Source organism: Allobosea sp. P1_B10, from assembly GCF_056406735.1.
This window is the reverse complement of sequence record NZ_JBFTZP010000001.1, coordinates 280,474-395,336: the sequence shown is the minus strand read 5'-3', so window position 1 is coordinate 395,336 and position 114,863 is coordinate 280,474. Positions and strand designations below refer to the sequence as shown.

The 114,863-nt window shown below is 63.1% G+C and carries 98 protein-coding genes, 1 tRNA gene and 8 pseudogenes (2 of these 107 only partly in view); 56 read left to right on the top strand and 51 right to left on the bottom strand.

The annotated features are described in order from the left end of the window. The 5 genes and pseudogenes from AC1D2L_RS01860 to AC1D2L_RS01840 form a co-directional block, all read left to right on the top strand. Positions 1-72 carry the final stretch of a hypothetical protein gene (locus AC1D2L_RS01860; protein ID WP_476844103.1) on the top strand. The gene continues 129 nt to the left of window position 1, outside the view, so 72 of the gene's 201 nt are visible here — the last part of the coding sequence; its start codon lies beyond the left edge, outside the window; the stop codon is at positions 70-72. A 4-nt stretch (positions 73-76) separates the two neighbouring features. After that, the gene (locus AC1D2L_RS01855; protein ID WP_476844102.1) at positions 77-226 is read left to right on the top strand and encodes a hypothetical protein; all 150 of its coding nucleotides are present in this window, start codon (positions 77-79) and stop codon (positions 224-226) included. Further along, positions 216-407: a hypothetical protein gene (locus tag AC1D2L_RS01850; protein WP_476844101.1), complete on the top strand. Its 192-nt coding sequence runs from the start codon at positions 216-218 to the stop codon at positions 405-407. The genes AC1D2L_RS01855 and AC1D2L_RS01850 overlap by 11 nt, the downstream gene beginning before the upstream one ends. Positions 408-616: 209 nt before the next feature. Beyond that, positions 617-1,120: pseudogene (locus AC1D2L_RS01845) on the top strand (transposase); the annotation flags it as partial. A 409-nt stretch (positions 1,121-1,529) separates the two neighbouring features. Next, on the top strand, positions 1,530-2,858 hold the full coding sequence (locus tag AC1D2L_RS01840) for a S1 family peptidase (protein WP_476844100.1): 1,329 nt from the start codon (positions 1,530-1,532) through the stop codon (positions 2,856-2,858). A gap of 248 nt (positions 2,859-3,106) precedes the next feature. Here the strand turns inward: AC1D2L_RS01840 and AC1D2L_RS01835 are convergent, their stop codons facing one another. Then, entirely contained in the window at positions 3,107-3,961 is an 855-nt protein-coding gene (locus tag AC1D2L_RS01835) for a zinc metalloprotease (RefSeq protein ID WP_476844099.1), read from the bottom strand. Then, the gene (locus AC1D2L_RS01830) at positions 3,958-4,911 is read right to left on the bottom strand and encodes a glycoside hydrolase family 25 protein (RefSeq protein ID WP_476844098.1); all 954 of its coding nucleotides are present in this window, start codon (positions 4,909-4,911) and stop codon (positions 3,958-3,960) included. Before AC1D2L_RS01830 ends, AC1D2L_RS01835 begins: the two co-directional genes overlap by 4 nt. 1,150 nt (positions 4,912-6,061) lie before the next feature. Between AC1D2L_RS01830 and AC1D2L_RS01825 the strand changes: the two genes are divergently transcribed. Continuing rightward, positions 6,062-7,413 (top strand): IS3 family transposase gene (locus AC1D2L_RS01825; RefSeq protein ID WP_476844097.1). Its coding sequence is split into 2 segments (ribosomal slippage): positions 6,062-6,398 and positions 6,398-7,413, totalling 1,353 coding nucleotides; the frame shifts between segments, so codons are not numbered across the junction. Between the two features lie 441 nt (positions 7,414-7,854). Here AC1D2L_RS01825 and AC1D2L_RS01820 read toward each other — a convergent pair. Together AC1D2L_RS01820 and AC1D2L_RS01815 are read right to left on the bottom strand one after the other, a co-directional pair. Continuing rightward, entirely contained in the window at positions 7,855-8,598 is a 744-nt protein-coding gene (locus AC1D2L_RS01820) for an SDR family oxidoreductase (RefSeq protein ID WP_476844096.1), read from the bottom strand. Between the two features lie 162 nt (positions 8,599-8,760). Beyond that, a complete protein-coding gene (locus AC1D2L_RS01815) occupies positions 8,761-9,501 on the bottom strand; it encodes an SDR family NAD(P)-dependent oxidoreductase (protein WP_476844095.1) in 741 nt (246 codons plus the stop codon). A 165-nt stretch (positions 9,502-9,666) separates the two neighbouring features. Between AC1D2L_RS01815 and AC1D2L_RS01810 the strand changes: the two genes are divergently transcribed. Further along, complete coding sequence (locus tag AC1D2L_RS01810) at positions 9,667-10,461, top strand: alpha/beta fold hydrolase (protein ID WP_476844094.1); 795 nt, start codon at positions 9,667-9,669, stop codon at positions 10,459-10,461. 113 nt (positions 10,462-10,574) lie between these two features. Here the strand turns inward: AC1D2L_RS01810 and AC1D2L_RS01805 are convergent, their stop codons facing one another. The 8 genes from AC1D2L_RS01805 to AC1D2L_RS01770 all read right to left on the bottom strand — a co-directional run bounded on the left by AC1D2L_RS01805 (position 10,575) and on the right by AC1D2L_RS01770 (position 18,077). After that, a complete protein-coding gene (locus AC1D2L_RS01805) occupies positions 10,575-11,339 on the bottom strand; it encodes an SDR family oxidoreductase (RefSeq protein WP_476844093.1) in 765 nt (254 codons plus the stop codon). A gap of 83 nt (positions 11,340-11,422) precedes the next feature. Next, positions 11,423-12,376 carry a dihydrodipicolinate synthase family protein gene (locus tag AC1D2L_RS01800; RefSeq protein ID WP_476844092.1) on the bottom strand — a complete coding sequence of 318 codons (954 nt, stop codon included), beginning with the start codon at positions 12,374-12,376 and terminating at the stop codon, positions 11,423-11,425. A 203-nt stretch (positions 12,377-12,579) separates the two neighbouring features. Further along, a complete protein-coding gene (locus AC1D2L_RS01795) occupies positions 12,580-13,569 on the bottom strand; it encodes a TRAP transporter substrate-binding protein (RefSeq protein ID WP_476844091.1) in 990 nt (329 codons plus the stop codon). A gap of 15 nt (positions 13,570-13,584) precedes the next feature. Further along, the gene (locus tag AC1D2L_RS01790; protein WP_476844090.1) at positions 13,585-14,856 is read right to left on the bottom strand and encodes a TRAP transporter large permease; all 1,272 of its coding nucleotides are present in this window, start codon (positions 14,854-14,856) and stop codon (positions 13,585-13,587) included. A gap of 9 nt (positions 14,857-14,865) precedes the next feature. Then, positions 14,866-15,438: a TRAP transporter small permease gene (locus tag AC1D2L_RS01785; RefSeq protein WP_476844089.1), complete on the bottom strand. Its 573-nt coding sequence runs from the start codon at positions 15,436-15,438 to the stop codon at positions 14,866-14,868. 64 nt (positions 15,439-15,502) lie between these two features. Beyond that, on the bottom strand, positions 15,503-16,381 hold the full coding sequence (locus AC1D2L_RS01780; RefSeq protein WP_476844088.1) for an enoyl-CoA hydratase/isomerase family protein: 879 nt from the start codon (positions 16,379-16,381) through the stop codon (positions 15,503-15,505). Then, positions 16,342-16,788: a MaoC family dehydratase gene (locus AC1D2L_RS01775; RefSeq protein ID WP_476844087.1), complete on the bottom strand. Its 447-nt coding sequence runs from the start codon at positions 16,786-16,788 to the stop codon at positions 16,342-16,344. Before AC1D2L_RS01775 ends, AC1D2L_RS01780 begins: the two co-directional genes overlap by 40 nt. A 65-nt stretch (positions 16,789-16,853) precedes the next feature. Next, complete coding sequence (locus tag AC1D2L_RS01770) at positions 16,854-18,077, bottom strand: CaiB/BaiF CoA transferase family protein (protein ID WP_476844086.1); 1,224 nt, start codon at positions 18,075-18,077, stop codon at positions 16,854-16,856. 364 nt (positions 18,078-18,441) lie between these two features. On the opposite strand from AC1D2L_RS01770, the gene AC1D2L_RS01765 reads away from it, so the two are divergent. The 4 genes and pseudogenes from AC1D2L_RS01765 to AC1D2L_RS01750 form a co-directional block, all read left to right on the top strand. Continuing rightward, positions 18,442-19,488 carry a LacI family DNA-binding transcriptional regulator gene (locus tag AC1D2L_RS01765; protein WP_476844085.1) on the top strand — a complete coding sequence of 349 codons (1,047 nt, stop codon included), beginning with the start codon at positions 18,442-18,444 and terminating at the stop codon, positions 19,486-19,488. Between the two features lie 165 nt (positions 19,489-19,653). Next, positions 19,654-20,169 carry a cupin domain-containing protein gene (locus AC1D2L_RS01760; protein ID WP_476844084.1) on the top strand — a complete coding sequence of 172 codons (516 nt, stop codon included), beginning with the start codon at positions 19,654-19,656 and terminating at the stop codon, positions 20,167-20,169. Between the two features lie 139 nt (positions 20,170-20,308). Beyond that, positions 20,309-21,346, top strand: a complete 1,038-nt coding sequence (locus AC1D2L_RS01755; protein WP_476844655.1) for a proline racemase family protein — start codon at positions 20,309-20,311, stop codon at positions 21,344-21,346. Positions 21,347-21,523: 177 nt separating this feature from the next. Further along, positions 21,524-21,688: pseudogene (locus AC1D2L_RS01750) on the top strand (IS5/IS1182 family transposase); the annotation flags it as partial. A gap of 378 nt (positions 21,689-22,066) precedes the next feature. Here AC1D2L_RS01750 and AC1D2L_RS01745 read toward each other — a convergent pair. Beyond that, a complete protein-coding gene (locus AC1D2L_RS01745) occupies positions 22,067-22,582 on the bottom strand; it encodes a cupin domain-containing protein (RefSeq protein WP_476844083.1) in 516 nt (171 codons plus the stop codon). Between the two features lie 263 nt (positions 22,583-22,845). Between AC1D2L_RS01745 and AC1D2L_RS01740 the strand changes: the two genes are divergently transcribed. Both AC1D2L_RS01740 and AC1D2L_RS01735 read left to right on the top strand, forming a co-directional pair. Continuing rightward, positions 22,846-23,022, top strand: coding sequence for a hypothetical protein (locus AC1D2L_RS01740; protein WP_476844082.1), 177 nt, complete (start codon positions 22,846-22,848; stop codon positions 23,020-23,022). Positions 23,023-23,065: 43 nt separating this feature from the next. Beyond that, a complete protein-coding gene (locus AC1D2L_RS01735; RefSeq protein ID WP_476844081.1) occupies positions 23,066-23,224 on the top strand; it encodes a hypothetical protein in 159 nt (52 codons plus the stop codon). Between the two features lie 27 nt (positions 23,225-23,251). Here AC1D2L_RS01735 and AC1D2L_RS01730 read toward each other — a convergent pair whose 3' ends face one another. The 6 genes from AC1D2L_RS01730 to AC1D2L_RS01705 form a co-directional block, all read right to left on the bottom strand. After that, positions 23,252-23,539, bottom strand: coding sequence for a DUF1330 domain-containing protein (locus tag AC1D2L_RS01730; RefSeq protein ID WP_476844654.1), 288 nt, complete (start codon positions 23,537-23,539; stop codon positions 23,252-23,254). A gap of 114 nt (positions 23,540-23,653) precedes the next feature. Then, a complete protein-coding gene (locus AC1D2L_RS01725) occupies positions 23,654-25,351 on the bottom strand; it encodes an oxidoreductase (protein ID WP_476844653.1) in 1,698 nt (565 codons plus the stop codon). Between the two features lie 331 nt (positions 25,352-25,682). Continuing rightward, positions 25,683-26,309, bottom strand: a complete 627-nt coding sequence (locus tag AC1D2L_RS01720; protein WP_476844080.1) for a TetR/AcrR family transcriptional regulator — start codon at positions 26,307-26,309, stop codon at positions 25,683-25,685. A gap of 152 nt (positions 26,310-26,461) precedes the next feature. Then, positions 26,462-27,232: an SDR family NAD(P)-dependent oxidoreductase gene (locus tag AC1D2L_RS01715; RefSeq protein ID WP_476844079.1), complete on the bottom strand. Its 771-nt coding sequence runs from the start codon at positions 27,230-27,232 to the stop codon at positions 26,462-26,464. Between the two features lie 23 nt (positions 27,233-27,255). After that, positions 27,256-28,755 carry an FAD-dependent oxidoreductase gene (locus AC1D2L_RS01710; protein WP_476844078.1) on the bottom strand — a complete coding sequence of 500 codons (1,500 nt, stop codon included), beginning with the start codon at positions 28,753-28,755 and terminating at the stop codon, positions 27,256-27,258. Positions 28,756-28,763: 8 nt separating this feature from the next. Continuing rightward, complete coding sequence (locus AC1D2L_RS01705; protein ID WP_476844077.1) at positions 28,764-29,516, bottom strand: SDR family oxidoreductase; 753 nt, start codon at positions 29,514-29,516, stop codon at positions 28,764-28,766. Between the two features lie 242 nt (positions 29,517-29,758). Between AC1D2L_RS01705 and AC1D2L_RS01700 the strand changes: the two genes are divergently transcribed. The 11 genes from AC1D2L_RS01700 to AC1D2L_RS01650 all read left to right on the top strand — a co-directional run bounded on the left by AC1D2L_RS01700 (position 29,759) and on the right by AC1D2L_RS01650 (position 40,064). Next, positions 29,759-30,616, top strand: coding sequence for a branched-chain amino acid ABC transporter permease (locus tag AC1D2L_RS01700; RefSeq protein WP_476844076.1), 858 nt, complete (start codon positions 29,759-29,761; stop codon positions 30,614-30,616). Beyond that, positions 30,613-31,623 (top strand): branched-chain amino acid ABC transporter permease, encoded by a 1,011-nt coding sequence (locus tag AC1D2L_RS01695; RefSeq protein WP_476844075.1) that lies wholly within the window; start codon positions 30,613-30,615, stop codon positions 31,621-31,623. Before AC1D2L_RS01700 ends, AC1D2L_RS01695 begins: the two co-directional genes overlap by 4 nt. Then, positions 31,620-32,405 carry an ABC transporter ATP-binding protein gene (locus tag AC1D2L_RS01690; RefSeq protein ID WP_476844074.1) on the top strand — a complete coding sequence of 262 codons (786 nt, stop codon included), beginning with the start codon at positions 31,620-31,622 and terminating at the stop codon, positions 32,403-32,405. The genes AC1D2L_RS01695 and AC1D2L_RS01690 overlap by 4 nt, the downstream gene beginning before the upstream one ends. 10 nt (positions 32,406-32,415) lie before the next feature. Then, positions 32,416-33,198: an ABC transporter ATP-binding protein gene (locus tag AC1D2L_RS01685; RefSeq protein WP_476844073.1), complete on the top strand. Its 783-nt coding sequence runs from the start codon at positions 32,416-32,418 to the stop codon at positions 33,196-33,198. Positions 33,199-33,246: 48 nt separating this feature from the next. Continuing rightward, positions 33,247-34,410: an ABC transporter substrate-binding protein gene (locus AC1D2L_RS01680; RefSeq protein ID WP_476844072.1), complete on the top strand. Its 1,164-nt coding sequence runs from the start codon at positions 33,247-33,249 to the stop codon at positions 34,408-34,410. A gap of 93 nt (positions 34,411-34,503) precedes the next feature. Beyond that, complete coding sequence (locus AC1D2L_RS01675; RefSeq protein ID WP_476844071.1) at positions 34,504-35,694, top strand: CaiB/BaiF CoA transferase family protein; 1,191 nt, start codon at positions 34,504-34,506, stop codon at positions 35,692-35,694. A 29-nt stretch (positions 35,695-35,723) separates the two neighbouring features. Beyond that, entirely contained in the window at positions 35,724-36,161 is a 438-nt protein-coding gene (locus AC1D2L_RS01670) for a MaoC family dehydratase (RefSeq protein WP_476844070.1), read from the top strand. 21 nt (positions 36,162-36,182) lie between these two features. Then, entirely contained in the window at positions 36,183-37,793 is a 1,611-nt protein-coding gene (locus tag AC1D2L_RS01665) for an acyl CoA:acetate/3-ketoacid CoA transferase (RefSeq protein WP_476844069.1), read from the top strand. Further along, positions 37,793-38,578 carry an enoyl-CoA hydratase/isomerase family protein gene (locus AC1D2L_RS01660; protein ID WP_476844068.1) on the top strand — a complete coding sequence of 262 codons (786 nt, stop codon included), beginning with the start codon at positions 37,793-37,795 and terminating at the stop codon, positions 38,576-38,578. The genes AC1D2L_RS01665 and AC1D2L_RS01660 overlap by 1 nt, the downstream gene beginning before the upstream one ends. Positions 38,579-38,590: 12 nt before the next feature. Then, positions 38,591-39,061 carry a type II 3-dehydroquinate dehydratase gene (locus AC1D2L_RS01655; protein ID WP_476844067.1) on the top strand — a complete coding sequence of 157 codons (471 nt, stop codon included), beginning with the start codon at positions 38,591-38,593 and terminating at the stop codon, positions 39,059-39,061. 37 nt (positions 39,062-39,098) lie between these two features. After that, entirely contained in the window at positions 39,099-40,064 is a 966-nt protein-coding gene (locus tag AC1D2L_RS01650; protein WP_476844066.1) for a dihydrodipicolinate synthase family protein, read from the top strand. A 1-nt stretch (position 40,065) separates the two neighbouring features. Here the strand turns inward: AC1D2L_RS01650 and AC1D2L_RS01645 are convergent. Beyond that, a pseudogene (locus AC1D2L_RS01645) lies at positions 40,066-40,689 on the bottom strand (transposase); the annotation flags it as partial. A gap of 852 nt (positions 40,690-41,541) precedes the next feature. On the opposite strand from AC1D2L_RS01645, the pseudogene AC1D2L_RS01640 reads away from it, so the two are divergent. Together AC1D2L_RS01640 and AC1D2L_RS01635 are read left to right on the top strand one after the other, a co-directional pair. Beyond that, positions 41,542-41,781 (top strand): annotated as a pseudogene (locus tag AC1D2L_RS01640) (type IIL restriction-modification enzyme MmeI); the annotation flags it as partial. Next, positions 41,723-42,487: pseudogene (locus AC1D2L_RS01635) on the top strand (DEAD/DEAH box helicase); the annotation flags it as partial. The pseudogenes AC1D2L_RS01640 and AC1D2L_RS01635, both read left to right, overlap by 59 nt. Before the next feature lie 207 nt (positions 42,488-42,694). Here AC1D2L_RS01635 and AC1D2L_RS01630 read toward each other — a convergent pair. Continuing rightward, a pseudogene (locus AC1D2L_RS01630) lies at positions 42,695-42,874 on the bottom strand (response regulator); the annotation flags it as partial. Positions 42,875-43,835: 961 nt separating this feature from the next. Here AC1D2L_RS01630 and AC1D2L_RS01625 point away from each other — a divergent pair. Both AC1D2L_RS01625 and AC1D2L_RS01620 read left to right on the top strand, forming a co-directional pair. Beyond that, positions 43,836-44,774: a hypothetical protein gene (locus AC1D2L_RS01625; protein WP_476844065.1), complete on the top strand. Its 939-nt coding sequence runs from the start codon at positions 43,836-43,838 to the stop codon at positions 44,772-44,774. Positions 44,775-45,067: 293 nt separating this feature from the next. Then, positions 45,068-46,687, top strand: coding sequence for a matrixin family metalloprotease (locus AC1D2L_RS01620; protein WP_476844064.1), 1,620 nt, complete (start codon positions 45,068-45,070; stop codon positions 46,685-46,687). A gap of 156 nt (positions 46,688-46,843) precedes the next feature. On the opposite strand, the pseudogene AC1D2L_RS01615 reads toward AC1D2L_RS01620, so the two are convergent. The 3 genes and pseudogenes from AC1D2L_RS01615 to AC1D2L_RS01605 all read right to left on the bottom strand — a co-directional run. Beyond that, positions 46,844-47,141 (bottom strand): annotated as a pseudogene (locus AC1D2L_RS01615) (IS5/IS1182 family transposase); the annotation flags it as partial. 835 nt (positions 47,142-47,976) lie between these two features. Next, the gene (locus AC1D2L_RS01610) at positions 47,977-48,756 is read right to left on the bottom strand and encodes a sulfite exporter TauE/SafE family protein (RefSeq protein ID WP_476844063.1); all 780 of its coding nucleotides are present in this window, start codon (positions 48,754-48,756) and stop codon (positions 47,977-47,979) included. Positions 48,757-49,078: 322 nt separating this feature from the next. After that, positions 49,079-49,318, bottom strand: a pseudogene (locus AC1D2L_RS01605) (transposase); the annotation flags it as partial. 523 nt (positions 49,319-49,841) lie between these two features. On the opposite strand from AC1D2L_RS01605, the gene AC1D2L_RS01600 reads away from it, so the two are divergent. The 6 genes from AC1D2L_RS01600 to AC1D2L_RS01575 all read left to right on the top strand — a co-directional run bounded on the left by AC1D2L_RS01600 (position 49,842) and on the right by AC1D2L_RS01575 (position 54,873). After that, positions 49,842-50,600, top strand: a complete 759-nt coding sequence (locus AC1D2L_RS01600) for an SDR family oxidoreductase (RefSeq protein WP_476844062.1) — start codon at positions 49,842-49,844, stop codon at positions 50,598-50,600. 106 nt (positions 50,601-50,706) lie between these two features. Further along, a complete protein-coding gene (locus AC1D2L_RS01595; RefSeq protein ID WP_476844061.1) occupies positions 50,707-50,988 on the top strand; it encodes a hypothetical protein in 282 nt (93 codons plus the stop codon). A gap of 19 nt (positions 50,989-51,007) precedes the next feature. Next, entirely contained in the window at positions 51,008-51,964 is a 957-nt protein-coding gene (speB, locus tag AC1D2L_RS01590) for an agmatinase (RefSeq protein WP_476844060.1), read from the top strand. A 96-nt stretch (positions 51,965-52,060) separates the two neighbouring features. Then, positions 52,061-52,510, top strand: coding sequence for a YybH family protein (locus AC1D2L_RS01585; protein ID WP_476844059.1), 450 nt, complete (start codon positions 52,061-52,063; stop codon positions 52,508-52,510). 207 nt (positions 52,511-52,717) lie between these two features. Continuing rightward, positions 52,718-53,653, top strand: a complete 936-nt coding sequence (argC, locus tag AC1D2L_RS01580; protein WP_476844058.1) for an N-acetyl-gamma-glutamyl-phosphate reductase — start codon at positions 52,718-52,720, stop codon at positions 53,651-53,653. Between the two features lie 122 nt (positions 53,654-53,775). Continuing rightward, positions 53,776-54,873, top strand: a complete 1,098-nt coding sequence (locus AC1D2L_RS01575) for a helix-turn-helix transcriptional regulator (protein WP_476844057.1) — start codon at positions 53,776-53,778, stop codon at positions 54,871-54,873. Between the two features lie 232 nt (positions 54,874-55,105). Here AC1D2L_RS01575 and AC1D2L_RS01570 read toward each other — a convergent pair whose 3' ends face one another. Next, positions 55,106-55,954: a fumarylacetoacetate hydrolase family protein gene (locus AC1D2L_RS01570; protein ID WP_476844056.1), complete on the bottom strand. Its 849-nt coding sequence runs from the start codon at positions 55,952-55,954 to the stop codon at positions 55,106-55,108. Between the two features lie 552 nt (positions 55,955-56,506). Between AC1D2L_RS01570 and AC1D2L_RS01565 the strand changes: the two genes are divergently transcribed. Next, the gene (locus tag AC1D2L_RS01565; RefSeq protein WP_476844055.1) at positions 56,507-57,823 is read left to right on the top strand and encodes an OmpP1/FadL family transporter; all 1,317 of its coding nucleotides are present in this window, start codon (positions 56,507-56,509) and stop codon (positions 57,821-57,823) included. 186 nt (positions 57,824-58,009) lie between these two features. Here AC1D2L_RS01565 and phaC read toward each other — a convergent pair whose 3' ends face one another. Beyond that, complete coding sequence (gene phaC / locus AC1D2L_RS01560; RefSeq protein ID WP_476844054.1) at positions 58,010-59,845, bottom strand: class I poly(R)-hydroxyalkanoic acid synthase; 1,836 nt, start codon at positions 59,843-59,845, stop codon at positions 58,010-58,012. A gap of 114 nt (positions 59,846-59,959) precedes the next feature. Here phaC and AC1D2L_RS01555 point away from each other — a divergent pair, with 114 nt between their 5' ends. The 8 genes from AC1D2L_RS01555 (at position 59,960) to AC1D2L_RS01520 (ending at position 68,599) form a co-directional block, all read left to right on the top strand. Beyond that, positions 59,960-60,319 carry a hypothetical protein gene (locus AC1D2L_RS01555; protein ID WP_476844053.1) on the top strand — a complete coding sequence of 120 codons (360 nt, stop codon included), beginning with the start codon at positions 59,960-59,962 and terminating at the stop codon, positions 60,317-60,319. A gap of 140 nt (positions 60,320-60,459) precedes the next feature. Then, the gene (locus AC1D2L_RS01550) at positions 60,460-61,680 is read left to right on the top strand and encodes an LL-diaminopimelate aminotransferase (protein WP_476844052.1); all 1,221 of its coding nucleotides are present in this window, start codon (positions 60,460-60,462) and stop codon (positions 61,678-61,680) included. A gap of 134 nt (positions 61,681-61,814) precedes the next feature. Then, the gene (locus AC1D2L_RS01545; RefSeq protein WP_476844051.1) at positions 61,815-62,279 is read left to right on the top strand and encodes a hypothetical protein; all 465 of its coding nucleotides are present in this window, start codon (positions 61,815-61,817) and stop codon (positions 62,277-62,279) included. Between the two features lie 59 nt (positions 62,280-62,338). Further along, the gene (locus AC1D2L_RS01540) at positions 62,339-63,685 is read left to right on the top strand and encodes a homoserine dehydrogenase (protein ID WP_476844652.1); all 1,347 of its coding nucleotides are present in this window, start codon (positions 62,339-62,341) and stop codon (positions 63,683-63,685) included. Between the two features lie 101 nt (positions 63,686-63,786). Continuing rightward, positions 63,787-64,785 (top strand): class II fructose-bisphosphatase, encoded by a 999-nt coding sequence (glpX, locus tag AC1D2L_RS01535; RefSeq protein ID WP_476844050.1) that lies wholly within the window; start codon positions 63,787-63,789, stop codon positions 64,783-64,785. A gap of 172 nt (positions 64,786-64,957) precedes the next feature. Then, positions 64,958-66,760, top strand: coding sequence for a single-stranded-DNA-specific exonuclease RecJ (gene recJ, locus AC1D2L_RS01530; protein WP_476844049.1), 1,803 nt, complete (start codon positions 64,958-64,960; stop codon positions 66,758-66,760). Between the two features lie 170 nt (positions 66,761-66,930). Further along, positions 66,931-67,005, top strand: a tRNA-Glu gene (locus AC1D2L_RS01525). Positions 67,006-67,204: 199 nt separating this feature from the next. Continuing rightward, positions 67,205-68,599 (top strand): ATP-binding protein, encoded by a 1,395-nt coding sequence (locus tag AC1D2L_RS01520; RefSeq protein WP_476844048.1) that lies wholly within the window; start codon positions 67,205-67,207, stop codon positions 68,597-68,599. 199 nt (positions 68,600-68,798) lie between these two features. Here the strand turns inward: AC1D2L_RS01520 and AC1D2L_RS01515 are convergent, their stop codons facing one another. Beyond that, the gene (locus tag AC1D2L_RS01515) at positions 68,799-69,953 is read right to left on the bottom strand and encodes a type I restriction enzyme endonuclease domain-containing protein (protein WP_476844047.1); all 1,155 of its coding nucleotides are present in this window, start codon (positions 69,951-69,953) and stop codon (positions 68,799-68,801) included. Positions 69,954-69,977: 24 nt separating this feature from the next. Continuing rightward, positions 69,978-70,883 (bottom strand): hypothetical protein, encoded by a 906-nt coding sequence (locus AC1D2L_RS01510; protein WP_476844046.1) that lies wholly within the window; start codon positions 70,881-70,883, stop codon positions 69,978-69,980. Positions 70,884-71,147: 264 nt separating this feature from the next. On the opposite strand from AC1D2L_RS01510, the gene AC1D2L_RS01505 reads away from it, so the two are divergent. After that, positions 71,148-72,218 (top strand): YihY/virulence factor BrkB family protein, encoded by a 1,071-nt coding sequence (locus AC1D2L_RS01505; RefSeq protein ID WP_476844045.1) that lies wholly within the window; start codon positions 71,148-71,150, stop codon positions 72,216-72,218. Between the two features lie 566 nt (positions 72,219-72,784). Continuing rightward, complete coding sequence (locus AC1D2L_RS01500; RefSeq protein WP_476844044.1) at positions 72,785-73,486, top strand: cell wall hydrolase; 702 nt, start codon at positions 72,785-72,787, stop codon at positions 73,484-73,486. 49 nt (positions 73,487-73,535) lie between these two features. Here the strand turns inward: AC1D2L_RS01500 and AC1D2L_RS01495 are convergent, their stop codons facing one another. The 3 genes from AC1D2L_RS01495 to AC1D2L_RS01485 all read right to left on the bottom strand — a co-directional run bounded on the left by AC1D2L_RS01495 (position 73,536) and on the right by AC1D2L_RS01485 (position 81,415). After that, positions 73,536-73,850: a YdeI/OmpD-associated family protein gene (locus AC1D2L_RS01495; RefSeq protein WP_476844043.1), complete on the bottom strand. Its 315-nt coding sequence runs from the start codon at positions 73,848-73,850 to the stop codon at positions 73,536-73,538. A gap of 229 nt (positions 73,851-74,079) precedes the next feature. Next, complete coding sequence (locus AC1D2L_RS01490; RefSeq protein ID WP_476844042.1) at positions 74,080-75,198, bottom strand: linear amide C-N hydrolase; 1,119 nt, start codon at positions 75,196-75,198, stop codon at positions 74,080-74,082. Between the two features lie 109 nt (positions 75,199-75,307). After that, entirely contained in the window at positions 75,308-81,415 is a 6,108-nt protein-coding gene (locus tag AC1D2L_RS01485; protein ID WP_476844041.1) for a hypothetical protein, read from the bottom strand. A gap of 362 nt (positions 81,416-81,777) precedes the next feature. Here AC1D2L_RS01485 and AC1D2L_RS01480 point away from each other — a divergent pair, with 362 nt between their 5' ends. After that, on the top strand, positions 81,778-82,920 hold the full coding sequence (locus AC1D2L_RS01480; protein ID WP_476844040.1) for a helix-turn-helix transcriptional regulator: 1,143 nt from the start codon (positions 81,778-81,780) through the stop codon (positions 82,918-82,920). 98 nt (positions 82,921-83,018) lie between these two features. On the opposite strand, the gene AC1D2L_RS01475 is transcribed toward AC1D2L_RS01480, so the two are convergent. The 5 genes from AC1D2L_RS01475 to AC1D2L_RS01455 all read right to left on the bottom strand — a co-directional run bounded on the left by AC1D2L_RS01475 (position 83,019) and on the right by AC1D2L_RS01455 (position 89,054). Then, positions 83,019-83,495, bottom strand: a complete 477-nt coding sequence (locus tag AC1D2L_RS01475) for an MgtC/SapB family protein (RefSeq protein WP_476844039.1) — start codon at positions 83,493-83,495, stop codon at positions 83,019-83,021. A 113-nt stretch (positions 83,496-83,608) separates the two neighbouring features. Further along, positions 83,609-84,484 carry an amidohydrolase family protein gene (locus AC1D2L_RS01470; RefSeq protein WP_476844038.1) on the bottom strand — a complete coding sequence of 292 codons (876 nt, stop codon included), beginning with the start codon at positions 84,482-84,484 and terminating at the stop codon, positions 83,609-83,611. Beyond that, positions 84,481-87,123: an aconitate hydratase AcnA gene (gene acnA, locus AC1D2L_RS01465; protein ID WP_476844037.1), complete on the bottom strand. Its 2,643-nt coding sequence runs from the start codon at positions 87,121-87,123 to the stop codon at positions 84,481-84,483. The genes AC1D2L_RS01470 and acnA overlap by 4 nt, the downstream gene beginning before the upstream one ends. Positions 87,124-87,230: 107 nt before the next feature. Continuing rightward, complete coding sequence (locus AC1D2L_RS01460) at positions 87,231-87,893, bottom strand: arylsulfatase (protein WP_476844036.1); 663 nt, start codon at positions 87,891-87,893, stop codon at positions 87,231-87,233. A 150-nt stretch (positions 87,894-88,043) separates the two neighbouring features. Continuing rightward, positions 88,044-89,054: a GntR family transcriptional regulator gene (locus tag AC1D2L_RS01455; protein ID WP_476844035.1), complete on the bottom strand. Its 1,011-nt coding sequence runs from the start codon at positions 89,052-89,054 to the stop codon at positions 88,044-88,046. Between the two features lie 40 nt (positions 89,055-89,094). Between AC1D2L_RS01455 and AC1D2L_RS01450 the strand changes: the two genes are divergently transcribed. After that, positions 89,095-90,171, top strand: coding sequence for an isocitrate/isopropylmalate dehydrogenase family protein (locus AC1D2L_RS01450; RefSeq protein WP_476844034.1), 1,077 nt, complete (start codon positions 89,095-89,097; stop codon positions 90,169-90,171). Between the two features lie 27 nt (positions 90,172-90,198). On the opposite strand, the gene AC1D2L_RS01445 is transcribed toward AC1D2L_RS01450, so the two are convergent. Beyond that, a complete protein-coding gene (locus AC1D2L_RS01445) occupies positions 90,199-91,080 on the bottom strand; it encodes a LysR substrate-binding domain-containing protein (RefSeq protein WP_476844033.1) in 882 nt (293 codons plus the stop codon). A 138-nt stretch (positions 91,081-91,218) separates the two neighbouring features. On the opposite strand from AC1D2L_RS01445, the gene AC1D2L_RS01440 reads away from it, so the two are divergent. The 5 genes from AC1D2L_RS01440 (at position 91,219) to AC1D2L_RS01420 (ending at position 97,841) form a co-directional block, all read left to right on the top strand. Continuing rightward, on the top strand, positions 91,219-92,250 hold the full coding sequence (locus AC1D2L_RS01440; protein ID WP_476844032.1) for a putative 2-aminoethylphosphonate ABC transporter substrate-binding protein: 1,032 nt from the start codon (positions 91,219-91,221) through the stop codon (positions 92,248-92,250). 88 nt (positions 92,251-92,338) lie between these two features. Further along, a complete protein-coding gene (locus tag AC1D2L_RS01435; protein WP_476844031.1) occupies positions 92,339-94,054 on the top strand; it encodes a putative 2-aminoethylphosphonate ABC transporter permease subunit in 1,716 nt (571 codons plus the stop codon). A 20-nt stretch (positions 94,055-94,074) separates the two neighbouring features. Next, positions 94,075-95,334, top strand: a complete 1,260-nt coding sequence (locus tag AC1D2L_RS01430; protein ID WP_476844030.1) for an NAD(P)/FAD-dependent oxidoreductase — start codon at positions 94,075-94,077, stop codon at positions 95,332-95,334. 9 nt (positions 95,335-95,343) lie between these two features. Next, positions 95,344-96,594: an NAD(P)/FAD-dependent oxidoreductase gene (locus AC1D2L_RS01425; RefSeq protein WP_476844029.1), complete on the top strand. Its 1,251-nt coding sequence runs from the start codon at positions 95,344-95,346 to the stop codon at positions 96,592-96,594. Positions 96,595-96,725: 131 nt separating this feature from the next. After that, positions 96,726-97,841: a putative 2-aminoethylphosphonate ABC transporter ATP-binding protein gene (locus AC1D2L_RS01420; protein ID WP_476844028.1), complete on the top strand. Its 1,116-nt coding sequence runs from the start codon at positions 96,726-96,728 to the stop codon at positions 97,839-97,841. 22 nt (positions 97,842-97,863) lie between these two features. On the opposite strand, the gene AC1D2L_RS01415 is transcribed toward AC1D2L_RS01420, so the two are convergent. The 7 genes from AC1D2L_RS01415 to AC1D2L_RS01385 form a co-directional block, all read right to left on the bottom strand. Further along, entirely contained in the window at positions 97,864-98,466 is a 603-nt protein-coding gene (locus tag AC1D2L_RS01415) for an alkylhydroperoxidase domain protein (RefSeq protein ID WP_476844027.1), read from the bottom strand. A 24-nt stretch (positions 98,467-98,490) separates the two neighbouring features. Next, positions 98,491-99,090, bottom strand: a complete 600-nt coding sequence (locus tag AC1D2L_RS01410; RefSeq protein WP_476844026.1) for a CMD domain protein — start codon at positions 99,088-99,090, stop codon at positions 98,491-98,493. 27 nt (positions 99,091-99,117) lie between these two features. Next, positions 99,118-100,158, bottom strand: coding sequence for a putative FMN-dependent luciferase-like monooxygenase (locus tag AC1D2L_RS01405; RefSeq protein WP_476844025.1), 1,041 nt, complete (start codon positions 100,156-100,158; stop codon positions 99,118-99,120). After that, the gene (locus tag AC1D2L_RS01400) at positions 100,155-100,889 is read right to left on the bottom strand and encodes an ABC transporter ATP-binding protein (protein WP_476844024.1); all 735 of its coding nucleotides are present in this window, start codon (positions 100,887-100,889) and stop codon (positions 100,155-100,157) included. Before AC1D2L_RS01400 ends, AC1D2L_RS01405 begins: the two co-directional genes overlap by 4 nt. 8 nt (positions 100,890-100,897) lie before the next feature. Next, positions 100,898-101,803, bottom strand: a complete 906-nt coding sequence (locus tag AC1D2L_RS01395) for an ABC transporter ATP-binding protein (protein ID WP_476844023.1) — start codon at positions 101,801-101,803, stop codon at positions 100,898-100,900. Next, the gene (locus AC1D2L_RS01390) at positions 101,803-103,626 is read right to left on the bottom strand and encodes an ABC transporter permease (protein WP_476844022.1); all 1,824 of its coding nucleotides are present in this window, start codon (positions 103,624-103,626) and stop codon (positions 101,803-101,805) included. The genes AC1D2L_RS01395 and AC1D2L_RS01390 overlap by 1 nt, the downstream gene beginning before the upstream one ends. Before the next feature lie 128 nt (positions 103,627-103,754). Then, positions 103,755-104,909, bottom strand: coding sequence for an ABC transporter substrate-binding protein (locus AC1D2L_RS01385; RefSeq protein ID WP_476844021.1), 1,155 nt, complete (start codon positions 104,907-104,909; stop codon positions 103,755-103,757). Positions 104,910-105,430: 521 nt separating this feature from the next. Between AC1D2L_RS01385 and AC1D2L_RS01380 the strand changes: the two genes are divergently transcribed. Together AC1D2L_RS01380 and AC1D2L_RS01375 are read left to right on the top strand one after the other, a co-directional pair. Next, positions 105,431-105,655: a hypothetical protein gene (locus AC1D2L_RS01380; protein ID WP_476844020.1), complete on the top strand. Its 225-nt coding sequence runs from the start codon at positions 105,431-105,433 to the stop codon at positions 105,653-105,655. Then, positions 105,612-106,565: a lipase family protein gene (locus AC1D2L_RS01375; protein WP_476844019.1), complete on the top strand. Its 954-nt coding sequence runs from the start codon at positions 105,612-105,614 to the stop codon at positions 106,563-106,565. The genes AC1D2L_RS01380 and AC1D2L_RS01375 overlap by 44 nt, the downstream gene beginning before the upstream one ends. Positions 106,566-106,646: 81 nt before the next feature. Here AC1D2L_RS01375 and AC1D2L_RS01370 read toward each other — a convergent pair whose 3' ends face one another. Continuing rightward, positions 106,647-107,432, bottom strand: a complete 786-nt coding sequence (locus AC1D2L_RS01370) for an alpha/beta fold hydrolase (RefSeq protein ID WP_476844018.1) — start codon at positions 107,430-107,432, stop codon at positions 106,647-106,649. 143 nt (positions 107,433-107,575) lie between these two features. On the opposite strand from AC1D2L_RS01370, the gene AC1D2L_RS01365 reads away from it, so the two are divergent. Then, complete coding sequence (locus AC1D2L_RS01365; RefSeq protein WP_476844017.1) at positions 107,576-108,046, top strand: MarR family winged helix-turn-helix transcriptional regulator; 471 nt, start codon at positions 107,576-107,578, stop codon at positions 108,044-108,046. Positions 108,047-108,336: 290 nt separating this feature from the next. Here the strand turns inward: AC1D2L_RS01365 and AC1D2L_RS01360 are convergent, their stop codons facing one another. The 6 genes from AC1D2L_RS01360 to AC1D2L_RS01335 are packed head-to-tail and all read right to left on the bottom strand — an operon-like array spanning position 108,337 to position 114,648. Further along, positions 108,337-109,128, bottom strand: coding sequence for an enoyl-CoA hydratase/isomerase family protein (locus AC1D2L_RS01360; protein WP_476844016.1), 792 nt, complete (start codon positions 109,126-109,128; stop codon positions 108,337-108,339). Between the two features lie 46 nt (positions 109,129-109,174). Further along, the gene (locus AC1D2L_RS01355) at positions 109,175-110,800 is read right to left on the bottom strand and encodes a class I adenylate-forming enzyme family protein (protein WP_476844015.1); all 1,626 of its coding nucleotides are present in this window, start codon (positions 110,798-110,800) and stop codon (positions 109,175-109,177) included. Continuing rightward, positions 110,793-111,602, bottom strand: coding sequence for an ABC transporter permease (locus tag AC1D2L_RS01350; protein ID WP_476844014.1), 810 nt, complete (start codon positions 111,600-111,602; stop codon positions 110,793-110,795). Before AC1D2L_RS01350 ends, AC1D2L_RS01355 begins: the two co-directional genes overlap by 8 nt. After that, positions 111,599-112,435: an ABC transporter permease gene (locus AC1D2L_RS01345; protein ID WP_476844013.1), complete on the bottom strand. Its 837-nt coding sequence runs from the start codon at positions 112,433-112,435 to the stop codon at positions 111,599-111,601. The genes AC1D2L_RS01350 and AC1D2L_RS01345 overlap by 4 nt, the downstream gene beginning before the upstream one ends. 22 nt (positions 112,436-112,457) lie before the next feature. Next, positions 112,458-113,510: an ABC transporter substrate-binding protein gene (locus AC1D2L_RS01340; protein WP_476844012.1), complete on the bottom strand. Its 1,053-nt coding sequence runs from the start codon at positions 113,508-113,510 to the stop codon at positions 112,458-112,460. A gap of 40 nt (positions 113,511-113,550) precedes the next feature. Then, positions 113,551-114,648, bottom strand: a complete 1,098-nt coding sequence (locus AC1D2L_RS01335; RefSeq protein WP_476844011.1) for an ABC transporter ATP-binding protein — start codon at positions 114,646-114,648, stop codon at positions 113,551-113,553. A gap of 43 nt (positions 114,649-114,691) precedes the next feature. Here AC1D2L_RS01335 and AC1D2L_RS01330 point away from each other — a divergent pair, with 43 nt between their 5' ends. After that, a protein-coding gene (locus AC1D2L_RS01330) for a TetR/AcrR family transcriptional regulator (RefSeq protein ID WP_476844010.1) crosses the window boundary here: on the top strand, positions 114,692-114,863 show its 5' end (the start). The gene runs 554 nt beyond the window's last position; 172 of the gene's 726 nt are visible here — the first part of the coding sequence; its start codon is at positions 114,692-114,694; its stop codon lies beyond the right edge, outside the window.

Sequence of the window (114,863 nt, the reverse complement as noted above, 5' to 3'; positions counted from 1 at the left end):
AAATTCCGCACGGTGGCCATTCAAGAGGCTATTTACGAGCTTCTCGAAAAGCACGACCTGCATAAGGACTGATGGCATGAAGCGACTGACCATCTCAATCGGCGATCAGGTCATGCAGAGCGTAGCCTTGGAGGCCCAAAAACTGGCACGTTCCAAGGCCTTCGTCATTCGCCAGATCGTCAAAGCCCATTTCGCCAGAATCGATAGTGCGGCCCATGAAAGATGAGACCCACCACTATGCCTATGTGGGCCATCTGCTGGCCTCCGAACTCATCCGTAGGAACCAATCCGGTGAAGTCGCTTCTGCCGACGAGCTAGAGGCTGCCGTTTTGCGTCTGCTAGCGGCCCGCAAAGTGGGTGGCTTCAAACAGTTCCTTGGCGAGAGCCGCAACACACCTAAGCGATGAATACCACGACCCTCGCACAGGCCCTTGAGCGGCTCCAATGCCCCTCACGGGCCCTTCGGCGCTCCCGCCTAGGTGTCCTGTCAAACGAACCCCTCGACGCCCCCAGTGGCCTTTAAAAGACCAACCAGCGCTAGGTCAGCATGGTCACTGACGTGCTCCCCTGAATTGCTGCCATCGATAAGTTGGGTCCATCGCACACGAGATGGACCATGCGGCGCAGCCGTTTCAGCGAAGATCATTGCGGTGCTGAAGGAGCACGAGGCTGGGGTGAAGACCCAGGACGTGTGCCGCAAGCATGGGATCAGTGACGCGACGCTTTACAAATGGAAGGCGAAGTATGGCGGAATGACCGCCTCGGAGACGGCTCGGCTGCGGACCCTCGAGGACGAGAACCGTCGGCTGAAGAAGCTTCTGGCCGAGCAGTTGCTCGACAACGCCGTGCTGAAGGATCTGCTGGGAAAAAACTGATCACGCCCGCAGACCGGTTTGCGACGGTGGAGCGCGTGATCGCCGATCACGGCTACTCGGAGCGCCGGGCCTGCGGGCTGATCGGAGTAGATCGGTCGAGCTTCCAGTATGACCGCAAGACCGGCGCTGATGCGGCTGTTCGAAAGCGCCTCAAGGAGCTTGCCAACGGGCGCCGCCGGTTCGGCTACCGGCGTCTGGCGATCATGCTGAAACGCGAAGGCGTGCTCATGAATCTGAAGAAGGTCTAATCACCGACAAGCTCGGCTCCTATGGCGCGGCGCAGCGCCAGCTCATGCCGGGGATCGAGCATAGCTCACATAAGGACCCCAACAATCGGACAGCGTATTCGCGTCTGCCTTGACGACGACGAGAGAGCGGGCACTGCAGGGCTTTCGATCACCTGGAAGCTTTCGGCGCTTCGTCGCGATCTTCTGCGGAGATGGACCCACCCGACGCCCCCGCTCAACGGGGGGTGGTCCATCGCACGACGCGCGGATGGTTGCATACGCTTCCCCTTCTGATCCTAACGCAGTTACCAGACGAAGCTTGAGTGCTCACTTGTAATCGAAGCTCGCAGACAAGGAATTCGTCTTGACATTGCTCAGACTTGGCCGTTCAAGTTACTGTCAGCATGACAATGCGAGAATTTTCACTATGGGCAAGAAAGTAACACGAATCGCGATATTCTTTTATGCGCTCCTTCTGAGCAGCGCGGTCGTCGGTCAAACGCCCACAAATAACTATGATAGTGTGGGATACGTAAGAGTAGAAGATGCCCGTGGAGTATTACTCAAGGAGGGAAGCGGACTTTTAATACACAGCAGTGGTTATATACTCACAGCAAAACACTTGTTCCATAATAAAAAGGATTCTGATGTAATTAAGGTTTCATTTAAGGGACGAGATAACCTTATAGATTCCAATCTCGGAGAATGTACTGAAAACCAACTTGATTATTGCCTGCTTGAAATCGACGAAGACGACGTTCCGGAAATTCAATTGCCAAAACTTAAGTGCGTTGTTCCGAGGAGGGAGCATTCGATTACCGTCGCAGGATATCCTTCAGGTGCATCTGTACCTCTACTAGTGAATAGGGGGGAGGTATCCGCGGAGGAACTAGCCAGCGAAGGTAAGGTGCTGATGAGCGTCAGTCTGGCGCGCGGGATGAGTGGAGGGCCTGTTTACGCCAACGGATTCGTTGTGGGGTTGATTTTTGCTGCCTCTGGCGATGTCAAAGCATTCAATCCCATTTCACAAGCTTCCACGTTACTGGTTGCGGCGCAAGTGGAATGCGCAGGCCCGGCGTCTGGCGAACAGTCAATGGACATAATCTACTTTAAGCGCGCCGCAGACGCGGGAAGGGTCGAGCAGGCCCTCACAAACTCTAACTTCACGTACAGGTTTCAGCGTTCGATGGAGCAAGTTCCTTCGAATATACTCACATGCTCACCGGATATCGATATAGAGAAGGTAAAAGCAGTGGCGTCTGCGCTGATAAGCGCCGGCATTAATCTCCGTGCAATTTGGCCACCTGCACCTCTATACACAGGAATACCAAATCGCATGAGCATCGAGTCATATCCACGTCGAGACGTCCGGAATGCCCAGCCAATTACGTTAGAGCAAGTTGCTTCGCTACAGAAGTGCGACTATAATAACATGACCTCTGAGCGTCGCATTTTCTTCAGAACAAGTAATTGCAGTGATTTATACAATGTAATAATTGCATACGTAGACGCCGGTACTGGACAGCTGAAATTTTCCAGAGCTACTAACGTAGGCAGAGACTATCACGAGTTTACAGATACATCGGGTAGGCCCGTTATCACAGCCGACGACAATGTTCATTATTTCATAAAGAACGCACGAACAAATCAGCTCGCCAATTTAGGGCCTCCCAGTAGGGATTTTTCGTTCGCGGATGGCTCTCAAGGAAGCTTCTATTCGCGGGGAACGACGTTTACAATGCCGTGTCGTGGATAGAGCTAGAGGTCAGCCTTTAATTGATGGGCTGTTTTTCGCGCGATGCCCGGTAATCGCAAAAATATGGCGCAAATCCGGGCCGGGAGCGGAGCTAGAACGTCGGCTAGCATCCTTTTTGAACGGTGTTCAGTTCGACCTCGCGTCTGAACCGTGGCCCATCCCATAGCCACCTCACTGTCTGGGCATTGATGAGAGGGGCAATGTCCCGACCTGAGCTCAATCGGGCCCGCGTGGGATGCGAACTGATGTTACTTTTTCTGTCTGTAGAGACCAGACACACAGGCGATGTCGCCGCTAGAAATACCATGCCCGCTTTCGACAATGAGCGGACGCCAGACGCCACTGCTCGTCAGGTAGGATGCCCATCCTTGCGGAATCGGATAGATCATAACGGAGGCTACATCGAAGTTAGGATTGCCAATGCATGCGGCCGATGAATCAAGGCGGCTGAGTATCTGGTCTCGCGTAAGCTGATCGTGCCAACCGCGATCACGCATGTCTTTAAGAACAACAGCCGTGTTCCAACGTATAGCTACGTTTGGAAAGCGATGCTCATGCTGTAGGCCAAGAAAATGACCAAACTCATGCATCACCGTAGTCGCTGAAACATCATCAAAACTCATCGTATGCCTGGTTCGAGCGGTCAGCGCGTTCCGGCCGATGGCTGACCAGTTGATCGTCGCATCAAACGTGACTCTTGCGTGCGCAAGCTCGGAAGGCACATCGAAGCGGAAGTTCACGTACTTTCCGACATCGGTCGACAGCCAGCGTGACGCGTGTTCTCTAACGGCCGCCCTCTGCGACTCCATCCCGTCAACGAAGCTTACGCCAAGGACGATGCGATCCTGATTTTTGTCTAGGTTGTCGTCTTTGGTCCAGACGTCTTGGAGGAAGGCGGATCCGTAGGGGGTGAAGATCAGCGGACCAAGATCAGTGTCGAATTTCAATTCATCCCCGTTGCCCGCAAGCGGATCGAGTACGAAGGGCGCGAGCTTCGGTGGATTGTCGGGGACTGCGCAGATGAACGGCCTTGATTGGGCGTGCGCCTCACAATCGCACAGGGCAAAGAGCCCGCCGGCTATGGCTGCGCGTCGGTCAATCATCGGGATGCGAATTCCTTGAACTCCGCTTCGGTACCTTTGAAGATGTTCGCGTCGAGGCCCCTGGCATAGCCCGTTGTGAGCTTCGCCCGATCAGTGAATTGCCAAAGGTGCCAGGCTCCATCTGTTGGCGTTTTCGGATTCTCAGATGCCTTTCCCGACCGAGAGTAATCGGCTATCCAGAGGCGGTAAGGTTTGAGTTCTTCGAACCGATTTTCGGGAATGCCGCGCTCACGCCACCATGAACGAGACGTATAAATTACAGGCGAGCGTCCCGTCATCTGCTGAACATAGCGAAGCCAAGCAACAGTTTGCTTGATTATATAATCGGCATCGAAATTACGCCAAGCATCGGGAGCGTTTGGCCTCGTGATATCCCACTCTAGATCGACTACCGGAGGCATATCATCAGAAGTGAATCCACCATGCGAGTTAACAAAATTGATGAAGACCTTTGCTTGAGCCTCGCCATCTATACCGGCCGAAAGAAAATGATATGCTCCTCTCTTCGTAGATCCGGCCATCTTCTTCCAGTGGATCCCGAATTTCCCATCTTTGAACCCCGTGCCTTGAGTTGCTTTTGCGTATACAAAAGAAATCCCTTGGCCAGACAACGTTTTGAAATCAATAACTCCCGTGTAATGGCTAATATCGAGTCCAAAGTAGACGTTTTCTCTTGGTATATTGAGTTTATAGTCGAAACCGGCGTCCCGCGGAAACACGAAAGACTCAGGTATAAATGCACCGCCGCTAGCGTCCGGTTGCTGTTGTTGCAGCTCGGCAATACGATCCTTGACGATTAAGGCAAAGAGATCTGCCCTGGATGGCTCGAGTGACAAGTTGCGCAGCTTTTGCGGCGCTTGCGCGGTAGAAACGGCAGGCACCAAAAGCGCGAATAACAGTGTCGCGAGTCCGAAGTTGAAAATGTTAGTGGCCCTGGCAACGAGGTACATCTAACCATCTCCCGTCCCGGATATTCGCATGATGCGCGTCAAGACGACAATGATCAGACTTACCATGTGGAGCGCGGCAGTGCAACGGTCCGCGGACAAGAACGCCGCCATCCCGCAGTTAACGTCATCGCCGTCCACTCACTGATTGTCATTCCAATTGTCGCCCGTTTTGAGTTTTACTGCCCTGACCTTTGCGTTAGGCCAGCCTCGCCGCAAACGGCCATTGATTAGTGTACGAAGGCTGATGCATCGCGGAGCCGTCCACCAACGATCAGGAACACAAGGCCTTTTCGCTGACGCTGTCACGCGTTTTGAGTATGAGCCCCGGGACCTTGGACTGCGTGTCAAGGTAAAACCGTTGACAAATTAATCACAAGAATATTCTGAAGTCATAAGTCTATGTTTTTTAACATAATTTAGAGGCCCCAGTTCTCGAAGCGAAAGCCGGAAGTTGGGAATACATTTTGCACCCTGAAATTCTTGCAGGCGCTGCGGCAGCACGGGATTATCCCCGAGTAGTCGGGAAGGGCGCCACGCAATGTGATCCCTTCCGCCGCAAAAGAAGAGCCGACAGGTCACGCAATTATGGGCAGAGGCGATGAGCAGGGAATTGAGTAAGAGCGCGGTGGTGGTGATTGCCGTCTTGACTGGAGGCTCCGCCTCGTTAGCGCAATCTGACGGATCGCTCAGGGGGAAGATCACTTCCTATGAGTGCGGCGACAACTGCTACCTGACTATTACGGATGAGTTTGGGGCGTAGCACTCGGGTCTATGTGTGGCTGACGCATGCCGCCCTTGGAACAAGGCCGCGCAGATGCCGAGGCGGTATCTAGGTAAGGTCGTTGTAGTACACGTGGCCATGGGCACGCAGCTTGACGGCGGCGGGAACGCTGCTGGCCGGATGATGGCTTTTCGTACCCTGCGTTTTCGTTAGCGGGCGCCTCGCTCCGGTCGGTGGCGAGCGGAGACGGTCCGCAGGGTGATAGCCCTTGAGCATGTAGGAGGGGGAGGGGCTACCTAGTGGTGAAAGTCTGACGCTTGATACCCGCCACGAATGGCAAGAGCTGTCCGCCGTCAGCACCTATGGCCCAGATCTGAGGTTGTGAACTGAGGAGAATTTGGGTCTCGTCGTAGTGACGAAGGAACGAAGATGAGACCCAAATCCTCCAGCGTCAAAAAGCCCGCCGAGCAGGTGGTGAAGGATATCCGGCGGGCGACGCGTCGGCATTTCTCGGCCGAAGACAAGATCCGGATTGTGCTCGGCGGCCTGCGCGGCGAGGACAGCATCGCCGAACTGTGCCGGAAGGAGGGCATCGCCCAGAGCCTGTATTACACCTGGTCGGAGGAGTTCATGGAGGCGGGCAAGCGCCGTCTGGCCGGTGACACCGCGCGTGCCGCCACGACCGATGAGGTCAAGGATTTGCGCCGTGAAGCCAGCGCCGTGAAGGAGTGTGTCGCCGATCTGACGCTGGAGAATCGCCTGCTCAAAAAAAGCATGATCGCGGATGGGGGCGACGAAGAATGTGGTATCCCGGATCCGCGAAGCTCGAGATCATTAGGATCGTCGAGCAGTCGCACCGGCCAGCCAAGCGGACCCTGGATCAGCTGGGTATTGCGCGCCGGACCTTCTATCGCTGGTACGACCGCTACATCGAGGGCGGCCCGGAGGCGCTGGAGGACCGGCCATCGGTACCAAGTCGGGTGTGGAACAGGATCCCGACGGACATCCACGACCAGATTATCGAACTGGCGCTGGAGCGATCCGAACTCAGTCCTCGGGAACTGGCGGTACGCTTCACCGATGAGCGGCGGTACTTCGTGTCGGAAGCTACCGTCTACCGGTTGCTCAAGGCGCATGATCTGATCACCAGTCCGGCCTATATCGTGATCAAGGCCGCCGATGCGTTCCACACCAAGACCACCCGGCCAAACGAGATGTGGCAGACCGACTTCACCTACTTCAAGATCGTCGCGTGGGGCTGGATGTATCTGTCGACCGTGCTCGGCGACTTCTCGCGCTACATCATCGCCTGGAAGTTGTGCAGCACAATGCGCGCCGAGGATGTCACCGACACGCTGGATATGGCGCTGGCGGCCTCGGGCTGTGACCAAGCCCATGTTCACCACAGGCCCCGGCTGCTCAGCGACAACGGCCCCAGCTACATCGCTGGCGAGCTGGCCGAATATATCGAAACCCAGCGCATGAGCCATGTGCGCGGAGCTCCCTGTCATCCCCAGACCCAGGGCAAGATCGAGCGCTGGCACCAGACGCTCAAAAACCGCGTCCTGCTGGAAAACTACTCCCTACCTGGCGATCTCGAAGCTCAGATCGAGGCGTTCGTCGAGCACTACAACCACCAGCGCTACCACGAGAGCCTGAACAACGTGACCCCCGCCGATGCCTACCTCGGAAGGGCAGAGGCCATCATCAAACAGCGCGAAAGGATCAAACGACAGACCATCGAGCATCGGCGCTTGAAGCACCGCAAGCTCGCCGCATAACATCAACCTCCAGACGAGGCCGACACTCCGCTAATTTACGCCGCGAGTTGCGCCAAATATTCTGACGACGGACATTCGACGCAGTTCGAAATGTTTCAGAATGTTTCAAAATGCCTCGCAAGTTTTAGTCAATTGTTTGCACACCTGTGCACCCATGGTGCTGCGATGGAGGGCCATCTCAAATTTTTCGGGACTATGTCGTTCGATCACCAGGGCGGCTTCGCACGCTTGTCCCGAATGCGCGCAACGCGCGAACACCTCGCAGGCGTCCAGTCTCGATTTACATGGCTTGCGCGGCAAGCTACTGCTGCGAAAGCGTAGGGTCGGAAAAAAGCTTATCGCAAGCCGCCTTGGCTCGTCACAAGCGTGAATAGCGACCGCAGGCAAGTAACGCCGCGGCCGGAATTTATGCTGCTATATTTTTTTGAGCGGCCGAAGAAATCAGTCCATCACTTGCTGGCCGCCATCCACGCCGACGACCTGTGCGGTCACATAGCCGTTGCACATCAAGTAGAGCGCTGCCATTGCGCCTTCCTCGGAATAGCCGATGCGCCCGACAGGAAGCCGATCGGCCATCTGCTTGATGCGTTCGGCTTTATCGTGGGAATGCAGAACATCGTTAAGCGGCGTATCCATCAGCCCGCAGGCGATCGTGTTGACGCGCACGCCCTGCGGCGCGAATTCGAGCGCAAGCGACCGGGTTGCCGCATTCAGGGCGCCGTTGATGCTGGCGCCCATCAGATAGCCCTTGACCGGGCGCACCGCAGCGACCCCGCTAAAGAAGACGATGCTTCCGCCTGTCCGTATGAAGGGGCGGCTATCGAAGGCTGCCCAGAAAGGCCCCCAAAACTTGCTGTCGAAAGCCTCTCTTGCCGTCTCTTCGGTCAGGTCATCGTATAGGATCGGCTTGACCGTAGAGCCCGGCATCACAAGATGGTCGAAATCCGCATTGTCCTGCATGAACTGCTTTACCGAAGCGCGGTCTTCTATGCTGAAAGCGGAATAGGGCACGCGCCTGCCATATGTCTCTTCGAGAGACGCGGCTGCTTTTTGAAGCTTTTCCGTGTTCCGAGCCGCGATCGCGACATCCCCGCCGGCGGCAAGGACAGCCTCCGCAGTCGAGAAGCCCATTCCGTAGGACCCGCCGATAATGAGGACTTTTTTGTTCTCTAGTGTAAACAGCATTATAAACCTCCCAGTTTCATTGGTTTATTGTCGTCTTAGGAGTGTTTCTTTCGACCCGCCGATCCAGCAATAGACGCGGCGCCATGTCCGGACGTTCGTCAGGTGAGATACACTTCACGTCCCGGACAGTCCTGGCGCCGATTGCCGTCTAACGCGGCCGGCTCAGATTAGGCCTCCATTGACGTGCACGACCTGTCCGGTGACGTAGGAAGCGTCGCGCGAAGCCAGGAACGCGATCACCGCCCCCACTTCATCCGCCTCTCCGATACGCCCCATCGGGATCACACGCGGCAGCTCGGCCCACTCTTCCTGGCTCAGGAACTGTTCGCCATGCTCCTTCCGGACGAGCCCCGGAACGACGACATTCGCGGTCACGCCCTGCGACGCGAGATCGACCGCCAGGGTGCGCACAAGCGTTTCCAGGGCCGATTTCGCGGCTCCGGAGATCGGGTAGATCGGATAGTCCGACCGGAAAACATGCGCATTATGCGTGCTGACGGCAACGACTCGGCCTGCCAGAGACTGCTTCAGATGGGGGAGTGCCGCCGTCACCATTTCGAAGAAGCTGATCGCGACAGCCTGCATTGCATGTTCGAAATCCGTCGTCGTTGCCGTCCCGTACTGCGCCCTGACAGGAAAGCCGGCAGCGTGGATCAGGACATCGAGCGCGCCGAACGTCGCGACCGTATAGGCGACGAGTTCGGTCCCGGCGCCGGGCTGCGACAGGTCCTTCAGGACCGTAGCGGTGGCCGCGCCGAGCTTCGCCAGTTCCGCCGCCATCGCCGCGACGCCCTCAGCATTGGACCGGGCGTGGATCATGACCTTGTCGCCAGGCTTGACGAGCCGCCGCAGCGCTGCCGCACCAATTCCGCTGCCGGAACCTGTGCAAAGTATCGTCGCCATATCCTATGTCCTCCCTGCTGGCTGATCTGAAAATTGAAGCGCTGCCCGGCTGCGGTTACACAGCGGCGGGCAGGCTGGACTCGCGGGCGCGCGCGACAGGCTGCAGCGACGGGACGGGCCGCCGGCCAGCCGTGCACGGCGCCAATGATTGAGAGAAGTTGAACGATGGATGCGAGCCCGACCGACAGCATTCTCATGCAAGGCCGTCCGATCCATCTGACATGGCGCGTACCGCGGCGCGCCCCGAGCGATCAGGTCATCGTCCTGCTGCATCAGGGCCTGGGCTCGGTCACGCAATGGCGCGGTTTTCCCGAGGCGCTCGGCGCCGCCACCGGCTGCGCTGTTCTGGCCTATGACCGCCTCGGCTATGGTCGCTCCGCGAGACTCGACGGCCCGCGCGCTCCGGACTTCCTCGATCAAGAGGCCCACCACGTCCTGCCGCATCTGCTCGATGCGCTGCAGATCGAGCGCCCGGTGCTGTACGGGCACAGCGATGGCGGCACGATCGCGCTGAGCTTTGCCGCCGCGTTCCCGACGCGACCGGCGGCCGTCATCAGCGAGGCCGCCCATGTTTTCAGCGAGGTCGACGCGACCGGCGGGATCGCCGCCCTGGCGGACGATTTTCGGACCGGAACGCTGCGCGAAAAACTGGCGCGGCACCATGGCGACAATCTCGACACCATGTTTAACGCTTGGGTCGAGATCTGGACTTCGCCCGAAATGCGCGACTGGTCGATCGTCGATCGGCTTAGCCGCATCACCTGCCCCCTGCTGCTGATCCAGGGCGAAGCCGACGAACACGGGACGATCGCCCAGATCGAGGCGATCGCGTCGCGCGCACGGGGGGCGACCGAAACCTGGCTGATTCCAGGCTGCGGACACATGCCCCACCTCGCTCAACCCGACGCCGTCGCCCGCAGGGTTTCCGATTTCCTGCAGTCTCTCGGCCAGGCCCGCTAGGCCGCGTCGCCATACCGGCGCGCGCGCCCTGCCCGGACGGCATGGCCTGGCGCCAGCCATGAGAGCCGAGCCCGCAGAGCAGGCGCGGCCTCGGCGGGCAGCAGCCCGAAGGTTCAGGTCGGACCGCACCAAGCCGTCATCCCGCCATCCACTGTGAAGATCGCGCCGGTGGCGTAGGAGGCCTCGCTGGAGGCGAGCCACAGGATCGTCGAGGCGATTTCCTCGGGCGTCCCCATCCGCTCCATCGGAGCCCGGCCGGCGAGCCGGCGCTTGAACGCATCAGCGTCGGGAACCGTCGTCAGCATCTTCTCGTAATAGCTCGACCAGATGACGCCGGGCGCCACCGCATTGACGCGGATCTTGTCCTTCACATGGTCCAGGGCCATGGCGCGCGTCAGCGCGGCAACGCCGCCCTTGGCTGCGACATAGGCGGCGCGCCCCATGATGCCGATCGTCGCCACGTTTGAGGCCGTGTTGACGATCGCGCCGCCGCCACCGCTGCGCATGACAGGAATCGCATGTTTCGAGCAGAGGAAAACGCTCTTCAGATTGACCGCGACGAGATTGTCCCAATCAGCCTCGTCGGTGTCCTCGACCGTCCCGATCAGGCCGCTGCCGGCATTGTTGACCAGAATGTCGAGCCGGCCGAAGGCCTTGACGGCAGCCGCAACCATCTCGCGCGCATCCGCCTCCTGGCGAACATCGACGCGCACGGCGATGGCGGCCGCACCGATCTCACTTGCGACGGCCTGTGCATTCTCGAGATTCCAGTCTGCGAGGACGATTTTCGCGCCCTCCCGCGCAAACATCCGCGCGGTCTCGGCTCCGATGCCTGCTCCGGCCCCCGTGATGATCGCTACCTTGTCTTGCAGGCGCATGAGTAGATGACTCCGTTATCTCTGTCGTTCGAGGCCGACCCCGAAGGGGCCGGCTGGGTTGGGCATCGGCAGGCCAGCAGGCCCTAGACCGCGCGATAGACGTTCTCTGCGCTCAAACCGGCCTTATCGAGCCAGTGACGCAGGCGCTCAGGGTCGGTGATCTGGTGAAGCGGCGGGCGGACATGCGCGGCCGGCATCTTGCCGAACAGCACCAGCGCCGCCTTCATCCGAGCCTGCCAATCGATATAGGGCTCGGCGTAGAAGGCCTGCACGGCCGCATAGACGCGCTCGCCGACCTGTTCGAAGGCGGGGATGTCATGGCGCTGATAGGCGTCGAACAGCGCAACCTGGAGATCGGGTATCACACTGCCCGCACCGGACAGGATGCCGCGCACGCCCAGGGCCAGCGAACTCATCAGCCAGGACGAATGCGTGGTGATGACGCTGACCGGCCGGTCCAGTGCATGGAGCGTGCGGATGGTCTTCTCGTGCAGGATGGGATCGGAGCACAGATCCTTGATCGCGACGATCGACGGGACCTGTTCGCAGATCTTGACGAGCGTGTTCAAGGAGAGCTGCAGGCCGGTCCATTTGGGAAACTGGAACAGGATGATCGGCAGCCCCGATGCCTCCGCCAGCGACTTGTAGTAGTCGACGAAAAGCTCGGGCCGGTCCTCGCCGCGGAACATCAGGACATTCGGCGGGAAGGCGAGCAGGCAGGCGGCGCCGCCAGCCTCTGCCATCCTGGCGATGCGGCGGGCCTCAAGGGTGCTTTCCGTGTAGACCCCGCAAATGATCGGCGTCCCCGGCACGGCATCGACACTGAGGCCCAACGCGTGGGTCTGCTCCTCGAACGACATGGCATGGACTTCGGCAGCGTGGCCGTTGACCGTGATCGCCGTGACGCCCTTGACACCTGCGAGGTCGCGCAGGTGGCTCTGATAGGCCGGCCCATCGATCGCATAGTCGGCAGTGAACGGCATCAGGGCCGCTGGCATGACGCCGTGCGGCAGGAACTGCGTGGTGTTGAGGGTCATCGGGGCTTTCCCGCCAGTCCACACCTGCGCTGAGGCGGGCGTCTGGCATTGTCATTGCTGGAAATGTGGCGAAGGGCTCACCGACAGCGCGGCTGGGGACGCATGGGCGTCGAAGGAGTGGATCGCTTGCCCGGGCGCATCTGAGGTGCTGGGCGCTGCGGGAAGCGCAATCGCTCCCCGCAGCAGGTCTTGCTGACGCAGCTTTACTTGGCGGCCTTCGCGGCTTCGACACGCTTGAAGTTCGCCTCGCCTTCTGGCGTCTCCTTGATCAGCTTCTGGGCAACGGCGCGGGTCGCCTTGACCAGTTCGCTGGTGTCCGTCTCGATGATCTGGACGTTCGCCGCCTTGATCTTGACCATGCTGTCGTCATAGGTGCGCTTATACGCGTCGATGGCAGCCGGCATGGCGTCGCGCGCGGTGTCCTTGACGAGCTTCTGCTGGTCCGGGGTCAGGGCGTCCAGGCGCGCCTTCGACATCACGACGAGGGCCGGCATGTAGTGGACCTTCGTCATATTGAAGTATTTGCTGACCTCGACGAAGCGATCCATGATCATGGTGTCGGGCGAATTCTCGGCGCCATCGACCACACCGTTCTGCATCGAGATATAGACTTCCGAATACCCCATCGGAGTCGGCTGCGCGCCCAGCGCCTGATAGGCGTCGACATAGGCCGGGCTCTGGATCACGCGCAGCTTCTGGTTGGCGAAATCCGCGAGCGTCTTGATCGGGCGCTTCGAGGTATAGACATTGCGCTCGATCGCCGAGACGAAACCGAGGCCGATCAGGCCGCGCGCGGGAAGATAGTTCAGGAAGTGCTGGCCAACCTCGCCCTGCAGGATCTTGTTTGCTTCCGTCAGGTCCTTGAACAGATAGGGCGTCGAGAGAACCGCATATTCGGGCACGGTGTTCTCAAGCGGTGCACTGGCCGTGACGACCATGGCAAGCGCACCGCTGCGGGCCGACTGTAGCATGCGCACTTCACCGCCGAGCTGGCCCTGGCCAAAGATCGCAACCTTGATCTTGCCATCCGAACGCTGCTCGATCAGCTCTTTGAACTTCATCGCGAACGCGTTGTAGTGGCTATCGGGGTTGAGCGTGTGCCCGATATTCAGTTCGATCTGCGCCTGAGCCTGGCCGGCGTTAAGTCCGGCGAAGATCGCCGCAATACCGAGTATTTTCCTGATAGCACTCATGGTCTTCTCCCTTTGTTATCGGATCAAAATTGTAGAAAGCGCGGGAACATAGGTAATGATCATGATATTCACGATCAGAACCGAGAGGAAAATCAGCAACGGCCGCATTAACTGATCGATCCTGAGCTTTGCGACCTCGCACACCACGAAGAGGTTGACGCCCACGGGTGGTGTGACCATTCCGGTTGCCAGATTGACGATCATGATCAGGCCGAAATGCACGGGATCGATGCCGAACTTGATGGCAACGGGCGCAAGGATCGGCGCGAGAATGATGATCGCCGCCAGCGTCTCCATGAACATGCCGACGATGAAGAGCAGCAGGTTGACGAGCAGCAGGAAGGTGAAGGCCGAACCCGCGATCGTCGCGATCCAGGCGCCGACATGGTGGGGGACCTGCAGGATCGTCAGGAAGAAGCCGAACGCGGAGGCAAACGCCACGATCAACAGCAGGCCCGACGAGGTCAGCGCGCTCTTGATGAGCACCTGCATGATGCCGGCGAGATCGAGCTGCTTGTAGATAAAGACGCTGACCAGGAGCCCGTAGACCGCAGCCACGACAGCCGCTTCGGTCGGTGTAAACAGGCCCGAATAGATCCCGCCGAGGATGATCACCGGCATTGCCAGCGCGGGTCCTGCGCCCCGCATGGCCGCGGCGATGCCCGCCAGCCATTCCGAGACGCTCAGCCGCTCGATCGTGTCGAAGCCCTTCAGATTGGCGACCACCATGATGGTGAGCATCAGCGAGACGCCGATCATGATGCCGGGGATGATGCCGGCGATGAACAGGTCGGCCACCGAGACGTTTGTCACGAGGGCGTAGATGATCATCGGCAACGATGGCGGAATGATCGCGCCCAGCTCACCCGCCGAGGCAACGGCGGCTGCGGCGAAGTTCTTCGGGTAGCCCTTGCGGACCATGGCCGGGATGGTGATCGAGCCGATTGCGGCGGCGGTCGCCGAGGACGAGCCGGATATCGTCGCGAAGAACATGCTCGTGAGCACGGCTGCCGCGCCGAGACCGCCCCGGACCCAGCCGATCAGGGCATTGGCGAGCGCAACGAGACGTGTCGAAATCCCGCCCGCCTGCATCACGTTGCCTGCCAGGATGTAGAACGGCACCGCCATCAGCGAGAAACTGTCCAGGCTCTCAAATGAGGACTGGAGAGCCGCCATCAACGGAATGCCGGAACTGAGAAGACCCAGGAAGGCCAGGATTCCGAGCGTAACAGCAATCGGAACCGAGAAAGTCAGGAGAAGAAGAAAGCCGCTTGCAACTGATGTCATAACGGACCCTCAATCTACTACGAGTTCTGGATCAGATTCGAGAAGATCTTTTGAATAAAAAGCTCCCTCTACAAAAAGGATGCTCAAATTTACGACCGCCATTAGGGCGCCAAACGGGAGCGCCGAATAAACATAGGACATTTTAATTCTGAGGACGGGGGAGGTTTCGAAGGACCCATCCAGCGCAAAATGGAAGCCGACATAGAAGAGGATCACAAAGAACGCGATCGTAACGGCAATCGCGCCGAGCTTCACAATTTTTCCGAATGGGGCCGGCAGCAGCTGGGGCAGCATCTCGACAGCGATCAGGCCGGCTGCGCGCGAGATCACCCCGACGCCAATGAAGATGGCCCAAATGAAGGAATAGCGTGCAATCTCTTCAGTCCAGGGAGCCGAGATATTCATCCCGATGACGTCGAGCACGAACCGGACGAGGACTTGACAGGAGACTGCCAGCGTCGCGACCGCCAGCAGGAGCCCGCAGATAATTTTCGCAGCTGCGTTGAAACTATCAACCGCCGCTATCACGCGCCCCACCGGCGACCACGGCCGAGCCGTGACGTCTTCACTCACCTTTTTCATGATTCCTCCCAGTAAAAAGGCCAATAGAATTGGCGCTTATATTATTTCTTTTGAAGTATAAAATTTATCGACCGCGATAGATCGGGGCCCTCTTTTCGAGGAAAGCCTGCATACCTTCGGCGCGGTCTTCGGTCTTGAAGGTTTCCCGAACCATCTCGCGTTCGAAGAGCAGGCCTTCCTCCAGCGGAAGAGAGAAGGCGGCCAAGGCAGCGCGCTTCGCTAAACGGACCGAACCAGGCGCCCGCGTCGCGATCAAAGCCGCCAGTTCCACCGCCCTGGCGACAAGCCTGTCGGCCGGCACGACCTCCGAGACGAGCCCGGACATCATGGCCCGTTCGGCCGTGATCCGTTCGCCGCTCAGGATCATCTGCATCGCCAGGGATTTGCCGACGACGCGCGGAAGCCGTTGCGTGCCGCCATCGCCGGGAATGGTGCCGATATTGATCTCGCCCTGCGCGAAGAACGCCGTATCGGCAGCGATGATGATGTCGCACAGCATGGCGAGTTCACATCCGCCCCCGATCGCGCCGCCATTGACAGCCGCGATGATCGGCTTGGGAAAATTCTGGATCTCGAACCAGCGCCGCAACCGGCCTTCGTCGAGATACCAGTCGACGCCGCGCTGAACCATGCCGCTGATATCGGAACCGGCCGAAAAGACCTTACCCGCTGCGGTGATAACCACGCTTGAGATCTGCGGATCGTTCTGCGCCCGGCCAAGTTCGTTAGCCAGCTGTTCAACCAGCTCCTCGCTCAGGGAGTTGGCTTTCTGAGGCCGATTGATTGTCAGGAGCAGGACGCCCGGAGCTGGCCGCTGGGCGAGCAGAGGCGGTTGCGGTGCGTCGAGAGTGTCCATGCTGGCCACGAAATGCATCCTCGAGGAGTGATCGATTTTCGGGCGAATTACTTCTGGACCCACTTCAGGATGTGCTGAGCAATACAAACCAGCTCGCCACTCTGATTGGTGACAGTGACCTCGGACCGCGACCGACGCTTCTCATTGTCAATCTCGACGATCTTGTAGAGAACCGTCACGGTATCGCCGATGAACACAGGTTTCAGGAACCTGATCTTGTCGTAACCCAGCGAAACCGGAACCTCGCCCGCGCTTGCAGCAGTCTTGTCCTTGACGATGATGCTCGAGGTCGTGGACATAAAGCCGACGAGCAGGACGCCATGGGCGATCCTGCGGCCATAGGTCGAATCCTGCATATACTGCTCATTGACATGGACGGGCGCGAGATCGCCCGTAATGCCAGCGAACATGTAGACATCGCTTTCGCCGACGGTCTTGCTGAACTCCGCGGTCTCACCGATTTTGACCTGCAGGTCCCCGAGCGCATTCCCCATGTCGATCTCCCAGCTCTATGTGAATTGATGTCGAGAAAGTCGTCCTGTTCGTCGCGGCCGGCCGGTCATTCCGCCGGCGTCAGCTCCGGAGCCGGAGCCGCAACGGTACCCGCCTCGATAAGTGCGGCGATCTCTTCGGCGGAATAGCCGAGGTCCTGCAGAATCTGCTGGCCGTCCTGCCCTGCCTTCAGGGGATAGCGCCGGCGCTGCGGAGTCTTACCATCATAGCGGATGGGATGATTGACCAGCACGGCAGCCTGGCCGTCTATATCGATCTCATCGAAGATGTCGCACGCTGCCACCTGCGGATCGTCGCGCAGATCGTCGAAGTCGTTGACGGGAGCAAACCACAGCTTGTGGCGCGCCAGCCCTTCGGCCGCCTCGTCATAGGTTCTTTTCGCGAAGGCGGCAGCGACAGCCCTGGCGATCTCATCGCGATGCTCATAGCGATGCAGGCCGGCGACCTTGCGGATGCCCTCATCGGCAAGCGCGTCCGCAAGCTCGTCCATCATGGTCAGCGAAGCGCTGTTGGACAGCACGATGAAGCGGCCATCGGCCAGCTTGTAGACCCCATAGGGAGCTTCGTGAAACCAGGTGCCGAGATGCTCGTCGCGGCGATAGACGCTCCGATCGGCGTTCTTGTTGTAATATGTCGTCATCGCCTCGGCCTGAAGATCCAGGCCGGCCGTAAACAGGCTTGATTCAACCCGGCCGCCGATGCCGGTCTTCTGCATGCGGATATAGGCCGCGAGCACGCCAAGCGCGAGCAAGGCGCCGCCATGCTGGTCGACCACGGCCGCACCAACGGCTTTCGGCCCGCCGAAGCGATCGCCATTTCCCGCGATCAGGCCGCAACGCGCCTGCACCAGCAAATCCTGGCCTGGGCTGGTGGCCAAAGGCCCTTCCGAACCAAAACCGCTGGCGGAGGCATAGATCAGGGCCGGATGCTTGGCGCGCAAGGCCTCATAGCCGAAACCAAGCCGATCGAGCACGCCGGTCCGGAAGTTTTCCATCACGACATCGGCCGAAGCGATCAGCTTCTCGACGATGGCCCGCCCCTCGGGAGATTTCAAGTCGACAGCCAGGCTGCGCTTGTTGCGATTGGCGGTGAGGAAGAGGCTGCTGACGCCGTTGACGTAGGAATTCGCCCCCGCCCATTTCCGCTCGAACGCGCCGGTCACCGGCTCGATCTTGACGACGTCAGCTCCCATATCGGCCAGATACTGGGAGGCTGCGGGCCCCTGCAGATAATGGCAAAAGCTGACGACGCGGACGCCCGACAACAACATCTAACTTCCCCCATAGCGTGGTCGGCGCTGCCTGCGCCGATTGACGACACTTCGCCCGGTGGAACCGGGGGCGCCCGTTTGTTACCGGAATGTCGTATGAAAACGTTTCCATTGTCAAGCGCCCCTGATTGGGCCACTGGATGATTATCGAGCCCTTCGCTTGAAGGGCTTTCATGTCGTCGAGGCCACGCCATGCAGGCACGAGCACAGGACAAGGCTCGCGACTGCGACGGGCAACGGCCTGGAACTGATTTTCAGCCCGGCGGAAACATATCCGCAGGCGCTGCGCCTATCGCCGAAGGGGGCGGCTGTAGCCATCCGGCAATCGGTCCGCTAACCCTTTGACGTCAACTGGAAAGATGCGATGTCAGTCGAAAAGCCCCCCAAGCACGGCGTGGTGCGCGTAGCAGCCGATGCGGGGGTCTCGATCGCCACCGTCTCGCGCGCCTTCAACGAGCCGGGGCTCGTCCGCGAAGACGTCCGCAATCGGATCATCAAGGCCGCCGCCGCCATCGGCTATATCCCGAACTCGGCTGCGAAGGCCCTGCGGCTGCAGCGGACCCGTCTCGTCGGCGCGGTGATTCCGTCGCTGGATCACGCGATCTATTCCAAGCTCGTCAATTCGTTCCAGCAGCAGCTCGCCGCGACGGGCTATACCGTCGTCGTCCTGACCGTGGGGTTCGACAGCGCGGCCGTCTTCCCCGGCATTCGGCAGATCGTCGAGCGGGGTGCAGAAGCCCTGATGATCGTCGGCACCATCGAGGACAAGGACCTGCGCAACTTCCTGTTGATGAGCGGGATGCCCTGGGTCCAGACCTATTCGGTCGCCTCCGACAGGGCCGACCCGGCGATCGGCTTCGACAATTTCGCAGCGATGAGGGAGGTCATCGAACACCTGCTGGCGCTCGGCCATCGCGACCTCGCCATGATCTGCGGCGTACTCAACGGAAACGACCGGCAGCAGGCCCGCGCAGCGGCCTTCCGCTCGGCATTGCAGCAGGCCGGCCTCCCCCCGGACATGCCCGTGCTTGAAAGACCTTACTCGCTGCAAAACGGCATCACCGCGATGCGCGAGATTCTATCCGTATACCCGCAGACCACTGCGGTCGCCTGCAGCAGCGACATCCTTGCCTTCGGCGCGCTTCATGCCTGCAAGGAAGCCGGCAGAGCGGTGCCCCGCGATATCTCCGTGTCAGGGTTCGACGACCTGGAATTTGCGACCCTCACCGACCCGTCGCTGACGACCGTGGCGATCGGCGCCGATGAAATGGGCAGGCTGGCGGGGGAGCGGATCGCCGCCGCCCTTGAGGCGCGCCTGCCGATCGAAGGCCAGTGCCTGCCAACCAAGCTGCTGATCCGCGGCTCGACCGGCTCGGCTCCTAAGGCCAGCGGCGCGAACGGCCCAATGTAGCCGTACGGTGTCAAACGTTGCGGCAACCTACAATGAAAAGCTTTACATAGCGCCTGCGATGAGTAGCATCGGGCCCCAATGTCGTCCTGACGAGCGGAACGGTTTGGTCAGGTACGTCGAATCCGAACCTCGTTTTTCCCATCCATCATCGCCGGGACGCATTCTATGCCCGTATTTACCAAGCCTGACTCCAACGGCGGAGCCACGCTGATCCTGCAGCCAGCGGAAGGCGACAATTACTGGCAGCCGGTCCCTGCAAACGGCCACATCTCGGTGCGCGTGGCGCCCCGCTCGGTGCCGATGGAACACCCACTCGGGCTGGGGACGCAAACCCTGCCTCCGGGTGGCTTCGTGCGCGAGCACGCCCATGACAAGAACGAGGAAGTCCTGCACTTCATTTCTGGAACCGGGACCGCAATCGTGGAAGGCGTCGAGCATCGCGTCGGCCCCGGCACAACGATCTTCGTCGGCAAGAATCGGCGCCACAAATTCGTCAATGACGGCGAAACCGAGCTGCACTGGATGTGGTTGATCGTGCCGAACGGGCTGGAGGATTTCTTCGAGGCGCTCGGTCGGCCGAAGACGGCCGCGGGCGAGGACCCGACACCGTTCGAGCGTCCCAAGGACAGCATCGAAATCGAGCGTCGGACGGTGTTTGCCGCCGGCAGCGAAGAAATCTGAGCCGCAAGACAGCGCCAGCGGCAGGATGGCCGGCACCGTCGAGCCGTCAATGGCTGCGCCGGTGCCGTGCAGTTGCGCTCATCCAGAGCGCGCAGCGGCTCGCCATCGCGAACAAAAAACCAGTTTCAGGGGGAAAGACATGCGTTTCAGCAGAATGATCAACGTCGTCGGCGTCCATACCGAGGGCGAGCTCAATGAGGTCATAACCGGCGGCGTGCTCGACGTGCCGGGCACCACGCTCTTCGAGAAAGCACGCTATCTGGAGACTCATGGCGACGATCTCCGCCAATTTCTCCTGCACGAGCCGCGGGGCAAGGTGACGCAATGCGTCAATCTGGTCCTGCCGTCCTCGAACCCGGAGGCCGTCGCCGGCTTCGTCATCATGGAATCGGCCTCCTATCCGCCAATGTCCGGCTCGAACACGATCTGCACCGTGACCGCCCTGCTGGAGACCGGGATGGTGCCGATGCAGGAGCCGGTCACCGAACTGACGCTCGAAGCGCCGGGCGGCCTGATCCGGGTGAAGGCCGAATGCGCGGATGGCCGCTGCAAGCGCGTCACCTTCACCAACGTGCCCAGCTTCGTCTTTGGGCTCGACCTGAATGTCGAGGTGCCCGGCCTCGGCACCATGCGCGTCGACGTCGCCTATGGCGGCATGATCTATGCGCTGGTTGACGCGCGCGCGGCCGGTTTTTCGGTCGACCCGTCCGAGGCGTCGGAGATGGTTTCTGTCGGCGAGAGGATCAAGGCGGCAGCAGCCGAACAGATTCCGGCGGTCCACCCGTTGAACCCCGAGATTCACACCATCAACCAGACCCTGTTCGCCGGGCCGCTCGAACGGCGTGACGACGGCGTCCTCACCGCCCAGAATACCGTCATCGTCTCGCCAGGCCGGGTCGATCGTTCGCCATGCGGCACCGGCACCAGCGCCCGTCTCGCGGTGATGCATGCGCGCGGCCAGATTGCGGTTGGCGAAACTTTCGTGCACCGCTCGATCCTCGACACGGAGTTCCACGGGCGGGTCGAGGCGGTGGTGGATGTGGACGGACGCCCGGGCGTGATCCCCAGCGTCAGCGGCAGGGCTTGGATCACGGCCTTCCACCAATATGTGCTCGATCCGTCCGATCCGTTCCCCAACGGCTATCGCCTTGGCGATACGTGGCCTACCGATGAGTGAGAGGCGCCCGTGACGGTTGCTGAGACACAGCAACGCGCCCCTTGGCTTACCGCAAAAGAGCTGTCAGCATCATGCATTCGTGATCCAGAAGCTAATCCCGTTTCATCTGCGCTTCCACTAGGAGCCCGTCCGAGTAATCCTCTTAACGGGGTGGTTTCGGGGTGATTCACTTGCCTCATGGCCAAAGTGTTTCGCTCTTGGGATGTCGATCAGTTCTGGCTTTTGCCGCCCTCGCTGGATGAGTTCGTGCCGCCCGGTCACCTGGCGCATTTCGTCCTTGACACGGTGCGCGAAGGGCTCGACCTTTCGGCTGTTATCGACAGCTACACCGAGGAGCGCGGCTAGGGTCCCGCGCTGTTTCATACGAGGTCAGGTTCAATTCCTTGTCACCCGCCACGAGAACGCGGTCATCGCCTACCAGTTTTCAGTATATGCCAGTAGCTCTGACCGTCTGGTCGTCGGGTGGAATTCATCCTGTCGACCAAGGGGTTCAATGATCGCGTCGTTCCCTGGAAAGCGTCACTGGGTCTCCGAGTTCCTTCGACCAGGCTACAGGCGAATTGCTGGATTCGTAAATGACCGTCAGGCCTAGCGCTCTCCGCGCGGCCTGCGCCAAAATCGAGCCCGCCCAGCGCTCCGGATGCCAGCTAGCAGTTGGCCGCCATTGGCGAGTTTACCAGCCTTAATACGATAATCGCGTTCTTCGTAGATCATGGCCCCTCACTTCACCTTGTCGAAACGGGAATCGACCCAGCCGAATACCGTTCTGCGCTCGATCTCGGCGATATTGTCCGGCCGCGGGAAAGGCGCGGGGGCGGACTCTCCGGGGCGCTTGGGCCGGCCGATTTCCGCGAAGAACTCGTCGAGCCCGCCGGGCATCAGCAAGAAGGTGAAGCTCAGCGGCTCATCGTTGGGGTTGAGGAAATGGTGCTTCAGCCCTGGTCCGATATAGGCGCAGGATCCCGGTTCAATCGGATGATCGGTGCCATCGATGCGGGCGATGCCACGGCCTTCGTAGACGAAGATAATCTCCTCCTGGGTGTCGTGAACATGCTCGCGGATGGCGCATTGCGGCGCGACAGTCTGCGTGCCCATGGAAAATCGACTGGTGCCGCCTGTCTTGATGGTGTTGAGCAGGTTTCGAACATAGCCGTTAGCCGGAACCGGCTGCCAGAAGCTTTCGCCATCATCGGGGCCGAGCACCAGTGCCCGCGCTTTCGTCTCGCTTGTTGCCATTGCAATCTCCGTCGCGTGAGCGCCCTGCATGCCGCAGCATAGGCCGTCGCAAGTCCGGTTCTCTCGGCGCCGATGATGCCGAACCGCGTGTGGGCACGGCTGCTGACGTCTATGTCAGTATGCTTGGCGCGAGAAGACCGTCAACACGCATCGGCGGATGACGCATGAGCAATGCCGGCGGCCTTCCTTCGATCGAGGCGATATGCGAGGTCGGTCTGCGAGTTGGTCGCTAACCACGTTTCCTGGCGCTATCGGGTGAGACGATGAACGTATTCGAGCATGAGACGCAGGCGATGGAGGCCTGGCGCGACGGCGTGATGACGCTGATGCGGGTCTCTGCCCTGGTTCAATCCGCGCAGCTTTGCATCTTCGAGCAGTTCTGCGAGCCGGGCTCGGTGCTCCGATCCATCTTCACGCCGTCGAGGAGGTTCTCGAGGTGATGGAGGGGAGGCCGAGATCTACCTCAGGGATGAGAGCCGGATCGTGAAGCCGAACCAGTCGGTGCTGATACCGCCCGGCGCGAAGCATGGCTTCAAGAACGTCGGGACGGGGATCTTGAAGGTTCGGGCCACCCTGGCGGCCCCGATCTTCGAGGCCTCCTACGACAATCGCGACGAGCTTTCGCGCCGATACGTCCGCTGATCCCGGCCCTGCGCCTGATCTAAGCCTCTACAAGCCTTCTACGAAGATTAGGCGCCTGGTCAGGGCCCGCTTCGCAACCTCCAAGGCTTTGCCGTACTCCGGCGACGCATACCATTGCCGCGCCCGCTCCATGCTCGGGAACTCAAGAATCACGAGTCCCGTCGACGTGAAGTCGCCCTCCATCGCCTCTATGGCGCCGCCACGGGCAATGTATCTGCCTCCATAGGCCTCCACGCTGGGGACTGCGAGAGCCCGATATTCCCCGATCATTTCCTGATCGACCTTGCTGCTCTCGGATAGGACATAGGCTGCTATCGCGCTCTCCTGCTTCTTGAATGACGCTGCGGTGATAGACGATCTGGCACGGCTTGAGCCGTCGCAGTCTCTCTTTCGGCGGGGCCGTTCCAGCGCCAGCCTGACGGCCCAGTCTCACTCTTTGGACTGTTCCCGGGAACCGTTGCCGCGGGTCACAAGGCGAAGTTCGGGAACTCCGAAGGCCGCGGCAAAGGCATCCCTGATCGCGGCAACGCTCTTGCCGGCACTGGATGCGTCTCCGATGATGGTCACGAAGCCAGGGGCTATGCCGCCCAGTTGCGGCGGGGCGGGCCGCCGGGCCTTGTAGTAGAACCATTTCCTGAGGTCTGGCCGGATGGCCAGATCACGGATGATCGGCAGTTTGGCGACGCCTGCCGCCAGCAGCCCGGGTATCAGGCCGAGGCCCAGCCGATAACGAGCACCGGTGGCGACCACGACTCGATCGAAACGCGAGGACAGTGCCTGGATATCGTCGATCCTGGTGTTGAGCTCGAACGCCACACCATTGGCGCGGCAGCGCTGTTCCACGGCTGCGATGTAGCGATCGAGCACGCGCTGGTCTGCCGAAACCTCCTGAAATTTCGGAGCCAGCCCGGCAAGTTTCAGCGCGCCGCCCACGGTCGGTGATTTCTCGAAGACCGTGACGGCATTGCGGTGCGCCACCGCGCTTGCATAGGAAAGGCCGGCCGGGCCGGCCCCGATCACAGCGATCCGCAGCCCTTCGGGCAGCAGCTTTTCGCGAACCTGCGCGCTCCCGACCGATGCCTCCCGACCGGTGATCGGGTTGACGAGGCAGTGCAGGCGAAACCCCTGTCGCATGCCGTTGATGCAACTATTGCAGGCGATACACATGCGGACCGCCTCACCGCGCTGGACCCGCAACGGCCATTCCGGATCGGCGAGCAGCGGCCTGCCGAGGGCGACGAAATCGGCATGGCCCTCTTCGATCGCGCGCTTGGCATCGATCGGGTCGCCCAGCCTCCCGACTGTAATCACCGGAACCGAAACATGCGGGCGGATTCTGGAGGCGAAGGAGAGGAAGGTTGCGTCCGGCATGTTCATGGGGGGCGCCATCACCGCGCCGGTGGGGAGAGACCGATAATGCCCGCCAGCGACATGAATGGCGTCCGCTCCCGCCTCGGCTGCCCAGATCGCGACCTGCCTGGCTTCCTCAAACTGCATGCCCTCGGGAAAGAGATCGTCGCCGCTCATCCGGAAGATGGTCGGAAGATCTGCCTCTCTCTGTTTGATGCGGCGGATGATCGAAAGCGCCAGGCGCGCCCGATTCTCGAGGCTTCCACCATATTCGTCGGTCCGCAGGTTTTCGGCGGGGCACAGGAACTGCGAAATCAGGTAGCCATGCGCGCCGTGAATTTCGACGATGTCGAACCCTGCGCGCCGTGCGCGCGCGGCGGCATCGGCGAAGGCCTCTATGCAAGCTTCGATCCTGGCCTTGTCCATGGCCTGTGGGATAACGGTCTCGGTTGTGCCCTCTTCGACGATATGTGGGATCGCGGAAGGAGCCACCGGCGGCTCGCCGCCATTGATGTCGAGACGGGTATGCCCGCCGCCATGTCCGAGCTGGATGCTGACTTTCGCGCCTCGCTGATGCAGAGCATCGACAAGCCTTCGCAGCCCCGGGACGAAGCGATCGTCGTAGATGCCGAGTTCGAAGTTGCGATGCTTGCCGGCCTTCTCGGGGGAGGCCATCTCGACGGTGATGAGGCCGACGCCTCCCTCCGCCCGGGCACAGTAATAGGCGATGGAGTCCTCGGTCACGAAACCTTCGGCATCGGCGCCGCGCGTCGTCATCGGCGGCATTACGATCCTGTTCTTGATTTCGACCCCGCCGATCCAGCCGGGCATGAACAGCGGGTGATGCGACGCCTGGTCGGATGAAGGCGCTGTCTCGGTCATCGAAGGCACGGGCTCCTCCAGAGCATTTAGCGGGAAACTGACTTATCTGTAGGTCAGTCTAGTGGTCGTATTGTTGGCGCTCGGGTTCTGTCGCAGGACATCGTCGTGCTCTGAGGCCGCGGGTTACCTTCGCAAGCGCCGGCCAGGGCAAGTGTTGGCGGACATGGCCTGGGATCGCGATCGCGTCCTGGCGCATAAGCGCGCTGGGATGGGACGGTGTGCATGATCATCCCGCGATGCCACGCGTCGAGCCGCGGCGCTTATTGACATAGGCATGCGTGATGACGCGCATATGCGCCATGTAGAGATGCTCGAGCCGCGCGAAAGAGCCTGCATCCTGCGTAATGGGCGCCGCGCTCTCGATGATGCTGACGATCTGGACGGCGATGTCCGCGACCGGGGCGTGGCGGGCGATTTCGCCGTTATCCTGTGCCTTGGCGATCGCATTCGCCACATAGCTCTCTATGGCCCGCGAGAACGAGACCATGCAGGCTCTGCCCTCAGCGCCGATCTGGTCAGCCTCTAGGCGCATGCGCGAGATCAAGCTCCAGGCAGCGCCACCCTCGTCGTTGCTCTTGTTGAAAAGCAGATACTGCTTCCGGTTGAGCTCCATCGTTGCGATGACTTTGTCGTCATAGGAAATGTCCGCACACCAGACGCTCGCCATCTTTTCGGTCGTGCGCGCGACGTATTCGGTCAACACTTCCTTCACGAGCCCGTTCTTCGTGCCAAAATGATAGTGGATATTCGCTCGGGTGATGTCGAGTTGCTGCGCGATGTCAGCAAAGCGTAGGCCGCGATAGCCGTGCCTGATCAGCAGTTCGGTCGCTGCCGCCTTGATCTTGTCACGCATCTGCAATGATCCTCGCCTTCGGTTCAATTTTCCTTGGCCCAGGCGGGAAGAAGGCAGGGCCAGATGTCAAGATGCACCGTTGGCATGTCCTGTCGGGCGCCAAGAGGCTGCCGAAGATGAGCTCGGCAGCCTTCCAGCCGGCACGCCGAGCCTTAGTGCATCCACAATCCGCCGGTCACATTGATCGCCTGTCCGGTCATATATGACGACTCGTCTGACGCCAGGAAGGCGACGACGCGCGCAATGTCGTCGGGCAGGCCCACACGGCCTACCGGTATCAGGTTTTCGCGCTGTCTGGCGGTGGGCACGCCCTGCTCGACCGAGCGCTTATCGGCCTCGTCGCGCATTCCAGTCTCGACGATCGTGCCCGGGCAGATGGCGTTGACCGTGATGCCGCACGGCGCGAGTTCCATCGCCAGCGCTTGGGTCAGGCCGATCACGGCGAATTTCGAGGCGCAGTATGCGCTGTAGTGAGGTTTGCCCACCTTGCCGTACCAGGACGCCGTGTTGATGATTCTGCCGGCCTTCAGCGCGCGCAGGTGCGGCACCAGCACTTTGCACATGTTGAAGACGCCATCGACATTGACGGCGAAGGTGCGGCGCCAATCCGCAATATCGACTTCCTCGAGCTTGCCGAGGGTGATAATGCCGGCGTTGTTGGCGAGGATGTCGACCCTGCCGTGATCCCTGAGAAAGGCTTCTGCGGCCGCCGCGGCGCTGTCATAATCCGCGACATTGGCCTTGTAGACGGTGCAGCGGCGACCAGCCTTGACCACCATCTGTGCAGTGGTCTCGGCCTCCTGCGTATTGATGTCGACGATGCCGATGTCGCAGCCTTCTTCAGCAAGGCGCGTGGCAATGCGTCGGCCGATACCGGTTGCGCCGCCCGTGAGCAGAAGCTTGCGTCCTTCCAAACCGTACATGATCTCGATTCCTCTTTCGTGTTTCAAACTGTTGCGGATACGGCTGCGTGCCGCCCCGCGATGCGTCCCGACGTGAAGGCCCAGGCGAGATGGTGACCGTGTCCTTCGAGGATAACGCCGCCCTGGCCGGTCGAACCTGCTGCGTAGAGCCCGGCAATCGGTGCTCCCGCTTGATCGAGGACCCGCAGGTTGAGATCGACGGCGAGGCCGCCCTCCGCGATTGGAATCCAGCTCTTGGCCGGACCGAGCGCATAAAACGGCCCTGCCGACAGCGTGGGCTTTCCGGCCGCCTGGGCGGCGGCATTAAGGGTCGTGACGCTGTCCGTCAGTGCGGCCGGTGTCATACCGAGCTTGACGGCGAGCTCCTGAAGCGTCGGAGCCGACACGAAGATGTCGCGCCGGTTCTTCCGATAATCATCCAGATAGGCGTAGGCCAGTCCGGGAGCTGTCGAGATGAAATTGGGCCACTGCGTGTATTTTTTGGCGACGTTCTCATCGAAAACGATGAAGGCGATCCGATCCGGCTGGGAGGGGATCGCGTATTGTGGCCTGTCGTTCTCATCCACGAATCGCCGCCCCAGTGTGTTCACCAAGATCGCGCCCTGTTGAAACAGGCTGTGCGAGGGCGCGAGATTCGTGGTCACGAACATCATGAAGAAGGGGCGCAGGATCACGGACGGCACGAATCGCATCGCCTGCTTCATGATCGTGGCGAGCAGCCGCGTGGGCGGGATCCGCTCGATGATCTTTTTGGCCGGGGGCGCGACGAAGCGGATCTCTGGACCGTAGACGATGTCGCCGTTCACCATGCAGCCGCCGACCGCCATGCCGAGGCGCTGGCCGTCACCGGTGCTAGCGATGTTGATGCCTTCGATGTCGCGAATGTTCTCCGGCAGATATTTTTGCTTGAGTTCATGGCCGGAGCTCATGTCGCCAGAGGCGAGGATCACCGCCCGCCGGGCTCGCAACGTCTGGCGCTTGCCTGACACAAGCGCTTCCACCCCAGTCACGCGGCCGGCCTGCTGCGTGAGCGCTTCGGCCTGCGCCTGGAGAACAATCTCGACACCGAGGCGACGCGCCTCCTTCTCGAGATAATGAATGTAGGACTTCGAGCTCGGCAGAATGTTGTGCATTCTGGGCACGCGATGGGGCGGCTCCGGCATCGGTCCGAAGAAGACCACGCCCAGACGCTCTAGCCAGACCAAGACGTCGGGAACGTTGTCGACCAGCAGGCGACGCAGTTCCAGGTTGTCGCGATCGGCCAGATGCGGCGCGAAGAGCGGCATGTCTTCGAAATGTGCCTGCGTGCTGTCGACGACGCCTGCGCTCTTCTGCAGCCTTGTGCAACTGGCGGTGATCGAGCCCACCGAGCGACCGGTGGTGCCACCCAGGATCGGTTCTTTCTCCAGTAAGATGACCTTGGACCCGGCCGCCGCCGCTTCGATGGCTGCAGCCAATCCTGCGCCGCCACCACCGACGATGACGATGTCCGTCTCCCGGACAGCTTGAAAAGACGTGCTCATAGGGGGGCTCACTGCGCCGTCATGCCGCCGTCGACCATCATGACCGACCCGGTCACGAAGGACGCCTCGTCGGATGCGAGGAAGAGGATGGCGTTGGCGATCTCCTCGGGCTGGCCGAGGCGGTTCATCGCCTGCCGGGCCTCGAGTTCGCGTCGCATTTCCGCCGCGCGCGGAGATTTGGCGAACATCTCCTGGAAATAGGGAGAGTCGATCGTGCCGGGTGCGACCGCGTTGATCCTGATCTTGTCTTCGACATGGTCGAGCGCCATCGCTCGCGTTAGCGCGGCGACCGCACCCTTCGAGGCGCAATAGGCCGCGCGGTCGCGAATGCCGACATTGGAGACGATGGAGGCCGTATTGACGATGGCGCCGCCGCCCTGCTTGCGCATCTGCGGGATCGCGTATTTGCAGCCGAAAAACACGCCGTTGACGTTCACCGCCATCAGCGCATTCCAGTCATCCTCGCAGGTCGAGACGACATCGCCGGGAATTCCATAGCCGGCATTGTTAACGAGTACGTCGATGCGCCCGCAACGCGCGACCACAGCATCGACCATGCGCCCGACGTCGGCGCTTTTGGAGACATCGACGGCGAGCGCGAAGGCGCCGCCGCCGGCCTGCGCCGCGACAGCGCGGGCTGCATCCTCGGACCGGTCAGCGACCAGGACTGTCGCACCTTCGCGCGCAAATATCAGCGAGGTCGCCCGCCCAATTCCTGACGCGCCGCCTGTCACGATGCAGATCTTGTCACGCAACCTCATGAATTTCCTCCAGAATTCTTAGTTCGACCTTTTGGTCGTTGACGGCAGCCTCGGTGTTCCGAAGAGCCGATAACTGACTTACATGTAAATCAGTAGATCGGGGATATCGGTTTGACAAGTGGGCTCCGGCCAATTCGGTGGCATGCGAAAATCAGCGCTTGACGGCCTCTGGACAGGTCTGCTTACTTGCATGTCAGGAAGCGCATTCAACGACGCTCCGCACATGTCTGGAGGAGATGCTCGTGGCCTATGAGCTGCTTGAGTTGACGATCCGAGGTCTGTTCCTCGGCGTCACGATTGGTCTGTTAGCCCTGCCCATCAGTCTGTTGTTTCTGACAACCGACTCGGTCGATCTGGCTGTGGGACCCTATGCCGTGCTGGCGGCCGCCGTCGCCCTGATCGTGGGCGGTCCGATCGGCATGATCGGTGGTGTGCTCGCCGCCGTGCTAGCCTCAATCGTGGTTGGTTTTGTCTCCCTGAGGCTCAATCAGCCCGGGAAGCAGGACCCAATCACCGTCGTGCTCGCGACCTTCGGCGCAGCGACCTTCCTGGAATCCTTCATTCTGACGTTCTACGGCAAGAACCCGATCGTCCGGCGCCCCTTCGAGACTCTCTGGGAGGGGTTCGGCATTCGGGTGAGCCCGCAGATCGCGATCAATCTGGTGGTGGGCTGCGGCATTCTCGCGGCGCTGACCGCTGTGCTCTATGCGACCCCGTTCGGCCGGGCGATGCGGGCCTCGGCGGTCAACCCGTTGGGCGCGACGCTGGCGGGCATCCCCGTGCGCGGTATCTGGTTCTCGACCTATGTGATCGGCGGGCTCCTGGCCGGGATCGGCGGCCTGCTGATCCTCAACACCGCCGGCATGGACTATTCCAACGGCCTGCAGTTCACGCTCGGTGCGTTCGGCGCGGCGATCTTGTTCGGGCTGAAGAGCCCGTTGCGGGCCTTTCTAGGTGGGATCGGCATGGGTCTGGTTCAGGCCTGGAGCGCAGGCTATCTGCCCGGTGCCTGGGCTACCGCCGTCCCGCTCGCCTTCACCTTCATCGTGCTTTCCACCGGTCGCATGAGCCGGGCCACCGTTGCGGGAGGCCGCGCATGACCAATCGCATTCTGCAGACCCAGATGCCCACGCTCATCCTGATCGGCGTAGTTGCGATTATCACGCCTCTGATCGCCGGAGACGCGTTCTGGATCGATAATTCGGCCCTGTTCGCCATCTTCTCGCTCTTCGCATTGTCAGTCGGCATGAGCTATGGCCAGGCCGGTATCCTCTCGATCGCGACCGGGTCCTTTGCGGCGCTGGGCGGTTTCGGTTCGGCGATCGCCACCACGCGCTACGGGGTGTCTCCGTATATCGGGTTGGTTCTGGCGCTGGTCCTGCCGGTCATCCTGGCCTACCCGCTGGCGCGCGTCGTCACCCGGCTCTCGCCGCTGCCGCTGTCGATTGCGACGCTCGTGCTTGGGTCGATCATCGAGATCGCCATCCGCGAGGGCGGAGATTTCACAGGCGGCTACGTTGGCCTACCCGGGATACCGCCGATCAGCATCGCCGACACGCCGCTTTCGATGCATATCTTCGCCTGGGCCTGCGTCGCTGTCGTCGTCTACATCTATTGCAATCTGATCAACTCGGCCTTCGGGCGGGCGGTCTCGACTGTGCGTCATGACAGCCTGCGTGCTGTCGCCGACGGGGTTAGGGTTTCGAATGTGCTGGCGCTTTTCTTTGCCATCTCGTCCAGCGTGGCGGGTCTCGGCGGCTGGCTCTACGCCCATAATCTCAGCTATCTCGGGCCCGACTCCGTGAGCATCGTCGTTTCGATGCAGGTCCTGCTGATGGCGATCGTCGGCGGTGTGCGTACGCCGCTCGGTCCGGTCATCGGCGCCACGCTGCTGCTGCTCATCGTGACGCAGCTTCCTGCCGCCGAGACGCAGGGAATGGTCTTCGGCGGCGCGCTGGTCGTCATCCTCCTGCTGGCCCCGCAGGGTCTGATCGGAACGCCTTGGTGGCGTCTGGCCTCTAAGAACTCACGAAGCAAGCAGGCGACAGAGAAGGCGGTCCAGCACATGCCCGCGAGCCAGGCCGCCACCGCCGGAGAAGGGTCATGAGCATCAGCATTCAAGGTGTCTCGGTTCACTTCGGCGGCGTGGTCGCGGTCAACAAGGTGTCGCTCGAGGTCGAAGCCGGTCGCGTGACGTCTGTGGTCGGCCCCAACGGGTCCGGCAAGAGCACACTGTTCAACTCGATCTCCGGCCTGGTCGATCTGGCCGAGGGCAGCGTCTTCATAGACGGACAACCGATGGCGGCGTTGAGCGCGGCGGAGCGGGTGGCGCGCGGGATCGCGCGCACCTTCCAGACTCCACGCTTCGACCCGAAGGAAAGCGTCGAGCACGCGGTCCTGTGCGGGTTCTATCCGCGCGCCAAGGCCGGCCTGCTTGCCACCATGCTGCGACTACCATCTTCGGTTCGAGAAGAGCAGGAGCTGATGCGGGGCTGCGAACGCATTCTGCGCGACCTGAACCTGATCGAGCTGCGGAACGTGCCGCTCGGCGAGCTCTCGATGGGGCAGGTCCGCCTCGTCGAAGTGGCGCGCGCGATCGCCAACGAGCCGCGCTATCTTCTGCTCGACGAGCCCGCCGCCGGGTTGAGCCGCACGGAGCAACGCGTGCTGGCGGGAGAGATCCGGCGGCTCGTCGAGCGAGGGCTCGGCGTCCTGCTTGTCGAGCACAACTTCAACATGGTGCGCGATCTCTCGGAGCACGTCCTCGTTCTGGATCGGGGCAAGGCGATCCTGGAAGGATTGCCTCACGACATCGAGGCGAACCCGGATTTCGCCAGCCTCTATCTCGGCAGCGCCGCCAAGACGGCCAAATCCGCAACAAAGCATTGAGGCGTGTGAGATGGCCATTCCCGATCCCCATTCCATCAGCACCTCCGCGATGCCTCCATCCGGGATCGAGCCTCGCGGCCGGGCCCTAGTCTGCGACGCGGTGTCGGCCTTCTACGGCCGCATCCAGGTGGTGTTCGACATCTCCCTTTCGGTCGCTCCCGGAGAATGCCTTGCGGTGCTCGGAGCCAATGGCGCTGGCAAGACCAGCCTGCAGGGCGCGATCGCCGGGACGGTGCGCGGAACCGGACGGGTGACCTTCGACGGCAAGGACGTCTCGGGCCTTTCGGCCCATCGTCGCGCCAGCGTTGGCCTATCCTATGTCCCGGAGGCGCGTCGCAACCTGTTCTCGAGCATGACAGTCCGGGAGAATCTCGATCTCGGTCTCAGTCTCTCGCCGATCTCGGCTCGCGACGAGATCCTGGCCTTCCTGCTCAGCATGTTCCCGATCCTGAAGGAGCGCATGCCGACGGCCGCCGGCATGCTCAGTGGCGGCGAGCAGCAGATGCTCGCGATCGCGGTGGCGCTCGGTAGGCGGCCCGCGGCCCTGGTCCTCGACGAGCCGTCGCAGGGGCTGGCGCCGGCGATCTTCGACATTCTCGAGCGTGCCTTCACGGAACTGAAGAAGCGCAAGATCGCGATTTTGCTGGCAGAGCAAAACCTCGCCTTCGCAGCACAGGTGGCCGACCGATATGTCGTGATCTCACACGGCCACAAGACGCAGGAAGGAAATAAGGACGATATCGGCGACCACGAGAAGATATTCGCAGCCTATATGGGCGGCAGATCGAGCTGAATGACTGGCCGTCTGTACGACAACAACGATAATCGACGGGAGAGAAACATGCTTCAACGACGCGTAGTTCTGAAGTCCGCCGCCGCGCTCGCCCTCTCGGCGACGCTGTTCGCCAGCTCGGGGCAAGCCGCCGAGCCGATCAAGGTCGGCGTCCTGCTCAGCCTCAGCGGGCCGGCAGCCCCCTTCGGCATTCCCGAGCGTGACATCATCAAGATTTTGATCGACAAGGCCAACGCCGAAGGCGGGATCAACGGCCACAAGCTCGAGGCCGTGTATCACGATGACCAGAGCAATCCGACCGAAGCAGCGCGGGGCGCCACCCGCCTGATCCGCCAGGAGAAGGTTCAGGTTATTCTCGGCCCGTCCACCGGCTCCTCGACCTTGGCGATCGGCCCGATCGCCGCCCAGGCAAAGGTGCCCATCCTGGCGCCTGTCGCGACCCAGTCGGTCACGAACCCCTCGCATTCGTTCTTCCCCTGGCTGTTCCGCGTCGCACCAGCGAGCGCGGTGACGATGCAGGCGATGATGGAGAAAATTGTCTTCAAGCCGAACGTCAAGAAGGTCGCGATCATGCACCAAGAGGACGCCTACGGTAAGGACGAGTCCGACCTCGCGCATAAGCTGATCAAGGAGAAGGGCGGCATCGAGATTGTTACCACCGCCAGCGCGCCGCTGAGCGCCACCGACCTGACGCCTGCCGCAACCCGCATCCGCAACGCAGCCCCCGACATCGTGCTGCTGCTGACCGCCGCCCCGGCAATGGGCGGCGCCTTTGCCCGCGCCGCCGAACAGGCCCAGCTGAAGGCGCCGATCCTGGGCTCGCTCAGCATCAACCAGAAGCCGTTCCTGGACGCCGCCGGCAAGTCAGCTGAGGGAATGATGAGCGTTTCGCTTGGAAACTGGTTCGAGCCGTCGGCCAAGCAAAAGGCCCTGGGTCTCCTCCTAAAGGAAGCCGGCAAGGAACCGGCCGGCTATGCGGAGATCATCGGCAGCTCAGCCTTCGTGACGTTGGCCGAGGGCCTGCGGCGCGTGAACGGTCCGGTCACCGGCGAAAAGCTGCGCGGCGCGATCGAGAGCATCTGCGATTACGACGGAACCTATTCCGACGGGAAGCTCTGCTACTCCAAGGACCAGCATGACGGTTTCGGCTCCGACACTGTGAACATCGTCAAGGTCCAGGACGGCAAGTGGAAGAACGTCACTGTCAACTGACGTCCCGGCGGCGGCTTCGAGCCGCCGCCGCTTTCGATATCTGATGACGAGGCTGGCAGGGCGAGGGCCTGCGCCGGACAGCGGAGCTCCGAAATGGTTCTTGAAGGTCTGAAAGTCGTGAGCTTCTGCCATTTCCTGCAGGGGCCGGCGGCCATGCAGTATCTATCGGATATGGGCGCGCAGATCATCAAGATCGAGCCGCCACAAGGCGCCTTCGAGCGCCATTGGGGCGGGGCCGATTGCGCCAGGATCGGCGGCGTGACCTCCTTCTTCCTGAGCGCCAATCGTAACGCGTTGAGCCTTGCCATCGACCTCAAGAAGCCCGATGCGCAAGCAGTTGTGTTGCGGCTGATCGAGAACTCTCACGTCGTGGCCGAGAACTTCCGGCCCGGTACGCTGGACCGGCTCGGCTTCGGCTACGAACAGGTCAAAGCGCACAAGCCGGACATCATCTATGCCTCAGCCTCGGGGTTCGGCAGCACCGGCCCTTATGCCGATCGTCCCGGCCAAGATCTCCTGATCCAGGCAATGTCGGGATTGGCTGCGGCGACGGGCAAGGGCGATGTCGGCCCGACGCCGGCCGGCTGCGCTGCGGCCGACCAGCATGGGGCTGCGCTGTTTGCGATGGGCATCGCCGGGGCTTATGCCCGCTGGCTGAAGACAGGCGAGGGTACGCGCGTCGAGAGCACGTTGCTCGGCGCCGGCGTCGACCTGCAGATGGAGTCGCTCGTCGCGTATTACGCGAGCGGGGCGACGCGCGAGAATTTGCGCCGCAACCCGCGCCTCGGCAGCTGGTTCCACGAAGCGCCTTACGGGATCTACGGCCTGCAGGACGCCCATGTCGCGATCTCGATGGCCAAAGTGGCACGCCTCGCGGAGGTGCTGGAAAGCCCGGCATTGGCCGCCCTGGCCGACCGGAACGCGTATAACCACCGCGACGAGATCGCGGCGACGCTCTCCGGGATCTTGCTGGACTATAGCTTCGCGCAGCTGCACGACCTCTTCGCAAAACATGCCATCTGGCACACGCGCGTCGAGGATTTCGACGACCTGCTGGAAAACCCGCAGCTCAAGCACAACAATACCTTTTCCGATGCCGAAGTGAACGGTGAAACGGTCAAGCTGGTGAACCATCCGGTGCGCTATGACGGCGCGACGCAGCCCGAAGCCCGCTTCGCGCTCTCGCCCGGTGCTCATACGCGCGACGTGCTCGCCGATTCCGGCTTCTCCGACAGCGAGATTAACGGGCTGCTGCGCGACGCCGTCGTCTTCGCGGCGCCGTGATCGCCTTTCCCCCGCAAGGAACCCCGACCATGAGCGATTTCCATGTGAAGCCAGGCCAGTCGGTCAGTTTTTCGAAGACCGTCGGCGAGAGCGACATCTACCTCTTCGCCGGACTTACCGGCGATTTCGCTCCGAACCATTGCAATGAAGATGTGATGAGCCGGTCGAAATATGGCCGCCGCATAGCCCATGGCGCGATGATGGTCGGCTTCATGTCGACGGCATCCTCGATGATGGTCGACAAGCATGTCGGCTTCAACGAGGCGGAGACGCCGGTCTCGCTCGGCTATGATCGTGTCCGCTTCCTGGATGCGGTCTTCATCGGTGACACCATCACGGTGACCTACACGATCGCCGAGGTCGAGCCCGAGCGCAGGCGCTCCCGCTCCAAGGTCGCCGTCACCAACCAGGCCGGGAAGCTCGTCGCCGTGGCCGAGCACATCCTCAAATGGGTCTCCAATACGTGACCGCGCAGGAGGGCTCCTGTCATGGTTGAGTTCATCGATGCATCCCGTGCCGCGAGCCTGATCCGCGATGGCGACAGCGTCTATATCGGCGGTTCCGGCGGCGGGCATGCCGTGCCGGAGGCGATCATAGACGCGCTGCGCGATCGGCATGTGGCGACCGGGCATCCCACGGGGTTGACCCTGGCCAGCACGGTTTCGATCGGCGACTGGGACACAACCGGCTTCAGCAAGCTTGCGGATCCGCGCCTGCTGAAGCGCGTAATCAGCGGTGGCTTCAACAACTGCCCCGCGATCGCGGAGCTGGCGATCGCCGATCAGATCGAGGCCTATACGCTGCCGCAGGGCGTGCTCTCGCAATTGTCGCGCGACATGGCCGCCGGTCGGCCAGGGCTGCTCACCAAGACGGGGCTCCACACCTTCATCGATCCCCGCTACGGCGGCGGCAAGCAGAGCGCCCGCAGCAAGGACGATCTGGTTCGGCTCATCGAGATCGATGGCGAGGAGTACCTGCTCTACCGATCATTCCCCATCGACGTCACGATCATCCGGGGGTCGATCGCCGACGAACGCGGCAATATCTCGATGGTCGACGAGGCTTTCCTCGGCGAGAATTTCTCGCTGGCGGCGGCGGCGAAGCTGCGAGGCGGCATCGTGATCGTCCAGGTCCAGCGTATCGCGGCCGCAGGCGCCTTGAGCGGTCGCGACGTCAAGGTGCCGGCAGCGCTGGTCGACTATGTCGTGGTCGAGGCGAATCAGCGCCAGAGCTACCAGACGCATTATGATCCCGCCTTCGCGGGCCATCTGCGTGTTCCCGACAGCGCCATCGCGACCTTGCCCTTCGACATTCGCAAGGTGATCGCCCGTCGCGGCGCGATGGAGCTCAGGCCGGGAGACGTGGTCAATCTCGGGTTCGGCGTGTCTAACGGCATCTCGGCTGTCGCCGCCGAGGAAGGCTTCTATCGCGAACTCACGCTGACGGTCGAACAGGGCATCATAGGCGGCGTGCCTTCGGCGGGGAAGAACGCGGGATCCGGCATCAATTTCGACATGATGGCGGCTCAGCCCGACCAGTTCGACTTCTACGACGGCGGCGGGCTCGACATTGCCTTCTTGTCCTTCGCCGAGGTCGACCGAGCCGGAAACGTCAATGTGAGCCGCTACGGCAAGAGCGTGAATGGGCCGGGCGGCTTCATCAATATCAGCCAGGGCGCTCACAAGGTGATTTTCTCGGGAACGCTGACCACCTCCGGCCTTTCGATCCGTCCCAATGGCAGCGACGGCGTGATCTTGGAACGTGATGGCTCGGTGTCGAAGTGGCTGGAGCAGGTACAGCAGATCACCTTCAACGGTAGCTTCGCCAGCGCGCGCGGCCAGGGGGTTCTGTTCATCACGGACCGTGCCGTCTTCCGCCTCACGCCTTCGGGGTTGTTGCTTACGGAGACGGCGCCTGGAGTCTCCGTCGAGCGCGACATTCTCGCGCGCATCGCCTTTCCCGTCGAGGTCTCCCCCGATCTCGTTGCGATGGATGCAAGGCTGTTCCGCCCGGAACCCATGGGGCTCGCCGCAGATTTCCGTGCTCGTCCCGCCGCCGGCAGGGGCCGGCGCTCCGCCAAAACCAATCAGGAGACATGATGAGCCAACAGCCCGTACTCTGCAGCATCGAGGGCGGCGTCGCCACCGTGACCCTCAACAACGCACCGCTGAACATCGTGACACTCGCGATGACGGATATGCTCGGCGAGACCCTGGATCGACTCGCGGCGGATCCCCAGGTCAGGGTACTGATCCTCACCGGTGCGGGCGACCGGGCCTTTTGCGCGGGCTCGGACCTCAGCGAGTTCCCGTCCATGATGAGCCCAGGCGAGGTCCTCGAGCGCAAGCTGCGCAAGGAGAACGAGACCTACAGCAAGGTCGACGATTTCCCGAAGCCGACCATCGCCGCAATCTCGGGCCTGGCCTATGGCGGCGGGCTGGAACTGGCCGTCTGTTGCGACCTGCTGGTCGTGGAGGAGGGCGCGCGGCTTTGCCTGCCCGAGATCAAGATCGGCGTCTTCCCGGGCAGTGGCGGCAGCGTGCGCGTGACCCGGCGGGTCGGGGAAGGTCGCGCCAAGGACATGATGTATTTCGGGGAGCCGATCGATGCCGCGACGGCGCTCGGCTGGGGTCTGGTCAACCGCGTGGTGCCGCACGGTCAGTCCCTCGCCACGGCGCGCGAGATGGCGGGCCGCCTGGCCAAGGGGCCGGGCAAGGCGCTCGAATACTGCAAGCGTGCGGTCGACATGTCCTTCGATACGAATGAGGACAAGGCGATCGCCGACATGCTCGAACTGATCGGCGAGGCTTTCGTCACCGATGATTGCCGCGAGGGCGTGCGAGCCTTCTTCGCCAAGGAACAACCGCACTTCACCCATCGCTGACAGGACGGCAAAATGACGAAGATACTGCTCCTCCAGGGAGCCAACATGGAATGGCTGGGATTCCGCGAGCCGCATCTCTACGGCAGCACCACGGCCGCCGAACTCGATGCGCTGATGCACAGCTATGCCCGGGAGCGCCAGGTCGAGCTCGAGATCGCCTATTCGAACCAGGAAGGGGCGGCGATCGACCTGATCTATGCGCATGCCCGCGCCAAGGACCTCGATGCGATCGTCCTGAATCCCGGCGGCTTCTCCTATTCGGGCTACGCGCTGCGCGACTGCATCAAGGCGGTCGGCATCCCGGTCGTGGAACTGCACATGACCAATCACTATCAGCGCGACATTCATTCGGTGGTGGCCAGCGCATCCGTCGGCGTCGTCATGGGCTTCGGCATCGACACCTACCTCCTTGCGCTCGACGCGGCCATGCGCGTTGCGCGCAAGGCTCGCTCAGCCGCAGTGCCGGCGGCGTCTGCCGCCTGACGTTTTCTCCGCCTTTCCCCAACTCGAGGAGGTCTCCATGGCCCGTTTCGCGAATTATCAACCTGCCGGCGTGATCCCGGCCACATTACTGGCCTTCAATGACGATCTTTCCATCAATGAGCGGGAGAGCCGGCGCCATCTCGCCCATGTTGCGGGCACGCGTGGTCTGTCGGCCATCACCGTCAATGGGCATGCCTCCGAAGTACATGCCTGCAGCTTCGAGGAGCAGCAGCGGCTGCTTGACATCTCGCTGGAGGAGGTCGGCGACAAGATCCCGCTGATCAACGGCGTCTACACGGCGAGTTCTCTCGAGGCCGCGCGCATCGCGAAGATGGCCGACAAGGCCGGCGCCTCCTGCCTGCTGGTGTTCCCGCCCGAGAGCATGAGCATGGGCGGCCAGCTCCGTCCGGAGATGGCGCTTGCGCATTACAAGCACATTGCCGATGCAACCGACCTGCCGCTGATTCTGTTCCAGTATCCGCTGTCGACCGGCCTCGGTTACCCCTACGAGACCCTGCTGCGCCTGTTCGAGGAGGTGCCTTCAATCAAAGCCATCAAGGACTGGGCGGGCGATCCGCAGCTGCATGAGCGGCATACGCGCGACTTCCAGTCGCTGAGCCGCCCGGTGACGGTGCTGACAACGCACAGCGCCTGGTTAATGGGTTCGCTGGTGATGGGCGCGCAGGGCCTGCTCTCGGGCGCAGGCAGCGTCATTCCCGATCTTCAGGTGGAGCTCTTCGAGGCCGTCCAGGCCAAGGATCTGGCGCGCGCCCAGCAGATCAACGATCGAATCCGGCCTCTGGCGCAGGCATTCTATTCCGCCCCTTTCCTCGACATGCACAACCGCATGAAGGAATGCCTGGTCATGCTCGGCCGGCTCGACAAGGCGGTGGTCCGGCCGCCTCTCTGCAAGCTGAGCGACGCCGAACTCAGGCGGCTGGCGGCGGCGCTCGAACAGGCACAGATCTCCCCGGAAGGCGGCGCGCGACTAGCGGCGGAATAACCTAGCGTCCTGATTCCGAAGTGGTTTTGATTTTGTTTGTTCTGAGGCAGGATCCGTTGACGGCTGCGAGAATGTTGTCGGCGGATTTTGTCCATCGGAACGGCTTTGGTTGCGGTTCTGGATTGCGATGAAGTCGGTGATGGCCGTTTCCATCTTGGCGGTTGAGCGGTGAACGCCGCGCTGGATCTGCTGTTCGGTGAGCAGGGCGAAGAAGTCTCGACCTAGTTTATCCCGGATGCGCTGGGGAGCGTGAAGCGCACGTGCCAGTGCGGCCGCTTAACGCGCTAGTCGCGGATGAGCCCGGTCTTGTGCGTATCGTAGTTGTCCATGACGAGATGAATGTCGCGGTCTTTGGGCACGGCCGCTTTGATCTGGTCGAGGAACTTGCGGAACTCAATGGCCCGATGCCTCGGGAAGCAGTGCCCGATCACCGAGCCGGTCGCGACATCGAGCGTCGCGAACAGGATCTGGCTCTTCTCATCGACGCCCAGCACCAGGGCACCGGCGGGGCCAGATAAAGGCCGACGATGTCGCGCACCTTGGCGACGAACAGCGGATCGCTCGACAGCTTGAATCTCTCGCTGCGATGCGGCTGAAGCCTGAATGCGCACCAGATCCGAAGGATGTCATGCCGAGGCGTAGCCCGACAATGTCAAACACCTGCCGCAATTCCTGAGCTTTGGGAGTGAGGGGACCTTGCTGTGGTGAAACAGGCTGCGCCGAGGCCGTTGCGCCCTTGTCAGTCTTTTCCGACGGGGGCGGTGCGGGTGAAACGGCCGGAGGGACAATGTCGGCGGTGACCACACGATCGGCGGGGCCGCTCAGGGCTGACTGTGATTGGCGGCGATACTGCCTTACCCTGCCGAGCCGGAACAGGTGTTACAGCCGAAGCTGCTGGGAAAAAGTTAGACCTGCGGCCAGCCTGGGCCATGTGCCGCATCCCCAACCGAACTGCCGGAAAGCAGACGTTGCCAGCGTCTGGAAGGGGGCCGCCAAGTCCGGATGCAAGCTGAATCGTGGTGGGGCCTTCATGTGGACTTTAGAAATTATAACGGTATTTCAATAAGATAAGTGTTCGCAGTTCTATCCTGAATGGTGCGCCATTTCCCTGACTTAAGCCGCTGATATCCTTATGATTTTGGCGCCTTGAACCTTTACCCCAAGGAGTACCCCAACAGTGACCGCGGGTTGATCCGGACGAATATGGATCGAAGTCCGGATTCCGGAGGTGGTCACGCCACCCTGTGCCTATGCACTGGCTTGCGGACCATTGGACAAATGCGCTTGGATCCCCCTGTGCGTGAGCAATCAGAGAGCCTCGCTACGCGGCCCTAGTTCGACGCGGACCTCAACAGTCGGCACGTTGAGGAGTGAACGGGGCAATGAGCCGGGCTCCCACCAGCTCGACCAACAAGTTCCGCGTAGGGATCGCCGACGCGCAGAGCAAGCACATCGTAGGTAAGCCAATCAGCAAGCCGAAGCCATGCCGGAAGATCTGCGGGCTGCACACGAACGCAACGATGAGGTCCTCGAGCGGATCTATATCGGCCGGCGGTTCAAGAACGATACCGAACGGCTGGAAAAGCTCTTTGAGATGTACACCAAGATGACGGCTGCCCAGGGCGCCAAAACCAAAAATCTAAAGCCGGGGGGCACGCATGACATCGCCAAAAGGACCAATTCCGACCGTTTCCGTCAGCTATTCGCAGTCGGGTAGCTCGACCAAGGCCAACGAGATGGGCATGCGGCCCATGCAGGAACGCGCCTACCAGAAGCGCGGAGAGCAGTGCCTGCTGATCAAATCGCCGCCCGCATCAGGCAAAAGCCGAGCCCTGATGTTCATAGCGCTCGACAAGCTGCACAATCAGGGGCTGAAAAAGGCGATCATCGTTGTGCCCGAGAAATCCATCGGGTCCAGCTTCGCCGACGAGCCGCTCAGCAAGCACGGGTTTTGGGCCGACTGGACCGTCGTGCCGAAATGGAATCTTTGCAACGCACCTGGCGAGGACGGCGCCGGCAAGGTCAACTCGGTGAAGGCCTTCCTGGACGGCACCGACTCGGCGTTGGTCTGCACCCACGCCACCTTCCGGTTCGCGATCGACAAGTTCGGAGCGGAAGCGTTCGACGACTGTCTCATCGCCGTAGACGAGTTCCACCACGTTTCGTCCAATCCCGACAACAAGCTCGGCCTGCACCTGGCCGCCTTCATGGCGCGCAACCGCGCGCACCTCGTCGCTATGACCGGGTCCTATTTCCGGGGGGATGCCGAGGCGGTTCTTTCGCCGGCGGACGAGGAGAAGTTCGATACTGACACCTACACCTACTACGAGCAGCTCAACGGCTATGAGCACCTGAAGAAGCTCGATATCGGGTACTTTTTCTATGCCGGCTCCTATATCGACGACATCCTGAAGGTTGTCGAGCAGCTGCCGCGCCTCGTCCGGTGCCAGAACCGGGGTCTTCCCCTTCTTCATCGAATGCCACGGTCCCCGCACGGCCGTTGCCGGATTGAATTCCAAGACGCCGCCGGTGGCCAGAAGATCGATTACAAGGTTGCCAAAGTGAAGCAAAATTCGCCCAATCGATTTCCCTCGCGCTGAAAAATCGCTCTTAAGCGGGCTGTGAACTCGTCCAGGTGGAAAAGACTTGGTCAGATACTCATCTGCACCGGAACCGAGGGCCCGGACTAAATGTTCGATGCCATCATAGCCCGATAGGACCATGACCTGAGTGTTAGTCGCCGATTGTCGAAGCGCTTTTAGGACCTCAATGCCGTTCATGTCAGGCAAGCCAATGTACAAAACTTTCAGATCAAATGTGGCATTCTACGCTTGATCAAGGCCGTCTGAACCAAGTTCGGCGGTCGTCAGGTCAAAGCCGTTGTACAGCAGTGATATCGATCCTAAAACCGCGGGGGCATCCTCAACGAGCAAAATGCGCATTCTGGCTCCGATTCAAACGTCGATAGGGGGGATATGGTTTCGCTAACCTTAATCGGCCGGATCGGCGTGAGATCCATACACTCTCAAAGACATCCAACTCCGTGCGGCCAAACAGCTAGGGATCAGGTACGTGAGGCATACGCATCCCAAAAAAATTGTCGCAAGAGTAATATTCGACATAACACAAGAATAGGTATTGTAAAAAAGCAGATACCATGATACTATACTGGTCATAGAGCTAGATGGCAGAGAGGAAAACGAGCTTGATAAAGCTGGTTGTGAAATCGGGGGATGAAAAAATTTACGAATTCCGTCCGGGTTAGGCTAAGGTTTCGGTCTCCATGGCGGAATGCCATGCCGCACATCAGATTTTGGTATCGGCATTGACGGCAATCGAGAATTTCGTCGCCATTTCGAGTGCGGGCCTGCTTCAGCCGCCGAACCGTTAGGCCGAGATGACTAACCAATTTTTGAAGTAAAACTTCAGAAAAAGTTTGAATATATCCGATTTTTAGAGTATTATTCAGATAAATAATTACAGTTCCTAAAATGTATTGACACGCTAAGTGAAGCGTCGTATTATATACGTTAATTTTATTATGAGAAGCTCGATGAGCGTCCTCAGCGGTGTGAACAGCAAGAAGCTGAGGATAGCGCTCCACATATGGCCTGTATTGCGGCGCCAGATAGTGGCTCGGTCATCAACGGTTCAGAAGAAAAAACACGTTTTCGAACAATCGAAATTGATGCTTCTGGAACCGAGTGCGTAGCTATGTCTATATCATGAAAATGTTCAATAATCCAATTCAGAGATAAATGAAAATAAATTTTGGGAAAAGGAAATAAACTAAAAGAAATGGGACGAAAGAAAGCTGACGCGTTGATGCGCGATATGATTCGTGCATACGAAGGTAATGCGCCGGTGCTGTCATCTGACATTAACTTAAGAAAAACACTCGGTCAAATTATTTCCAAAAAATATGAACGAAAATTAAATTCAAAAAAATCAAAGAAATCAAATAATAATTTCAGAGGATTGATAGTAAAATATATCGACGAAAGACCTATCTGGTCGGATTTATTAAATAAGTGCAAAATCGATTATCTTCTGACTCTCAACAGCCCTGATCCCTATGGGCCTGAAAAGAAAATTTATGATAGACATCATAATTGTGCCAAATTATATCACAGGACCGCATTGCTTTTAAAAAGAATCCTGTCTTGTGGAGGAAAATATAAAAATTGGAAAAGCGACAATTCGATGTGCTTCGGCTTCATGGAGCATTATAACAAGCTTTCCAATGTGACGTTTCCCCACATGCACATTGCTTTATCGCTCAACCCCCAGCAGGTCGAATGGCTGAATGAAAATATAGGTTCAATAAAAATGGAATGGCTTGAGACATGGAATATGATCGGAGACAATAAATTGTTCAATATCGAACCTCTCCGGGGAACTAAAGAAGATGTCAGCTGGGTTTCGTCTTATATCACAAAGCAAGCTCATTTGACCGGGACGTTCGACGTTATCCTGGGTGACGAGCGTTTCGTGGAAAAATATATCGGCAATCAGGCACTACTATTCGGGGTTTCAGTCACAACCGAATCGATGTGTTCTTACAAATGGGTCATTACAAAAGAAAATTTAGCGAAGGCGATTCGCTACCGCGATGAACATTATGGAAAAGTTTGCGAGGTTTCGAAAAGATTGGCTGCCGCCCAATTTCCGAAGCTCAAGACGTCGTCTCGGTTTAAATGCCTGTCATAAACATCCTGGCCAAAGTCGAGAATTTCAAAAATATCCCCATGAAGCTTTCGGTCGGACGCCAGGCCGACATCCGCTGAGCGGATCAGCTGATTTCGTGCAACTTATGGTGCCGAGTACAACGGAAAATTTCTATGTCCGCTTATTATCGCAGGAGTAGGGGAGGTTAGACCGGTGTTCAATGATACTTATAAAGTCTACATAGAATAATTGATCGGCGCAGCGTTTCCGCGACCCATAAACACGGCTGGACGTTGATCGCATGGCATGGTTTACTCGTGTTGGAGGGAAATTCGATGGGAACGACGTCAGATTATCGCGCATTACCTTCCGGTATTGCATGGAATGGGCCTTCGATGACAGGGCAACCTATCGTTCTGACGTATTCGTTTGCATCCACTCCAGCATACTATGCCGAGGCTGAGCAGCCGGGTTGGATGACCAATTTCCAGCCCCATACCGAGTGGGAAAAGCAGGAAGTTCGACGTGCTCTAGGCGAATGGTCTAAAGTCAGCGGCATAACGTTCATCGAGGTCTCCAAGCACGTTGGAGATATGGTGTTCTCGTTCATCAATATGGCAGATAGCGGGGATGTGGCGGCGGCTGGCCGTGGTGGTCAACCATTCGTCTCCTATCTCCAGGACGCTGAGGGCAAAATCAGGCCCTACGCATCCGAACACAGAAGTGCCGGGGATATCGTCTTTGATAACGGATATCGAGCTCGATCCGAATTCCAAACCGACTTCTTTTTCGTTGCGCTCCATGAGATTGGTCATGCCATTGGGCTAAAGCATCCCCATGAGGCAAATTACCCCAACCCTTTGGTGCTTCAGCCTGATCCTCCGGGATCAACGGTGATGAGCTACCAATACCGACTTCAGGCGCTAGGAACGCTTGACGTACCCGCGGCTCAGTATCTGTACGGGACGGCAAAAGGGACCAACTGGTCATATGACGCTGCCAAAGAGGCGATGAGTATCAAATCAGCTGGAATGCCCTTTCTCAGAGGGACATCCGTCGATGATGTGATCACAGCTGGAACGACAGAGAAGATTATCAACTCATCGATGGGCAACGATATCGTCTACGTCGGATCAGCAGCGATTGTGGTCAAAGCTGGAGACGGTGTCGACATCGTTTATAGCGGGGCAACTCTGGGCGCCAGAAATTTGAATTCGAATGCAAGCTGGAGTTATTATCAAGATACTGGAGTGGTTCAAGAATTTGAAAATGTAGAATACATTCACTTTGCTGACGGCGTAATCAATACGGCGAATAAGTTTTTTGCTTCGAACCAGAAATTCCAGCAGTTCGAAGCTGCCTATCGCACGCTGGTAGCCACTCCAGCACCCTATGCCACATCAGAGAGCGCATCGACGAGCGGAAAAACGACTGCAGCTTACGTCACCGAGCTTCTGAATGGGCCTGCGAAAGATAGCACGATACCAGCGATCATGGCGTACAGCTCTATGCTCGGCAGAGCGCCTGACAAAGCAGCGCTCGACAATCTAGCGAAGTTTGTTAGTGAGCAGGTCAACTCGGTTGGGTATCAAGCCACAAGCGATCCTCGACTAGGAGGCTTCGAAGCGATGGGCTTAGCTCTCGCAGACTTGGCCCCAAGCGTTGCAAGCTCCTCGGGAAAAACGGATGCAGCTTTCGCTTCTGATACCTACCAGATGATATTCGGCAGAACAGCAAACGCCATGCAAGTCTCCCACTTTTCCTCGCAGATCGACTATTTTGAGGGGCTGTACACGGGCGTTGGCATCAACGGCGCTTCAGCAGCGATAAAGGCTCGCGGAGCAGTTTTCGGTCAGATGCTTGGCTATGCTGCGAAGGAAGACACAAATCAAATGCTGGTGTCAGCCCAGGACACACTCTCGTCATTCCTGAAGGCTGATGGATGGCTCACGTAGCAAAAAGCTGCTCTTATCATCCGCTCGAAATCGAGGCTTATCTGTCCAGTCCAAAATTTACCTATTAAAAAAGGTATGTGCTTGGTGGGGCGGGAGAGCGTGACATGCTCCCCGGATTCCTGCCATCGATAAGTTGGGTCCATCGCATAGTTGACGTTCGATCAGATAGTTAGTGGCATAGGCGAAGAAAGCATGGCCCTTCTGAGCTCCCGCCCATTGTGCCGGATCGGAGCGCGAGACGAACTTCGGCGTCTTCTCGCTGGCTGCGCCCCAGGCGGCCTCGTCGAGCATGTCGAGATACTCGCGCACCGAACGCCGTGTCCGAGCGAGATCGTCCCATTCGACGGGCTCGGACGTTGGCTTTGGCCTTGATCAGGCTGGCATCGACCGCGAAGCCTTCGCCGCCGACGAGCCCTTCCGCGATGCGGCGCCAAACCGTTGTCTCGAACAATTCGAGCCTCTCTCATGGCTTGGGCTGCTCGAATGCCGGGAGCAGGACCGTGGGTCAGCGGGGGGATCCGCAAAACGCCGCTCTTTGACCAGATGCTGTCCTTCGACGTGAAAATGACCGGCGCGGCAGAGGTGCGGCATTGAACGGACTGCACCGGCCGCGTTTTACTGGATGGCGTCTTTCTGCACGCTGTTTCACGCCGCCCGTATGAAGGGGAAGCGCCTCTGCGAACCCCGCCAGAGCGCTGTCTGATAAGCATGCAGGCAGAGCGTCAAGCGGTCGGTTTTGTCGCCCTCCCGGTGGCCGCGACGCCTCCCATCAAACTCCTGAAGGAGAAACATCATCAGGCGAAATTCATCAATCGCGCTGCTACGCGGTTTCGGCGGGCTCCAGTAAGGCAATGAAGCGCTCACACCGGCCTCCAGATTGACGAACTGCCATGGAGGTAAGCGGATTAAGCTGTCACAGGTTCCTTTCTTGGCGTTCTCGTAGTGCTGCTGCCTCTACGATCTGAGCCCAGCGGCGCGGATCGCCTCCCATAAATCCGACGGTGGAAGCACATCGATGGGGGAGGAAAAAGGAGCGTCTCTTTTAGCAGGCGTTACCGCGTCCAGCACGTGTTCGATGGCGTGGCGCAGCCGCTCTCCCTCTGGCATCCCTTTATCCAGGGAGAGAAACGCATTGAGCAGATACCTTCGGCATTGTCGGTAATTGCTCATGAGCCAAGCGTGGACTGCAACGAACAATCCACCGTTAGAAAACTGGTTTGCAATTTAGAGGCTGCGGCCCCGCCCGCAGGCCTAGCGGCGAATTAGGTGCCCGCTACTCGGCCGAGGCATCAAGAATTGACGAAATACCATGTGGTCAGGGCCGCCCCCACAATGATCACCGACCGCCGGATGACGCGGACAGGAACACGCTTCGCGACCACAACACCGAAATGACCGCCAATGATGCTTGAAACCGTTATGAGGACTGCCGCTGGCCAATGGACGAGGCCGGAAAATAAAAACAGAACAACAGCGAACCCCTGCATGAATACGGACAGAATGTTCTTAGCCGCATTGGCCTCGTGGAACCGATCACCAAATATTAGGGACAGCGACGCGAGCATCATGATGCCCATTCCTGCGCCAAAATAGCCGCCGTAGATTGCTACTAATCCTTGCAGGGCAACCGCACCAAACGATGTCGTGGTGGCTGACGCGCTTCTAGCCTTGTCCTTTTTCAACGAATTCATCAGTGGCAAGATTTTGGGCGATACCGCAAAGAGCGCCGTCGCAAAAAGCAGAAGCCACGGCACCAGCCCGCGAAACGTCGTGTTGTCTGTGTTGAGCAGGAGCCAGCCGCCCGCCAATCCGCCAGCAGCCGAGACCAGATAGAGAGGCACCAGCCTGCGCCCCAATTGGTAAATCTCGCGGCGATAGGCGAGTGTCGAGGCGATCGAGCCCGGCATCACGGACACGGCGCTTGTGGCATTTGCCGCGATCGGGGGGACGCCGACAGCCATCAAGGCGGCAAAGGTGAAAAACGTCCCACCGCCCGCGATTGCGTTCACGCCGCCTGCGAGGAGGCCCGCGTTGATCAGGACAACGGCTTCAAAAACGGACACGATCATAACCTTTGGCGATTGCGGCGGCTGGCGCTTCCTGGTCCACGGATCAAACCCTCAGAGTGGATCGCGTCGTGGCAGGCACGCTCCTGTTCCGATGAACGTCCTGGGGCATGTCTTTAGCCGGTCCTTCTCAGCGTCGCGTTCGTCTTCGAAGCCCGAGAGCCATCCAGCGAGCGGCCGGGCGCGTCAAGGCCGCCTTGATACCTGAGCGTCAATTCGGAGCTTCCTGCCCGTGGCGGTCCGCTGCGTCGCGGTCTTCGCCCTCGTAAGGAGGGCTATCAAAATGGCCCTGCCTGGGCGGTACGACCTACTTCTGAGCGGGTTTTAGCTCCCCAATCTTCGCATGCGGCGTCTTCACATCGATCGCGGGCGCGGTGGCTTCCGACTTCGCCTCAGACCCAAAGACGCCGGCAGCCCCGTCAAGAAGCTGGCTGCGCCATTGCGTGATGGGGGTGGACGTCGAACTGCTCCGCCAACTCGGCCAGCGTCTTCTCGCCCTTATCGCCGCCAGCGCGACCTTCGCCTTGAAAGCTTGGATGTGGTTCCGGCGCACGCGTCTCGTCATATCTGCTCCTGTTCACGGCGATCATGCCGCGTTCAGGCCGAAAATCCACCTAAGCCCGATGTCCAGATTTCCCGAACCAGCTCTCAGCGCGGGCTCAATCCATATGAAAACCGGAGAGATTCACTATGATTAAGACGCTCTTTCTGGCTGCGGGGGTTGCAGCAACCGCGCTCATTACGGCTCCCGCACAGTCTCAAGTCCGCCTGGAAACACGCATGGAACGCCCCGACCACAACGGCCCGCGCTACCGGGAACGGCGGGGGTATGAGGAACGCCGCGTCGTGCGGCCGGCAGACATTTCGACGCGCCGTCGATGGCATATTAGATGCCAACGTCAAAATACGATTTGACAAAAAATTAACTCAAGAAATTATGGTATCTAAACTCCTGTAACACAACGGCTTTTATAGATACTAGTTCTCGAAGCGCTGATCGTCTCACGCTTTCTGGCTATGCATCAGGGCGGCTCGCAAGAGCCGCCCTTTTCGTATTGTGTGGTTGTCCAGGCACAGGAGACAGCCGCATGACCGCCACTCGCCCCGTCCTTCTCGTCACCGGCGGCAGCCGCGGCATCGGCGCCGCGATCTGCATCATGGCCGCGCAGCGCGGCTACGACGTCGCGGTGAACTACCAAAGCCATGTGGAAGCCGCGGAGACGGTTGTGAAAGCCTGCCGGGACGCCGGCGCCAGGGCCGTCGCGCTCAAGGGCGACATGGCTGTCGACGCCGACATCGCCCGCGTCTTCGCGCAGGCAAAGGCCGAACTCGGGCCGCTGACGCATGTGGTCAACAATGCCGGGATCACGGGGCCGTCGAGCCGGCTCGCGGACGCTGATCCGCAGGTGATCCGCACCTGCATCGACGTCAACGTGACTGGCGCGATCCTGGTGGCACGCGAGGCCGCCCAGGCCTTGCTCGCCAACGCCGAGGCGCCCAACCGGACGATCGTCAACATCTCGTCCATCGCGGCTGGCCTCGGTGCGCCCGACGAGTTCGTCTGGTATGCCGCCTCGAAAGGCGCGATCGATTCCTTCACCATCGGCCTGGCGCGCGAGCTCGCCCCGCAAGGGATCCGGGTCAATGCGGTCGCGCCGGGCATGACCGAGACAGACATCCATGCCGTGTCATCGGGCGAGCCCGGCCGTGTCGCCCGGATCGCGCCGTCGATCCCGCTGCGACGCGCGGCCCAGCCGGAGGAAATCGCGGAGATGGTGCTGTTCGCCCTCTCCGATGCAGCCTCCTATGTGGTGGGCTCGATCCTGCGGGTAGGAGGCGGGCGCTAAGGGGTCCGCGAAACGACAGAATCGGCTGTCGAGCTGCTCGATCACGGCTGGAGCCTGACGCGAGGCGTGCTAAATCCCTAGCACACCTCCACCGCCACGGGTCTCCATGCGCGTCCTGCTCGTTCTCATCGCCTTCGGCATGATCGCCGTGCCGTCCCTGCTTGCATTGTCGCAAACCGGGCTAGGCACCGGGCGTCGCATCGGCAACGCGCTGGTGATCTTCCTGGCGCCGGCGATCGCGCTTGGCCTGATCCATGGCGTGCCGGAACTCGACGGGCGCGCGCTCCAGCATCCCGTCGTATGGACGACGCTGCGGCTTGTCCTCTCTGCCCTCGCGCTGATCCTGCCCTGGTGCCTCTATGTCTGGCTCACACGCCCGGGCCGCTGACTTCTTTGGACTGATCGATATGACCGAACCCGCCGACACCCCGACGATCGACCACGCCTTCACCGGCGACAGGCGCGGCCCCGCGCATGACCCGACCTATGCCGGCGCGCTGTCCTTCATGCGGCGTCGCTACAGCAAGGACGTGGCGGGCTGCGATCTCGTGATCTGGGGCGTTCCCTTCGATCTCGCGGTATCCAACCGTCCGGGCACGCGCTTTGGCCCCCAGGCCATGCGCCGCGTCAGTGCTATCTTTGACGGGGATGCCCAGTATCCCTCGCGCGTCGACCCGTTCGAGATTCTCAGTGCCGTCGACTATGGCGACTGCATGCTGCCACGCAGCGATCTGCAGGGCTGCGCGAAGGCGATCGAGACCGGCGCTGCAGGGATCATCGCCACCGGAGCCCATCTCGTGACGCTGGGCGGCGACCACTTCATCACGCTGCCGCTGCTGCGCGCCCATGTAGCCCGCCATGGGAAGCTCGCGCTCGTCCAGTTCGACGCTCATCAGGATACCTGGGACGACGGCGTCGGCGCGATCAGCCATGGCACCTTCGTGCTCGAGGCCGTGCGCGAGGGCCTCATCGACGTCGAGCGCTCGATCCAGATCGGGATCCGCACAGTAGCCCCGCGCGATTGCGGCATCACGGTCATCGACGGCTATGCCGCCCATGCAATGGGCGTCGACGCCGTCGCCGAGCGGATACGGCAGCGAGTCGGGAAGGGCCCGGCCTACCTCACCTTCGACATCGACGCGCTCGATCCGGCCTCGGCGCCGGGCACGGGCACGCCGGTCGCGGGCGGCTTCACCACGGAGGCCGCGTTGCGCATGGTCTGGGCGATCCGCGAACTCGATTTCCGCGGCATGGACATCGTCGAGGTGTCGCCGCCCTACGACCACGCGGACGCGACCGCGATCGCAGGCGCAGCCGTGGCGCAGCACTACATCCAGGCGCTCGCACTGAAAAAGGCGGGTTGAATCGACATCTGAGCTTGCGGAATCGGCTTGCGAAAAGCCGTCCGCAAGTCTCTCATCGGATTCAGGATTTCGTGGCGGGAACCGCGGGAGGTCGTGATGACGATGGCAGGTGCGACACCACATGCGCTCTTTCCTGCAGCGCTGGCGCAGCTCCGCGCAGCGCTGACTGCGGTTGCCAATGGCGACGTCTCGGCGATCAAGGCTCTTTACTCCCATGGCGACGACGCGACGAGCTTCTACGGCTGGGGCGGCTATGAGAAGGGCTGGGACGCTGTATCGCGGCGCTGGGACTGGGCCGCGCAGCAGTTCCGGGGCGGGACTGTCACCCACCAGAACCTGACCACAGTGATCGGCTCGGATCTCGCATTGGTGACCGATGTCGAGAGTTTCGAGGTCAGGATGGATCAGGCTGCCGAACCCGTTCGCTGGACCAATCGCGTCACGCATGTCTTCCGCTTCGAGGATGGTGGCTGGAGGCTCCTGCACAGGCATGCCAATCGGCTCGAGGATCGCTACGAGCCAGCCGACAGACTGAACCCACGGTGACGCCAGGGCGATTGACACCCCAGGCATCCGGCCACATATACGTGTCATGACAACGAACCTGTCACGACGTCGCCCTGCTCCGGCCGCCCTCGCGCGACCGCGATAACGCTCGGCTGATGTCCGACCGTTCGCGACCGCGCCCAGAGCGCGGTTTTTTTATGCCCTGAGCCAACCAAGCATCTCGTTTTCTGCCGACCGGAGACCCTGATGAGCCAGAACCTCAAGTCCATCTTCATCGACGGCGAAGCCGGCACGACGGGCCTCGGCATCCGCGACCGCCTCGCGGCTGTTCCCGAGGTCGTGGTCAAGAGCATAGCAGCCGACAAGCGCAAGGACCCTGCCGCGCGCAAGGAGATGATGGCTGGTGTCGATCTCGTCGTGCTCTGCCTGCCCGACGAGGCGGCAAAGGAATCGGTCGCGCTTGCCGACGAACTCGGTAGCGCGGCGCCAAAGATCGTCGATGCCGCGACCGCGCACCGGATTGCACCCGGCTGGGTCTACGGCTTTGCCGAGCTCGCGCCGGGCCATGCCGACAAGATCGCCAACGCCAACCGCGTCGCCAATCCCGGCTGCTATCCCACGGGCGCTATTGCGCTGCTGCGCCCTCTCGTCGATGCCGGCCTGCTGGCCCAGGATCATCCCGTCACCGTCAACGCGGTCTCCGGCTATTCGGGCGGCGGCAAGAGCATGATCGAGGATTACGAGGCGCAGCGCGCTCCGGCCTTCGAGCTCTATGGGCTGGGCCTCAAGCACAAGCACCTGCCGGAACTGCAGGAATATGGCCGGCTGGCCCGCCGTCCGATCTTCGTGCCCTCCGTCGGCAATTTCCGGCAGGGCATGCTGGTCTCGATTCCGCTGCATCTCGACATGCTTCCCGGCAAGCCGAAGATCGCCGATCTCGAGAGGGCGCTGAGCGAGCGCTATGCCGGCTCGACCTATGTCGGCGTCGTGCCGGCAGCGGCTGCCGGTGGCAAGCTCGAGCCCGAGGCGCTCAACGATACCAACAAGCTCGAACTGCGTGTTTTCGGCGACGATGCGCTGGGGCAGGCGGTGCTGGTCGCGCGTCTCGATAACCTCGGCAAGGGAGCGTCTGGAGCCGCGGTCCAGAACATCCGGCTGATGCTGGGGCTTGCGGAGGGCTGATCTCGTCGGTCACGAGATCGTGAGGGGGCCGTTTTGGCAGCCTCGCTTGTATCCTCTCGGTAGCGCGGCATTAAATCAGCTGAGCTGATAGTTGCGCTGGTCGAGAGGATATTGCCCTGTCGATGCCTGACGATGCCGAAAGCCTTCTGATAGACCGCATCTATGAAGCGGCGATCGTGACCGAGGGCTGGCCCGAGGTGCTGCGCACGACCGGGGAGGTCGCGCGGTGCCGCGAGGCGTTGTTCGCTACGATCCTGAACGATGATGCGCGGCTGGTCGCGTCGACGCCCGGCTTTGCCGACGATTACAACGCCCTTCTCGAACGCTATCCGATTTCGGTGAACTCCCGCGCCCAGCGGCTGCTGGCGAGCCGTCATTCGGGCTTCATCACCGATGCCGACATCTTCTCTCCCGAGGAGATCGCTGCCGATCCGATCTATCAGGATATCCTCATCCCCTCCGGCTACGGCTCGGGCGTGGCGACCACGATCGCTTCGCCATCGGGCGAGGTGATCGTCGTCCATTGCGAGCGCGATATCGCCGACGGTACCGTCGAGCCGGAGGCGATCGCTGCGCTCAATCGTCTACGGCCGCATTTCGCCCGCGCCGGCCTGCTCGGTCGACGCCTGGGGCTGGAGCGGGCGAGGGCGGCCTCGGAAGCGCTGGAGATCATGGGGCTGCCCGGCGCGGTGCTCGGCGCGAGTGGACGGATCATCAGCGCGAACAGTCTCCTCGTCGGCCTGATGCCGAGCGTCTTCCGCGACCGCCCGAACCGGCTCGGGATCGTCGATGCCGCTGCGGACGGGATGCTGCAGGCGGCTATGACGGCTGCCGCGCATGACAGCTACGACGCAGCCGTTCGCTCTATCGCCATCCCCGCCGGGGAGGGGCATCCGCCCATCATCGTCCATCTGTCACCCGTGAAGGGCAGGGCGCGTGACGTCTTTGCTCTCGCCTCCGCGATCCTCGTGGCGACGCCGGTGGTGCCGCGCCGTGTCCCGGGAGCCGACATCATCGAGGGGTTGTTCGACCTCACGCCGGCGGAAGCAAAGCTGGCAGCGACGATTGCCGCCGGCCATGCACCGCGAGAGGCGGCGCAGCGGCTGGGGGTGACAGAAGGTACGGCGCGCACGACCCTGAAGCGAGTGCTCGCGAAGACAGGCGCGCGACGCCAGTCCGATCTCGTGGGCATGCTGCAGGGTGCCGCGCGCTTCGCCTGAGATTTGGCAGACCGATTTAACGGCTTCGACGCGGCCTGCGAATTTTGTTCGTGATACCCCCCAAATGGGGGGCGCAGGCGGCGCGCGCGCGTGGTTTGAAGGCATTGTCGGCGGTCAACACTCAGGCCGCCTGCCTCTGGCGCGATCGCTGTTGCGTATGGATCCAGGTCGCGTCGAGGGATTTCTTGGTGCTGCTACGACCGGGTCAAGCGGCCGTAGCAGCACTTTTTTGTTACGCCGAGAACGGCACGAAGTTCTGCTTCTGCGTGCCCAGGCCTTCGATGCCGAGCGTGACGACCTCGCCACCCTTCAGGAAGCGCGGCGGCTTGAAGCCGAGGCCGACGCCGGGAGGCGTGCCGGTGGTGATGACGTCGCCCGGATCGAGGCGCATGAACTGGCTGATGTAGTGCACCAGATAGGTCACGCCGAAGATCATCGTCTTGGTCGAACCGTTCTGGACGCGCTCGCCATCGACTTCCAGCCACATGCCGAGGTTCTGGATATCGCCGACCTCGTCGGGGGTGACGAGCCAGGGGCCCAGCGGACCGAAGGTCGGGCAGCCCTTGCCCTTGGCCCACTGTCCACCACGCTCCTGCTGGAATGCGCGCTCGGAGACGTCGTTGCAGACGCAGAAGCCGGCGATCGCGGCCATGGCGTCCTTCTCCTCGATGTAGGAACCGCCGTCGCCGATCACGATCGCCAGTTCGACTTCCCAGTCGGTCTTGACGGAGGTCTTGGGGATCATGACGTCGTCATTGGGGCCGACGATGCAGTTCGGCGCCTTGTTGAACAGGATAGGTTCGGCGGGGATCGGGGATCCCGTCTCCGCAGCGTGGTCCGCGAAATTCAGCCCGACCGCGATGAAGTTGCGGACGTCGCCGACGCAGGCGCCGATTCGCGGCGAGCCCTGCACGAGCGGGAGGGATTCGGGGTCGATGGCCTTGAGAGCGGCCAGCGAGGCGGAGGTGAGGGCCTTGCCGGCGATGTCCGAAACCTTGCCTGACAGGTCGCGCAGCGCGCCCTTCGCATCCAGCAGGGCCGGCTTTTCTTGGCCGAACGCACCATAACGAACCAGTTTCACGTCGTTTCTCCCATTTTAATCGATTTTGTTCAGGCGGCGCGATCCTGTGCGGATGGTCTCGATGTGGCAAGTCCATCTTGGCGCATGGCTCGGATGCGCGGTCTGAGCCACGTCCTCGATAACGGAACGCGGCAAAGCGATCCAAACTTTTCTCGCCTGATTCATCGCCGGTTCGAGGGGCGATACTCGACATGTGCGACCGTGCAGCTGGCGAAAGCTGGTCTTACGTCAACAGTATTGTTGCGCGAATGCAACGCGGCTCCTCAAACAGGTGGTGTCCCGACGATATGCCGCTGCTGCGCGGTTTCGGCACTTCGCGGTAAAACGCGTGATAGTTCTTATATAAACGATCTTTTTGAGCGGGAGCTTTATGAATTCCGTCCGAAAGTGGTCGATTTTGGAGGCTTTTCGACAAGCCGACTTCAACAAGAGGCCGCTCAAGGGGGATTTCCGTCACGAAAGGCGGGATTGCGGCAACAAAAGGGTCGCGGCATGGTCAGGCATCGAACGGGCCGATTTGCCCGAAAGAATGACAACTCCGGGATGGGATCGATGAAGAGCCTGGTTCGCTACGCCTCTGCCGCCACAGTGTCGGTTGCCGCTCTCCTGGCGGCCAGCGCCGCTTCGGCGAGTTCTTTCGCCATCCGCAGCGGCCAGAGCGCCGAGGGCCTCGGCATGGCCTATGCCGGCGCCGCGTCGGGTGGCATTGGCCTGGGCTCGCTGGCCTGGAACCCCGCGACGATCACCATGTTCCCGGGCCGCAACAGCCAGTGGAACTACACCTATCTCTACGCGAACGGCGACTACGAGCCGACCTCCGTCACTCGCCTGGGCTCACCCATCGGCCCGGCAAGCCCAGTCCAGAATGGCACCGGCAATCTCGGTGGCGACGGCGCCCTGATCCCCGCATCCTACTCCGCGTGGCAGCTGACCGACCGGTTCTGGATCGGCCTCTCCACCGGCGCGCCTTACGGCCTGCGCTCGAAGCCGGAGAACCAGGTTCACGCGGCCCAGATCTATGGCCGCTCCGCCAAGGTCCAGACCATCAACGTCGCGCCTTCGATCGGCTACAAGGTCAATGACTGGCTCTCGGTCGGCGCCGCGCTTCAGGTCCAGTACTTCAACACCAGCATCAAGCAGGCCGCCGGCGTCGGTCCGACCGCGCCTCCGGTGATCATCAAGGGCGACACCGTCGATTTCGGCTATCGCTTCGGTATGACCCTGACACCCATGCAGGGCACCACCATCGGTCTCGCCTATCGCTCGGCGATCCGCCAGACGCTTGACGGCACGCTGCGGACGCCGCTGGCGGTCATCCCGGTCAAGGCCAGCCTCAACCTGCCCGATTCCGTCGTCCTCGGCGTCTCGCACACGATCAACGATCAGTGGCAGGTCCATGGCGAGGTCGAGTGGACGAACTGGAGCCGCTTCCGCAACATCCCGATCGTCAGCAAGCTCAATGGCCTGGCCGCGACGAGCCTGAACTTCCAGTACAACGATGCCTGGTTCTTCTCGGCCGGCGTCGAGTACAAGTACAACAACGCGCTGACGCTGCGCGCTGGTGCCGGCTACGAGTTGTCGGCTGTCGATGATCGCAATCGCACGATCTACATCTCGGACAATGACCGCCTCTGGCTGAGCGCGGGCGCGAGCTACCAGGTCACCGACAAGCTCAAGCTCGACCTCGGCTACACCTATATCAACGTGCAGAAGGCTTCGGTGAACTACACCGGCGCGCATCCGCAGCAGGGCGCCGTGTTCTACTCCGCGGAAGCCAAGCCCTACATCCACATCGTCTCGGCCGGCCTGACCTATCGCTGGGACAACCCCGCGGAAGCGATCCCGGCGGCAGTCGTCCGCAAGTACTGAGCGGATCAAACCCATCGCGTAAAAAGCCGGCCTTCGGGCCGGCTTTTTTGTTGGTGGGCCGCAGTGCGATCCGGAATGACTGGCCCCAGATCTACGAGCGGCGCTCCGCCTGCGGCGAGGCGAAGCGAGATCTTCCGGCAGCGCACACCGCCATGGATCTAGGCTCGCCGGGCAGGGTGGCTACTCTTAGGCCTTGACCCTGACATAGCTGCCGGGAGCGTCCTCGAGCGGCTTGAGCTTGCCGGCGCCGGGTTCGCGCGCCGGCACGCGCTTGGGCGCCTGCGCCGTGATCCATGAGACCCAGTGCGGCCACCAGGAGCCGGGATGCTCGCTTGCCTGCGCGATCCAGTCCTCGTACGTGCCCTCCGGCTTGCCCCCGGTCCAGTACTGGTACTTCACCTTGGCTGGCGGATTGACGACGCCGGCGATGTGTCCGGAACCGGCGACGATGTAGTCGACCGGGCCGCCAAAGCATTTCGACCCCGTGAACACCGACTGCGCCGGGGCGATATGGTCCTCGCGCGTCGCGAGATTGTAGATCGGCATGGTGACCTTGCCGAGGTCGAGCGTCTTGCCGCCGATGCGCATCTCGCCCTTCGAGAGCTTGTTCTCGAGATAGCAGTTGCGCAGGTAGAACGAGTGGTTCGCCGCCGGCATCCGGGTCGAATCCGAATTCCAGTAGAGCAGGTCGAACGGTGTCGGGGCCTTGCCCTTGAGGTAGTTGTTGATCGCGTATGACCAGATCAGGTCGTTGGGGCGCAGCATGTTGAACGCGCCGGCCATGCGCGATCCGTCGAGATAGCCGACCTTCGCCATCTGGTCCTCGACCGAACGGATCTGTTCTTCGTCTACGAACACCGACAATTCGCCAGCCTTCGAGAAATCGACCTGCGTCGTGAAGAAGGTGGCGCTCGCGATGCGCTTGTCCCTGACGGCGGCCATATAGGCCAGCGTCACGCCCAGCAGCGTGCCCCCGACACAATAGCCGATGGCGCTGACCGCCTTCTCGCCGGTCGCCTGCTCGATCGCATCGAGCGCGGCAAACACGCCCTCGCGCATATAGCTCTCGAAATCCTTGGCGGCGTGGCGCTCGTCCGGATTGACCCAGGAAATGCAGAAGACCGTGAGCCCCTGGGAGACGCACCAGCGGATGAAGCTCTTCTCGGGGTTTAGATCGAGGATGTAGAACTTGTTGATCCAGGGCGGCACGATCAGCAGCGGGCGCTTGAGCACGTCCGGCGTCGACGGCGCGTACTGGATCAGCTCCATGATGTCGTTGCGGAAGACCACCTTGCCGGGCGTGGTGGCGATGTTGCGGCCGACCTCGAAAGCGCTGGCATCCGATTGTCGGATCTTGAGCTCGCCCTTGCCGGCCTCGATGTCCTCAGCGAGCATCTTCATGCCGCGCACGAGGTTCTCGCCATTCTGCTGGATGGTCTCGCGCAGCAGTTCCGGATTGGTCGCGATGAAGTTCGAAGGCGAGAGCGCGCCCGAAATCTGCTTCACATAGAAGCGCGCCTTCTCGCGTGTGTGGGGATCGAGATCGTCGGCGCGCTCGACCATGTCCTCGGCCCAGCGCGTGCCGATGAGATAGGCCTGCTTGACGAAGTCGAAGACCGGATGGGCGGACCAGTCGGGGTCGCTGAAGCGCGAATCACGCTTGTCGGGCTCTGCGACCGGCTTTGCCTCCTCGCCGCTCGCGCGCTTGAGCATCTCGCTCCACAGGCTGAAGAAGTCACCGGTGATCGAGGCCTGCGCCTCGATGATCTTGCGGGGGTCGCTGATCCAGCGCTCGGCGACGCGGCCAAGCGTCTTGACCATCTCGCTCGCCTCGTCGGCCTGGCCGCCCTTGGCCTCGCCGCGCTCGATCGGCTTCAGATAGGCCGCGGTGACCTTGCCGTACTCCTCGACGAGTCGGCCCATGTTCTGCGCGAACTGGTCAAAGTCGGGGGCGCGCGGCTCCGACGAGGCTCCGCCGGAGGCGCCGCGATCGTCCGGCTTGTCGTTCGCAGGCCGGCCCATGACGCGTCTCCCTCGCATTTTCTATGGGGCTGACTCTAAACCCCATTTTGGTCCTATTAAGGACGTAGCCGATATGGTCCACAACCGAAAATCTTCAACCTGCCGGAATCCGTCATGCCGATCCAAATTTCAGCGAAGAAAGCCTTTTTCGCGATGATCGTTCCGGTCGCGCTCGGCTTTGGCGGTTGCGCCGGGAACGGCTCGGTCAAGTCCGCCGCGGAAGTCGTCGGCTTGGCGACCACCGCGCAGGAATCGAAGAAGTTCGTCCAGGAGACCCGGCCCGCCAATCCCCAGTACATTCCGGTCGGCACGGTGGCCACGCGCACGGCCAAGCGCAAGACGGTCGACGAGTTCAAGGCGCTGGAGACGCAGCTCGAGGCCAAGCGCAGTGCCAATGATGCAGCCGGCGCTCAGGCGCGAACGCTGGGTACGACGCCGCCTCCCAAGCCCGCCCCGGCCTCGCCGACCAACTGAGGCAACTGTCGCTGATTTGTCTCATCGAACGATTCTTGCGTTTTTAAGGATGCCAAGACCGAAGATGCGGTGGTAAGGGCAGGCAACGCAACGATCGGACGCGTCGCTTCAGGGGCCGTCCGGTAGGGAACTTGTTCGACATGGCCGATTTTCATCGCATCAAGCGCTTGCCGCCTTATGTTTTCGAGCAGGTCAACAAGATCAAGGCAGCCGAGCGCGCCAAGGGCATCGACATCGTCGACCTCGGCATGGGCAATCCGGATCTGCCGGCGCCGCGTCATGTGATCGAGAAGCTGGTCGAGACCGCTGGCAAGCCGCGCACCGACCGCTACTCCGCCTCGAAAGGCATCGGCGGATTGCGCCGCGCTCAGGCGCATTATTACGATCGCCGTTTCGGCGTGAAGCTCAACCCCGATACCCAGGTTGTCGCCACCCTGGGCTCGAAGGAGGGCTTCGCCAATATGGCGCAGGCCATCACCGGCCCCGGCGATGTCGTGCTCGTGCCCAATCCGAGCTACCCGATCCACGCCTTCGGCTTCCTGATGGCGGGCGGCGTCATCCGCTCCGTCCCCGCCGAGCCGACTCCGGCGTTCTTCCCGGCGCTCGAGAGGGCGATGATCCATTCGGTGCCCAAGCCGATCGCGCTGGTCACCTGCTATCCGGCTAATCCGACCGCCTTCACCGCCTCGCTCGATTTCTATCGCGACCTCGTCGCGTTTGCGAAGAAGCACGAGCTCATCCTGCTGTCGGACCTTGCCTATGCAGAGGTGTATTTCGACGAGAACGACCCGCCGCCCTCGATGCTCCAGGTGCCGGGCGCGATGGACGTCACGGTCGAGTTCACGTCGATGTCGAAGACTTTTTCGATGGCCGGCTGGCGCATGGGCTTTGCGGTCGGCAACGAACGTCTTCTGGCCGCTCTGGCACGCGTAAAATCCTATCTCGACTATGGCGCCTATACGCCGATCCAGGTCGCGGCTGCGGCCGCGCTGAACGGCCCCGACGACTGCATTCGCGAGATGCGCGAGACCTACCGCAAGCGCCGCGACGCGCTGGTCGAGAGCTTTGGCAAGGCGGGCTGGGAATTTCCTGCACCCAACGCCTCGATGTTCGCCTGGGTGCCGATTCCCGAAAAGTTTCGGCATCTCGGCTCGCTGGAGTTCTCGAAGCTGCTCATCGAGAAGGCCGAGGTCGCGGTCGCGCCCGGCATCGGCTTTGGCGAGCACGGCGACGATTTCGTCCGCATCGCGATCGTCGAGAATGAGCAGCGCATCCGCCAGGCTGCCCGCAATATAGGTCGCTTCCTGAAGGGCGCCGACGCAACGCTGCACAACGTCATCCAGATGCCCAAGGCCGGGTGAGGGGGCTGGCTCGCAGCAGTCGCCCCGTCGCCCCGACGGGCCGGGGAGGCTGTGTCCTACCGGGATGGCGTGCGGATGTTGAAGGCAGGGCTGGACCGCGCCTGTAAAACATGTGAACCCCTTGGCCACGGACAGTGATCGTCCGGGTTGGGCTAGAGGCGCGCGAGATGTTCTCAAAAGGCCGTTTGATCGGTGCTGCGTTTAGCCTTTTTGCGCTGATCTGCCTGATTTCCACTTTCGATTTCTCGCGCGGCCGTGTGCCCGAGACCAACTCGCCCTTGGTCGCCGAGGTTCTGGCCGCGACGACGGCCCGCGAATGCGGTCGCGACGCGACGGAGATCGTCGGCCGCTACCTGCCGCTCGGCATGGCGCAGGCCGATGCCGAGGCTGTGCTGGCGACGATCTCGATCGTGCCGCCCAAGCCCTGGTTCTGGACGCCGATGGTCGAGAACGCCACGACCTGGACGGGCCAGACGCTCGAGGCGCTGCACACCATCAAGGCCATGGCCTTCGGCAACAACCTGCTGCGCACCCATCTGACATTCACCGATGGCAAGCTCCACAGGCTGGCGGCGGAGGTCGTCTGCCGCTTCGATTGAGTTGTGGCATGGCCGCCGCGCCGTTGACTCCCACCACGCCCCATGCGACCCCGCGCCACATGACGATCGCGACCCCCACGCCTCCATCCTCGCCCCTCAGGATCGGCCTTGCCGGCCTGGGAACAGTCGGAACCTCCGTCCTGCGCATCTTGCGCCGGCAGGAGAACATGCTCAGCGAGCGCTGCGGCCGCGCGATCCGCGTCACTGCCGTCTCTGCCCGCGACCGCTCGCGCGACCGTGGCATCGACCTCGACGGACTGACCTGGTTCGATGATCCCGTGGCGCTGGCCCGGTCCGCCGAGATCGACTGCCTTGTCGAGCTCGTCGGTGGCTCGGACGGGCCGGCCAAGGCTGCTGTCGAGGCTGCCCTGGCTGCCGGAAAGTCTGTCGTCACTGCCAACAAGGCTCTTCTGGCGCATCACGGCGTCGCGCTTGCCACACTCGCAGAGGAAATGGGCGTTGCCCTCGCTTTCGAGGCGTCCTCGGCCGGCGGCATTCCCGTGGTCAAGACGCTGCGGGAGGCGCTTTCGGGCAACAATGTCAGCCGGATCTACGGAATCCTGAACGGCACCTGCAACTACATCCTCTCGCGCATGGAGATGGAGGGGCTGACCTTCGAGGCCTGCCTTAAGGATGCCCAGCGCCTCGGCTACGCCGAAGCCGACCCGACCTTCGATGTCGAAGGGTTTGATACCGCCCACAAGCTCGCGATCCTGACCAGCCTCGCCTTCGGTACGAAGATCGACGCGGAAGCGATTCATGTGGAAGGCATTTCGTCGATCACGCCGCTCGACCTGAAGATGGCCGATGAACTCGGCTACCGGATCAAGCTGCTCGGCGTGGCCGAGCGCACCAAGACCGGGATCGAGCAGCGCGTGCACCCCACCATGGTGCCGAAATCATCCGCCATCGCGCAGGTCATGGGCGTGCTCAACGCCGTCTCGATCGATGCCGACGCGGTCCGCGAGATCACGCTGGTCGGCCCCGGCGCCGGCGGCGACCCGACGGCGTCCGCTGTCGTGGCCGATATCGCCGACATCGCGCGCGGCACGGCGGGGCTTCCTTTCGGCCTGCCGGTCGCGCGGCTGGAAGTGCCGACCCGCGCCCCGATGCAGCGCCACGAAGGCGGCTATTATGTCCGCCTCGCGGTGGCCGACCGTCCCGGCGCCGCAGCCGCCATCGCTACCCGCATGGCCGAGGCGGGCATCTCGCTCGAGAGCATCGTCCAGCGCCGCTCGCGGGACGCAGCCCAGCGCGATCCGTCGGGCCGCTCTGGCGAACCCGTTCCGGTCGTCCTGATCACCTACGCAACCAGCGAAAGCGCAATCCGCGCCGCGCTGGCGAAGGTCTCCGCCGACGGGCATGTCGCGGAACCGCCACAAGTCATTCGCATTGAACGGGAGTAGGACTGCCGCGCGCGGCGTGTAAGGTTCACCATCAGGAACCGCCGCGTTTGGACCTGCTTTCCAAGCACACCAACTGCCAATCGTCCAAGGGAACCCTCCACATGTCCGACGATCTCCGCATTTCGCCCTCGCAGATCATCGAGCGCTATCTCTCGATGGAGCTCGTCCGTGTCACCGAACGCGCGGCTGTGTCGGCGGCGCGCCTGCGCGGCCATGGCAACGAGAAGGCCGCGGACCAGGCGGCGGTCGACGCGATGCGCCGCGAGCTCAATCGCCTGCCGATCGATGGCGAGATCGTCATCGGCGAAGGCGAGCGCGACGAAGCGCCGATGCTGTTCATCGGCGAAAAGGTCGGCACCCGCCAGGGCCCGAAGGTCCATATCGCGGTCGATCCGCTTGAGGGCACGACGCTCTGCGCCAAGGACATGCCCGGCTCGATCGCCGTGATGGCGATGGCCGAGGCCGGCAAGCTGCTCTACGCACCCGACGTCTACATGGACAAGATCGCCTGCGGCCCGGGCTACGCCCATGGCGTGATCGATCTCGACGCCTCGCCGACCGACAACATCCATGCGTTGGCCAAGGCCAAGGGCGTCAAGCCGCATGAGATCTCGACGCTGATCATGGACCGCCCGCGCCATGCCAAGCTGATCGAGGAGGTCCGCAAGACCGGTTGCTCGATCCGCCTGATCACCGATGGCGACGTCGCCGGCGTGATCTTCTGCACCGAGCCGGAAAAGACCGGCATCGACCTCTATCTCGGCATCGGCGGCGCGCCCGAAGGCGTTCTGGCAGCGGCCGCGCTGCGCTGCGTCGGCGGCCAGATGCAAGGACGCCTGATCCTCGACACCGAGGAGAAGCGCGTTCGCGCCTATGGCATGGGCGTGCTCGACCCCAACAAGAAGTACGACATGTCCGAGATGGCCTCGGGCGACGTCATCGTCTGCGCCACCGGCGTCACCGATGGCGGCATGCTCTCGGGCGTGAAGTTCGGTCGCGACGTGATCGAGACCGAAACCATCGTCTATCGCTCGATCACCGGCACGACTCGTCGGATCTTCGGCGAGCATCGCCAGTTCGACAAGTTCAAGCTCGACTGAGACTTGGGGCCGGCATCGACACATCCGGGCAGGCCGCAGCGGCCTAAGCTCGCGATCGCTGGCCTCGCCATAGGCCTGCCGGGCCGCCCGAGGGCGCCCTGCGCGACATCGCCACGTTCAAAACTCCCTCGCCACGGTTGACGAAAGCGCCGCGGCGGGTGAGGCCATCACCATGACATCCATGCCTACGCGCGCCTTTCTGGGCGTCACCCGTTCCGCGCTCGGCCGCCCTTGGCGCGACAGGCTCGACGCCGCTGGGCTCGGCCGCGCCGAGGCCCTGTCGCAGCTCGAGGGCATTCCCGACATCCTCGCCAGGCTTCTGGCTGGACGCGGGGTCGAGCCCATGGAGGCGGCCGGCTTCCTCGAGCCCAGGCTGCGCGACCTCCTGCCCGATCCCGGGACCTTGACAGGGATGGCGCCCGCTGCGGAGCGCCTCGCCAGGGCAGCCACGGCGCGCGAGCATGTCGCGATCTTCGGCGACTACGACGTCGACGGCGCCTGCTCGGCGGCCCTGCTGGCGGGCTATCTCGCGCAGGCCGGGGCGCGCCCGCGCATTCATATTCCCGACCGCCTGATCGAAGGCTACGGCCCCAACAGCGAAGCCATCCGGATGTTGGCGGGCGAGGGCGCCACGCTCCTCGTCACGGTCGACTGCGGCACGACGAGCCACGAACCGCTCGCGGAGGCGATGCGTCTCGGCCTCGACGTCGTCGTGCTCGACCATCACCAGGCACCCGAGGAACTGCCGCCGGTCGCGGCCCTGGTCAACCCCAATCGCCAGGACGATCTCTCGGGATTGGGCCATCTCTGCGCCGCCGGTGTCGTCTTCATGACGCTGGTCGCGACCAGTCGCGAACTCCGCAACCAGGGCTTCTGGGCAAAGCAGGGCGGCGAGCCGAACCTGCTGGAGGCGCTCGACCTCGTCGCGCTGGCGACTGTGGCAGACGTCGTGCCGCTGCATGGCCTGAACCGTGCGTTCGTGCGGCAGGGGCTCGCGATCCTGCGCGGACGGGCCCGTCCCGGGCTTGCGGCGCTCATGGACGTCGCTGGGCTCGACGGGCCGGTCCAGCCCTGGCACCTCGGTTTCCTGCTGGGGCCGCGGATCAATGCCGGCGGCCGCATCGGCGATGCCGCGCTGGGCGCAAGGCTGCTGCTGACCGCCGACGAGATCGAGGCGCGCAGCATTGCGGCCGAACTCAACCGGCTGAACCAGGAGCGCCAGGAGATCGAGCGGCAGGCGGTTCTGGAGGCCGTCGCCGAGGCCGACCATGCCCTCATGGGGGATCCCGATCTCGCGGTGCTTCTGGCGGCTTCCACGGATTGGCATCCCGGCATCGTCGGGCTCGTCGCCGCCCGCTTGAAGGAACGCTTCCGTCGTCCGGCCTTCGCTCTGGCGCTGAACGGGGAGGGCGGCGCCACGGGCTCGGGCCGATCGGTGGCCGGGGTCGATCTCGGCCGCGCCGTGCGGGAGGCGGTCGAGGCAGGGTTGGCGGCCAAGGGCGGCGGTCACGCCATGGCGGCAGGAGTGACCTTGCTGGCGGGCCAGAGCGCACCCTTCCACAGCTTCCTGGCCCAGCGGCTGGGCGCCCAGGTGGCAGCCGCGGGGGAAGGCGAGGCTCTGCTGGTCGATGCCGCCCTGAGCGCTGCCGGAGCCAATCCACGCCTGCTCGCCGAGATCGACAAGGCCGGTCCCTTTGGTTCGGGCAGTCCCGAGCCGGTCTTCGTCTTCCCCTCGCACCGGCTCGTCGATGTCGTCGAGATCGGCAGCGGAGGCCATGTCAGGATCAAGCTGAAGAGCGGCGATGGTGCCACGGTCGGCGGCATCGCGTTCAGGGTGGCGCAGGAGCCGCTGGGCCGGGCCCTGTTTACGGCGCGCGGCGACCACGTCCATGTCGCTGCGACACTCACCCTGAATCGCTGGGGAGGGAACGAAAATGCGGAGCTGCGCCTGCTCGATCTCGCCCGTCCGGAGTGAAAGGTGCTCGCGGAAGGTGCCTATTTCGATATCTAAGGCTTTGATATTGAAGGGGTAATGCAAGAATTTGAATTGATCACAGCAAACTATCAAACTGGCGCTTGCGGAGGCGCAGCACTGCCACTATACCTCCGCTCACTTCGAAGCACCCACCACCGGCGCTGAAGCACGCGACCTTCGTCTATCGGTTAGGACACCAGCCTTTCACGCTGGGGAGACGGGTTCGACTCCCGTAGGTCGCGCCACTTTTCGTGGCTCATAAAATGCTAAATCATTTCAAGCGGTTACTCCATACAGAGTTTGATATGGACCCCAGTTTCATGTGCTGGATGGACCCCAAAATCGGCTGCTCTCAGCCGATGTTGAAACCGTCATCAAGCGCTGACAAAAGCTATGGACGATAGCGGCGGCACCGGGCACTCTTCGCAGCATGGGGGATGACCGGTGACAGCACCTCAAGGTGTTCTTTTTGATGAGCGGTTCCTGGATCGCTATGCCGGTGCCATCATCAGCGTTCCCGAGGTGGCTATTGTCGAGTTGGTCGCCAACGCTTGGGACGCGTGGGCAACGCGGGTTGAAATCGAGTGGCCCGAAAAGGGCAGCGGCCGTGTGTTTTCCATCACCGATAATGGGAAGGGGATGACACATACCGAGTTTCGGCGCCGCTGGGCTACATTCGACTACGACCGGCAATCCGAACAAGGCAGGCTCTCTCCGCCGCCCGAGGAACTGAAGTCGTATGGACCGCGTCGCCCGTATGGGCGCAACGGTAAGGGACGCCACGCGGCCTTCCTATTCGGAGACCCCTATCGCGTTCGCACATGGCGGGACGACGAAGAGGTAACATATGAGGTACGCCGGGGGCTGACAGCGCCCTTCGACCTGGAATTGGTGGCATCGCAGGAGCAGGTCCCTGGGCACGGGACCCAGATTTGTGCACCGTTCGGGGGTAGCGTGGGCACTACGGCCCAGCAGGTGCGAGAGGCCATAGGCACTCGCTTCTTGTCGGACCCGAGCTTCACGGTGTTGGTCGACGGCAAGGCAGTGACATTTCAAGACGTGCCCTCGGCCAAGCTGCGTGAGATCGACGTGCAGGTGCCGGGGCACGGCGTTGCGCACCTCACCATCATCGACACACTCAAGGCAGACAAGACGACACGTCAGCACGGCATTGCATGGTGGATCGACGCACGCCTTGTAGGTTCGCCCGGTTGGGCCGCCTTCGATCTCGATGGCAGGACAAGCGAGGCTAAGCGCTTCCTTTTCATCGTCCGAGCAGATTTCCTTGCGGATGCTGGCGCAACCTTGTCCGACTGGTCGGGCTTTGACGCTAGGAGCGAAGCATGGATTGCGGCTCAGGACGCTGTCCGCCTGACCGGAGCGACACTGATCATCGCCAAGCTCGACCGCCTGTCCCGAGATGCCCATTTTCTCTTGGGGCTGCAGAAGGCCGAGGTGGACTTCGTCGCCTGCGACATGCCTAGCGCCGACCGCTTCACCGTGGGGATCATGGCGATGCTGGCGCAGAAGGAGCGCGAGCTGATCTCGGAGCGCACCAAGGCCGCCCTGGCTGCCGCGAAGGCGCGAGGCCGCCAGCTTGGGAACCCCAAGGGAGCTGCCCATCTCCGCCATTACGGCAACGCCAGGGCCATCGAGGCGCTTCGTATGGACGCACAGGAACGGGCCGAACGGCTTCGGCGGATCATTGCCGAGCTGCGCTCATCCGGCGTGAACTCGGCCAATGGGCTTGCCAAGGCCCTGAACGAACGTCACGTGGCGACCGCCCGCGGCGGCGCCTGGACTGCCCGCAGCGTCCTCAACGTCATAGAGCGCCTCTGAAGTGACCGAACGACTTTTCCCGGCCACTCCCTTGCGTTGATCATCCGCTCCCCGGGGGAGCATCGGTGCAGTCACTGCACTTTTGGAGACGTCCGCGCCCTGTGAACCCCCAGGGGTACGGGGGGAATGCTGGCAGCGCTCGACAGATGATGGCCTCTCGGATTTTTTCTGGAAAAGTACCGGACCCATCAGCGGAGGCTCATTGCGCCGCGGCCGAACTCGCGCCTGCCTGATACCTGCTGAACACGAATTGCCAGACGGCATCGACCTTCTCGTTCCAGACCTCCTCCGGATAGGGCTCTTCGGGGAGTTCGTTCAGCGCGAAGCGGATTGTCGACTGCACCGCGGCTCGGGGTTGAGGCCGCAACTGCCATTGGCTCACCCGCAGCAGCTCCTGGAGTTTCTCCAGCAGCTCCCGTGCCACCCTCTTCACCTCGACCTCCTGGACCCTGGTGAGCTTCGGCTCGGGCTTGCTGAGGAGGTCGAAGATGGCGAGCTCATCCTCGCTCAGCCCCTCGCGAGCTGCTCGACGGTCCTCATCGTCCATCTCGGCGATGAGCTTCTTCAGCGCGGCGAAGAAGGTCTCGGCGTCGAGCGTGCCAAGGTTGTACTCGTCGACCAACTTCTCGAATTTCTCGACGAGGTGAACCCGGGTCGGGTTCTTCGCCGCCATGTCATGGGCCTTCCTCTCGGCCGCCGTCTTAAGCTGTTCGGCCGCCGTCTTGGGCTGGCTGGCGAACAGTGTCGCGAGCTTCTCGAAGTCGATGCTGGACAGGTCGACCCGCCCTGCAGCCTCGTCGCCCTCGATGATGGGCGCGGTGATCGCGACGCCCTGGACCCGCTCGTCCAGCAGAGCTTCGATCTTTGCCGAGATGGCGGCGATGTCCACCGGACCGAGCTTGCCCCGGACGGCCTCTGCGAGGACATGCGCGGCGGCCACGGGCTTGAGGTAGGGGGCAGCCCTCTCATCCGGCAGGAGCGCCTTGTAGGCCCGCGTGGTGGCCCCAGCGAGGCGGAAGAATTCCCGTCGCCGTTCATCAGGCGCGATGAGGGCCTCGACCCCCTTTCCGATCAGCACCAGCCGCGCCAGTTTGTCCACCGCGAGTATGGCGTCGATGTCGACATCCACGCTCGTGCAGAAGGTTCGCGCTCGCGCCAGCGCCTCGTCCAACACCGCGACCAGTTCGTCCTTGTTCCGGATCGGAGCACCACCGCCCTGCTGCCCCGCGTAGATCGCCAGCGCCTTCTGCAGGTTCAGGAAGACTCCGACGTAGTCGACGATGACGCCCGCGCTCTTGCCTGGCGCCCGCCTGTTCGCCCGGGCTATGGTCTGCATCAGTGTGTGGTCCTTCATCGGCTTGTCGAGGTAGTCCGAAGGTCAGACCGGCGGCAACGAGTTTGCGGGAGGGGGCGTCACGGTGGGTTGTGAGGGCTGGTTTCTCCTGCTGAGCATCTCGCCGCGCGTTCTGATGATGTGAGCGGTGACGACGTCTTGAACACGTTGCTCCGCGTTTCGCCGAACGAGGCCGCGATCCGCCGGCCGGTTGCTCTCGATCTCGACGAGCTCGATGGTCGATTGCACAAGCGCATCCACGTCCGACCTGCAAAACAGCATCGCAGCCTTGGCAACGACTTCCGCTTTCTCGTCCGTCAGGAGCATGGCCGCTCCCTCGCGGCCGATGCAGGAGAGCATTCGAGTCTGGACCAGGGTTCGCGCTCGTTCGAGCGTCGCCTTCCTGTCAGCAATCGCGCTGGCATCCGCAGCCGTGGTCGGCGGCGCTGTCGAGATCGGCCCCCGGACGTTTGCGCTGCCGCGTACGCAGTTCACCAGAACCGGCAGCATCTCCGAGGTCGATGTCAGTGCGAATGTGAGGCGCTTGTCGCGAGCGACCACTTCCAGGTATCGGCCCTGTCTAAATGCCCGGATCAAGGCGGATTCAGCCGGCATGGCGATGGTAATCAGCTTGGGGTTCCTGACCTGAGCACTGACAGAAATGCTTGTCTCTCGATCGAAGACTAGCCGGAGCGGCACGCTCGCGCCGACATTAAGGTTCCAATCGGGGTGGGCGATGCCCAGCAACCACTGAAACCCGCCCGTCACGGATGTGAGTAATCGCGTACCGTTTTTGTAGGCGGCGTTGACCGCGCAGTGCGAGAACTGGCCTGTCGCGTCGTTTGTATAGGCGCCACCAGACCAGTTGCCGACGACGACTTCCCCAAAAGGGCCTCCAGCATGGGCGGGCCCCATCAGCGCCAGGCTGATAGCAGCAACATGAAGTCTCAAGCGTCGACTCTCCTCAAGATGGACAAAAGGCCAGCAGAAGCAGTCTCCAAGGTCGTCTCAAAAATCCAGAACCGTGACACGGAAGACAAGCAGGCACGGCCAATCGGTCTGGAGGCTATCAGCCAGTTCCTTGGTCGCCAACAGCGTGTCGTCGAGCTGGCATGTGACAGCGGAAAGACCGCCATCGCGGACGCGCGCTAATCCTTCTGCAGCGCGCAACCTTTCGTGTCGGCTTCGAGTTGCCAAGCGGACGGAGGGTTCCTCGTGCGCAGCAAGCGTTTCCTGATCGATCTCGGTATGGCAGTTGCTCTCGGGCTCGGGGCGGCGCTGGTCGCGTCACGCCTGGCCCCGTCGGGCAAAAGCGCTCGTGACGAAGAGTACGAAGCCAAGGCCGCCCATCGCTCGAAGGCGGGAGCAGCGGCGGACAACCCAGCCAGGATCCCTGCTGCCGGCTGGCGGGACATAATTCGCCGCACCTACCATGAGGTCGACCGCGACCGGGTTCGTGCGGTCGCGGCGGGCGTCACGTTCTACGCTCTGCTGGCTCTGTTTCCCGCCTTGACCGCTGTCGTTTCCATCTATGGCCTGGTTTCCGATCCTGGTACGATCGGCGAGCAACTCAGCCTCGTCAATGGCTTCCTTCCGGCGGGCTCGACCGATTTCCTGCGCGAACAGATCACGCGGATCACGCAGGCGGGGGATACCAAGCTCGGATTTGCACTTCTCTTCAGCCTTGCGCTCGCAATCTGGAGCGCCAATGCGGGCGTGAAGGCGATCTTCGATGCCTTGAACGTCGCCTATGGCGAAGACGAGAAGCGCGGCTTCATCAAGCTGAACGCGGTTTCCCTTGGCTTTACGGTTGCAATACTGGCTTTCGTGACGATGGCGCTGGCGAGCATCGCGGTCGTTCCAGCTCTTCTCGACTATGTGGCATTTGGCGGAGCGACCGAGTGGTTGGTGTCGCTGGCGCGGTGGCCGCTGCTGATCCTGGTGCTGATGCTGGGTCTGTCCGCCCTCTATCGTTTCGGCCCGAGCCGGGATGACGCTCAGTGGGCCTGGGTCAGTCCGGGTGCCATTTTCGCGAGTGTCGGCTGGCTGGCCGCGTCCCTCGCATTGTCCTGGTACGTCGCGAATTTCGAGGATTACAACAAGACCTATGGCGCCATCGGAGCCGTCATCGGCCTCCTGACATGGATGTGGCTGTCAGCAACCATCGTGCTGATCGGCGCGGAGCTGAATTCCGAAGCAGAACGGCAAACGGACGAAGACACGACCGAAGGGCCAGCCATGCCGATAGGCATGAGAGGCGCGGACGCCGCAGATAGAAAGGGCTAGTGCGGGTCAATGTCAGATGGAGGGAATAATCGCAGCGGCCGTTGCAGCGGCAACCAGCGTCGCGGAAATCGCAAGGCGCAGTCGATACACAGAAGGCTGACTAAGTCACAATGATGCCGAAGTGTCTCTCCATAGGGTCCGCAGGACAACATGCAACGCCGCAGTTATGGAGATTTAAAGCCGTTGACGGAACGTAATAACACTGCGGTGGATCGCAATATATTCCCAAGAGAATTCGGGTGGGTTTGTATCAATATCACTGCGACCGGAGGTCGTTATTGCGTGATACGATCGCGCATGAACGGTCGTGATCCGATCATCGATCCTGCGTCACGGTAGATCTCGGAAAGCCGACTCGCCAGACCGCGCTTTTTCCGTGAATTGGTTGGCGGGAAGCCATGCCGCTTGATGCGGCAATGGGCGCGCTCGACCTGTCATCGCAACGAGCGACGCCCTAGGGCCCGCCTCGACCAAATCCCTAACAGATCAAGTCAAACGAGTTGCAGATCCCGCCGCCGGTCTCCGGTGCCGCGAGCGCTCGGCTTGTCGCCCCCGGAGTAGACCTCATGAAGCGCATCGCCCCTGCGGCGCTGCTCGCGGTCGCGGCTATTGTCGCGTTGCCAGCCCATTCCGCCCAGATTCCCTCTCAGATCGGCTCCGGCGCCGCCAGCGGTCTCGACAGCGACACGCCGCGCCCGGCCGCACTCCAGCAACGCGGAGACGGAGCGACCCCACTGACTGCGGCATCTTCGGCCTCGGTCACGCCGACGAGCGGACGCGCGGTCATCGCCGCCCTGACGCCGCCTGCCATGCCGGCGTCGCGCGCGAGCGAACCGGAGCAGCTGCCGGTCTATGCTGGACTGATCAAGTCCGAGAGCATGGCGGGTGAAAAGCGCTGCCTCGCGGAAGCGGTCTATTTCGAGGCCCGATCGGAGGGGGAGGAGGGGCGCGCGGCCGTCGCCCAGGTCGTGCTCAACCGTGTCAAAAGCGGGAAGTACCCCCGCTCGGTTTGCGGCGTCGTCTACCAGAACCGGCACCGCAAGCTCGCCTGCCAGTTTTCATTCGCGTGCGAGGGCAAATCGCTGCGCGTCACCGAGCCAGAGCCGTGGGAGGCGGCAGAGCGCATCGCGCATGACGTCTACGAGGGTAAGATCTACCTTGAGGAAGTCGGTGTCGCGACGCATTACCACGCCGATTATGTCCGGCCTCACTGGGCCAGGAAGCTCAAGAAGATGGACGTGATCGGCCGGCACGTCTTCTACAGTTGAGGTCTTGTGCGGTCCCGAGCGTATAGCGAGCTATTGCTGGCCGCCGGGCTCAGGGGCTGCTCCTGCCCTTTTTGTCGATCAGCATCGCCTGTTGCCACCGGCTTGGCACCTTGTCGGCACGGTGCGTACAGCCCGCCCAACAGCATGGCCGCTTTTTCCCGTCCAGCAGCTCCTCGCAAGTCCGCTTGATCCGGCGTTGACGCGTCGCCGGCTGCTTCGCGTCCTCGACCCAGCAGATGAACTCGTTTCGCCCGAGCGCTGTCAGCTTCGTCCAGAGTGCGGCGACGGTCGGATCCTCAAGCACCGCTGCCTGAAGATCTCCACCTGCCTCATGGACTGTGCCATTCGGAAATGTGTCCGCCACAAGAACCTCCAACGATCGTCGCGGCGACCACCCGGTCTCACGATCCCGGGGAATATCGCTTCAAATGACGAAGCTGGACATCCGGAATGGCGAGATTTTGGCGAGATCGCAGTCGTCGCCCTCGGGCCGGCGCGGCCGCGTCGATCACGAAACCGGCGGTCGCGCCGGTGCGGTGGGCTCGATGGAAGCCTACCGCCCGCCGGAGACCGGAAGGCGGTCGATGGGCGCATCAGCGCTTGGGGAAGGCCAGGGCCGGCGGTGTCATGGCGGCCGTCAGCGGGGCGCTGACCGGCGCCTTTGCGTCGAGGTCGAAGGTCCGGAGGTCGATCGCGCGCAGGACCGGATCCTCATAGCTCTTCACGTAATAGGTGCGGTTGGCGATGTCGGCGACGGTCGACCACTGCGTGTATTCGAGCGGCTCGCTGCCCTGGCTCTTGTCGCGCACCCAGCCCTTGGGGATATCGAAATTGTTGATGATGTGCTCGGCCAGGCGCACGCTCTCGGGCCCGGACGGCTTCTTCTCGATCGACTGGGTGTAGCCGAGGGCGCGCAGGAAGCGCGAGGGCGGCGTCGGGTCGCCGGGAATGCCGAGCATGCCCGAACCCTGGCCAAGCGGTGCGAAGGTTGCCGCCCCGAGCTTGAGCGGATCCGCGTTGACCGGCGAGAGCTTGATGTAGTTGCGCAGATTGGTGAGGTGCCAGTCGAAGGAGGGCGAGTTCGTCATCACGCCCACCGGGTTGTCATAGACCTTGAGCTTGCCGTCGACGGGCTCGATCACCAGCGAGGCGCCGGTCGCATCATGCAGAGTGTAGTGGACCGGCGGCGTGATCTTCATCGTCTCCTCGATAATGCCGACGATCGAGATGTCCCCCAGCGCGGCCTTGACCTCGGCCACAGTGGCAAAGCTGGTCAGCGCCCAGGTCAGGACCTCCCAGGGCGCCAGCGACTTGGCCGGGTCCGATTGGGCGGCATCGGCATAGCCGGCGAAGCCCGGGAAATAGAGGATGCCGCCGACAAGGCCTTTCTCGTTGATGCCGTCCACCAGGGCCGACGCGCCCATCGCATTCATGCCTACCGCGGCATATTTCGAGGTCCAGCCCATGGTGGGCGTCGCCCCGGTCCCGGCGGGCGCGATCTTGTAGTTGCGCGGGATGACCAGGACCTGCGACTCCATCGGGAAGCCGAACTCCATCGTCCGGGCGTAGACGGCGCTGTTGTCGGTCGTGGGGATCACGAAGCTGGTGCAGGCCTGTGCGGCCGGTACGGCGGCAAGTGAAGCCGCTAGTGCGGTAGCGATGATCCTGCGGTTCCAGCGCGCGAGTATATGAGAAGCGATGGTCTTCGGCATTTTATAGTACTTTCCAGAGATAGCTGCGACCGTGAGATCGTGGAGAGGTTGAGTTCTGCGCGAGGGCACTTCGCTCAGACGATGAGCCCAGATGCGGCAGCGCATGCGCTCAGAAGCGGTGGGACAGGCTGGCGGTTGCGCCGTGCTTCGTCGCCTCCTTCCCGAACTCGCCATCGTACTGGAGGCGCATGTCGAGCGCTCCGTCCTGATAGAGCTGGATGCCCGCGCTCACGCGCCCGGCGACCCGGTCGAGCGGGGACTGCAGCGCAAAGCCTTCGCCGGCGATCGCGCTGCTGAAATTGCCGAATCCGCGCCAGTTGGCGTTGGAGCGCAGGCTGACGCCGGCTGAGAGGAAGCTGCGCAGGATGCGGCCGTCCGAGAGTTCGTCGCGCCTGCCGACCTCCAGTGCAGGCGTCAGGATGGCGGTGAAGTAGCGGCTGCCGGAGATCGTCAGGCCGAGCCCGCCGAGTTCCCTCTCGGTGAAGGCGCTGCTGCGGGCTTGAACCAGGTCCAGGTTCAGATAGGGCCGCAGATAGAGATTGTCGGCCTCGAGCGTGTAGGCCGCTCGGGCCCGGATGCCTGCGCTGTAGAAGGTGCTGTCTGCATCTGCCACCGCCGCATAGCCCGGTGCCACGATCCTCCGCTTGAGGTCGTAGTCGCCATAGCTGCCGAAGATCGCGCCTGTCAGCAGCAGGGGACCGCTCTGGTACTTCAGGGTCACGGCGCCCTGGACGCTCGAGCCCTGGCCCGAGACGCCGTCGCGGCTGCTGAACGCGTCAGCCTGATAGGCGAGAGAGCCGCCGAGCAGCAGCCCGGGACGGATTTCGCTCTGCCCGCCCAGTTGCCACGCCGCTGCCTCCATGGTCGACCTGCCGCGATCGGCATCGCCCCTGAGCGAGGCGCGCTGTCCGCGCGTGGTGACGTAAAGGCAGGAGCCCTCGACCAGCATAGCCTGCTGGCCGTTCGCCTCGCTGCCGAACATCGGGCAGCTCATCGAGGCGTCGGCGATGCGCGAGGCATCCGCCGCGGTGCGGGCGAACAGCGTCGACATGCTGCGTGGCGAGAGCTGGGACAGGGACCGGCTGAACTGCCCGCGATCGGTGCCCGCGCTGGCGTCGAGCGCGGCGAAGAGCGGGCCGAGGCCGACATTGCTCGTGGCGAAGACATGCTCCAGCGCCTTCAGGACGGCGCTGTGGTGTTGGGTAAGGCCAAAGCGGGCCCGGTCGAAATGCGTGCCTGTGATGGCGACGTCATATTGGCCGGGGGTCTCGCGCAGCGTGTAGGAGAACAGCGCGCTGTCGGAGGTGGTGAGCGAGCCCGAGACGCTGCCGTTCACCGTCAGCGCCGGCAGGAAGATGTTGGGCAGCGCGCTGGCGAGGTTTGGCCGGATAGCGCCGTCCAGCACGGCGTTGCCGGTCACGACATAGGCGCCGCTGCGCAGGTTGCTGTAGTCGAGATGCGGCGCGATGTGGCCGTCTGCCGTCTGGACCAGATGGCCGGCAACGTAGGACGTCTCGCCCGGCGTTGCGGCCAGCCTCCCGTCATTGGTGAAATGCCCGATGGCATCCGATGACGAGGTCGAGACCGGCTTGGTACCGCCAAATGTTCCGCCGTTCAGGATGGCCGATCCCGTCACAGTGCCGTGGTTCACGACGTTGACGACGGAGCCGTCCACCGCCTTGATCGCGACGCCCGACTTCGCCTCCACCGAGCCGCCTTTGGCTATGGTCACGCTGTTGGTGGTGCTGTTGTCCTTGAAGAGGACATCGCCGCCTGAGACGACGATGCCCGCGCCCTGCGGCCCGCTGCCGCCGTTGATCTTGCCGTTGCCCTCGACCGAGATCACCACCGGGCTTGCCGTGAACCAGTTCGAGCTGCTGCCATTGCCCATGCTCTGGGCGAAGACGCCGATGCTGTTGCGGCCGGAGCTCGCCACGCTGCCCTGTACGGTGACGTTGACTGAGCCGCCGCTTCCGGAATCGAAGCCGGTGCTGCCGGCAAAGACGTCGCCGAAATTGGCAAAGAATCCGCCGCCGCTCCCGATGCTCTGGGCAAGAATGCCATAGGCGCCGGCGCCCGTGGTGGTGATGTCGGCGGCGCTTACGACGGTCACAGCACCGCCATTGCCGCTGGCCTGGGGCGTCTTGCCGTGCCAGGCCGAGGTGAGGGTCGGCACCTGGGACTCGGCATAGTTTGCAGCGTAGCCACCGCCCGAGCCGACGCTCTGGGCGACGATGCCGTGGGCGCCGACGCCCTGCGTGGAAATGGAGCCGTGCGGGTTCAGGAGCTGAACGTTGACAGAGCCGCCGTGGCCGGATTGTCCGGTCGAACCGAAACCGTCCATCTTCAGAAACACACCCGGGACCACGGACGCAAAGCCGCCGCCCGCCCCAACGCTCTGCGCGAAGACGCCGACCGCGCCGGAGCCGCTGGTCGCGATCGAGGGCGTGCTGGTTTCGTCGAGATTCAAGGTGACGTTGCCGCCATTGGCCTGCCCGACGGTGCCGCCGCCGCCGACGGATATGAAGCCCGCGCCCATCACGAGATTGACGGTGTTGTCGGAGTCCCCCTTCGCCATCGAGGAGATCCCGGCGCCGAAGACGCCGCCGCCGCCGCCAACCGACTGGAGCATGATCGCGTGCGCCGAGGCGCCATACGTCGTTATGGACGGGTTGCCAGCCACGCTGTTGGAAACGGATACGTCCCCGCCTTCGATGAAGCTTGGACCTGCACCGTTGGCCAGGTCGACCCGCTGGTACGCTGCTGCGCCCAGCCCGGCCGACGTATACGGGTCCGAGGTCCCGTCGATCGCAATGCCGCCGCCGCCGCCCACGCTCTGGGCCAGGATGCCGAACGACTGGAACCCGCTGTTGGAGCCCGCCCCCGGCGCAGGTGTCTTGTTGCCGGTCTGGATCGATCCACCGTTCAGGAAAACGCCTACGGTGCCTCCAGAGCCCCAGTTTCCGCCCTGCTGAAGCGTCGCGTCCTTCGCCGAGTATCCCAGGTACATCGTGGTGTTGGCGATGTAGTGCGCCAGATACTGGGTCAGCGCCGTGTTGTCCTGATAGCCGGCAATCGCGGTGCCGGCCCGGCCGCCACCGCCGCCGATGCTTTGGGCGATGATGCCCGCCGAATAATCACCGAGCGTGCTGATCTGCCCGTCATTCGTGACGGTCGCTGAGCCGCCGTCGCCGGAGGAGCCGGAGGCGCCGCCAACATTGACGGTGGTGCTCGCATTCACCGAAATGACTGGAAGCGCTTCGCCCAGAAGCGCCGTGGCCGACGTGCTCTGCGCACTGCTGGGCGACAGCGGCGCCGCCGCGGAGCCGACATTGCCGCCGCCGCCGCCCACCGACTGAACCACCATGGCAGGCGCATCGACGCCCGTCGTGCTGATCGAGCCGGAGTTGGTGGCGCTGGCATCCCCGCCCGATCCGCCCGCACCGCCTTGTCCGCCGAGGGTCAGCGTCGTGTTGTAGGCGTTCACGCTGAGGGGAATGTTCGGTTTGTTGGCGAGCGCCTCGACCCAGGCCTCGAGCCCGGAGAAATTCAGGCTGCCGCCGGAACCGACTCCGCCGCCGCCGCCGATCGATTGCACGACCAGGGCTTCCGCTCCCTGGCCCGTGGTGTTGATGGCACCAGTTGCTGAGAGCGTGGCGCTCGCCGTCCCGCCGGCGCCGCCCGAGCCGCCTGTGGCTCCGACGGTCTTGGCGTGTGTGAGACTGGTGTTGACAGCCCAGTTCTTCACGAGCGCGTTGCCGGTCCCGGAATTGCCGCCGCCACCGCCGATCGACTGGACGAGTGCGCCGATCGCCTCTTCCCCAGAGGTCGCTATCGATGAGGACGCCGCTGTGCCGGCACTGTCACCGAGAACCAGGCTGGCGGATCCGCCGACCCCGCCCGATCCGCCGGCGCCACCTGTGGCCGAGGTCACGTTGATGGCGTTGTCGGAGGGGGCGTATTGGGTCGTGTAGCCGGTCGGTATGCCGTAGCCGATCGTCGCGGCGAGCGTCGAACTGTCGCCACCCGTGCCGCCGCCGCCGCCGATCGACTGGACGATCGCGCCCAGGCTGCCGTCACCTGAGGTCGAAATGGTCGTGCCGCCGACAACCGTGGCCGTCGCCGTCCCGCCGTGGCCACCCGAACCGCCTGAACCACCCGTGCCGAATGCGCCGCTGAAGGTGACATTTGGGATTGGCGCTTCACCCGTCGGGACCGCGACTGCAAAGGATGCCGCCGAGCCCGCGCCGCCATGGCCGCCGCCGCCGCCAATCGACTGCGCCACGATGCCAAAAGCATCGGCTGCCGGCATTCCAGCCGATGACAGCCCGCCGCCGGTGACGATGCTGCTGTTGGTCACGGTCAGGGACGATGTGCCGGCGTCGCCGCCATTGCCGCCGGAGCCGCCGACAGCGACGGCGACGTCCACCAGCGCGCCGCCCGAGAGCGTGTAGGCGCCGCCGCCGCTGCCGCCGCCGCCGCCGATCGACTGGGTCAGCAGGCCGATGGAGGCGGTGCCTCGGGCCTGCAGGGACAGGTTCGTCGCATTGATGCTGGCAATTCCACCAGCGCCGCCTGTGCCGGCGCCCCCGCCAACGGCAGTGGCGACATTCGCCCCTGCCGCGGTGGCTATGCCGCCCATGCCGCCGCCGCCGCCGATCGACTGCGCCACAGCGCCGTGAGCAAGCTGGTTGGCCGTCGTTACGGTGCCACCGAGATTGATCCCGACCTGGCCGCCATTGCCGCCGGCCGCGCCGGAGCCGCCATTGACGCTGATCATGCCGCCGGCGTCACCACCCATGCCGCCGCCGCCGCCGAGCGACTGTGCGATCAGGGCGTGGGAATTGGCTCCACCGGTCTGAACCGAGCCTGTGCTGTTGATGACGACTGTTCCGCCATCAGAACTTGCAGTGGCCGAACCGCCGTCCGAGTAAAAAAGACCCGCGGCGCTTCCGCCGATGCCGCCGGCGCCGGACAGGGATTGCGCGAGAATGCCGGGCGCATAGTCGCCCCCCGTGGTGATGGCGCCGACATGCGTGACCCAGATCGGGCCTGCCGCCCCACCGGCTCCGGCCGCGCCGCCATCGCCGCCGAACGATGATTGAATAGACCCACCTGCGCCGCCCTGGCCGGTCAATGTCTGGGCGAGTACGCCCATGGCGCCCGTGCCGGTCGTCCTGATGACCCCGACCGTGCTCAGGGCGATGGAGCTTGTGCTCTGCGTGCCGGTGGCCCCGCCATTGCCGCCATTTCCGCCTGGACCGGTTACCGCGGCGCCGGCGGCACTGGTGCCATCTCCGCCATTGCCGCTGACGCTGCGCGCGACAACGCCGACCGCGTTCGCTCCCGTGGTCGAGACCGTCGTGCCGCCGCCCATGTAAACGGTGATTTCTCCGGCATCGCCACCATGGCGGCCGTCGGATTGCTGGCCGCCAGCCTGGATGAAGTTCGTGCCATTGCTGCCCGAATTGCCGGCGACAGAACTCGCCAGCACGCCAAAGGCATTCGCACCTGATGTGGCTATGAGGCCGGACGCGTTCGTGAAGTCGACGTTCACGGTTCCCGCAGAGCCGCCATAGCCGCCAGGGAAGCCCACGCCGGAGCCCTGGGACCCTGCAAAGCCGCCGCTGCCCCCGAGCGACATGGCCTGGACGCCGACCGCGTTGTCGCCCGTCGTCGTGACATTGACGAGACCAGTCGCCTTGATGGCGATGGCCCCGCCCGCTCCGCCATTTCCGCCCCCGACGCCATCATCGCCCATCTCCGGTGTGCCGTTGGCGCCGTTGCCGCCATTGCTTGCGGCCGACACGCCCGGGGCATTGCCGGTGGAGATCGTGACGCCTATCGAGCTCCCCGTGAGGCCAACCGTGACGCCCGATGGCGAACCGCCATCGCTGCCGGTGTTCTGCGCTCCAGCTGAGCCCGTTTCGCTTCCGCCGGCTGTGGAGGACAGCGTCTGGTCTCCATAGTTGAGAGTGACCGGATCGCTTGCCGACACCGATGCGGCGACGGATCGCGTCAGCGCCAGGGGTGCGACGGGCTGCGGATAAGAATAGGGCAGGGTGCTCGATGTCGCCGCCAGGCCGTAAGCATAAAAACCGCTCGACCACGCGCTGTTCTGCGAATCAGGGCTCCGGGCAATCGCGTTGCTCGCGCCGAAACCGGGAACTGCAGTAAAAAAGAAGGAGATGATCAAGGGCTTGGAAATCAGATGCACTAGTAGCTCCTCGTTGCGCGGGCGCATCTCATCGCGACGGCAATATAGAAAGGGACTGTCTGACTGGGGGGCGTCTCTCGCCGAGGGGACCGCGACGCCCGAGGAGCCGCAATGCTCACTCCAGGCGTGGTTGCAGCGTGGCTATACGCAGTTCGATCTGAAACTCGGCCACACTGGTCATCCGTCTTCCCCGCGTCGGTGCCGTCGATCGGCGCTGCCCGCACCATCGGGTTACGCTCGATTTCGGAGCGTTGTCCAGAAACCGTCATGTCCGCGAAGGGCTCGCGGGTGTTTGCCGGACCTGAATTGCAATGGAGACTAGGGTCCCAAGTTCGCCTACGCTTAACCCTTGGGGGTTAGTCATGCTCGATAAGGGAGAATCGAGCTGCGAGGGACTTGATAGCGTGGTGAAATCCTTTGAGAAAACGGAAGAATTAATTGAATTAATCTATGCAGTTCTGCTTGGCGAGGCGTCTTGGCAGCAGTTTCTTGATATGCTTGTTGTGGGGGTGCCGCATGGGAGGGCGGTGATGGTGATGCATGGCATCATGAATCCCGACGAGGGTTACGTCCCCCTTCAAGCGGGCTTCGAGGATAAAGCCATCGAGACATACAACGCCCACTTCGCGTCCTTGAATGTCTGGCAGCCGCCATTGACGAGGCAAAGATCTGGGATCGGGTTTATTGATGAGGAGTTGCTCCCGCCGAGCGATCTCGTCACAAGTGAATTCTTCAACGACTATTTGATCCCCAACGAAATCCGCGCGATGGCCTGTGCCAAGATTGGCGATGACGATCGTCACTCGTTCTCGATCGCCACGCTGAGCGATCACGCCGACAGCAAGCTCAAGAAGGTCATGGCGGACCGCCTCACAGCTCTCGGCCCTCATCTCAGGCGCGCCTTCGACTACTACAGGAAGCAGCCTTCCAATCGGGCCGCGACCGAAATAGGGGCGGCGCTGTTCGACACGATCGACATCGGACTGGCCGTCATCGGCGATGGCGCCAGCCTCAAGACGATCTCCGCCGCAGGCCAGGCGATGCTGGCCGGGGATTCGCCCGCTCGGATTTCTCCCCTCGGCCGCTTCGGCTTCCGGGACGCGAGCCACCAGGCCACGCTGAACCTCATGCTGGAACGCAAATACGAGGGGCCCAAGGTCACCAGCCTGTTCTCGCACGGCACCAAGCTGACCCTTATCCGCGTGAGCAAGGATCGCATCTCGCTGTATTTCGAGGGCCCGACGGTGATCGTGCTGATGGAGCGGCTGGGCCATGGCGCGACGGCGTTCGATCCGCAACTCGTGGCGCTCGTCTACGGGCTGACCAAGGCCGAAACGCGCGCCGTTTCCGGAATCGTCGCCGGCAAATCGGTCGACCAGATCGCACAGGAAGCATCGCTCTCGCGTGAGACGATCCGGGTCCAGATGAAGAGCCTCTACGCAAAAACCGGCGCATCGAGCGAAGCCGACATTCTGCGGCTGCTTCGGTTCAACCCCGCGCACTGACGACGAGATGCGGCGGCGGGGTGAGAAGCCGGATCGGCGCCGCCGACGTCATGACTGAGTTTTCGCTGCAGGCAGCGGCTTTGCGCCTATAGATCTCGCTACTTAAAATCGTTCGGGCGAGAGGGGCTATCCGCCGGGCCGCTTTCCCTTCGTCCAGCCCATCTCTCGATCGAATGGTCGACGGCTAGCAGCAGGATCGCCAGCGCCGTCGCGGTCAGGACGATCGCCCAATCACCCCGGCCAGCCGCGCAGCCGAGCGCGGCCGTGACCCAGATTGCTGCAGCAGTGGTCAGGCCCGTCGGCGATTGCTGGGTCTTGGAGAAGGTTATCACCCCCGCGCCGAGGAAGCCGATCCCGGTAAGTACGCCCTGCACCACGCGGCTGGCTGCGTCGACCTCTCCCGCTTGCGTGAAAATGGCGGCCGCGGCCGCCGTCCCGAGACCGACCAGGCCGAAGGTGCGTATGCCGGCGCTCTTCTGCTTGAGCGTCCGTTCCCACCCGACAACGACCCCCGCAGCCATGCCGCCCAACAGCCGCAGGATCAGGTCGATCTCATCCCAGAATGACGTGTCCATTGCGGTTCAACGATCGACGCCCTGATCGGTTCAACGCAGGCCGGAGACGCCGCACAGCCGCGCTAGGCGAAAGCTTCCGGCGGCGTTTCGAACACCGTCATTGCGCCACCTCATCATCGCACCCGCTCATCCTGGAAATCGTAGAGAGCCGCAGGATTGTCTACGAAGACGGCCTTCCGCCGGTCGATGTCGGGAATTGCTTTCATCACGGAGGCGAGAGCCGCGGTGTCATCAACTGTCGCGAACGGCTCGATCCCATCGCGGGATCGCATGCCGCGTCCACCGCCGGTGTGAGGCCAGTCCGACCCCCACACGAGCGCAGCCGGGTTCGCATCCACAAGTGCCTGGATGAACGGGTGGGCCCGTTCCAGGCTGCCATGCCCGGCAAGCCGCGCGATGGCCGAGATCTTGATGGTCGCGTTACCGGAGCGAGCGAGGTGAAGCACCGACGCAAAGCCAGGTTGCTCCGGCCCCAGGGCCATGTCGGGCAGGCCGAAATGGTCGATCACAAGGCGGGTTTCGAGGTCGAGCAGGCGAGTGGCCAGCGCCTCGATCACGGCAGGCCGGGCCAGGACCTGGACATGCCAGCCAAGCCGCGCCACCTGCCGGGCATGGGATTGGATCATCTGCCAGGCCTGCTCGGGATCGTTCATGCTGGCAGTGGCAACGTTGACGCGGACGCCGCGGACACCCTCCTCGTGCAAGCGATCCAGCGTTTCGCCCGGCGTGGCGAGATCGACGACCGCGATCCCGCGGGCTGCTGCGCCCAGCTGTCGGAGGCCGGCCACCATGCGGCTGTTGTCGGTCCCGTAAGGGCTCGGCTGTACCAGGACCACGCGCGCAATTCCGAGCTGCCCATGCAGCGCCTCCAGCCCGCTCTCATCGGCGTCGCCCGGCGTGTAGGCTCGCTCCGGCGCGAAGGGATACTTCTCCGAGGATCCGAAGAGATGGACGTGAGTATCGCAGCTTCCGCTCGGCAGCATCCTCATGCGGCACCTCTTTTCGGGGTCTCGGGGGCCCCCACAAGCCTGCTCAGGACATGGGGGATGATGCCGCCGGCCTTGAGGAGTTCGATCTCGAGCGACGTTTCGATGGCCGCCGTCAGCTGGAGCATCTCGGGCTCTCCCTGTTCCCGCAGGATCGCGACGCTCACCGCGCAGCGGGGGCTCAGCCTGCCAAAATCCCAGTCGAGCTCGAAGCGATCGCCGGCGGAGATACGCAGGTGGGCGGGGTCCACGCCCAGGGGCAGCAGGAGAGGGAGGATTCCCATGCCTATCAGGTTGGAGCGATGGATCCTCTCCATGCTGACCGCGAGGACTGCCCGCACGCCGAGGAGAGCCACGGCCTTCGCGGCCCAGTCGCGCGACGACCCCATGCCGTAGCGCTCGCCTGCGACGATGACGAGCGGTATCGCCTCGCGCGCGTACCGGGTGGCCGCGTCTGAGAGCGGCATGATCTCGCCCGTCGGCATGTGGCGGGTCAAACCTGCCGGCGAGCCCGGCAACAGCTGGTTCAGCGCCAGCCGGTTGGTGAATGCACCCCGCACCATGACCTCGAAATTGCCCCGGCGCGACGCGAACACGTTGAGGTCCTCGGGGTCGCCGCCCTCGGCGATGATATACTGCCCGGCCTGGCTCTGGCCGCGGATCTGGTTGGCCGGCGAGATATGGTCGGTCGTGATGTCGTCGCCGAGCACCAGCAGCGGGCGTGCCGGCCCCAACGGCCGCGGCAGTCCAGCGGCGCGCACGAACGGCGGCCGGCGCAAATAGGTCGAGCCGGCATCCCACGGAAATCGCGGCCCTGACGGCGCTTCGAGATCGAGCCAGAGGGGGCGGGCTGCCGCCTCCCCATAGGCGGCGTCATAGTCGCGACTGTCGGTCCCAAGCGCGAGCGCTTCATCGATCTCGGCACCGCTTGGCCAGAGCTGCGCGAGACGGACAGACACTCCGTCGGGGCCGGTACCGATCATGTCGCGGGTGATGTCGATATCGACCGTGCCCGCCAAGGCAAACGCGACGACGAGCGGGGGCGACATCAGGAATCCGTATTCCAGGTCGGGATGGACGCGGCCGGGAAAATTCCGATTGCCCGACAAGGCAGCCACGGGACGAAAGCCCGTCCGGCCGAGCGCCCGTTGAACGTCTGGCAGCAACGCCCCGGAATTGCCGATGCAGGTCGTGCAGCCGTAGCCGACGATGCTGAAACCGACGGCCTCGAGGTCGTCCAGCAGTCCGGCACGGCGAAGCATCCGCTCTGCCGTGGGCGAGCCCGGCGCCAGCGATGTCTTGACCCATGATGGCGGCTTCAGGCCGAGGGCGACGGCTTTGCGTGCCACCAGCCCTGCCGCCACGATCAGGCGCGGATCCGAGGTGTTGGTGCAACTCGTGATCGCCGCTATTACGACCGCGCCGTCGGGAATCTGTCCCTCCACGGCGGCCTGGGAACCCGGGGTGAAGGCTGCGGCCGTCGCGCCTGCCGGCAGGCGATCCTGAGGCCTTTGCGGTCCCGCCACGCTGGTTTCGATCTGGTCCAGCGCGATATCGAGCGTCCGGGTGAACTTCGGTTCCGCCTCGGGTTCGAACCAGAGCCCGGCCGCAGATCCATAGCTTCGGATCAGTTGCAGCTGGGTCTCGCTCCGGCCGAGGCCGCGAAGATAGGTGCAGGCGGCCTCGTCGATCGGGAAATAGCCGGTGGAGGCTCCATATTCGGGGGCCATGTTGGCCACCGCTGCTCGCTCGCCAACTGTCAGCGTCGAGACACCGCGCCCGAAGAACTCGACGAAGGAGCCCGACACTCCGAGCCTGCGGAGGCGCTCCGTCACGGTCAGGGCGAGATCGGTAGCCGTGGCGCCTTCGCGTAGCCGTCCGGTCAGGCGCACGCCGACGACATCGGGTATGCGCAGGATCACGGGAACGCCGAACAGCGCGCCTTCGGCCTCGAGCCCCCCGACGCCCCACCCGAGCACACCCAGCCCGTTGATCATCGGCGTGTGGCTGTCTGTGCCCAGGAGCGTGTCGGGATAGGCGAGCAGGCTGTCACCGTCCCCGTCCGTGACCACGACGCTGGACAGTCGCTCGAGGTTGATCGTGTGCATGATGCCCGAGCCGGGCGGGTGCACGCGGATCCCGGGCATGGTGAGCGAAGCCCATTTCATCAAGCGATAACGCTCGGCATTGCGCTCGAACTCCTTCGCCAGGTTGAGCTCGAGCGCGTCGCTGCGCGCGTGGTAGTCGACGCCTGACGAATGATCCGTCGACACGTCCACGCCGATCCGCGGCATCAGGAGATCCGGATCGCGGCCGTTCTCCGCCAGCACGTCGCGCATCGCGGCGATGTCGACCAGTGCCGGCCCGCAGGTGGTGTCGTGCATCATCAGGCGGTTAGGAAGGAACGGGGTTTCCTCAAGGCTCGATCCGGCCTCCAGCCAGGCCCGGAACGCCGGAACGAGACGCTCCTCGTCGGCGCCCGAATTTCTCAAGGCGTTCTCCAGCAGGATGCGGAGCACATGCGGGAGGCGGGCGAGGTCCGGCCCGAGAATGCGCCGGAGGTCGACGAGGCGGTAGGATTTCCCGTCGACCTCGAGCGTACGCTGCGGGACGGTGAGTGTAGCGGCTGGATCTGCGATCATCGTCAATCTGGTCTGAAGCCTGCCTTGGCGAGGATAGTTGCCCACTGGTCGACCGCCTTTTCGACAAGCGATTGCATGGTGGAGCCGCCGCGCTGTTCCGATCGCGATCAGACGTCGATCAGGCGTCGAACCTTTCGGACGGCGGCCTCGGGTGACGTCAGCACGGGCAGGGCGGTTGCCTCGCGGCACGCCTTGAGCGCGCGTGACGTGGAGAACTGCGCAAGCATCAGCGCATCGACCTCTGCGAACGATGCCGCCTGTTGCGCGACGAGAGCATTGTGAGTGGCGGCATCGCCCGAACGAAGCGCGCTCATTGCGTCGCTTGCCAGGCGTGTCGAGAGCGTTGCGCCGGGCCGGGTGCGGCGGGCTTCCTCGTCGAATTCTGCCTCCATCGTCGCAATCGATGGGGCGAAGGTGGCGATCATGCCGATCCGGCTGCCATATCCGAGCGCCTCCTCGAACATGGCTTCGTTTGGCTTCAGGACGGGAACCGACACGGCGCGACCGGCCGCTTCGATCGAGGTGCCGAATGCCGAGCAGGTGAACAGGATCGCCCTGGCGCCGAGCGTGCAGGCATATTCGGCGAGACTGATGATGCGCCGATCGATCGCGGGGGAGATTTCGACGCTTTTGGCCCTGTCGACCGACAGGGAATCATCGAGGATGCTCACGGGCTCGGCGGCAGGCCAGAGCTCCTTGAACGCCTGGAGGATCGGGTCGATCGCGACCGGCGTCGCATGGATGAGGGCGATACGCGGGCCATCGCTCATCGTTCCGGTACGCTCCGCGTGAGCATCGCAATCCTCTGGATCAAATTCGTAAGGGGTGAACGCTAATCCGCAATAATGGCTTTGGCAATATATAAAACCAAAATCGAAACTGGCGTTGCGTGCCCGTTACAGGGCTCGGAAGGCCCCCTTTCAGCCCTTAGGATGCACGACGGGTGACTTCACTGCGAGTGCGCCGCTGAGGTGGCGGCGCATGAAATGCGCGGCCTCCAGATTGTCGCCGCGCTCGAGCAGATCGAGTATCGCGAGGTGTTCGGTGCTCTGGGTGATGATCCGCTCGGGGTTCACCTTGAGCCGATACTCGACGAGACGGCGGAGCTGGTTCGCGCGCTCGAGAGCGAACAGGAACATCGGGTTCTCCGACATTTTGATCAACTCCTCGTGGAAAGCCGCTCCGGCGCTGGTCATGGCTTCGGGAGAGAAACCGGAGAGCTGACCCGCTGCCAGACGCTCTTGCGTCCGGCGAAGGGTGGATGCTGTCGCCTTGTCGAAGCGGAACGTCGGCTCCAGGATCGCGGCCGGCTCGATGGTCGCCCTGAAGCGATAGATCTGCTCGAACGCCTCGGATGTTTTCGCAACCGAGCGCAGGCGCCAGCCATAGCCAGGTTTTGGCTCGGCCCAGCCCTCGCGGGCTGCCCGCGCGAGCAGGTCATGGGTCTGGGTTCGCGTCAGTCCGTATCGGTCGCGGACCGCTTGCTCCGTCAGTTCCCCCTCGATCCGATCTTGCAGCCAGTCCTCCGCGAACGTGAAGTAGGGGTCGCTGTCTTCGGCCCGCGCCGCGAGGGCCGGAATTGCCGTCGTGTCGGTACCGGAGCGCACGAAGAAGCCGCGGTTAGGGCGCCTTTCGATGACCCCGTCGTTTGAAAGCGCGCCCAGTGCCTCGCGCACGGGCGAGCGCGAAACCTTGTAATGCCCCGCCAGCGCCTCCGTTGCGAGGCGAGCGCCGGGGGGCAGGTCTCCCGAGTTGATCCGGGTGACGATGTCGCCGGCGATACGCAGTGCGAGCGGGCTGGTAGACATTTTGGGTCTCATGGTCTCGGCGGGCTTCGGAAGCGAGGGATACCACCGCCGGCCCTGAGCCTTGGCAAGGAAGCGCTCTTGACCCTGATTTGGCTTTATATGATCTAATAACCAGAATTTCAAATGGCTTTGGCCCTGCTGCCGGGACCTCGGGAGACACGTCATGAAATTGCTTGTCCTGCCTTGCGATGGCATTGGCCCCGAGATCGTCGCGGCCTCAATCGAGGTCCTCGAGGCCGCCAGTAGCCGGTTCGGTCTCGATCTCTCCTTCGACTATGACGATGTCGGGTTCGTCAGCCTGGAAAAGCATGGCACGACGCTGCGGGACAGCGTCCTGGACAGGGCGAGGCAGGACTATGACGGGATCATTCTCGGAACGCAGTCCCATGCGGACTATCCGGCGCCCGAGAAGGGGGGACGGAACGTCTCGGCAGGGTTTCGCATCGGCCTCGACCTCTATGCGAATGTTCGCCCCGCCCGCACGCGGCCCTTCATCCCCTCGAACATGAAGCCCGGCAAGACCATGGATCTCGTGATCATGCGAGAGGCGACGGAGGGGTTCTATCCGGACCGGAACATGCATCTGGGCTGGGCCGAGCTGATGCCCTCGCCGGACATGGCGATTTCGCTGCGAAAGATCACCGCTCACTGCTCCAACCGCATTGCGCGCCGGGCCTTCGAACTGGCCATGAAGCGCCGCAGGAAGGTCACGGCGGTTCACAAGGTCAACAGCTTCCATCAGACGGACGGGTTGTTCCTTCGTGAAGTCAGGAAGGTCGCTGCGGAATTCCCGGAGGTGGTTCTGGATGATCTGCTGATCGATGCCTCGACCGCACATCTTGTCCGCAATCCCGAGCGCTTCGACGTGATCTGCGCAACGAATTTCTACGGCGACATCATCTCCGACCTCGCCAGCGAGCTGTCGGGCAGCCTCGGCCTGGCCGGCTCGATGATGGCGAGCGATACGCATTGCTGCGCCCAGGCGCAGCACGGATCGGCGCCGGACCTTCAAAAGCTCGACAAGGCGAACCCCGTGTCGATGATCCTGTCCTGTGGCATGCTGCTCCACTGGATCGGCGAGAACCGCGGACTCCCGAAGTTCGAGGCCGCGTTCAGCGCCATCGATTCAGCGATCGACACCGTGCTGACGGACCCTGCGTCCCGGACGCAGGATCTGGGCGGAAAAGTCGGGACCAGGAAGTTCGGCTCGCTGGTTGCCGAGGTGCTCGGCCGGGCGTGAAACGACCCGGAGCAGCGGGCGCGGGCTTCACAAAACCGGCTGGCTGAAGGTTCGGGCGACCCTGAAGAATTCACGGATGGTGCGCGTATGCATCCGACTTTTCAGGCAGGCGACGAATTCCGTGATCTTCAGGTCGGGGTCGTCGATCGCCATGGTCACGAACCGGTCGTCGCCACTGGGAAACTCGAGTTCGCTCATCACCGAGATGCCCATGCCGAGGGCGACAGCCTCGCGGCTGGCCTCGCGGCTGTCCATCTCGATAATGTGTGCCGGGACCACGCCGGCGCGATCGAGAGCCTTCATCAGCAGGCGTCGCGTCAGCGACGTTGGCTCGCGGATGATCAAGCGCTCCGCGCGGAAATCGCTGAGCTCCATCAAGGGCTTCACGGCCAGCTTGTGGTCGCGCGGCACGAAGGCGACGAGCGTGTATCGCGTCAGCGGCTCGAGATGCAGCTGCGCATGCGCCAGGCCTTCGGTTGCGACCAATGCGACGTCTGTCTCGTAGTTCAGGAGATCGTGCGCGACCTTTTTTGCATTGCCGCTGCTCAGCGTCACATTGATCCCGGGGTGCAGGTCCATGAACTGCTTGAGGATCGGCAGGACATGCTTGGGACCATCCGCGCCGATCTTCAGGCGGCCCGCCCGCAGCTTCTGGCTCTGGCTCAGCAGGCCGTCGATATCCTCATGCTGGCGGAAGAGCTCGCGGCATTGGGCCAGCAGGGCCTCGCCGATATCGGTCGGGACCATGTCCCTCCCACGACGATCCAGCAACCGCACATCATAGGCTTCCTCAAGCGCCTTCACCTGGCTCGACAGCGTCGATTGTGTGACGTTCAGCACCTGCGCGGCCCGTGTGAAGCTGCGCTCGCTTGCGACGGCATGGAAGGCGCGGAGGTAGAGATGGTTCATGACCGCTCTGTCTTCGATTCTATCAATAATCAAGTTTGATACTATAGATTGGACAGATAGTTTGTGCTTTGCAACCTTCGTCGTCAGCCCGCCGGCCGTCAGGTCGAGCGGGAGAGGCAAAAATGAGGGGACAGGGCGATGGATAAGAAGTGGTTCAGTGGACTCGTTTGCGGTGCGTCGCTGGCGCTAGCCGCCTCGGTCGTAGGCGCGAACGCCCAGACGCAGCTCTCGGTCTACACCGCATATGAGAGCGACGATCTCGCGCCCTACAAGAAGGCGTTCGAGACCAAGCATCCCGACATCAAGATCAACTGGATCCGCGATTCCACCGGCGTCGTGGCCGCCAAGCTGCTTGCCGAGAAGGAAAATCCGCGCGCCGACGTCGTCTGGGGTCTCGCGGTAACCAATGTCGACTATCTGAAGTCGCAGGGCGTGCTCGAGAACTACATGCCCGAGAACGCCAAGAAGATCGATCCGAAGTTCAAGGACCCGGTCGCGCCGGCGGCCTGGTTCGGAAACTCCGGCTGGACCTCGGCGATGATCTACAACACCGTCGAGGGCAAGAAGAAGGGCATTCCACAGCCCACCACCTGGCTGGACCTCGCCGATCCCAAGTACAAGAACCAGATTGTGATGCCGCACCCGGCATCTTCCGGCACCGGCTTCATGTTCGTCTCGGCCTGGATTCAGACCTACGGCGAGGAGAAGGCCTGGGCCTTCATGGACAAGCTCCATGAGAACATCAGCCGCTACACCCATTCGGGCAGTGCGCCGGCCGTGCTCGCCGGCCGTGGCGAGAGCGTCGTCGGCATGGCCTTCGAGCTGCGCGGCTCACGCCTCCAGGAGGAGGGCGCTCCGATCGAGATCGTGATGCCGAAGGAAGCGCTGGGCTGGGAGCTCAACGTCTTCTCCGTCATCAAGGGCGCCAAGAACCAGCAGGCCGCCAAGGTCCTCGCGGAGTGGGCCGCGTCCGAGGACGCCATGAAGATCTACGGCCAGACCCGCTCCATGGTGGCGATGCCGCAGTTCGCGGCGAAGCTCCCCGGCGTCCCTGCCGACCTGACCGAGCGCGTGATGAAGCAGGACTTCGCCTGGGCCTCCCAGAACCGTGACCGCATCCTGAAGGAGTGGGAGAAGCGGTACGGCGGCAAGGCCGAGCCGAAGAAATAAGGCCTCTCCTTCGAGACGCACAGGGCGTCGGCCGGGCCTCATAGAGCGGCCGGCGCCCCTTCAAACCCCAGGCGGACCAGGCGATCCAATGGCGATTATTGACGGGCTCAACGCGCCGACCGGCGGAGCTGTGCCGCTGAAGACCAGGCTAGGGGGACGGTTCCAGGGGGCATCGCTCATCCTGGCCGGCCTGATCGTCTTCCTGCTGGCTTTCTCGGTGCTGCCGCTCATCGGAATCTTCTTGAAGAGCCTGCAAGCGTCGTCGGGCGACTATGTCGGCCTCCAGAACTACCGGCAGTATTTCACCGAGAACGCAGCCGGGCCCGTCATCCTGAACACGCTGACCATCGCCGTGATCAGCACGGTCGCCACCGTCGGTCTCGCCTATCTCTACGCTCTGTGCCTCTCGCATAGTTGCATGCGGTTCAAGGGCTTCTTCCGCAGCGCGGCGCTGCTGCCCCTACTGACACCCTCCCTGCTCTCGGCCATGGCGCTGACGCAGCTCTTCGGGACCAAAGGCTATCTCAACGACGTGATGATGGGATACTCGATCTACGGGCCCATCGGCATCGTCATCGGCATGACGATCGCGCATTTCCCGCACACCTTCCTGATCATCAGCACGGCCATCGCGCTCTCGGACAACCGGCTCTACGAGGCGGCGACCGCGCTCAAGGCCGGCCGGCTCAAGACCTTCCTGGCGGTCACGCTTCCGGGCACGAAATACGGCCTGGTCAGCGCGATCATCGTCTCCTTCACGCTCTGCGTCACCGATTTCGGCATCCCGAAGGTGATCGGCGGGCAGTACCCGATGCTGGCGACCGAGATCTACAAGCAGGTCATCGGCCAGCAGAACTTCCAGATCGGCGCCGTGGTCAGCATCCTGATGCTCGCCCCCGCGGTCGCGGCCTTCATCATCGACAGGCGCGTGCGTCGTCGTCAGTCAGCGGCACTCACCGCCAAGTCGGTGCCCTTCGTGCCGAAACCGCAGACACTGCGCGACTGGCTGGCGCTGAGCTTCTGCCTCGTCATCGCGCTCGTCATCATCGGCATGATCGCGATCCCGGCCTATGCCTCCTTCATCCGGTTCTGGCCGTACAACATGAGCTTCACGCTGCGGAACTACGAGTTCCATCGCTTTGGCGGCGGCGGCTGGGAGAGCTATTTCAACTCGCTGCGGCTGGCGGTTCTGGTGGCGAGCTGCGGCACGGTCCTTGTCTTCAGCGGCGCCTATCTCGCGGAGAAGTCGCGAGCCCCGAAGTGGCTGCGCGACGGCTACCAGTCGGCGGCGTTGCTGCCGCTGGCGGTGCCGGGGCTCGTGCTCGGCCTGGCGACGCTCATCTACATCAACAGCCCGTCGAACCCGCTGCAGTTCCTCTATGGCACGATGACGCTCCTCGTCATCACCACCATCATCCACTACTACACGGTCAGCCATTTCACCGCGGTCACCGCGCTGCGCCAGCTCGACGGCGAGTTCGAGATGGTCTCGGATTCGCTGAAGGCGCCGCGCTCCAAGATCCTGATGAACGTGACGCTGCCGCTCTGCGTGCCGGCGCTGCTCGACATCTGGATCTACCTGTTCCTCAGCGCGATGAACACGGTCTCGGCCGCCGTCTTCCTCTACAGCCACAACACCTCGCTGGCCGCCATCACCATCATCAACATGGACGATGCCGGCGAATACGCGCCTGCGGCGGCCATGGCGGTGGTGATCGTCGCCACCTGCATCCTCGCCCGCATGATCCATCTCGCAGTCAGCAGGGTCATCGCCCGGCGAACCCAGAAATGGCGCGCGGCCTGAGGCCGGAGTCAGGATTCACAATGTCCAAGTCCCAGATCCAGACGGCGCCGATCGTCGTCATCGGTGCAGGTATCGTCGGCGCCTGCGCCGCGGTGAGCCTGCTGCGCGACGGTCACCGCGTCGTGATCGTCGACCAGGAGGGCCCGGCGGCGGGCGCCTCCTTCGGCAATGCCGGCGCGATCAGCCCCGGCAGTTGCGTGCCGCTGGCATCGCCCGGCATCCTGAAGGACGTGCCGAAATGGCTGCTCGACAAGGATGGCCCGCTCGTCGTCCGCACGAACTACATGCTGCAGGCGATGCCCTGGCTGCTGCGCTTCCTCGCATCGAGCAAGCCGGAGCGCTTCGAGCAGATCTGCGACGGGCTGTTCGCGCTGCATTCCGTGACGCATGCCTGCTACGCGCCGATCCTCGAATTCGCGAACGCGACCCATCTCATCCAGAAGTCCGGCGCCATCACGGTCTATGAATCGGAAGCCGGCTTCGCCAAGGCGCGCGCCGGCTGGGAGGCGCGCGGGCGGCGCGGCATCCAGTACCAGTTCCTCGACACCGACGATGTGCAGATCCTGGTGCCGGCACTTGGCCGGCGCATCCCACACGCCGTCCTCCAGGCGGACCATGGCTATGTCGTGGACCCCAAAAAACTGGTCGAGGCGCTGGTCGAGGCGGCCTGCACACAGGGCGCCACCTTCCAGCGCGGCAAGGTCGTGGGGATCGAGGACGGCGCGGGCTCCCTGCGGGTCAGGCTGGAGTCGCAGCATGAGATCATGGCGAGCCAGGTCGTGGTCGCTGCCGGCGTTTCCTCAAAGCCGCTGGCGCGGATGCTCGGATTGTCGCTGCCGCTGGAGCGCCAGCGCGGTTACCATCTGCATCTGCCGACGCCCGGCATCAGCCTGCCGTTGCCCGTCTCCTTCGCGGCCGGGAAGTTCTACGCGACACCGATGGAGAGCGGCATCCGGCTTGCCGGCACGGTCGAATTCGCCCGCCCCGACGCGCCACCCGATTTCAGCCGCGCGCAGCGACTGGGGCAGATCGCCTCGCGCTGGCTCGACGGCGTGCAGCTCGAAGGGGCGACGCAGTGGATGGGCAACCGCCCCTGCATGCCCGACACCCTGCCGGTGATCGACCGGATGCAGAAGCATCCCAAGGTGATCCTCGCCTTCGGCCACGGCCATAACGGCATGACGAGCGCGTCAGCCACCGGACGGATCGTCTCCGACCTCGTGGCTGGCCGTACCCCCTTCATGAACATCGCCCCCTATCGCTCCACGCGCTTCTCCTAAGGTTTCGACATGCAGGCTCCCATCGACAGTGCAGATGTCGTCATCATCGGAGGTGGCCTCATCGGCACCTCCGCCGCTTACCATCTGACCAAGGCCGGCATCGGCGACGTTCTGGTGCTGGAGCGCAACGAGATCGCCAGTGGTGCCTCGGCTCGGTCGGCCGGCTGCTTCAACCACACCCGCTCCGACGCCAGCACGATCCGCATGATCAGCCGCACCCGCGAGGCGATCAGCGAAGTCGAGAACCTCCTCGGCGAATCCATCGACTTCCACAATGACGGCAGCGTCCGCGCCGTCTTCAGCGAGCCGCGCCGGCTGGAAATGCTGGCGATGGAAGAGGTCATGTGCGGCGCGGGGCTCGCCGTGCGCGAGATCGACCGCAAGGAAGCCAATGAGCGCGTGCCCTGGCTCAATGTCGACGCCTCGCTGCGCACCATCTTCGTGCCCGAGGACGGCTATGCCGATGGCGCACTGCTCGCCAGCGCCTATTCGAGGGCAGCGCGCATGGCCGGCGCCCGCGTCAAGCGCGGCGTCGAGGTCATCGGGCTTGTCGAAACCGATGGCGAGGTTATCGGCGTCAACACCGCTGCGGGGTTCATACGCGCGCGCTGGGTGGTCTGCGCCGCCGGTGTCTGGGGCGCGGCCATGGCCGCGACGCTGAATTTCGGCTTCGCCGGCGCGCCGACGCGCAGCCATTACTGGATCACGGCACCGGACGGCACCGGCTTCAAGGGCCAGCCGAATGTCCAGCTGCCGGACATGCGCGCCTATCTGCGGCCGGAGGTCGGGGGCCTGCTCGTCGGGCTGCAGGAGCCGGAATCGAAGACCTATCATCCGATGCAGCTCGAGGGCGACATGGCCCATATGAACCTGCTCGAGGAGGAATACGATCTCGACCTGCTGTTCGACCAGGCCAGTGCCCTGCGGCCGGTGGTGCCCTCGATCGACAATTGGGGCTTCGCGCACCACATCGCGGGGCTCTCCATGTACACGCCGGACGGAAAATTCGTGCTCGGCCAGCCCGAGGGAATCTCGGGTCTCGTGATCGCGGGCGGCTGCTGCGGCTCGGGGCTCGCGGCCTCCGGCGGCTTCGGCGAGGTCATCGCGAATATCATCGCGGGTTCACCGACCGAGATCGACCCGGCGATCTACAACCCCAACCGCTTTGGACCCGTCGACCCGTCGAGCCAGGCCTTCCGCGACCGCTGCGCCGCCGCCCGTTCGGGCAAGAGCCGCGGCAACCTCGCCCTGCAACACTAGGGCGGGGCCAGGCACGCGATGATGGATAGCTCGATGCGACAGGCCTTCGAACCCTGCACGCCGCTCGCCCGGAAACGGCGCGACAGCGGCCCGGACTTCACAGTACCCAGCGCCAGCGACAGGACAGACCGATGAGCATCTCTGACAGCCGTCCAGGACAGCCGGCGCCGCGCGACTATCTCGAGATCGCGGGCATTTCCAAAAGCTTCGGCAATTTCCAGGCGCTCAAGAACATCGACCTGAAGATCAGGGAAGGCGAGTTCGTCTGCTTTCTCGGCCCCTCGGGTTGCGGCAAGACGACCCTGCTGCGCGCCATCGCCGGTCTCGACCTGCAGAGTTCCGGAGCAATCCGTCAGGCGGGCAGGGACATCTCCTTCCTGCCTCCTGCACAGCGAGACTACGGCATCGTCTTCCAGTCCTACGCGCTGTTCCCGAACCTGACGATTGCCAAGAACGTGGCGTTCGGCCTCGAAAGCCTGAAGAAGCCGCAGGCGGAGGTGAAGCGTCGGGTCGAGGAGTTGCTCAATCTGGTCGGGCTCAGAGACCAGGCTGACAAGTTCCCGGCGCAGCTGTCAGGCGGCCAGCAGCAGCGCATTGCGCTTGCCCGCGCCATCGCGATCTCGCCGGGGCTTCTCCTGCTCGACGAGCCGCTTTCGGCCTTGGACGCCAAGGTTCGCGTCCATCTTCGCCATGAGATCAAGGAGTTGCAGCGTAAACTCGGGGTCACCACCGTAATGGTGACGCATGATCAGGAAGAGGCCCTGACCATGGCCGACCGGATCGTCGTGATGAACAACGGGACGATCGAGCAGGTCGGCACGCCGCTCGAGGTCTACCGCCAGCCCCGCAGCCTGTTCGTGGCCGACTTCATCGGCGAGACCAACAAGTTTCCGGTCTCGATTGCCGCCGACGGTTCAGCCCGGCTGGGGGAACTGGCGTTGCGCTGCCAGCACCACGCGCTCGCCGCCGGCAGCAAGGCGACGATCGTCGTTCGTCCCAACGACATCGCCCCGCACGGGGCGGCGAGCGAGGATGCGCGACCGGCCGATGGCGAGAATCTCATCGATGTCCGCATCGAGGCGATGGAGTTCCTGGGTTCGTTCTGGCGCACGCATCTGCGGGGTTCGCAGATCGACAGCTTGATCGCCGACTTCTCGATCAATGCCGAGCGCAGGTTGAACCTTGCGCCGGGCATGATGCTGCGCGTCGAATTGCCGAAGAACCGGATGCTGGTCTTCCCGAACTGAACGAGGGGGGCGATCCCCAGGCCTACGCCGCGAGTTCGGGCTCGCCTAGCGTGAGCATCAGGCGGTTGGCCCAGTTGAAGAACGAAGCCGAATGGATGAGGTCGGCGATGGCGAGGTCGTCGAGCCCCTGGGCGCGCAAGCTCGCTACATGCTGCGGGCCAAAGGCGATCGGCGTTGCCGTCAGCGCAACCGACGCCTCCACGATCGCATTCCAAAGCGAGCCGAGATCGGCGCCGACGCCCTCGTCGAGCAGGCGCTGGACGTCGTCATGGCGCTTCGAGAAGGTGGTGGCGAAGCGGGCATGCACCGAGGCGCAATAGATGCAGCCATTGCTGCGCGAGACCGCCGCAGCGGCCAGTTCGCGCTCGGCCCGGGGCAGCCCGCTCTTTGTGTTGTAGAAGATGTCCTTGTCGGCCAGCGTGCGCGTACGCAGGATGTCGGGATCATGCGCCAGCAGCCGGAAATAAGGGCTCTTGGCGCGGGCGATGTCGACCAATCCCTCTTTCTGGCGTTCTGTCAGCGCAGCCTCTGCCACCGGCTCGATCCAGGCGGTCCAGTCGAGATGGGCCTGGGTGAAGGCTGTGGGGGTGGTCGCGGCGGGGCGGTCGAGCGTGGTCGTGGTCATCTGCATGTCTCCGAAGCGAGCGGTTCAGGCGCTGAGCAGGCGCAGGCCATGGGCGGCGCGGATCTGGAAGGAGAGGTAGGCCACGATCTGTGAGACGGTCACGATCGCAGGCGTGCTCCAGCCCGCTGACTGCAGCGCCGCAAGCGCGGCCGCATCGGCGTCGCGTGGGTGGAAGATGAGGAGATGGGCATGGGCCAGAAGCGCTGTGAGCCGGGCTCCCAGCACGCCGATGTCGGTGCCCTCGACGGCGAAACGCGGACCGGCCACGTCCTCGCGGGACAGAGGCCCTTTGGGATAGGCGCCATAGGGCCCCGTCGTCGCGGCGAGCTCCGCTTGGCGCGCGATGACCTGCGAGAGTTGCGAGCCCTCCGGCTGCTGGCTGAGCAACCCATCGTAGTGCGCGGTCGTGGCGGCGTCGCTGTGCAGCCGGGCAATGAACGCCGCCAGCGCCAGCCGCTCGCTCTGGCTCACGCCGCCGCTGTCGCCGACGGCGAAGAGGGCCTCATAGCTCGCCTGGATGTTGAGCCGCGTGACCGGTCTCTCCTGGCGGATCTGGTCCAGCCGCGAGCCGGGGACGGTCCCGGCCAGCGTGTCGAGCACATCGGAATTGGTTTCGAGGGTCATGGGTTCAGCCTGTGCGTGAGTTACAGATCAGCGCGCGTTGGCCGCGAGCTTTATGGCGGGGGCCGCCGGGCCGCCGGCCCAGCCGAGCGCCGGCGCAACGTAGCGAGCGGTCAGCTCCAGCGAACGCAGGATCAATTCATGGGGCGGGTCGACGGAGTGGACCTGGAAAACGAGATCGGTGACGCGCTCCAGCACGCTGTCGGCCGATAGCGAGGCGATCACGTCGTCGGGCGTGCCGACATGGACATCGAAGGATTTGATCAGCTCGGGCAGGCTGTCGTCGGGCACATGATGGCCGCTGGCGATGAAGCGGTCGAGCTGGCGCCTGAGGCCGATCTCGGCATATCTCAGCGCCTCCTCGCGGTTCTCGGCGACGAACAGCGTACGCGAGCCCAGAATGCGGGGTGCGACGCCCGTCGGCAGGTTGGCAAGATAGGCGTCGACGATCGGGTGCTGGATGTCGGGCAAGGTCTGCCAGGGGCCCGAGGCGCTGCGCGGCTGGGTCCGCGACAGCATCAGCCCCGATGCGGCCTGTCCGATCCGTTCGGCACCGGCGGCCGAGAAGGTCGCCTGCCAGATGCGCTGCTCCAGCGTGCCAGCCTCGGGATAGAGCCGGTTGTTGGGGTGGCCCAGAGCCTCGCCGCGCCAGGCCGCCAGCAGCTGATCGTAGTTGCGGTTGAAGACGGCGTTGCGCTGCTCCTTGTCGATCCCGAAGGCGCGGAATGTGTCGGGAGTCGCGCCGGTGCCGAAGCCCAGTTCGAGCCGGCCCTCCGACAAGAGGTCGAGCACGGCGGTGTCCTCCGCCAAGCGGATCGGGTCCTCCATCGGCAGGATGATGATCCCCGTGCCGAGGCGAATGCGCGAGGTGCGCGCGGCGACATAGGAGAGGAAGGGCAGGGGCGAAGGCAGGCCACCCTCGTCGCGATGGAAATGGTGCTGCGCCACCCAGGCGCTGTCGAAACCGTGTCGCTCGGCATGGACGATCTGCGCCGTCGCCAGCCGATAGCGTTCGGCGGCGGGGACATCGTCGAGGATACGGCTGAAAAATCCGAGTCTTTTGGTGCTCATGCTGCTTCCGCTCCGCCGAGATAGGCGTCTCTGATTCTGGGATCGACGAGGAGTTCTGCCGCCGTCGCCTCGATCACCACACGCCCTGTCTGCAGAACATAACCACGATCGGCGATCTGCAAGGCGAGGTTTGCGTTCTGCTCGACCATGAAAATGCTGACGCCCTGGCCGTTGATGTCGCGGATCAGCGCGAGCACGCGATCCACCCAAAGCGGGGAGAGCCCCATCGTCGGCTCGTCCATGATGATGATGCGCGGCCTGGACATCAGCGCGCGCGCCATCGCCACCATCTGCTGTTCGCCGCCCGACAAGGTTCCAGCCTGCTGCTCGCTGCGCTGGGCGACGCGGGGAAACAGAGTCAGCACCCGGTCGAGGTCCTGTGCGACGCCGGCCCGGTCGTTGCGGGAGAACGCGCCCATCAGCACGTTCTCCCGCACGCTCATCGCGCCGAACAGGCGACGCGCCTCCGGCACGGTGCCGACGCCGAGACGCACGATCTGTGGCGTCGACAGGCCAAGTACCGAAGTGCCGTCGATCAGCACGTCGCCGGCCTTGGGCTTCACCAGGCCCAGTATGATCTTCATCGTCGTCGACTTGCCGCTGGCATTGCCGCCGAGCAAGCAGACGATCTCGCCGCGCTCGACCTTCAGGGATAGCCCGAAATGCGCCTGGACCGGTCCGTAGAACGTGTCGATGTCGCGCAATTCGAGGATCGGTGGGATCTGCGTCATGATGCGTCTCAGGCTGTCACGGGGAGGCGCAGCTCGGCCGGCGCGACGGGGGTGGGCGTCGGCTGAGCTGCACCGATCGTGCCGTTGCCGAGATAGGCGGCAATCACGGCGGGGTCGTTGCGCACGGCCAGGGGCTTGCCCTCGGCGATCTTCAGGCCGTCGTCGAGCACGATGACGCGGTCGGAGAGGCGCATCACCATGTCGAGCTTGTGCTCGATCAGCAGGATGGTTTGCCCGCGCGCCTTCAGTCCCGCGATGATCTCGAGCATCTCGGCGGTTTCGGTCGGGTTCATGCCGGCGGTCGGTTCGTCGAGCAGCAGCAGGCGCGGCCGGGCCGCCAGAGCGCGGGCGATCTCGACGCGCCTGCGATTGGCGTAGGACAGGCTGTGCGCGGGTTGGTCGAGGCGCGGCAGCAGCCGGTCACCAAACAGCGCGAGGATCTCGTGGACCTCGTCACGCAGCGCGGACTCCTCGGCCTTCACGCTCGGCGGACGCACCAGCGCCAGCGCCAACTCTGCCAGCGGTCCGATGATCGGCCAGCGCGGGCGCACCGCGCGCAAGCGGCCATGCGCGCCGACTAGCACATTGTCGGCGATGCTGAGATTGGCGAAGACGCGGCCGTGCTGGAAGGTTCTCGCGATGCCGGCGGCTGCGACCGCTTCGGGCGAGCGCCCGGCGATCTCCTGTCCCGCGAACGAAATCGAGCCGGCATCGGGCTTGTCGAGCGCGCTGATCAGGTTGAAAGCGGTCGTCTTGCCGGCGCCGTTGGGGCCGATGACGCTGACAAGCTCGCCCTCGAAGACCGAGAGGTCAACGCCCCCGACCGCCGTCACGCCGCCGAAGCGGCGCACGAGATTTTTGACGTCGAGCAGGGGAGCGGCGGTCAGGGGTGAGGTGTTCAGGAGCGTGGCCATCAGACGGTCCCCAACAGGCCCTGCGGCCGGAAACGTACGAGGAGGAGCAAGGCGATGCCGTAGAGCAGGATGCGGTATTCGGCAGCGACGCGGAACACTTCCGGCAACCCGATCAGGGCTACCGCCCCCAGGATGGCGCCACCGACATTGCCCATGCCGCCGAGGATCGCGATCGTCAGCGCCAGCACAGAGATCTGCGTGTTGAAGGTCTCGTGGTTGATGAAGGAGTACATATGCGCGGTGAAGGCGCCGCTGATCCCCGCGAAGAAGCCGCCGAAGGCGAAGGCCAGCCCCTTGTAGCGGTTGAGGCTGATGCCGAAAGACCGCGCCGCGATATCGTCATCGCGCATGGCGCGCATGGTCCGGCCCAGATGCGAGCTCAAGAGCCTGACCTGCAGCAAAGCGAGCGACGCCATGATCGCGAAGGCGAACCAGTAGATCGCGTTGGTGTCGTAGAGCGCATAGCCGAACAGTTCGAGCGGCGGGATGCCCGCCACCCCGATCGGCCCATGCGTCACGCTCTCCCAGTTCAGGATCACCAGCGCGACGATCTCGCCGATGCCGAGCGTGGCAATGGACACGTAATGCCCGCGCAGCCGGAAGGCGGGCGAGACCAGCAGCGTGCCGAGTCCCGCCGCCATCAGCCCGCCGGCGATGATGGTGAGCCAGACCGGAAAGCCGAAATCGGTCGCCAGCAGCGCCGAGGTGTAGCCGCCGATCGCCAGCAGCGCGGCATGGCCCAGCGAGACCTGCCCGCTGGTTCCCGCCACCAGCGTCAGGCTCAGCCCGAGCAGCGCATAGAGCCAGGCATTGGTCAGAGTCTGGATCAGATAGCCGTTGTCGATCAGCAGGGGCAGGGCGATGGCCAGCGCTGCGGCCGCAGCCAGCAGCGGTACGGGCAAGCGTATCGGTTTGCTGGGGGCGACGAAGGTGCCGGTCATCGGCTCGGGCGGAAGCTGGCGGCGGCTGGCGAAGAGACCGTTGGGCCGCAGCACAAGGATCGCGATCAGCAGCAGGAAGGCGAACAGGTTGCGATAGCTGGTGCCCAGCAACGCGACGCCATAGCTCTCGATGATCCCCAGCAGCAACGAGCCGACGATCGCGCCCGGCACATTGCCGACGCCGCCCACGACCTCCGCGACAATGCCCTTCAGCGTCGCCTCGAAGCCCATCGTCGGGGTGATGACGTTGTAATACATGCCCACCAGCACGCCGCCGACGCCGCCCAGCGCTGCCGCGATGGCAAAGACGATGCGGTTGACCTGGTCGACATCGACGCCGACGAAGCGCGCTGCGTCACGGTCGAGCGCCGTGGCGCGGATCGCCCAGCCCCATTTCGTCAGCTTCAGGAAGGCGAACAGCGAGGTGGCCGCGGTGATGCCGATGCCGCCGATTAGCAGGTCGAGCAGGCCGATGCTGCCGCCGCCGATCTCGAAGCGCCAGTTCGGCAACTGCATCGGCACGGCGCGCGGATCGGGGCTGAACAGGATCTGCACGGTCTGGTCGAGCACGAAGCTCAGGCCGATGGTCGCCAGCAGCGGCGCGATACGCGGCGCGCCCGACAAGGGCCGGATGCCGAAGCGCTCGATGGCGATGCCGAGCGCCGCGCTCAGCACAACAACCAGCGCGAGCGTCACCGGAAACGGCGTGTGCAGCACGGACACCGCAACCCAGCCGACATAGGCGCCGACCACATAGACCGAGCCATGGGCAAAGTTGATCAAGCGGCTGACACCGAAGATCAGCGCCAGACCCACCGCCAGCAGGCCGTAGATATTGCCGATGATCAAGCCGTTGATGGTGTGGTCGAACCAGGAGGTCATCGGTGTGTCTGTCTTGTCAAAAGGCGATGGTGCGAGATCGAAGCGCCGCAGCTGCGAGTTGCGGCGCTTTCAATGGGCGCTCATCCCGGACGCAGTGGAGCGGGACTCAGGCGTCCACTACGAGCCCGTCAGTTCGTCCTGACGCCGTCCCACAAGGTGAAGCGGCCATTGCGGACCACGAGCTGGACGCTCTGGGCGCCCAGGACGCGGCGCGTCTCGGGGCTAAACGTAGCCTTGCCGTAGACCACGCTGGGCACGTCCTTCACCTTGGCGAGGGTGTCGCGGATGGTGGTTCGGTCGAGGTTGGGCGCCTCGCGCAGGACCTGGCCGAAAAGCACGACGGTGTCATAGGCATAGGCGTTGAAGGCGTCGGGCTCGCGGCCGTATTTCGCCGTGAAGGCGGTCACGAAGCTCTGCACCTCGGGGCGCGGATCCTCCGGGAAGAAGCGCGCATTGGTGAACACGCCCTCCGACGCTTCGGCTCCGAGTTCGACGAACTTCGGCGAATAGATCGAGCTTGAAGCGGCAATCGGAACCGCGACGCCGGTCTGGCGCGCCTGCCGCACGATCAGGGCGCCGTCGGCATAATAGGAAACCAGAAACAGCCCGTCGGGCTTGGCGTCGCGGACCCGGACCAGGGTCGAGCGAAAATCCTTCTCGTCGGGCTGGTAACCCTCGGCGACCACGACCTCCGCGCCCAGCGACTTGGCTGTCTCGGCAAAATGATCCTTGCTGGTCCGGCCCCAGTCGGTGTTGAGGAACAGTACCGCGATGCGCTTGAAACCGAGTTTCTTGACCACGTAATTGGCGTTCAGCGGCTGCTCGTCGGCCTGGCTGACAGAGTTGCTCCAGATGAAGTCGCCGGTCTTGGTGAAGTTCGGATGCGAGTTCGTCAGGCCGAACTGGACCAGCCCGGCGCGCTGGTAGATCGGCGAGGCCGCCATGGAGGCGGGGCTGGCGAAGTCACCGAGCTCGGCGACGATGCGCTTGTCGGCCACGAATTTCTGCGCGACCGCCACCGTCTGCTTGGGGTCGCTCTGGGTGTCCTCGAAGAGGTATTTCAGCGGCCGGCCCTTGATACCGCCGGAGCCGTTGATCTGGTCGAGCGCGAGGTCAAAACCCTGTTTCCACTGCGCGCCATATTGTGCGTTGGGGCCTGTCAGCGGGCCGCTGACGCCGAGAAAGATCGGCTCGCCGGTCGGTTCCGCAGCGCTGGCTGGCAGGAGGGAGCCCAGCAGGAGGGCTGCTGTGCCAGACTGAAGTAGCGTACGACGGCTGATCATGGTGCTGCTCCACAAGGGTCGAACACGCCGCGTCGGGGCGACGAAAACCGTTCGAATTCGAAGAAATTCTGCGCCAGAGCTGGCCATGGCGTCAATGAAACGTTCTGTTAAAAGAACGATCACGCGGGGAGGATCTCTCTACGGGGCAATGCCCTCAGAAGAGGATTCCTTTCACTCCCTCCATATTGGCCGCTTCAGTTAGAAGTTTTGGTGTCGAGCGTCACGACGTGAGCGGGTAAGGCGTGGGCTGTTCGTTTTAAAAAACGGAGACCAGTTATCGATTTGAAAGCGACCTTCGCCGTGCCCCGGCCTGCCTGTTCACAGGTCGCGTCCATCCAACTCGGTTGCACCCAGTTGCATACATTGGTACGCAATTATTGGGCGTGCTGTTCTTGCTTGTTGTTGGCAGCGGCGGCGGTCCGAGGCGCAAAAAGCGCTTCCATATCAGATGCATACCTGGCTGCGAGCCGACGGCAGAACGGCAGAACGGCCGCACAGCGAGCCAGAAAAGGGGAGGTGTCATGAAAACCTTAGCAGCACTGATCATCGGCGGGAGCCTTGCGCTCGGTTCCGCAGCCGTGGCCGAGCCGAAGCTTTACGCCGGCGAAACAGCGACGACAGCGGCCGGGTTTCCCGCCGTCGCCTATTTCAGAAAGGGCGATGCCGACAAGCCGTTGGTGGTGTTCGCCGGGCGGCCACCATATGGCGCGGATAAGTTATGGCGGTCATTCCGGCGCCAAGCCTGAGGATTTCCTCGCTCATTGGCTCGGTGCGAAGGGGTACAGCTTCCTCGGCCTCTCATATCCAATCGATACGGCCGCATTCGAGGCCAAGAGCCCCGAATTCACCGCCCAGGACTGGGGCAAGCAGGTTGCCGAGGTGGCTGCGGCGAAGATCAAGGAAAACGGTCTCACGAACAAGATCGTGCTCGTCGCCTGGAGCATGGGTGGCAAGGTCGTACAGCCTGCCTATCAGGCCGCGAAGGCAGCGGGGCTTGATGTCGAGGCCGCCGTTTCGTTCGCCGCGACTCCGGGCACGCCGGGCCTGATCGCGCTCGTCTCCAAGATGAAGATGGCGCCGTCGGGATATGCCGATCGCAAGAACATCTACCCCGGCTGGCTCAAGCAGCTTGCGAAGAACAACGCCGACAATGGCGGTCGCGCGATCATCCCCGATGAGGTCTTCAAGTCAGACTATATCGGCGACATCCCGATCGGCCTGCAGGGATACGGGGAGGTTTATCGCAACGGAAAGTTCGAGGTCGATCTGCTCGCACAGACCAACGACTACGGCGCGTTTGCCTATGAGGCTTACCCGTTGGTGGTGACGTTGGAGGGCGACGACGTCGCCGATGCCCGTCACGCCATCGCAGACCGCGCCAACTGGGCCTTGTTCAACGCCAATACGATCATCGGGCGCTATGTCGCTGCCAGCAAGGTCAAGCTTGGCGATCTCAGCGAGGAAAAATGGAAGCGGCTATTGGCGTTGACGCGCGGGCTCGACGACCGCTTGTCCCTTCCGGTCGGCGGCAATCATTTCTTCTTCGTAGGCGAGGCTGGCGCGAAGACGGCTGCCGACGCCGTCGACAAGGGGGTTGCGAGAGTTCGCGAGGTCAAGGCCGAACTGGCTGATATTCTGGGTGGCAAGGTCGACTGACCGACACGAGAGGCGGCCAATCATCGAGGGCAGGCGAGACCCTAAGGTCGCCTGCCCGATCCCTGCCTGAACGCCACGGCATCACCGGGATGCAGATCCCGATATCCGAGCAGCTTCGTCGATGACGTCGGAGACCACCTGGGGCTGCGTCATGAAGACCGCATGGCTGGCTGCAACCGTGGTCACCTTGGCGCCGATGCGCTTCGCCATGGCGTGCAGCATGCGCTGGTCGAAGGCCTTGTCGTCTGTCGCGATGACCGCCCAGCTCGGACGCGACCGCCAGGCGGCCTGGGTGAGCTTCGTCTCGAAGACCGACATGTTGATAGGCACCTGCGAGTCTCGCAGGAAGGCGGCGTCAGCATCGCTGGTGTCGCCCGCAAAGCCGGCTTTGAACTTGTCCGCATTCACGTAACCGAAGCCGTCGGGCTGAACGTCGATGACGAATTCCGGGGGCGTCTGGAAGCCCGCATATTGCTGGCCGGTCGTCTCGCCGACGTCGGGCGAGAGCGCGGAGACATAGACCAGCCCCGCAACCTTCGGATTGACGCCCGCCTCCGTGATGACCGTTCCGCCCCAGGAGTGGCCCACGAGAATGGTCGGGCCGTCCTGGCGGTCCAGCGCGCGCTTGGTCGCGGCAACGTCGTCTGCGAGCGACGTCAGAGGGTTCTGGACGATCGTGACCTTGTAGCCGCGAGCCGTGAGGTTGGTGTAGACGCCGCGCCATCCGGCGCCATCGGCGAAGGCGCCATGCACCAGCACGACGTTCCGCACAGGCTGGTTCTGGGGGATCCGCTCTGCGGAGTTAGCCATGAAGGCGGCTGTGATGCCGATGGCGGCCGTCGCAGCCAGAAGGGACTTGGCGTTCATCTCGTATCTCCTTTGATATCGCGCAATTAGTTATTGCGATATGTGATTGGTAGACGCGGGCGATGCCTCTTGTCGAGCATGATATTTATCGCGATATACAATATCGCGGTTTCGTGAATGCGCCGCCTTGAGAGGAGTTGGCCGTGACAGCTGACGACACAGGCAATCCGCCGCCCCTGGACGACCAGCTCTGCTACGCGGTCTATTCGGCCGGCCTTGCGATCCAGCGGATCTACAAGCCCCTGCTCGATGAGCTGGCGCTGACCTATCCGCAGTATCTCGTGCTCAATGTCCTGTGGCGCGAGGATGGGCAGACGGTCGGCGGGATCGCCGAGCAGCTCGCCCTGGAATCGAGCACCTTGACCCCGCTCCTCAAGCGGCTCGAGGCGGCGAAGGTGATCCGGCGCTCGCGCAACCCGGACAACGAACGGCAGGTGCTGGTCACGCTCACGGACGAGGGGCACGCGCTCAGGTCCAGGGCGGGCTGTCTTGGCGTCTCGCTGCTGGCGGCCTCGGGGCAGGGGCCCGGCGAACTCGGCCAGCTCAACCATGATGTCAGGCGGTTGCGCGACGCAATCTATACCCAGATCGCCGGCTGGCGCGCGCCGGTTTGAACGTGCATCTGCGCGCCGGTCTCGCGGCGGTCGGACAGGCCGCTCAAGCTCTCCAGCGGATCGCTCGACCCCCAGGTTAGCGCTCGCCTTCATCGGCCCCTCCCGTAACGGCAGGGAGAGTTCTACCGAGGGCCGGCAAGGCCGGCCAATCATACGCGGGTATGCCGTGCCCGAACGTTAGGATGATGCCGCGATTGCGCTTCACACGTGCACGCGACAGCGAGCACGCAGGATGCCGCACAGCATTGGACCCGGGCTGTCGCTCCGCTGCTCGGGGGCGAGCGCTGCGATCAGCCCTTGCTGTAGAGGAACGGCGCCGCCGCCTCTTCGCGCAGGCCCATGCGCTGCACGCGATAGAGGTGCTTGGTGAAGGCCAGCGCATCGTTGCGCGAGAGCTCGCGCCCGCGCGCATAGGCCTCCATCTCGACGCGGACGGCGGCTGGCGGGTGGCGCGTGATCTTTTCGGCGATGCGATGTGCTTCAGTCATCAATTCGTCGGGAGCGACCACCTTGTTGACCAGCCGGTGAGACAAGGCTTCCTCGGCATCGATGGCCTCGCCCGTCAGCAGCATCCACAGGGCGACCGTATGCGGCAGTTGCAGGCCGAGCCGCGACGTACCGCCGGCCCCACCCATGCCATAGGCGATCTCGGGGAAGCCGAATTTCGCCTTGGTCGAGGCGATGCGGATATCTGTCAACGAGAGCAGGTAGATCATGCCCTGGCCGAGGCACCAGCCATTCACGGCGCCGATGATCGGCTTGAAGCGCTCGAGCGCCAGGACATCGCGGGACCAGGAAAAGTCGACCGGCTCCTCGCTCTCGTCGTGATGCGGCCAGAGATGGTCGGTCAGTTCGTCCTTGGGCGACAGACCGCTCCGGTAGGGCGTCTTGATGTCGTCGCCGGCGCAAAAGCCGCGCTCGCCCGTGCCGGTCAGGATGCCGCAACGGATCGAGGTGTCGGCGAGGAAATCCTTCAGCGCGAGGAACAGCTCCTTGTGCATCGAGGGCGTCGTTGGATTCACCGCTCCGTTGTCGATGGTGAAGACCGCGACATGGCCGTCCTTGTGATAATGCAGGGGCACGATGGCTCTTCCTTAGGCTTTGTCGGGAAATGGGTCGGCGTGTGGCTCAGGCCGGCTGCCAGGCATGCGCGAGTCGGTCATAGGCGCCGGCCCGCAGATCGGCGCGCTCGGCGACGATCATGTGCTTGGCGACCTTTTCCGAGGGCGTCTTGGGCAGGCTGTCGCGGATCTCGACGAAGCGCGGCACCTTGAACGGCGCGAGATGGCCAGCGCAGTGCTCGAGGAAGGCCGCGACAGGGAAGGACTCGCGGGCGACGCCGGGCTTGAGCACGAGGCAGGCCTTGACCTCCTGGCCGCGGTCGATGTCGGGCACCGGGATGGCCGCCGCCTCGAGGATGTCGGGCCAGCTCAGCATCACGGCCTCGACCTCGCGCGCCGCGATGTTCTCGCCCGAGCGGCGGATCATGTCCTTGATCCGGCCGACGATGTAGTGGAAGCCGCGTTCGTCGCGCCGGAACAGGTCGCCGGTGCGGAACCAGCCGCCCTCGCGAAAACTGTCGGCATTGGCCTCTGGCTTGTTCCAGTAGCCCTGCAGGATGCCGGGGCCGCGGATCCAGAGCTCGCCGATCTCCCCATCGGGAACCTCGTCGCCGTTCTCGTCGCGGATCGTCGCCTCGCGGAAGGGCGAGGGAATGCCGCAGGTGCCGCTGCCGACCATCGAGGTCGCCCCATAGGGCGTAAACAGCGCCGAGCCGACCTCGGTCATGCCAAAACTCTCGCGCGCCACGAGGTTGAAGCGCTTCTCCAGCGTGGCGTGCATCTCCCTCCGATGCCCAAAGATCGAGACCATCTTGAGCGGCAGATCGGCGTCGTCGGGCCGCTCGGGCTGCTTCATCAGGATCTGCGGGAAGATGCAGTATTCGAGCTGGTACCGCCGGACCCAGTCGAGGAAGTTGGTTCCGGACGCCTTGGCGGCGACGAACAGCGTGCCGCGCAAGCGCATCGCCATCAGCAGCAGCCATTGCGGGTCCATGTAGTAGAAGGGCTGGGCCGCGAGCACGTTCTTGACGATGCCGTTGGCCCGCATCGCTGCGACGCGAGACAGCGTCAGCCAGTAGCGGTGGCTGAGCATGCAGCCCTTTGGGAAGCCGGTGGTCCCCGAGGTGTACTGGATGTTGATGAGGTCATCGAGTTCGGGCTCGCGCTCCGGTGCAAAGCCGGACGCATCGGTTTCCGAAAGGCGCTGCCAGGATCGCGCGGGGTCGTCGGAGCCCACCACGACCGGGTTCCTGAGCGCGACGAGCCCTGCAAGCTCGGGCGCGTCGGCGATCTCCGCCAGGATCTCCGTGTCGGTGACCAGCGTCTCGGCACCGCTGTCGTTCAGGACATAGGCGACCTCGCGCGGCGTATAGCGCGCGTTGATCGGGGCCATGATCGCGCCGATACGGGCAAGCGCCAGCCAGGTCAGCGGAAAGGCCGGGATATTGGGCAGCATGACGCCGACACGGTCGCCGAAGCGGATGCCGCGGGCGGTGAAGCCGGCGGCGAGCGCCCGGGTCTTCTCCGCGATCTCGCGGTAGCTGAGCACGACACCGGCATCGAAGAAGTTGGCGGCGGGGGCATCGCCCATTTCCTGCGCGAGCCCGTCGAGATACGCGCCGAGATTGCGCACGAATGGCTCCGCCTCGATCTCGGCCCGCAGCCGCGCGGCGTCCTGCAATTCCCTATCCATGGTCCGGTTCCGTCTTGAGCCTGCGCAGATTGGCGGTGCGGGCGAATTCGGCGATGCCGAGCCCGACCATCGACATCACCACCATCACGCAGGCGGCGGCGGCGACAGTGGGGTCAAGCCTGAGGTTGAGGTCGTTCCAGATGCGCAAGGGCAGCGTCTCGAGCGCGCCGGAGACGAACAGCGTGATGATCAGGTCGTCGAAGGAGGCGAAGAAGGCGAACATCCCGCCGGCGAGTATCGAAGACCGCAGCGCCGGCACCGTCACCAGGTAGAAGGTGCGCCAGGGTCCCGCGCCAAGCACGCGCGCGGCCCGCTCGACGGTCTCGTCGAGATTGCGCAGGGCGGCGCTGACCACGACGACGACATAGGGCACCGCGACGACACTGTGTGCGAGCACAAGTACCGGCAGGCTCTCGAGCCATTTCAGCCGTGCGAACAGCATGAACATGCCGAGTGCGATGACGATGCTCGGCACGATCAACGGCGCGATCGACAGCCCGTAGAGCACCGACGAACCCGGGACGCGATGGCGCACGATCGCCAGCGCCGCAGCGGTGCCGACCGCCACGGAGATCACGGTGACCAGTGCCGCGACCTTGAAGCTGAGCCAGAGCGCGCCGCTCCACGAGGGGTCGGTGAACAGCGCACGATACCAGCGTAGCGACCATTGCTGCGGCGGGAAGCTCAGGATCTCGGACTCGTTGAGCGAGAGCGGGCCGAGAAACAGCAGCGGAAACAGCAGGAAGACGATGATCAGACCGAACCAGACGGCCAGCCCGATCTGCGTGAGGCGGCTTGTCATCTGCCGCTCCCGTAGAGGCTGCGATCCGGCACGAGCCAGCGCAGGATGGCAACCGCCGCGATCGTCGTCACGAGCAGAACCAGCGCGAGTGCCGAGGCGTTGGTCCAGTCGTTCATCTGGTGGACCTGGAGATCGATCAGGTTGGCGATGGTGCGGTTGCGGGGCCCGCCGAGCAGCGCGGGGGTGATGTAGAAGCCAAGGGACAAGATGAAGAGCAGCATCGCGGCCGCCACCAGCCCGGGTTTCGTCATCGGCAGGAAGACATGCCAGAACGCCCGCAGCGGCGAGGCCCCGAGCACGCGCGCGGCGCGCACCAAGCCGGGGTCGAGCTCGGTCATGACACCGACGAGCGTCAGGATCGCGACCGGCAGCAGGATCTGGACCATGCCCAGATGCACCGCCAGCGGCGTGAACATGAAGCGCTGCGGTCCGTCGGTCAGCCCGAGCCAGATCAGCGAGGCGTTGAGGATGCCCTCGCGCCCGAGCACCAGCGACCATGTGTAGGTTCGCACCAGCACGCTGGTCCAGAACGGCAGCAGGATCATCGCCAGCAGGATGCCCCGCCGCGACGAAGGCTGGAGCGCGATGAAGCAGGCTGCGGGATAACCCAGCACCAGACAGATCAACGTCACCGAGAGTGCCAGCTTCAGCGTGTTGAAGAAGACGATGCCGACGACCGGCGAGGTCCACAGCCAGGTCAGCCCCGCCGTGAGCCCGCCCGTGCCCGAGAACGACACCCGCATGATCTCGATGAACGGGACCACGAAGAAAATCGCAAACAGCAGGATCAGAGGCGCCGCGAGCAGCGGCGCTATCCATTGTTTCCGGATCACAGGCAGGCTCCGCTCGGCGCGATCAGGCCAACAGCCAGGCGGCCCAGCGCTCGGTCAGCTTGGGGCGGTGCTCGCTCCAGTATTCCGGGCTGAAGGTGAACTGCAGCTTGACGTTGTCGGGATGGATCGGGAGCAGCCTGGCGACATCCTCCGGCAGCTTCTCGATCAGGCCCGGCGCGAAACCGGGATAGGGCGAGTCCTTCACCAGTTCTGCGCCCTTCTCGGGGTCGAGGCGGGTCGCCATGTAGCGCATCGCCTCCTTCGGGTTCTTCGCGCCCTTCGGCACGGCCCAGTAGGAGAGCTGCAGAGCGCCGCCGTTCCAGATGATATCGACCGGCTTGCCTTCCTTCTTCAGTGGCGGAACACGGCCGTTCCAGACGGTCCCCATCACGGCCTCGCCATCGACCAGGAGCTGGACCTGCTGCGCGCCGGTCGACCACCAGGTCACGACGCTGCGCTTGATCTGGTCGAGCTTCTTGAAGGCGCGCTCGACATCGAGCGGGTAAAGCTTGTCGGCGGGCACGCCGTCGGCGAGCAGCGCGAATTCGAGGTTCTGGACTGGACTGTCCTGCAAGGCGCGGGGGCCGGGGAACGCCTTGGTGTCCCAGAAATCGGCCCAGGATTTGGGTCCCTTGCCGCCGAACTTGTCGGTGCGGTAGGCGATCACCGTCGAGAAGGTCGAGGTCACCATGCCGTATGTCTGGCGGGCGATGGGTGGCAGCTTCGAGCCGGGGTCGACGATCGACCAGTCGATCTCTGTCAGCCAGTTGTTCTTGACGCCCTCGATCATGTCGGCCCCACCCATCTCGGTGAGATCCCATTCCATGTTTCCGGTCTCGACCATGGCCTTGAGCTTCGCCAGCGAGACGGGCGCCGTCGCGCGCACGCCAATGCCGGTCTGCGCCGTGAACGGCTTCTCGTAGATGCGCTCGAGCGACTTCGCGAGGCTCCCGCCCGAGCCATTGACCGTGATCGTGACGGCTTGGGCCGAGGCCTTGCCTGCCACGCCGGGAAGCAGCAGGGCGCTGCCGCCCAGCGCGAGTTTCGTCAGGTCGCGCCGTGAAATGCCCGTCATATCCGCTCTCCCTCTTTATGTGCCCTCAGCGGGGCCTTGCTTATGCGTTCAGGAAAACCGCCTGCTCGATGCCGAAACTCAGGCTGGCGCGCTGGCCTAGCCGCAGCGGTTCACGATCGGGGCGGCGCTGTTCCTGCACCACGAGGCGACCATAGCCCTCGGCCTCGGCGACATAGCGGAAGCTGCCGCCATGGAAGGCGACATCCGTGATAGTGCAGGCGATCGCCGGGCCGTTGGGCCTGTCCGCAGCGCGCTCGAAATGCTCCGGCCGCAGGGCGACGCGGCCCGCCCAGTCGTGGCCCAGCCGCGCCGGAGGGGCCGCCGCGACAGGGTTTCCGCCGAGGCTCAGCCGTCCCGCGCTGATGCTGCCCGGCAGGAAGTTGGTCTCGCCGACAAACTGGGCCACGAAGGCATTGCGCGGATCGTCATAGATTGCGGCCGGCGTGCCGATCTGCTCGATGCGGCCATCGCTCATCACCACGATCCGGTCCGACATGGCCAGCGCCTCGTTCTGATCATGCGTGACATAGATTACCGTGCAGCCGATCCGGCGCTGGACCAGCCGGATCTCGTCCTGCATCGCCTCGCGCAGCTTGAGATCGAGCGCGCCCAGCGGCTCATCCATCAGCAGCACGCGCGGCTCGAACACCACGGCGCGCGCGAAGGCGACGCGCTGGCGCTGGCCGCCCGACAATTCATGGGGCTTGCGGCTGCCGAAGCCGCCCAGCCGGACCATCGCCAATGCCGCTTCCGCCCGTGCCCGGCGCTCGGCCTGCCCGACCCCGCGCATGCGCAGGGGAAAGGCGACATTGTCGCGCACATCCATATGCGGAAAGAGCGAGTAGCTCTGGAAGACCATGCCGACATTGCGCTTTTCGGTCGGCAACCGCGTGATCGAGACGCCGTCGATCAGCACGTCGCCCTCGCTAGCCTCGACGAAGCCCGCCAGGATGTTGAGGGCTGTCGTCTTGCCCGAGCCCGACGGGCCAAGAAACGTCACGAACTCGCCTGCCGCGATGTCGAGCGAGAACTCCCGCAGCGCATCGACTTCGCCATAGCGCTTGGCGATACCCCGGAACGCGATCGGAGCGCCTGACGGAGCGGTGGTCTGATCGCTGTGTGATATGAGTGGGTGCATGGCGTTTCTGAAACTGATATCAACGTCAGTATTGATTTGGAGCATGAGCGTGTCAAGCACGGTTCGGGAGATCGGCGAGGTTGCTTTGGAAGCGGTCGGCGCTGTCCGCGATGGGGGAGGGTTCAGCCTGCCCGAGGTCCTGAGCGCGGAACTGGAAAGCGGCCCCAAGTTGGCACGCTCGGAGGCGACGCGCCGGCGTTTCCTGATCGCGGCCG

Bases quoted from the DNA above. Each gene is read 5' to 3' on its own strand.
- AC1D2L_RS01855 (WP_476844102.1), top strand. From the start codon at position 77: ATGAAGCGACTGACCATCTCAATCGGCGATCAGGTCATGCAGAGCGTA.
- AC1D2L_RS01850 (WP_476844101.1), top strand. From the start codon at position 216: ATGAAAGATGAGACCCACCACTATGCCTATGTGGGCCATCTGCTGGCC.
- AC1D2L_RS01840 (WP_476844100.1), top strand. From the start codon at position 1,530: ATGGGCAAGAAAGTAACACGAATCGCGATATTCTTTTATGCGCTCCTT.
- AC1D2L_RS01835 (WP_476844099.1), bottom strand. From the start codon at position 3,961: ATGATTGACCGACGCGCAGCCATAGCCGGCGGGCTCTTTGCCCTGTGC.
- AC1D2L_RS01830 (WP_476844098.1), bottom strand. From the start codon at position 4,911: ATGTACCTCGTTGCCAGGGCCACTAACATTTTCAACTTCGGACTCGCG.
- AC1D2L_RS01820 (WP_476844096.1), bottom strand. From the start codon at position 8,598: ATGCTGTTTACACTAGAGAACAAAAAAGTCCTCATTATCGGCGGGTCC.
- AC1D2L_RS01815 (WP_476844095.1), bottom strand. From the start codon at position 9,501: ATGGCGACGATACTTTGCACAGGTTCCGGCAGCGGAATTGGTGCGGCA.
- AC1D2L_RS01810 (WP_476844094.1), top strand. From the start codon at position 9,667: ATGGATGCGAGCCCGACCGACAGCATTCTCATGCAAGGCCGTCCGATC.
- AC1D2L_RS01805 (WP_476844093.1), bottom strand. From the start codon at position 11,339: ATGCGCCTGCAAGACAAGGTAGCGATCATCACGGGGGCCGGAGCAGGC.
- AC1D2L_RS01800 (WP_476844092.1), bottom strand. From the start codon at position 12,376: ATGACCCTCAACACCACGCAGTTCCTGCCGCACGGCGTCATGCCAGCG.
- AC1D2L_RS01795 (WP_476844091.1), bottom strand. From the start codon at position 13,569: ATGAGTGCTATCAGGAAAATACTCGGTATTGCGGCGATCTTCGCCGGA.
- AC1D2L_RS01790 (WP_476844090.1), bottom strand. From the start codon at position 14,856: ATGACATCAGTTGCAAGCGGCTTTCTTCTTCTCCTGACTTTCTCGGTT.
- AC1D2L_RS01785 (WP_476844089.1), bottom strand. From the start codon at position 15,438: ATGAAAAAGGTGAGTGAAGACGTCACGGCTCGGCCGTGGTCGCCGGTG.
- AC1D2L_RS01775 (WP_476844087.1), bottom strand. From the start codon at position 16,788: ATGGGGAATGCGCTCGGGGACCTGCAGGTCAAAATCGGTGAGACCGCG.
- AC1D2L_RS01770 (WP_476844086.1), bottom strand. From the start codon at position 18,077: ATGTTGTTGTCGGGCGTCCGCGTCGTCAGCTTTTGCCATTATCTGCAG.
- AC1D2L_RS01765 (WP_476844085.1), top strand. From the start codon at position 18,442: ATGTCAGTCGAAAAGCCCCCCAAGCACGGCGTGGTGCGCGTAGCAGCC.
- AC1D2L_RS01760 (WP_476844084.1), top strand. From the start codon at position 19,654: ATGCCCGTATTTACCAAGCCTGACTCCAACGGCGGAGCCACGCTGATC.
- AC1D2L_RS01755 (WP_476844655.1), top strand. From the start codon at position 20,309: ATGCGTTTCAGCAGAATGATCAACGTCGTCGGCGTCCATACCGAGGGC.
- AC1D2L_RS01745 (WP_476844083.1), bottom strand. From the start codon at position 22,582: ATGGCAACAAGCGAGACGAAAGCGCGGGCACTGGTGCTCGGCCCCGAT.
- AC1D2L_RS01740 (WP_476844082.1), top strand. From the start codon at position 22,846: ATGAACGTATTCGAGCATGAGACGCAGGCGATGGAGGCCTGGCGCGAC.
- AC1D2L_RS01725 (WP_476844653.1), bottom strand. From the start codon at position 25,351: ATGACGACGCGCGGCGCCGATGCCGAAGGTTTCGTGACCGAGGACTCC.
- AC1D2L_RS01720 (WP_476844080.1), bottom strand. From the start codon at position 26,309: ATGCGTGACAAGATCAAGGCGGCAGCGACCGAACTGCTGATCAGGCAC.
- AC1D2L_RS01715 (WP_476844079.1), bottom strand. From the start codon at position 27,232: ATGTACGGTTTGGAAGGACGCAAGCTTCTGCTCACGGGCGGCGCAACC.
- AC1D2L_RS01710 (WP_476844078.1), bottom strand. From the start codon at position 28,755: ATGAGCACGTCTTTTCAAGCTGTCCGGGAGACGGACATCGTCATCGTC.
- AC1D2L_RS01705 (WP_476844077.1), bottom strand. From the start codon at position 29,516: ATGAGGTTGCGTGACAAGATCTGCATCGTGACAGGCGGCGCGTCAGGA.
- AC1D2L_RS01695 (WP_476844075.1), top strand. From the start codon at position 30,613: ATGACCAATCGCATTCTGCAGACCCAGATGCCCACGCTCATCCTGATC.
- AC1D2L_RS01690 (WP_476844074.1), top strand. From the start codon at position 31,620: ATGAGCATCAGCATTCAAGGTGTCTCGGTTCACTTCGGCGGCGTGGTC.
- AC1D2L_RS01685 (WP_476844073.1), top strand. From the start codon at position 32,416: ATGGCCATTCCCGATCCCCATTCCATCAGCACCTCCGCGATGCCTCCA.
- AC1D2L_RS01680 (WP_476844072.1), top strand. From the start codon at position 33,247: ATGCTTCAACGACGCGTAGTTCTGAAGTCCGCCGCCGCGCTCGCCCTC.
- AC1D2L_RS01675 (WP_476844071.1), top strand. From the start codon at position 34,504: ATGGTTCTTGAAGGTCTGAAAGTCGTGAGCTTCTGCCATTTCCTGCAG.
- AC1D2L_RS01670 (WP_476844070.1), top strand. From the start codon at position 35,724: ATGAGCGATTTCCATGTGAAGCCAGGCCAGTCGGTCAGTTTTTCGAAG.
- AC1D2L_RS01665 (WP_476844069.1), top strand. From the start codon at position 36,183: ATGGTTGAGTTCATCGATGCATCCCGTGCCGCGAGCCTGATCCGCGAT.
- AC1D2L_RS01660 (WP_476844068.1), top strand. From the start codon at position 37,793: ATGAGCCAACAGCCCGTACTCTGCAGCATCGAGGGCGGCGTCGCCACC.
- AC1D2L_RS01655 (WP_476844067.1), top strand. From the start codon at position 38,591: ATGACGAAGATACTGCTCCTCCAGGGAGCCAACATGGAATGGCTGGGA.
- AC1D2L_RS01650 (WP_476844066.1), top strand. From the start codon at position 39,099: ATGGCCCGTTTCGCGAATTATCAACCTGCCGGCGTGATCCCGGCCACA.
- AC1D2L_RS01620 (WP_476844064.1), top strand. From the start codon at position 45,068: ATGGGAACGACGTCAGATTATCGCGCATTACCTTCCGGTATTGCATGG.
- AC1D2L_RS01610 (WP_476844063.1), bottom strand. From the start codon at position 48,756: ATGATCGTGTCCGTTTTTGAAGCCGTTGTCCTGATCAACGCGGGCCTC.
- AC1D2L_RS01600 (WP_476844062.1), top strand. From the start codon at position 49,842: ATGACCGCCACTCGCCCCGTCCTTCTCGTCACCGGCGGCAGCCGCGGC.
- AC1D2L_RS01595 (WP_476844061.1), top strand. From the start codon at position 50,707: ATGCGCGTCCTGCTCGTTCTCATCGCCTTCGGCATGATCGCCGTGCCG.
- speB (WP_476844060.1), top strand. From the start codon at position 51,008: ATGACCGAACCCGCCGACACCCCGACGATCGACCACGCCTTCACCGGC.
- AC1D2L_RS01585 (WP_476844059.1), top strand. From the start codon at position 52,061: ATGACGATGGCAGGTGCGACACCACATGCGCTCTTTCCTGCAGCGCTG.
- argC (WP_476844058.1), top strand. From the start codon at position 52,718: ATGAGCCAGAACCTCAAGTCCATCTTCATCGACGGCGAAGCCGGCACG.
- AC1D2L_RS01575 (WP_476844057.1), top strand. From the start codon at position 53,776: ATGCCTGACGATGCCGAAAGCCTTCTGATAGACCGCATCTATGAAGCG.
- AC1D2L_RS01565 (WP_476844055.1), top strand. From the start codon at position 56,507: ATGAAGAGCCTGGTTCGCTACGCCTCTGCCGCCACAGTGTCGGTTGCC.
- phaC (WP_476844054.1), bottom strand. From the start codon at position 59,845: ATGGGCCGGCCTGCGAACGACAAGCCGGACGATCGCGGCGCCTCCGGC.
- AC1D2L_RS01555 (WP_476844053.1), top strand. From the start codon at position 59,960: ATGCCGATCCAAATTTCAGCGAAGAAAGCCTTTTTCGCGATGATCGTT.
- AC1D2L_RS01550 (WP_476844052.1), top strand. From the start codon at position 60,460: ATGGCCGATTTTCATCGCATCAAGCGCTTGCCGCCTTATGTTTTCGAG.
- AC1D2L_RS01540 (WP_476844652.1), top strand. From the start codon at position 62,339: ATGACGATCGCGACCCCCACGCCTCCATCCTCGCCCCTCAGGATCGGC.
- glpX (WP_476844050.1), top strand. From the start codon at position 63,787: ATGTCCGACGATCTCCGCATTTCGCCCTCGCAGATCATCGAGCGCTAT.
- recJ (WP_476844049.1), top strand. From the start codon at position 64,958: ATGACATCCATGCCTACGCGCGCCTTTCTGGGCGTCACCCGTTCCGCG.
- AC1D2L_RS01515 (WP_476844047.1), bottom strand. From the start codon at position 69,953: ATGAAGGACCACACACTGATGCAGACCATAGCCCGGGCGAACAGGCGG.
- AC1D2L_RS01500 (WP_476844044.1), top strand. From the start codon at position 72,785: ATGAAGCGCATCGCCCCTGCGGCGCTGCTCGCGGTCGCGGCTATTGTC.
- AC1D2L_RS01490 (WP_476844042.1), bottom strand. From the start codon at position 75,198: ATGCCGAAGACCATCGCTTCTCATATACTCGCGCGCTGGAACCGCAGG.
- AC1D2L_RS01480 (WP_476844040.1), top strand. From the start codon at position 81,778: ATGCTCGATAAGGGAGAATCGAGCTGCGAGGGACTTGATAGCGTGGTG.
- AC1D2L_RS01475 (WP_476844039.1), bottom strand. From the start codon at position 83,495: ATGGACACGTCATTCTGGGATGAGATCGACCTGATCCTGCGGCTGTTG.
- AC1D2L_RS01470 (WP_476844038.1), bottom strand. From the start codon at position 84,484: ATGAGGATGCTGCCGAGCGGAAGCTGCGATACTCACGTCCATCTCTTC.
- acnA (WP_476844037.1), bottom strand. From the start codon at position 87,123: ATGATCGCAGATCCAGCCGCTACACTCACCGTCCCGCAGCGTACGCTC.
- AC1D2L_RS01460 (WP_476844036.1), bottom strand. From the start codon at position 87,893: ATGAGCGATGGCCCGCGTATCGCCCTCATCCATGCGACGCCGGTCGCG.
- AC1D2L_RS01450 (WP_476844034.1), top strand. From the start codon at position 89,095: ATGAAATTGCTTGTCCTGCCTTGCGATGGCATTGGCCCCGAGATCGTC.
- AC1D2L_RS01445 (WP_476844033.1), bottom strand. From the start codon at position 91,080: ATGAACCATCTCTACCTCCGCGCCTTCCATGCCGTCGCAAGCGAGCGC.
- AC1D2L_RS01440 (WP_476844032.1), top strand. From the start codon at position 91,219: ATGGATAAGAAGTGGTTCAGTGGACTCGTTTGCGGTGCGTCGCTGGCG.
- AC1D2L_RS01435 (WP_476844031.1), top strand. From the start codon at position 92,339: ATGGCGATTATTGACGGGCTCAACGCGCCGACCGGCGGAGCTGTGCCG.
- AC1D2L_RS01430 (WP_476844030.1), top strand. From the start codon at position 94,075: ATGTCCAAGTCCCAGATCCAGACGGCGCCGATCGTCGTCATCGGTGCA.
- AC1D2L_RS01425 (WP_476844029.1), top strand. From the start codon at position 95,344: ATGCAGGCTCCCATCGACAGTGCAGATGTCGTCATCATCGGAGGTGGC.
- AC1D2L_RS01420 (WP_476844028.1), top strand. From the start codon at position 96,726: ATGAGCATCTCTGACAGCCGTCCAGGACAGCCGGCGCCGCGCGACTAT.
- AC1D2L_RS01415 (WP_476844027.1), bottom strand. From the start codon at position 98,466: ATGACCACGACCACGCTCGACCGCCCCGCCGCGACCACCCCCACAGCC.
- AC1D2L_RS01410 (WP_476844026.1), bottom strand. From the start codon at position 99,090: ATGACCCTCGAAACCAATTCCGATGTGCTCGACACGCTGGCCGGGACC.
- AC1D2L_RS01405 (WP_476844025.1), bottom strand. From the start codon at position 100,158: ATGAGCACCAAAAGACTCGGATTTTTCAGCCGTATCCTCGACGATGTC.
- AC1D2L_RS01400 (WP_476844024.1), bottom strand. From the start codon at position 100,889: ATGACGCAGATCCCACCGATCCTCGAATTGCGCGACATCGACACGTTC.
- AC1D2L_RS01395 (WP_476844023.1), bottom strand. From the start codon at position 101,803: ATGGCCACGCTCCTGAACACCTCACCCCTGACCGCCGCTCCCCTGCTC.
- AC1D2L_RS01390 (WP_476844022.1), bottom strand. From the start codon at position 103,626: ATGACCTCCTGGTTCGACCACACCATCAACGGCTTGATCATCGGCAAT.
- AC1D2L_RS01385 (WP_476844021.1), bottom strand. From the start codon at position 104,909: ATGATCAGCCGTCGTACGCTACTTCAGTCTGGCACAGCAGCCCTCCTG.
- AC1D2L_RS01380 (WP_476844020.1), top strand. From the start codon at position 105,431: ATGAAAACCTTAGCAGCACTGATCATCGGCGGGAGCCTTGCGCTCGGT.
- AC1D2L_RS01375 (WP_476844019.1), top strand. From the start codon at position 105,612: ATGGCGCGGATAAGTTATGGCGGTCATTCCGGCGCCAAGCCTGAGGAT.
- AC1D2L_RS01370 (WP_476844018.1), bottom strand. From the start codon at position 107,432: ATGAACGCCAAGTCCCTTCTGGCTGCGACGGCCGCCATCGGCATCACA.
- AC1D2L_RS01355 (WP_476844015.1), bottom strand. From the start codon at position 110,800: ATGGATAGGGAATTGCAGGACGCCGCGCGGCTGCGGGCCGAGATCGAG.
- AC1D2L_RS01350 (WP_476844014.1), bottom strand. From the start codon at position 111,602: ATGACAAGCCGCCTCACGCAGATCGGGCTGGCCGTCTGGTTCGGTCTG.
- AC1D2L_RS01340 (WP_476844012.1), bottom strand. From the start codon at position 113,510: ATGACGGGCATTTCACGGCGCGACCTGACGAAACTCGCGCTGGGCGGC.
- AC1D2L_RS01335 (WP_476844011.1), bottom strand. From the start codon at position 114,648: ATGCACCCACTCATATCACACAGCGATCAGACCACCGCTCCGTCAGGC.